Origin of the sequence: Clostridium culturomicium (genome assembly GCF_000821305.1) — a bacterium.
In the GTDB taxonomy this organism is placed as follows: domain Bacteria; phylum Bacillota; class Clostridia; order Clostridiales; family Clostridiaceae; genus Clostridium_J; species Clostridium_J culturomicium.
The window spans coordinates 230,686-346,028 of the sequence record NZ_CCXK01000014.1; the positions used below are offsets into that span (position 1 = coordinate 230,686).

The window sequence follows — 115,343 nt, forward strand, 5'->3', positions numbered from 1 at the left end:
AAAGGTATATTACCTACGGTTATTACTACTATTGCTGAAATGAGTGCTACTAATATAACCCCTATATTGGAAACCCTTTGATAATTCAGTCCCAAATTAGCAGAAATATCTTCACCCATACCTATAATGGTAAACTTATTTGCATAAAGCAGAGCTACTATTAATAATGGTATTGTTAAGTACAGCATTTCATAATTTCCTTTTATAATCATTGAGAAATCACCTTGAAGAAAAGCTCCCATGCTTTGAACTAAGTTATGTCTATAGGCAAAGAAATCAGTTATGGACCCAATAACGTTTCCCACCATTATTCCTACTAATGGAATAAAGATTGTGTTCTTTAATTTTATTCTTCTATGTATGCTCATAAATATGAAAGTTCCAAGTAATGCAAAAGTAAAGGCTGTAATCATCTTCTGCATTAAAATTGCACCTGGGAAAATAAGCATTGCCATCAACACTCCAAGCTTTGCTGAATCAGCAGTTGCTGCCGTTGTTGGAGACACAAATTTATTATTACTTATCTGCTGCATTATAACTCCAGCCACACTCATCCCAACCCCAGCAGTAATTATACTAATAAGTCTCGGTAATCTCGCCAAAACTAATATATTTAATTTTTCTTGATTTAAATTTAAAATATCGCTTATTCCTATATTTTCAACTCCAATAAATATTGATGCTATAGCCAATATTATAAATATTGGAACTAAGTATCTCTTCTTCATATGTCCTCCTATAATGTTAATTATGTAATCTACTATTCTTTACCGATTTTTATTTTTAATTGATAATTGTTTTCACCTTGTAATTATCATATACTAAATGATAATAATTTTCAATTGCATTATTCTGCTTTTATATCCGATTATTTCACTCAACTTTCTATTTACTTAAAATATCTTCATTTTTCGCTCTTTGCAAAAAATAAAAAACACATGAAAACTCTATTTGCTTTCATGTGTTCCTCTTTAATATATTTATATTATTTAGCTTCCTTTACAGCTTCTGCAACTGCATTTTTAATAGCCTCACTTGTTAGTGTAGCTCCTGTTACTGAATCAACCTCTGTTGATTGTGTTTTTATTATTGCATTTACTACTGCTGTTTCAGCTCCTTCGTAAATACCTGGAGTTTCTTTATGGTCTGTTAATTCAACCTTAACTATATTTCCACCTTCTACAGTAACCTCTACAGTCACATCTCCACCGTTTCCTTTACCTGTTCCAGTGTAAACTCCATCCTTGTATCCACCATCAACCTCTGGAGCTGCAGTTTTTTCTTCTTTTTCAACCTTTATTGTAGCTTCTGTGTGTCCGCCATTGTCTGCAACATATTTTGCAGCATTTGTTCCTGCTATACGTCCAAATACAACTATATCAGTTACAGCATTTCCACCTAATCTATTGGCACCGTGTACTCCACCAGTAACCTCACCTGCTGCAAATAAACCTGCAATAGCAGTTCCATCCTCTTTTAATACTTCTGTGCTAGTATTTATCTTAACTCCACCCATAGTGTGGTGAATTGCTGGAGCACATAAACCTGCATAATATTTAGGAGTAGTTAATGTCTCCTCCATTGAAGTTCTTCCAAATTCAGCATCTGTTCCTGACTCTGCAGCAGCTGCATAAGTGCTCATAGTTTCAGTTAAAACTGCAGCATCAACACCTATTTGCTCTGCTAAACCTTCAATTGTATCTGCTTCAAAGATTATTCCAGCAGAAATGTATTTTTCTATAGCTTTTAATCCATCTCTTACCTTTTGATCAAAAACAATATAAGATACTCCGTCTGGCTGAGCAAGAATTGCTTCTGATACTACATCACGAGTTTGAAGTTCATCTATAAACCTCTTACCGTCTTTATTAACTAATATTGCTCCATTTCCTCTAACTGCTTCTGTGTACATAGTTTGAGTCTCTGGATGTACTGTTGGGTGTGTTTGAATCTGCTCTATATCAACTAATTCAACCCCAAGCTCCTTAGCCATCTTTATTCCGTCTCCTGTTGCACCAGCATGGTTAGTAGTTCCGAAACCCTTAAGTTCTTCCTTATATTCAACTACCATATCTGCATTAGCACCAAATCCTCCTGTTGCTAAAACAACTGATTTACAATCTATTGTAAATTCTCCTTCTTCATTACTAGCTTTAACCCCTACTATTTTACCATCTTCAACAACAATCTGTTCTGCTTCTGTTTCCAGCATTACAGGTATATTTAATTCCTCTATATTCTCATTTAACATTTGAACAAGCATTGGTCCTACAGCGGCACCACCTTCTGGCTTGTGGATACGCTTAACACTTGCTCCTCCAAACATTCCAACTTCAGATAAATCCCCACCATTTTCATTTACCCACTTTACAGCATCTGATGAGTTCTCTGCTAATACCTTAACTAATTCAGTATCATTAAGGTCTTTTCCGCCCTTCATCGTATCTTCAACCATTAATTCTACTGAATCTTCTATTCCTTCTTTACTTTGAAGCTCTGTTGCTGCTGCATTCATACCACCTGTAGTACGAATAGTATTTCCTCCTGTTTGAGGCATTTTTTCAAGTACAACAACATTTGTTGCTCCATCTTGAGCCGCCTGTATTGCAGCTGTCATACCAGCTCCGCCAGCTCCAATAACAACAATATCAGCCTTTAATCTTTCTTCTTTTCCTTTGTTTCCATCCTCTGACTTAGCAGTACATCCAACAAGCATAGATATACTCATAACTGCTGCTAATGCCATGGTCATTAGTTTTAGCTTTTTCATATTTTCTCCCCCATACATAAAGTATTACAATATAGTTTAAATTAACTTAAACAAAAACTTTGTTATTTTTTTATCTATCATTATAGTATCATGTAGAGCTCTACTTGTACATATTGCATACAATTTTCGCAATACTCTTTAAATTTCCGTCTTTTTTACATTTTATGTTTATACTTTTACCTTTTTATGGTATAATTTTAGTTGAAATATTTATTTTAGATGATTTCTAATGAATACTTTGTAGGAGGGATGAAATGGAATCTTTAATTAATGTTAAGCCATCTAAAAACATGACCTTTGAATTGTATGAATGCAAATACAATTTACGCTCTTGCTTTGCTCTTTGCATGGTAGATTTAATTTCATGCATTTCTTATATTGCTGTTATAAATTTAAATCTTGTTAATATAAAATACAATCCCATAATATTAATTCTTACAGCCTACTTAGGTTTATGGTTCACTTCATACTTGCTATTCTTATTTTTTGGAAATACGCAATCCTACAGTTTAAATCGAATATTTTTTATATCATATTTACTTCCAGTTTTCATTCTGCACACCATGATTGCCGTATTCAGTAAAGATTGTCGCTTCGGACTAATTATATATCCTACATATGTACTTTCAAATTGTGTATTTTTTTCATTAAAAACCATTGAAAGTGTTATTCTATACCTTCCACTTACTATTATATTTATGTTTCACTTAGCTCTTCGGCTTCCGAAAGGATATATGCTAAATATCATGCTTTTTAGTATTGTATTTGCAAACTTACTAGCCTTTGTATATTCAATGATTAAACATGATTCATCAAAAAAAGTCTACAATACATATATAATGCTGTTAACAGCAATTGATGATAGGGATGACTCAAACGAGAAACTTAAAATGCACGAAAAATATATTACTGATTTTTTTATAAATATTTCTCATGATCTAAAGGCACCCTTAAATATTATTTATAGTAGTGAACAGCTTTTAGAAAAACAATTTCAGAATAAAAATATTGATTATAATAAAGCTGAAAAATACATAACTTCTATAAAATTAAATTCAATCAGACTTACACGATTATTAAATAATATTTTAGATATCTCCAAAATTGATGCTGCAAAGTTCAGCCTTAGTATTAGAAACCTTGATATTGTTACTACTGTAGAAGGTATCATAGACTCCTTGGTTGATTTTATGAATTCAAAAGGAATAGCTCTATCCTTTGATACTGACTTTGAAGAAATGATTCTTGCATTAGACGAAGAAAAGCTGGAGCGAATTATCTTAAACCTGCTTTCTAACGCTTTAAAATTCACCCCTGACGGTGGTAAAATCTCTGTGAAGCTATATGACGACGACAACTTCGTTTTTGTATCAATTAAAGACACTGGTACGGGAATTGACGAAGAAACCCAAAGGAATATCTTTGATAGATTCGTTCAAGGCTCACTGTCACCTAACAACAATATGAGTGGTAGTGGTATTGGACTCTCTTTAGTAAAATCCTTAATGACCTTACATGGTGGTGAAGTTACTCTAGATAGCCAATTAGGGGTTGGTAGTACTTTCATCTTAAAGTTTCCAAAATCTAATTTAGCTGAAACTTTAGATGAAGATATTTCTACTGGTTCTATTTACCCAAATATCAATGCTTCATCTGCATTCCACCTGGAATTCGCAGGATTAGTTAAAGACCAGCTTAAAGATAATGCAACCACATAGTATTTCCTTAATATAAAAGGGCTGTTCAAATGAACAGCCCTTTTATATTGACATTATAACATAAGTTATATAACTTAAAACAATTGTCAAACTTGCTAAAGCATATGGAATTGAACTCCCCTTAGTATTCTCCGTTGTCTTTCCTAATTCATATTTAATCTTCAACATTCCATATGTTACTATTGTACAAATAAATCCAAAAATAATTAATAAAAATCCTTGTTGAGTAGATGACTGATATAAAGAACCTTTAATATACATAATATCTACTAGAAATAATATTCCACAGTTAAATAAGTTACTTCCAAGTATATTTCCAGTCATAGCATTAAAATTCCCTTTTTTCACCAATGCAATTGATGAAGTCAGTTCTGGAAGCGAAGTTGCTATTCCTAACAGAAGAGCTCCCGCCAAGGTAACTCCAAGGTTCAGCTGCCTAGCTATTTCATCTGTGACCATAGTTATACATATAGAGCATATAATTAGCCCAACACTTAAAAATGTAAATCGGATTAAAATCTGCTTCACTGTTAACTTGCTAGAGGATTTTTCCTCACCCTCTGAACTTTCATCAATAGACATTTTCTTAGCCCCTTTTAAATAAAGCACTAATATGGCTATAGAAAAAAAGCTAACTCCAAAGAATGTAAAATCTCTATCAATAAGATTAGCAGTAAAAATTATTCCATACATTATAAGTAACAGCTTTAACGTATTTCTGTGACTAGATGTAACCTTAGCTTTGTTAAATGCCTTCGTACTAGCCAGTACTAAACATCCATATATAGTCAAATTGAAAATATTACTCCCCAAAATATTACCATATACTAAATTAACGTCATCTAAAAATATAGTTGATGCAATGCTTGTAAACAATTCTGGTAAGGATGTCACTGCTGCAAGCATAACTCCACCTAAAAAAGCTCCTGAAACATTAGTTTTCTTGTCAAGCTCATCCACGTAAAAGGAAAGCTTCACTGAAAAAACAATAACTCCAAGCGCAAGTAAAATATATATAACAAAAATCATTTTGTTCCTCCTAAATTGCCAATGGCAGAAAAAAAGACGTTAATATAATAACATCTTTCGTCATTTTCCGCAATGATTCTGCATTTATTAGTAGGACCTTATTATTAATTATCTTTAGCTCTATGACAACAAGTAATAAACAACCTCTTCAATATCCAAATCATAATAAGTTCTTTCTATAGACTTAAACTTACTCCTCATACGACTCTTTAATTTTTCAATATACCCCATTGTAAATGGAAGGTACTTTTCTATTTCCTTAATATAACTCTTTGAGAAGTATTCTTTCGCCATAGCTGCAGCGAATATAATCATTAATACACAATTATCTATAATCAACTTTTTCACCAACTCTTCATTTTCACACCTAAAGCAGTTAGCTTCCTTAACCACTTCAATTGTTAAATTAATTAGTTTTGTAACAATATTATCTAACTCATACCTACCTGCCAGCTGTGACATCACCGTCATATGATTATTTTCTTTATCTTCTTTTACATCTTGAAGATCATCACACAATTGAAGCAAAAAACCATATCCAAAAGAGAAGTTTTCCTCTTCCGCTGTTAAGTCTCCTTCAATAAGGTATCCATCTGCAATGACAGAAGCACCACCTTTTTCAATTGAAATATCAAGCATATCCTTTTCATAAGGATTACTTATCCCTTCTTGTTGAATTAAACTTTTCCTCTGACCTTCAAATATTATGAGAAGACTCTCATATACCTTTTCAAATGACCTTCTATCGTATACTTGTTCAATTCTTTCTATGAGCTGAAAAATTTGATTCTCATGTTCACTATTAGGCCTTAATTCCTCACCTAATAATCGTCTGTAAAATCTTTCATTAAATTTTTTCTTCTCTTCTATTGTTATCTCAGGATTATCTAAATAATTATCTGAATACGGGTACAACATACTATACCCAAAGCTTGCCATACTAAACTTTATATCCTTTCCAAAAGTCTTTTGCAGAATGCTTATTATCCAAACATTTCTCATTGCCTGCCCAATGTCTCCATAAGAAATATCTTTATCAAATTTTTTACACTCCCTTATAAATTCCTTAGTAGTATCTATAAATTGCATCTTCATTTTTTCATCAACTGAAGCTAACTCAAATCCTTCAAATCCTTGAATACTCTTTTCAAGTTTTTTCTGTCCTTCGCTCTTCCACTGTTCTCTCTTTTCAATCGCTTCTGGAAAAGAGTTAATATGCTCAATTACTTCATCCACTAATTTTTCAAACTTTTTTTCTGTGTTTTTCTTTTTTAAATAACTGCTTTCTTTTAAAGGAACTTCTAACAAATTTGACATACGCCACCATTTATTTCTATACTCTTTCTTTAATTCCGCTACATTTATTTTATTTAAACCTTCCCCCATACCGTCCTCCTTAAAATCGAAAATTAACCTATATCAATAACCCTATTTACTAATATTATAGTTTATTTTTACATGTTTTGGTATATTTTTAATAATTTCATTTTATTCAATATAAATCTGCATTTACTGATTATTGGTCATTATTAAATCAAAAAATATCTTGACTATACAGTAACCATATAGTTTATCATGTTTAGTGGCGTAATTTTTTGAAATCAATTTATATAAATAAATATAAGAGAGGTTTAAAGTATGGATAAAAGCATTAATAAAAAGTTTTGGAAATATGTTATTCCATCAATGTTTACCTGCCTGCTTTCAGGAATCTATTGCCTTGTTGATGGGCTCTTTATTGGACAAGCAGTTGGTGATGCTGGTCTTGCTGGAATAAATATAGCATGGCCAATAGCAGCTCTAATCCTTGCCATTGGTACAGGTATCGGTATTGGTGGTTCAGTAGTAATGTCAAACTATCTTGGTAGAAACCAAGAAAATAAGGCAAAGCTTGCTCGTGGAAACACTATTGTGTTATTAATCATTGCAGCACTTACATTAACTATTATAATTTATTCTTTTATAGGTCCTATTTTAAGAATGCTTGGTGCAGCAGATGAGGTATATGATACCGCACTGATTTATTGCAGAATCTTCGTTTTGGGTAGTATTTTTCAGCTGCTTGGAACGGGTTTTACTCCACTTCTTAGAAACATGGGATATGTAATGTTTGCCATGGTAATAATGATTTTGGGCTTTGTTACCAATATAGTTTTAGATTATATACTCATCATTTCCTTAAACATGGGTATGGCTGGTGCTGCCCTTGCAACTGTAACTGGTCAGGCTCTAGTTGTAATAGCTTCAACATTCATTATGTTTAACAAGAAAAACCGAATAGATTTTAAAAAATATAAATTAGATTTATATATAGTTACTAAGATCTTTAGAATAGGTTTATCTCCTTTGGGACTATCCCTTTCTCCTTCTATAATAATAATATTTGCTAACTGGCAATGTATTAAATATGGTGGGAATATCGCTGTTGCTGCCTATGCCGTTTTATCCTATGTAATGTCAACTGCACAGCTTTTAGTTCAAGGGGTTGGTGAGGGTTCTCAACCACTAATCAGTTATTATAAAGGTGCAAAACAATTAGATATTATTCATTATATCCGTAGAAAAACTATCAATCTTGCCGTGGTAATTGGTATTGTTACTGGAACTATTATTATTGCCATGAAAACAACGATTCCACAAATATTTGGAGCATCTGCTGAAGCCTCAGTAATAATAGCTAATTCTTTACCTATATTTACGGTAGCTTTCCCACTAATAGCAATTTCTAGAACCTCATCTGCTTATTTCTATGGAATACAACATGCTAACTATGCATCTATTCTTGTATACTTAGAACCCCTTGCCATAACTCCGCTATGTATGCTGATTCTGCCATTAATTTTCAACTTAAATGGTGTTTGGTTTGCAATTCCAGTAACTCAAGGTTTTGTAGTACTTACCACCTTGATATTATATAAGTATAGTAATAAAATTCTTAAAACTGAAATAGCTTCACACTAAGCAAGAAAGCTGAAAGTATAATTTCACTTTCAGCTTTTTGGATTTATTTTTTATATATTTAAATCTCGTTTCTCGTAGGAAGGAATACTAAGGGAAGTAAAGATTATTACGCCAACTAAAGCAATAATACTATAAACTAAACTCAAGTTCTCTCCCCCGATTATTTCTGCAGCGTTAAAATATTTAAATGGACATATAATTCTTAAAAACTCAAAAGAATCATTGAAATCTATTAAAACGCTAAAAACATAAAAGACAAATACAGTACTCATTATGATACTTGATACCTTGTTCGTCTTCTTTAATATGGATGCTACAAACAATCCCATAGTCATCAAAAGCAGCTTAACCATAATTAACCCTAAGTGAAGATTAACAATAACATTAATTAAATTCTCCTTCGGTATAAGAAGCTTCAAACCATTAACAGATGCTATAAAAGAAACTGCTGTAAATATTAAAATCTCTACAATATTAGCAAGAAGCTTTTCTAATAGTATCCTTCTCCTTGAAATAGGCTTAACCATTAAAAATTCCGTAGTATTATCTCTTTCCTCTTTAACTAAGGTATTAAAGCCTATATGCGCTGCAAAAAAAACACCCATCAGCACTATATATTGAAATATAATTCCATAAAATCCTGTAGCCTTATTTAAATCAAAAGTGGAAAGTCCAAATACAGCTAAAACCATTTTGGGCATACTATCCATTAAAACAGATATGTCCATACCACTAGCATCAAAGCCTGTATATTTATATAATCCAGCTGCAATAAAAACTATTATTACTATAGCCCATATAAATAAAGCCTTAACACTTCCTTTAACTTCTCTTTTAAACACATTCATCTTCACTCCCCCTAACTTACCTGAATATCTTTTTTAACATACATTAAAGCACTGATTCCAGTAAAAATTATTATCATACCAATTCCTACACCATAACTAACACCTGATATAGAACCACTTTTTAAAATCTCCATAGAATCATACATGCCAAAGGGGTTTATATATTTAATTGTACTGCTTGCTAAAAAGTTCTCTACAATCTGAACAATGTAAAGTCCTAGCACCAATATAGTTGCTATAGAACTTACTGATTTAACCTTAGGTAATATTACTCCTAAAAAAGCTCCAACAGAATCTAGTATTAGCTGCGTAAGCAATATCGCAACACTCAAAAGCATTATATAGTTAAAATCATATCCTTCCTTTGCAACTATTGAAATCATAATTATCAGAGCAATTGTATATAAAATTGTATTTAAAACTATATATGCCAGTACACATAGAGCCTTCCAGCCCAAAATAGAACTTCGCTTCTTAGGTTTTGTAAGAATAAAGTCAAAGTTTTTAAATCGCTTCTCCTTAGAGAAGATTCCAAGGGATAAATTAACTGATTGAAGTCCAACACAAATTAAAATATACATGAATATTTCTTTAAAAGACGAAAACATTAAAAGAAATATTAATGTAATTAAAATTGTGGTGCAAAACCAATAAAGCATAGATTTAAGGCTGCTTCTAAACTCATAACGAAATACATTCATACCACTACTCCTCCTTTTCATAGTAATGATAAAAGATTTCCTCAAGCTCTGGTTCACCAAGACTAACATTCTTTAAATCCATAGTACTCAATAACTTCATTAAACCATTTATATTACCTGCATATAAGAAGGAACAGCTTTTACCATCAATCTCAACATCGGTTATTCCACTTAATTTAAAGACTCCTGCATCAATGCCTGTATTTAACTCTAAGTGAACCCTTTTATGATTCTTTTCTTTTAAAGTCATAATACTTTCTAATGCAATAGTTTTCCCTTCTTTTATTATTGCAACTCTGTCACAAAGCTTTTCCACTTCACTTAAGATATGAGAAGACATGAAAACAGTAGCTCCCTTTTCATTTTCTTCCCTTAATAACTTAAAGAAGGTCTGCTGCATTAATGGATCTAATCCCCCTGTAGGCTCATCTAAAATAATAAGTTTTGGCTTATGCATAAGGCCCTGAACAATCCCAACTTTTTTTACGATTACCGTAGGATAAATCTTCAATCTTCCTATTCAAATCTAATTGAAGTAATTCAGAGAGCTCCATCATCCTCTTGGTACAATCCTTTTTATAAAAACTAGCTGAATACTTTAATAAATCAATAACCTTCATATTATCATAATAAAAAACCTCAGATGGAAGATATCCAACCTGCTCTAATATTTCTGGATGCTTTGAAGCTTCTTTTCCAAAAATTAAAGCTTCACCGCTGTTTTGATGAATTAAAGCCAAAAGAGTCCTTATAGTTGTAGATTTTCCAGCTCCATTTTGTCCAATAAAACCAAAAATTTCTCCCTCTTTAATTGAAAAACTTATATTGTCTACTCCCCTAGCTTTTCCATAGGTCTTTGTAAGATTTCTAATCTCCACTGCGTTCATAAGTATTACACCTCACTCTTAGATTTTAATTCTTTATATACCTTTAATTTTTCATTAAATTCCTCACCTGTTAATTTACTATATAACCCTATGCTTCCAGCTATCATTAAGAAAGAAACTGTAAAAATAATTAAAGCAATTGCAACATACTTTATATTTGATAAATCAAACCACTTAAATAAGCTTGCAAATAAATATCCTATTCCAACTAATAACAGATAGTGTATTGATACCTTAATTATTCTTGGTACCTTACCCATAAAATCAAAGGTGTAAATTACATATTGTAAAATTGCCATTATAATTGAAATCACAACCATCTGCCAAACTAGAGAAAGACTTATACTTGTCTGTCCAATAAATGGAGCTACACATGCATATAAAATTGCTTCTCCAGAAAAAAACAAACAACATAGTTTTTTTATCTCATAACTATTTATAAGAAATGACCTCATTTTTTACCCCTCCTAAAATTCCAACTTACTCTTTAGTAACGGTACATACTGCCTTGATACCATTAACTTTTCATCATTCTCTAAAATAACCTCAAGCTTGCCTCCAAAGACAGGTGTAATTACTTTTACCTTTGCTAAGTTAATAATTGTAGACTTTGATGCCCTGAAAAAATCTGAATTGGAAAACTTCTCCTCAAGCTCATATAACCTCATTGTATTTTCATATACATCCTTATCCATATACATGAAAGTCTTCTTATCCACTGATTCAAAATAATATATATCATCAACCTCTAAAACAAAGAGCTTTCCATCCTTAGTTCCAGTAATTTTTCTATCGAAACCTCTAATAGCTGCAATCATCTTTAATAAATTTTCATCAACCAGCTTACAATTAACTACTATTTCAATCTCCTCAAGAGTCTCTGACTCATTTATCGTTACCTTCATAAAAGACCTCCCCTCCTTGCTCTATATTTATGGTATATTATTGTAAATTTTCTCAAACAACCTCTTTTTACTAAGTTGCTTAATTCACATACCAAACTGCATATATTAATATATACAAAAATAGAGCTGTATCTTAATAAAGTATAAAAACTTCATTAAGATACAGCTCCCAATAATTTTTAATTTTAAATTTCTAATTTAGTTAGTAACATCTCTTTTAGTAAATACAACAAATGATATAACTGTTAATACTACGGCTATTACTAATAACTGAACAGCCCCCATTGTTGCATTTAATGTAACACCCATTTGCTCAAGTGATTGTAATACCCAAGATTCACCACCAGCAAAAGTTGTTAAGTTTACATATGGAAGGAAAGTTGAACCAATCCAAGTCATTTTTAAGTTTGCTGCAACTTGTGCTGCAGGCATGCTTCCTAAGAATCCTACCATTGTAAGCCCTACTGCAAGTGCTGTATTTCTTCCTACCGTTGAGAAGAAGAATACCACTGCAATAATAAAGATTAAACTAATACTTGCAAACATAAGATTTGGAATAAGTGATAATATAAAGTTTTGATGTACTACTACCCCATCTTTAAGAGCTAGCATAGGAGTACCTAATGTTCCAAACCCATGTGCTATTCCACTAGAAACTATATTTAATAAGAAGGCTGTAAACATTGCCCCATATCCAATAATAAATACTGCTGCTAATTTTGAGAATAATATCTTCCATCTAGAAACTGGTCTTATCATAAGAAGTCTTACTGTACCTGTAGAGTACTCTGAAGAAACTATCCCACCACCAATAATTATGCATAATAATATTGCAATTGTTACATAAAATAAGTACGTTTCATTCAATGAATTTCTTGCATCTTTGATAAATTGAACCTGAGGAATATTATTTTCTAAGCTGTACCAATCTAAAGTTAAACTTTCCTCTGCCTTTGCTATTCTCTCTTCTCTATCTGCTTGGTACTTTTCATAAGTATATCCTTTTCTATTTATTTCCCAGCTATACTGCTGTTTAAAAGCCTCTTCTGTTAATAGCTGTTCATTCTTAGCTTCTATAGACATTTTTATGTGTTCTACCGTATTGTGTTTCCAATTTTTTGAATCATATACAATATTGTTATCGAATTTATATTTATAAGCCTTTAAAAGTTCTTCTTGAGTTCCTATTAATTTTTTTAATGCCTCTATCTCTAAAGGTATTTCTTTATTTTCCTTATCTTTAGCTAAGTCTGCCTCTAAGGTCGTTATGGTTTTCTTACTGTCTTCAATATCTTTTTCAGTAGACTTTATAACTCCAGACAAGTATGCCATATAATCATTGTTTTCAATTGTATTTTTTAATTCTGCTGCTTCATTAGTAAACTTATCAATCTCTTTTTGTAGCTCTTCTGATGATAGTTCATAGTACTCATCTAAGCTAATTGGATCAATTCTATAAATGTTATTTGTAAGGTCTGAACCTTTTAATCCCGATTTAATACCGTTAAGCATTATAACCATATTCTGCTTATACTGCATATCGCCTATTATAGTATCTCTCCAGTCACTCCAGCTTATCTTCTTTTCCATTCTAAGGTTAAATGAATCTATTTCAACTTGAATTATATCCTTATTTATTTGAGCATTTTTTGCAGCAGTATCAACGCCATCTCTTTCTACTTGTAACCATTCTAACTGATTCTCATAACTCTCCATTGACCACTTTAAATCATTATTATTGCTGTTGAAAAACTTAAGTAAAAAAGGTGCTGCAATACTAGCTACAAGAATTAGTACTAAAATTATCTTAACACTAATTTTCTTATATTGTTTTATCCATTCATTTTTTATTAATCCAAAAATCTTACCCATAGCTCTCTCCTTACCTAATTTGACTCTTTGATCCAGTTGTAATCTTCATAAACTCATCTTCAAGAGTATTTTCTACCGGACAAATAGTGTAAACTAAAACATCTGCCTTAACTAATATTCTATTTAATAAGGCAACATGATCTTTAGTTAAATTAACTCTAACTATATTTCTATCAACTGTAGCTTCAACCTTAAAGCCCTCAGCTTTACTTGCATCTTCTAATGCAGCAAATGCTTTTCCACCGTTATCAACTTCTATCTCATATATTTTTTTTGAAGAATTCTCTTGATTTCTGATATCCTTCATAGTCTTCATATCAATAATTTTTCCACTATCAATAATACCAAATCTATCACACATCAATTCCATCTCACTTAAAAGATGACTTGATACTAATACTGCTAAGCCCTCTTTTTCAGCAAGTTCTCTTAAGGTATCACGAAGCTCCTTAATTCCTACTGGGTCTAGTCCATTAGTAGGCTCATCCAGAATTAAAAGCTTTGGACTATGAAGTAATGCCTGTGCAAGTCCTAATCTTTGTCTCATGCCCAGAGAATACTTTTTCACTTTATCATCTATACGATTATCAAGCTTAACTAAATTTATAACCTCATTAATTCTATCCTTTGAAACTTGACCATGCATTCTTCCATAGATTTCAAGATTATCTCTTCCAGATAAATATCCATACATCTCAGGATTCTCAATAATTCCACCAACAGAAGAAAGCGCTTCTTCAAAATTAGTTTTTACATTTTTACCATTTATAAGAATTTCACCTTCATCAATTTTTAAAAGTCCAGTTATCATTTTAATTGTGGTTGTTTTTCCTGCACCATTAGGTCCTAAAAAACCAAAAATCTCGCCAGAATTTATATCAAAATTAATATTCTCAACGATTTTACGTTTCCCTATAATTTTACTAACATTTTTCAGTTCTAAAACTTTAGACATTTTCTCACCTCATCATTTTTACTAAATTCAGCATAAAGTATTTCTCTAGCATTGAAAATAGATTTCCGTAATTTGTAATAAAGATGTAAGAAACTCTATATTTTTCTTAATAAATGAAAGAATTTCGTAAGAATTGATAAACTTCATAAATTATTTATAAAACTGTTTTAGAAAATTCTTTGAATAGGAATTTGATATAAGCTATAATTAATACAAAGCTTAAGGTATGAGGTGGTAAAATGAATTTTCTAAATGATAGTTATGGACTTGATTTATTATCAATATTTTTAATTCTAGTATCATCTTTTTTTAATTTATTCTATTTTACAAGAATCTTAGCTTCTATCATTTTAATTCTTGCACTTTATAGAGTTTTTTCAAAAAATATATCAAAAAGAGATCAGGAGCTAAAAAGTTTTTGTATTCATGCCAATAAATTTTTAGTTAAATTTAACCGTGCACTTCCTAATTATCTTCCAATATTTCATTTTAGTGATTTAGCACCGATATTTTCAAAAATATCAAAATGGTTTAATGAAAAAAAAGACTTCAAAATAGTTAAATGTCCTAGGTGCAGTCAAAAATTAAGACTCCCAAGACACAAAGGCAGAATTACAGTAACTTGCAAAAGATGTTTACATGAATTCAAACTTAAAACTTAAGATGTTTTAAATCAAAATCTCCAATATGTGTTCTATTACAGATCATATATTGGAGATTTTGCTATATATCAGCAAAATGATATGGTTTTCTTAAACTTTTATTAAGTTAAATGCATATTACCCTTGATTTTATGCATAAAACTGTATACTATATAAATAATATATTCGAACATTCGTGTTTTTGAGTGTTTTTGACTTTATTTCAAATTTATAATAGTCTTATAAATATTTGGGATATTCGGACAAAAAATATTAATTACGAAAAGGGGATGAATTATGGAATTACTAACGACAATTGTAGACAAGCTTAATACCTTCATGTGGTCATATGTCTTAATAGCATTACTTATAGGTGCTGGTTTATACTTCACATTCAAAACAAAATTTGTTCAATTTAGATACCTAAAGGAAATGTTTAGACTACTAAAGCCAAATGATAAAAAAGAAAAAGATGGGGTATCTTCTTTCCAAGCATTCTGTATTAGTACCGCTTCAAGAGTTGGTACAGGAAACATTGCTGGTGTTGCTATGGCAGTAGCTGCTGGTGGTCCTGGTGCAGTTTTTTGGATGTGGCTTATCGCTCTTATTGGCGGTGCTTCAAGCTTTGTAGAAAGTACTTTAGCTCAAATATATAAAACAAAAGATAATGAAGGTAACTTCCTTGGTGGTCCTGCTTATTACATTGAAAGAGGACTTGGAATGAGATGGCTTGGTGCTATCTTTGCCGTATTAACAACTGTATGCTTTGGAATAGTATTCAACGCTGCACAATCTAATACAACCACTCTTGCATTTACAAATGCATTTAATATAAACCCGACAGTGATGGGAATTATCTTAGCTATATTAACTGCTACCGTAATCTTTGGTGGGGTTAAGAGAGTAGCTAAAGTATCTGAAGTAATTGTTCCTATATTTGCTACTGCTTATATTTTAATTGCAGTATTTGTAATATTAATCAACCTTAAAGCTTTACCTGGTATCTTTAAATTAATTTTTGAAAATGCCTTTGGGATTCAGCAATTTGCTGCTGGTGGACTTGGTTTCACTGTTATGCAAGGTATAAAAAGAGGATTATTTTCTAATGAAGCTGGTATGGGGAGTGCTCCAAACGCAGCTGCTACAGCAACAGTTTCTCACCCAGTAAAGCAAGGATTAACTCAAACTTTAGGTGTTTTCACTGATACAATCGTAATTTGTACATGTACTGCCTTCATAGTATTAATCTCTGGAAACTATGCTGGAACTGAATTAACTGGTATAGAGCTTACTCAAAGTGCTTTAAGCTCACAAATCGGAATGGCTGGAACTTACTTCTTAGCAATATGTACATTCTTATTTGCCTTCAGTTCTATTGTTGGTAACTACTACTATGGACAAGCAAACTTAGAATTTATAACAAAGAGTAAAGTTGTTCTTAACTCTTTCAGAGCATTTGTTGTCTTAACAGTATTCAGTGGTGCATTAGCTTCTATTGATATAGTTTGGGCAATGGCAGACTTATTCATGGCCCTTATGGCTGTAATAAACCTTATAGCTATATTATTCTTAGCAAAATATGCAATAGCAGCTCTGGAAGATTACAGTGTTCAATTAAAAGCTGGAAAAGACCCAGTGTTTAAAGCTTCATCTGTTCCAGGACTTACAAATACTGAAGCTTGGAATGATTATGATTCAGAAGGCGTAGACGATATAAATGAAATAGCTTAATAAAATTTTAGGTGTTGGTATCTTCCAACACCTTTTTTATATAATGAAATATATTTTCACTATATACATATTTTGTAATGACATCTATTGACTTCCTATTCAAATTGTGGATAATTATTATTATATAATAATTTTTTGAAAGGAGAATTAAAATGACTAATACAGCATGGACCAATTTTAGAGAATTAATTTTAGTAGATAAGGTACCTGTATGTCCAGGTATAACATCCTTTTACTTTAAAGCAAAAGATGGTGGAAAGCTTGTTAAGCATACTCCTGGACAATTTTTACCCTTTAAAATTAAAACAAATGATCCAAAATATAAAGATGTACTTCGAACCTATAGTTTATCAATGTTTCCAAATGAATACACTTATAGAATAAGTGTAAAAAAAATTGAAGGTGGTTTAATTAGTCCCTACCTTCATGAAAATCTAAAAATTGGCGATTCAATTGAAGCAATGGTTCCTACAGGGCTATTCACCATAAAAAACAAAACTAATGATACCGTTCTTATTTCTGGTGGTATTGGCATAACACCTTTACTTTCAATGCTTTATGCTGAATCTTCTACAAGAAATAACATTCATTTCATACAAGCAGTTCAGAATTCCTCAGTTCATCCCTTTAAAGAGGATATTGAAAACATTGCCAACTTAAGTGGAATAAAAAATACAGTGTTCTACTCTTCACCTTTAGCTGAAGATAAGGAATCTGTAGATTATAACTATAAGGGCTATATTTCAAAAGAGTTCCTTAAAGAAAATATAAACCTTAATTCTGATTTTTATCTATGTGGTCCTCCACCTTTTATGAAATCAGTTGAGAGTCATCTTCTTGAGCTTGGAGTAAATAAAGCTAATATTTATTATGAACTTTTTAGCAGCTAAGCAAATTGCTTTAAAGAAGTACTTATATATTAACTAGAAATATCTAAATACTAAATTGAGACATTTACCTAAAGAAAGAGGCTAAATCTGTGAAGATTTACCCTCTTTCTTTATTACTTTTAATTATCTACTCTTGTTATGCCTAACTCTCTTGCCACTCTTCCAACTTCTTCTGCTACAACCTTTGCTACTTCATGGTTAAAGGCTCCTGGAATTACATAATCCTCTTTAAGTTCTTCTTCTTTGACAATACTTGCTATAGCTCTCGCCGCAGCAATCTTCATTTCCTCGGTAATATCCGTTGCTCCTACATCTAACGCACCTCTGAATATTCCTGGGAATACAAGTACATTGTTAATTTGATTTGGATAATCACTTCTTCCAGTTGCAACAACTCTAGCGCCACCTTTAATAGCTTCTTCGGGCATGATTTCTGGTGTTGGATTTGCCATAGCAAAAACTATGGAATCTTTAGCCATAGAGCTTATCATTTCAGCTGTAACAACATTGGGTGATGAAACTCCAATGAATACATCTTTTCCTTTTATTATTTCTGTCAACAGACCTCTTTCATTTTTTTTATTAGTCACCTCAGCCATTTCCTTTTGAGCATCATTCATCCACTCTTCACCCTTAGCTAAAGCTCCATTCCTATCCACTAAAACCACATTTCCTATGCCTTGCATCATTAAAAGCTTACATATAGAAATCCCTGCTGAACCAGCACCATTAATAACTACATTAGCTTCTTCAAATTTTTTCCCCACAAGCTTTAAAGCATTTATTAAACCTGCGGATACAGCTATTGCGGTACCATGCTGGTCATCATGGAATACTGGGATGTCTAGTTCTTCCTTTAATCTTCTCTCTATCTCAAAACATCTTGGTGCTGATATATCTTCTAAATTTATTCCTCCGAAAGTTGGAGCTATATATTTTACTGCCTTAATTATCTCTTCAGTATCCTTTGTATCCAGGCATATAGGGAAAGCATTAACGTCAGCAAATTCCTTAAATAGAATAGCCTTTCCTTCCATTACGGGCATTGCAGCCTCTGGACCTATATCTCCAAGACCTAAAACTGCAGTTCCATCTGTAACAACTGCAACTAAATTTGACTTTGAAGTATATGTATATGCCTCTTCTTTGTTCTCTGCTATCTTTCTACAAGGTTCTGCAACCCCTGGTGTATATGCCGTACTTAAATCTTCTCTATTTTCAACCTTTATTTTTGAAACAATTTCAATTTTCCCTTGATTCTGAGCATGCAGCTCTAAACTTAACTTATTATAATCCATCCTTAATCGTCCCCTCTTTTTTAAAGTCTATTTTAGTTTACCTAATTTTTATTGATTTGAAAAGATTTAAACAATATATCAATTATATTTTCCAATAAATAAATACTCACCTATAGAAATATCCAATATTTTCAATAATATATATTATCTATAGCCCTTTAATGATAGAATATTAATGTAACATATATCTATCATTAAAGTGGCAGTATAAGTTCTATCATGTATCTTAGGGGTATCGCCAAGCGGTAAGGCACTGGACTCTGACTCCTGTATCGCAGGTTCAAATCCTGCTACCCCTGCCATTTTTAATTAAGGATGAAAAATAAAAAGAGCAAAATTATGATTTTGCTCCATTAAGTAATATGTCAGTTAGTGCTTCCATATTTGTTATTTCGATTTTTCCTCTATATACATTTACAACTTCAGATCTTTTCCAGTTATTTAAAATAGTTGATACAGTCTGCCTAGATACTCCACACCTAACAGAAAGGTTCTCCTGTGTTTCATTTACAAATCTCCCCTTGTTAGACTCCTTATAAATCATCATTAAGATATATGCTAATCTGCCTTCTGAATTAAACATGGTGCAGGACATAATTTTTTGTGCTGAATTTTGAAGTCTCTTTCTATAGCTTCTCAACATTTCTTTCATAACACATGGGTTTTCCCATACTAACTTACTAAAAATCTCACCTGGAATAACAATAAGCACAGCTTGGCTAGAAGCCATAACTGTTGTTACATAGCTATTATCTACCAACACTCCTAAGTCACCAAAATAATCCGCTTTCATGCTGTATTTTATCATTACAGAAAACTCATTATCATCCATTGCAAATTCTGTTACTGCCCCTGATTTAATGATATACACATTTTTAGCATAATCATCCTTTTTGCAAATCATATCACCCTTTTTATAGGTAATTTCCTTACAATTCTTCACTATATAATTAAGTTTCACTCTTTCAAGCGTTGAAAAAATACATACACTTTTTAAGAAATCAACTAATTTTTCAGTATTTTTATGTTCAATGGATTCCATAGAATTATCCCCCTACTATATACGTATTTTACTTTTAACTTTGTATAAATTTTACCATTAACGTAAAATTTATTCAACGAGTTTTACATAATAAATATGCTGCCGATCTTTTAGACATACATCCCACATATATATTATTTATTTTTAGGTCGTTGTCTTAACATTACTAGCTATTAAAGCTATTTTTGAAGTTCCTTTTCTCTCTTCTCCCAATGTATATAGAAATTTCTCAAGATATCTGTTTACTCTATTTCATTATTAAAAACAATATCCTATCAACTTAATTCTCTTATCTAAAAATCGTATATTCTAAGTTAAAAATGAATACATTTATATTATAAATTTCATTAAAGGATTGATATTATGGCAAACTTTACCTACCTTTTAAAATCTTTAGAACCTTTTTTTCTCTTTTTATTTTTAGGTTATGTAACAATTGAAGTACTTAAATTTCAAAATGAAATTGAAAAAAAGAAAAAATAGCTCAATCCTTTAAGGATTGAGCTATTTCCATGGAGTTATTATGGGGTTTAATTACGTTTATATAAGCTTTCATAATAAAGTTATATCCTATCAAATAGTCTTTTTTAAGATTTGGAGTGTCACTTTTGGAGGATTACATAAGAAACTCCACCTCACATTCGTTCGATGGAGTAAGTTAGCCTTAACCAAATCATAGATTTTGGGGCTTACTTATAAAACTCTTGAGTTGCGTAATATCTATTTCCTGATTTATATACGCCTACACCAATACTTGTAAAGTTTGTTGATAATATATTTGCTCTATGACCGTCAGAGTTCATCCAATTTGTCATAAACTGTTCAGCTAAAGCTGCAGCATCACTTACGCCTCCAATGTATGCAATATTCTCACCCCAGGCATTATAAGAAACTCCGTCTCTAGCCATCTGAGCAGTTATCATTTCTCCATCAGGGTCTACATGGTCAAAATAATTTCTTACTCCCATGTCCTTTGACTTTACTCTTGCATAAGTTTCCATTGTTGAATTATAACTTAAGGCTGGTACACCTGCTTTGGCTCTTTCTTCATTTACTTTATTAAATATTAGCTGTTCTATTTCAGCATTAAAACTTGCATTTTCTTGTACTGGTGGTGTTACAATGCTATTAGAATTCTCTTCATTGGCATTTCCACCATTATTGTTATTATTAGAACCACCATTTATCACAATATCTTTATCTTCATTAACAATATTATAACTATCGGTCTGCTCATCGCTATTTGAAGGTGCTTGTCTACCATTTGCCGTATTTCCAGTTATTGTTCTTTCTGAAGCATCAACTGTAGAATCTACTGCATCCTTATTAGCTTGTCCATCTTTTTCAGTTAAGTTATTTTCCCTAACCTCTATATCTTTAAAAGTGTCTTCTTCTTTTTTAGCAGTTACATCATCAATTTCCTCAGGAGCCTTCACCAAGGTTTGAGTTTCTGTTGTTCCTTGTGACATCTTATAAATAGATACTCCAGCTATAGATGTCCCCCCTATTACTACACATAAAATCATTGTAATAATTTTCTTTTTCATTCTATCACTCTCCTTATGTTTTCCTGCTCTTTAGTTATAACATAAATTTTAAGTTTTTTGTTTAGTAGATGAATTCTTCAAATTCGAATATATTACATTTATGGATTTATAAACATAAAAAAGGATATCCTTATCTGGATATCCTTTGAACTTATAAATTATTCTAATCAAGCAGATGAATTTTATCGATAAAACATTACAAATATTACTAGGGCAACCCCTGCAAACATTAGTAGAAATACTGGTATCGCAACTGATGCCATTGCTAGTATCAATGCTAATACATCATTTTTCTCTAACTCAATCTTTCCAATCATATCTGGATTTGCCTCTCTCTTGCCAAGAGCTTCTTTAACGACCTTTCTCATATTTGCCATAAAACCATCTCCCTCTTTTATCTTACTCTATACTTCACCAGCAAAATGACAAGCACAGAAGTGTCCTTTTTCAACTTCCTTAGTAGGAGGTATTTCTAATTTACAAATTTCTTTAGCAAATGGGCATCTAGTATTAAACTTACACCCCTTTGGAAGGTTAACGTTACTTGGTATCTCGCCTTTAATAAGACTTATGTCACTTGCATACTCTGGGTTTGCAACAGGTATAGCTGCAAGTAAAGCTTTTGTATAAGGATGTAATGGATTTTTATATAAATCCTCCTTTGCTGCAAGCTCTACTAAAGAACCAAGGTACATTACTCCAACTCTATCACTGATATGTTTTACAACACTTAAATCGTGAGATATAAATAAGTAGGATAATCCTCTTTGCTGTTGTAAATCCATCATTGTATTTAATATTTGCGATTGAATAGATACGTCAAGAGCTGATACAGGCTCATCACAAACGATAAACTGTGGATCTAGAGCAAGAGCTCTAGCAATTCCTATACGTTGTCTTTGACCACCAGAGAATTGATGTGGATATCTATACATATGATATGGAGATAATCCACATTCCTGCATGATTTCTTCAATCTTGGCATTTAATTCTGGACCTCTTTTAAATATCTTATGCTCAACTAAAGCTTCACTAATTATATTAAATACATTCATTCTTGGGTTTAATGAGCTATAAGGGTCTTGGAAGATAATCTGCATTTCTTGTCTTAGCTTTTTCATCTGCCTATCCTTATACTTTTCAATATTCTCATCCTTATATATGATTTCTCCACTAGTTGGATCATATAACTTAAGCAAAGTTCTTCCAAGAGTAGATTTCCCACATCCAGATTCTCCAACTAATCCTAAGGTTTCACCTTCATATATAGCAAAGGAAACATCGTCAACGGCTTTAACTACTAGCTTATTGCCCTCTGCATCTTTCCCCTTTGTTGGGAAATACTTTTTTAAATCTCTGATTTCAACAAGTTTATTTCTTTCCTTTGCCATTGTGAATATCCTCCTCTCTATGATGCTTTTCATCTACTTCATCAGTATATAAGAAGCAGCGAACTATATGATCTTCTCCAGTATTAGTTATTTCAGGCATCTTTGTTTGGCATTCCGGCTTAGCATATTCACATCTAGGTGCAAAATAGCAACCCTTAGGAAGATTAAATGGACTTGGAACTACACCATCAATAGAGTGAAGTCTTTCTTTATCCTGATCTAAGCTTGGTATTGATGCAAGAAGACCTTTAGTATATGGATGTTGAGGATTTCTAAATAATTCTTTTACTGGCGCTGATTCAACAACTCTACCAGAATACATTACTATAACATCATCCGCCATTTGTGCTATTACTCCAAGGTCGTGAGTAATAAGCATTATAGCAGTATTAGTTTTTTCTTTAAGATCGTTCATAAGCTTAAGAATTTGAGCTTGAATTGTAACATCTAGAGCTGTAGTAGGCTCATCCGCTATCAATAGCTTTGGCTTACAAGCAAGAGCCATAGCAATCATAACCCTCTGTCTCATTCCACCACTTAATTGGTGTGGATAATCCCTTGCAACCTGCTCTGCCCTTGGAATTCCAACAAACCTAAGCATGTCCACTGCAACCTTCTTAGCTTCATGCTTATCTAAACCTTGGTGAAGCATAATCGCTTCCATGATTTGATCTTCAACTCTAAATACCGGATTTAAGGAAGTCATTGGCTCTTGGAATATCATAGATATATCATTACCTCTTACTTCTCTTATCTCCTTATCTCCCATTCCAACGATATCTTTATCATCAAACTTTATTGTACCTTCAACAATTTTGCCTGGCTTTTCGATAAGTTTTAAGATGGACATGGAAGTAATACTCTTTCCACAGCCTGATTCGCCTACTATACCAAGAGTTTTTCCAGGCTTAACATCGAAGGAAACTCCATTAACCGCCTTTACAATTCCACTATCAGTGTAAAAATACGTTTTTAAGTCTCTGATTTCCAATAAATTTTCCATTCGTTCCACCTACCTTATCTCTTTAGGGTCAAAGGCATCTCTTAAGCCTTCGCCAAGAAGATTTATACTAACAACTGTCAAGATTATTAATATTCCTGGTGGTATCCATACCCATGGATTCTTAGTGAATATGAAAGTATCTCTTGCTCTTTCAATCATATTACCCCAAGTTGGTGTTGGTGGAATAACTCCAAGACCAAGGAAGGAAAGTGAAGCCTCTGTAAGAATTGCTCCCCCCATACCAAGTGTTGCATTAACTATGATATAAGCTAATGTGTTTGGAAGTAAGTGTCTTACAATTTTAGTTTTTGTTGATAAACCTAAGGCCTTAGTAGCAACCATAAAATCTTGCTCTCTAAGGGATAGAATTTGTCCTCTAACCATTCTGGCAAGTCCTGGCCACGATAAAATCGCCAAGATAAACATTACTATATACATCTTCATAGAGCTGCTTACACGCCACATGAGAACGAAAGAAAGGGTTATTACTAGTGGATAGAATGGAAGTGAGTATACAATCTCTGTAATTCTCATTAATATATTATCTACCCATCCGCCATAGTAACCAGCAATTCCGCCCATAGTTGCTCCAAGAAGTACTGTTACACCTGCAGTTAAAACTCCTATAATCATAGAAATTCTTCCACCGTAAAATACTCTCATAAGTACATCACGCCCCTGCTCATCAGTACCAAGCCAGTGTGCTCCTGATGGTGGCTGTAATTTATTAGGCAAATTTAATTCGTGTAATGAATATGGTGATATTATTGGTACTAATATTACTAATATAACTATTGAAAAAAATATAATAGCTCCTGCCATTGAAAGCTTGTTTTTTCTGAATCTTTCCCAAGCAACTCTCCATGGTCCCATAGCTTGGAGGTCTTTCTTTTTCTTTTCATTTTTTGTCTCTTTAACTTCTACCATTTAGACCACCCTCCTATTCTACTTTTACTCTTGGGTCAACTAATGCATAGGACATATCTGCTGCAAGATTTCCAAGTACCATTAATATTGCATAGAAAGTATTAGCTCCCATTACAAGCCAGATATCTCTTTGCATTACTGCATCATATAATATCTTACCAATTCCCGGCCATAGGAAAACGGTTTCCAAAAGAATCGCGCCTCCAAACAATCCAGGTATATACATTCCTAAAAGTGTTACTATTGGTATTAACGCATTTCTGAAGGCATGACGATAAATTACAACCTTCTCTGTTAATCCTTTAGAACGAGCTGTTCTGATATAATCTTGATTAATAACCTCAAGTACACTGTTTCTTACGTATCTAAGTAGACCTGCTAAATCTAAAAGTGTTAGAACAAATACTGGTAAAATCATGTGTTTAGCTACGTCTAAAAACTCTGCCCACACACTGCTATATCCCATAGCTGCTAACACTGGAGTTCTCATACCATTTAAAGGTACTCCTGGTACCCTCACTGCTACTAAATAAATCATCAGCAAGGCAAAGAAGAATGATGGCATTCCAACACCCAGTAGGGTGAATACCGTCCAAAAATTATCAAAAAGTCCATATTTCTTGACCGCTGCCTTTATTCCAACTGGAATTGCAATTGCAAATGCTATTGCCATGGCAACTAAATTTAAAATAAAACTATTCCAAATAAAGTTACCCATAACTTCATTTACTGGTTTTCTATATTTTATAGAGCTTCCAAAGTCTCCTGTTAATGTTCTTCCAAGCCATTTTATGTATTGCACTGGTTTTGGCTCGTCCAATCCTAATTGTTTTCTTATTTGTTCTTGTTGTTCAGGTGTTGTCTTAGAACCTTGTCCAAGATATGCGTTTACTGGGTCTCCAGGCATAAGCTGAAGTAATGAAAAAAGAATAATAGTGATTATTAATATTACTGGAATCATATTCAAGACTCTCTTGCAAAAATATTTTAACATCGCCTCACCCCTCCATTTATAATAACGCCCTGCCAAGTGGCAGGGCGCCATACTACTTTATACTTTATATACTACTGTTGATCTGCTGGTATATAAGCATGTCTTAGAGCTTTAACCCAATCACAGAATGGGCTTGTCTCTAAACCTTGAATCTTCTTATTATAAATGTCAAAGTAAGTGTTAGCATAAACTGGTACCATTACAGCCTCTTCATTAAGAAGTTTAGCCATTTTTTGATAAACTGGTTTAGCTTCATCAATATCGATAATAGTTCTACCTTCATCTAATAACTTATCTAATTCTGGATTATTGTATCTGGAAGAGTTATCTTTTCCACTTCCAATTTGTGAAGAGTGGAATGTAGACCATAATGTATCTGGGTCTGGAGTATTGATAGATGTAGCCATGAAGTATAAGCTCCACTTATCTACGTTAGCATCAGAATTATACATTACATAGTCAAGCATTGAGTTGAACTCCATGTATGCTATATTAAGAGTAACTCCAAGACCTTGCTCCCAGTCTCTTTGCCACATTGGGATAAGAGTGTTAAGGATTGAGTGATCTGGCATAGCAGCAATGTTAAGTTCCATTAACTTACCATCTTTTTCACGCTTACCATTAGCATTTAACTTCCAGCCTGCTTCATCAAGTAAAGCTGCAGCTTTATCCATATCAAAGTCATACTCAGTCATTTCTGATAATAAAGCATCATCAATAGCCCAAGATACTTGAGAGAATGGGTGATATTGTACTGAAGCTAGTACATCTCCTGTTGCTGAATCTTTATAGTAGCTTTCTACGAATTCTTTTACGTTAAAGCTATAGTATAATGCTTGACGAACTGCTTTTTCAGCAGTTGGGCCGTATTCACAGTTAAATTTAACGTATCCATATCCACTTCTATCATAATCATTGTAAGTTAAGAAATCTGTAGCCTTAGCTTGGTTAATTTTTTCTGGTTCGATAACTCCTGGTAACATATCCACTTCTCCAGAAGTTAATTCAAGTATGTCTGTAGTTTCATCAACGAACTTACAAACTACGTTTTGAATATAATATCCTTCTCCATAATAGTCAGGATTTCTTTCTAACGCTGCAAGTTGTCCTTCTAAGTAATTTTTAAGAGTATATGCACCTGAACCCTTTGGCTCTGAAGTAATAGCTTCTATAGAAGAAGTATCACCTGGTTTCCAACTTGCTCCATAGTAATGCTCTGGCATAATATAGAAACCACAATTTGCTATGTTAGTTCTGTAACCTTCTTTAAAGTGGAATGTAACTGAATAATCATCATTCTTAGTTACACCTTTAAACTCAGCATTAGCACTATCTGCAAAATACTCTTCATATCCAACTAAATCTTGAGCGTAAGATCCATATCTTCCTGTGTAAGAACCATCTGATAAGAATTTGTAAGTAAAGATTATGTCATCAGCTGTAACTGGCTCTCCATCAGAGAATTTCATGTCTTTTCTTAATTTGAAAGTGATATCTTTTCCATCTTCTGATACAGTCCAATCGCCATCAGCTGCAGATGGTTCATATATACCATCAACGTTCATAGTGATAAGAGAATCAAATACTAAATCAACAACTACTGCATCATAAGCTGATGAATAGTATGCCGGGTTAAAGTTTCCTGACATCTCTGTTACCCCAACTGTGATTGTTCCACCAACTGTCGGTTCATTTGAAACTTCTGGTGTTTCTGTTTTAGCATCCCCAGATTTGTCCGGTGCTGGTTCTTCTGTTTTATCTTTTTTTCCGCAACCAACCATTGAAACAGCAAGAAGCCCTGACATTAATAACGCCAATAATTTTTTGTTCTTCAAAATTATTCCCCCTTTTAGATAATTTAAATAAGATATAAATAAATACAAATACATAAATAAAATAAAAAAACTTTTTATTAAATATATATTTGTATATATCATCGTAAATCACTTAAATAAACATTTATCATTCACTTTTAATTCTTATGTTTACTTTTTATTACATTTTAAATTCATATATTTATTCTAACTTTAAATCTATGATTTGTAAATACATTAATTTAAAATTTTCTGAATTTTGCATATAACATTTTATAAGTCCTTAAATTTAGACATTCGAATATTTTTCTATCTGTAATAAATTGATTAATTTATAACAATCAAACCTAGTCAATGTAAAGTTTTTCAATGTATTTTAGCTTATTTTTTTCAACACATTTTGACATCCTGATTGAAATTACATCACATTTATGAATAATTATCTTTTCAAAATTTCATTTTACTCTTTTCATTTTATTACATTTTTTCAAGTTAAATTTTTACTGTTGGAGAATTTCAATTTTTTATACACAAAAAAAGATTCTATTGTAGAAAATAGAATCTCTCTTTGTATATGAAACTATTAATTTTGATTTCTTTCAACATTACACTAAGTAACTGTTTATTAACAATTCTAGCTCCTGTTCATTTTTATCCATATATTCAGTAAACATAATGTTTTTATTTTCTAATCTCTTTCCTATTTCATAAATAAGTTCTGGAATTTTTTCTGCAGGAATTTCACCATAAGACTTTCCTATATTAGGATGATTTGCATGGAACGAACCTCCAACATATAAAGTGAAGCAATCTGTAATGGTCTCTCCAATTTTTTTCTTTTTACCTGTAAAACCTATAGCTCCAGCTTGATGAATTCCACAAGAATTAGGGCATCCTGAGATCTGAATTCTTGGAAGTAAGTCAGCATTATAATTCTTATCTTCTAAATACCCTATTATATCCCTTAAAAGCTTTTGACTATTTCCCATTCCAATCTGACATAGTGGTGCTCCTATGCACGCTACGCTTTGTTTAACTAAGGTCTCATCACCCATTGGTTGTGTCACTTTCAAAATATCTGCTGCTTCATCGCCATTCAAATTTCTAATATAAACACCCTCAGTCATGGCAAGTCTTATATCCACATCTTGTATTTTTTCTAACTCTACTATAAGTTTTTTCAAATCTTCAGTTTTAAGCTGTCCTCCTGTCGGGTGTAAATATACACTATATAGCCCTTTCTGTTTTTGATGATACAATCTTAAAGATTGTATGTCAGTTTCCTTACCAGCTTTACTATAATTTACTTTCTCTGGATTAATATCCATTCCACCATTAGCTAATTCTTTTTCAACATACTTTCCATATTCACTGATGAATTTATCCTCACCCATTCTGTCTAGTATATATCTGACTCTAGCTTTGCTTCTATTTTCATAATCCCCTTCAGCCATAAAAAACTTAACCATAGCTTCAACATAATAAAGAACCTTTTCAGGTTCGATTAAAGCTGGATATTTAACTGCTAATCTTGGATTTTGCCCAAGGCCTCCGCCTAAATAAACCCTAAAATAATTTTTACCATTCTCATTCACAGCTAAAAAACCTAAATCTTGAATGGTACAGTGTGCCCCATCATTCTTACTGCTTGAAAATGATACTTTTAACTTTCTTGGTAAATGGTATGTATAAATTCTTTCTAAAAAATAATTACCAACTGCTAAAGCATATGGTGTAGGATCAAAGGCTTCTTCTGGATTCACTCCTGCCAAAGGTGAAAGTGCAACATTCCTTGGAAAATTTCCGCCTGAACCTCTTGTATATATATCTACATCTAATGCTTCTTTCATTAAGTCACAAATTTCATCTATAGTTAACCCATGGAATTGTATGGCCTGCCTAGTTGTAAAATGTATCTTCTCCATATTATATTTTTTTGCAAATTCATATACTTTTTTTAGTTCTACTAAATCTGTTTTTCCTGATGGAATTCTTAATCTAATCATAAATGACTTTCCGTCTCTATGAGCATAGACTCCAAAGCCTCCAGACTTGTGTTTGAAATCCATCATCTTCATTTCACCGTTTATAAATTTATGTCCAGCTTCTCTTAAATCTTCAATTTCACTTCTTAACACGTTTTTAAGTTTAACTGTATCCATTTAACCACCTCATAAACATATTTTCTTTAGTTTTGATTATACTTAAATAGATTATTCATAATATATTTATTCTAATCACATAATTACTTTTAATTTAACTAAACCTATGTTTATATTTCCATGCCATATTAAATTTATACAAATTTTTAGTTAAAACAGTTAAATTATGCTTATAAGTATATTATTATAATATTTATAACAGTGTTAGGTTCTAGCATTAAACTTTTATATAATGGTTACTATAAAATTATGAAGACAAGTTCTCATAATTTTGTTCAAATTTAGATTAAAAGGAGAGAAACACATGAAAAATCAACTTTATTATAATGGTGATATTATTACCATGGAAAAAGATACTTATGTCGAAGCTATTTTAGTTAAAAATGGCATCATCTCAAAAGTAGGGAACTACAATGATGTTATAACTTTAAGTGATGCTGATACTGAACTAATAGATTTGAATGGTAAAACTTTATTACCTGCTTTTATCGATCCTCACAGCCATATTACAGCCTTAGGTTCAACCCTTTGTCTTGTCCCTCTTTCAGGCGCAGCATCATATGATGAAATAGCTCAAAGACTTAGAGACTTTAAAGAAAAAAATAATATCCTTCCTGGTCAGTGGATTATGGGCTTTGGATATGATAATAACATACTTCCTAATGCTACTCACCCAACTAAAGAATTATTAGATATGGTATCTACTGAAAATCCTATCTTAATAACTCATGCTTCTGGTCATATGGGTGTTGTTAACTCTTTAGCTTTAAAAGAGTTCGGACTTACTGAAGCTTCTAAAGATCCTGAAGGCGGAAGAATCGGAAGAGTTTCTAATACTAACGAACCAAATGGTTACTTAGAAGAAAAAGCTTTTATGAATTATGCACAGAAAATACCTCAAAAGAGCTTGCAAGAAGTATGCCAATACACAGCTTCAGCACAAGATATTTATCTTAAATATGGAATTACAACAGTTCAAGATGGTATGGTTAAAAATGCTGAGATGGCACAACTAAAGTATCTTGCAGAAAATCATATGCTTAAACTAGACATCGTTGGATATGTAGATATTAAAGATTCTAGAAATTTATTAGAAGAAAATAATGAGTATGTAAAAAAATATAAAAATAATTTTAAAATCGGTGGATATAAAATGTTCCTTGATGGCTCACCTCAAGGAAAAACAGCCTGGTTAACTAAGCCATATCTAACCTCTGAGGATGGTTATAGGGGATATCCAATCTATACTGATGATGCTGCTTATGAATTAGTTGAAACAGCTGTAAAGAGCAATGTTCAGCTTCTTACTCACTGTAATGGAGATGCAGCTGCAGACCAGCTGATTAATTGCTTTAAAAAAGTTTTAACTACGCCTAATGCTAATGATAACACTCGCCCTGTAATGATTCATGCTCAAACTGTTCGTTATGACCAAATAGATGCCATGAAAGAAATAAAAATGATTCCTTCCTACTTCGTTGCACATACTTATTTCTGGGGTGATGTTCATATTGAAAACTTAGGTATGGAAAGAGCAGCAAAGATTAGCCCACTTAAAACAACAATAGAAAAGGGGGTTCCGTTCACTCTTCACCAAGATTCTCCAGTTATAATGCCAGATATGCTTCTTACTGTTTGGTGTGCTGTTAATAGAATTACTAAAAACGGAGTATCTATTGGAAGTTTTGAACAAATTTCACCACTTGAAGCTCTTAAAGGTATAACAATAAATGCAGCTTATCAATATTTCGAAGAAGATACAAAAGGCTCAATAAAAGAAGGTAAATATGCTGATTTAGTTATACTTGATAAAAACCCATTAAAGGTAGATCCAATGACTATTAAAGATATCAAAGTTCTTAACACTATTAAAAGAGGCGAAATTCTATACTCTATTTAATAATACAAGCAAAAAAATCTATTGCTACATTAAGCAATAGATTTTTTATAATTTATAGATAGGTTACAACGCCATAAGTATACCTGATACGAATAGTGCAACATACACAAAAGTAGTAAAGCTATCACCCTTTAATTTTTTATGAGCTATGTTACTTACTATAATTGCAACAATAACAAAAGGCATTGTCCATGCACTTAATCTCATGACTTCTGAAGTTATCTCTCCATTTACTGACTTAATAACTATCATAATAGCATTTAATAATGCCCATAAGGTACATAGAGTTGCTCTAAAACTACTCTTATTCTTAATATTATTTGTTGCGTATACCACAACAAATGGACCTCCACAGCTAAATGCTCCGTGAACAATTCCACCTACAAATATAGTTAAATTCGATAACCACTTCTTTGTCTTATTTTTCCCTTCTTCTATTAATAGAAGATTATCATTATCCACATCTGCTATAGCACTGTTTTCAGCTATAGAATCTCCAATTGAATCAATTATACTTTCTAATTCTAACTCTTCATCTTTGCCTTGAACTGACTGCTCTGACTTCTGTTCCTTCTTTTCCCTAACTATACCTAGAAGACCCTTTATTGCAATAACAATCATAAATACACTTAAGGTAAGCTTAAGCGGTCTTTCTGGCAGAGATGAAAACAGCCATGTTCCTATTGGAAGACCTAAAATCATCAATAAAGATATTTTTACAAACTCTTTTCTATCCAGGTATTTAAAATCTCTGATGGCAATAACAACTGATGCTAAAAATACAACTATAGTAAGGACAGGTACCGCCATCTTAATACCAGCTATTTCTGATGCTAATGGAAGTGCTATAATAGTTCCACCAAAGCCTATCATACCTTCAATAAAATATGACATCATTATTACTGTTGCAAACAATATTGTGCTAAAAGTACTCATAATTTTCTCCTTTGCTAATAAATTGATACAAAATAAAATAATATCATAGCTTTTACTTTTTATAAATACCATAACTCTTATTATTTCCTTAACTTTTACTTCTAATAACCTATTACTACATTAATCCTTACTTTTATTTCCCCTTTTAAGTCATCCTCCTAAAACATATCCCAAAACATCAAATTTCCATTACATAAAAAACCAGCGAATTTCTTCGCTGGCCTAACTTAGTTATAGTTTTTCTAACCGTTTAATAGGTTAATTATTTCCTGTACAGCATCCCTTGCTTGTTTTGGTAAACGAGCAATAGCAGCTGCTTGATCCTTTTCACTACTCATTTGCGCAATTCTCATAATCTCCTGTTGTAAGCCTGGAGTATTATTTACTATGCTGGAGGCATTGTTAAATTTCGCAGCAAAAGCAGGATCATTCATTTTCATTTGAATTTTTCTAATTACATCAAATGCATTCATTATGTTCTCTTCCCCTTTTTATAGATGATTATATTTTATTATATTCAACTATACTTTAAAGGTTCATAGCTTCCCTTAGTTATTTTGTTAAATAATTGCTACAGCTCTAACAGGAGCTCCATCAGCCCCTTTATATTTTAAAGGTAATACACTTAAGGTAAATATCTCGTCTCCTATTGCCTCTAAATTTGTTAAATTTTCAATGATTATAAACCCTGAATTTAATAGAGTATTATGAGCATAAAACTCTTCCGACTCCATGAAGTCAAGAGAAATAGCATCAACTCCAACCCCCTTTAAGCTTAACTTTGCCAACCATTGCACTGCCTCTAAGCTCAAAATTGGATAATCCTTAAAATATTTATCCGTTCCCCAATGCCTATGCCAGCCTGTATTTATTATTACAAAATCAACCCCTGAAATTTTTTCTTCGTACTTTTGTATATCATTTAAATTAATAATCCTTGAACCACAACCAGAAAAATCTAGAACCATGGCTGAACCAACAAATTTATCAACTTGAAATTCATCAAGATACTTCCCATTTTTCAACATGTGAGCTGGAGCATCAATATGGGTGCCAACATGTGAAAAGATTGATATTTTTGTTTCTCTAAAACCATTCTCTTCAATATTATATTTCTGAACTAAACTAGGCCTTTCAGTTCCAGGATATACCGTCATGTCTTCATCTATTAAATAACTCAAATCTATAACCTTCATATTGTCTCCTTAACATAAATCAATTAATAAGTTCCATCTTCCTTTAGCTCCATAAAAATACTTTTTATCTTTTCAATCTTCCAAGATACTCTCATCCATATTCCTATAATCATTCCTATTCCAGCCCAAATTGTGCTTTGAGCTATAATATAAACTACATTAAAAGGTAAGAATTGTCCTATTGTAATAAAACATATTAATCCATATCCGAATATACCTTCACCAATGATGTACTTCCATACTGTAGCTTTTGTCCAGCACCCTCTATTTCTTATATCCTCAAATACTTCGTAGGTTAGCTTACCACTATATGCTGCAATAGGAATACATAATATAAGTTTAATCACTGTATGCAATATGAAATAAGCAGTATAATTATATAACTCTCCAAATACAAGTCCTATAAATAAGCTGATTATGCCTACAATCATTAAGCCTCTCATTAATACTGAATAATTCCATATGTACTTTGATTTTTCCCCTTTAACTATATAACTAAATATCTTTTTTGTACTGCTGCTAGTAAAATACTTTTTTTCATTCCCCGTGGTTTTTACATAATCATTTTCACTTTTCATATTAATCCCCCTTAGATACTAAAATTTAAACCCTTAACTAAGTATATCATATTTTATTTTCTTTAAACGAATACAATATGTAAAAAACTGGATCAAAGATGTCCAGTTTTTTACATGCTTAATATTATTTTTTTACCCAGGTAATTAAGTACTCAACATTTTTCGGAACACCATCAAGCTTTAAAATTTCTCTTACAAAACTACCTTCAATTCCCTTTTCTTTGCAGGTTAAATTAAAATGACACAATGCAATCCCCATATCAACTTCACTTAAATCTAGATGTGTATCTTTTTCTGCCTGACTTTGCTTCCCTACTTTAAAGAAATGAACTTTTTTACCATCCAAAACCACCCTCCATGGTTGCTTATTTAATGCCGATGGAGATAATCTTAGATTTTCGAAGACTTCATTCATTTCACCAATATCTGAATCTTTATCTAGAGGCGTAAAAAAGTCTTTTAGGAAAAATAACTCTACCCACTCCTTACGTCTATCGCCTTTTCCTTTACTAAAAAGCTTATCAACTATTCTCACTTCTTCTGATTTATAACCAATAGGAGTAATTATAGTGAAAATCTCATTTTCTCTAACCTCCATTGCCTTAGCAAAACCGCTTTTATTAAAAGTTCCACCCATCCAGCAGGTTCCAAGCCCCAAAGAGGTTGCATAAAGAATTAATTCCTCCATTTCATATCCTAAGTTTTCAAGGGCCATATATCCCTTTTCTACAACTGCACCTATATAAGTATCAGCGCCCTTAATAACTCCATAGGTACCAAATCCTCTTTTAGTAGCACTTTTCTTAGTTTTTATTATTTTAAATCTAACCTTTGCTTGAAAAGGTCCCTGTAAATTGTCAATATAACTGTTAAGCCTATTAATAATTTCTTCTGAAATATATTTTCCTTCATCATAGGTTCTAACCGACTTACGCTCTTTAACTAAATCACTAATGGATTTATCAAATAATAACCTTCTTTCCATTTTTCCACCCCAACTATATTAAATATATGAAATCTCCCTCTCATTTTCTTCGAAGAAGCACACTCAAATATGTCAAATTAACGATTTGGATATTCACTCAAAACAATTATACTATAAAACAATAAAAGTAAATACATTTATTCCCACCCATTTTTACGAAATTTTATTTTTATTCTTTACTTCGAGGTAATAATTCCTTTTGCAAAAGTTAACTCTAAATATGATATAATTAAGAAGAATTTATTTAATGAGGTGCTAAAATGAAAAAACTAAAGATATACTTCACCTCTGATCTGCACGGATATATATATCCAACAGATTACAGAGATGCAGCAAAAAATAATATGAATATGGGATTACTTAAAATAATTAATTCCTTTGAAAAAGACGGAAATACACTTGTTATTGATGGTGGTGATACAATACAAGGCTCTCCTTTCACAAATTACTTGAGCAATTCAAATTTTGAAATCCACCCAATGTCAGAGGTTATGAATGAGGGCGGCTACGATTATGTTACTCTTGGCAACCATGATTTTAACTATGGCTTTGATTACTTAAAGAAATATTTAAACAACATAAATGCAAAATGCCTTTGTACAAACGTTAATAACAAAACTAATGAAATATCTATTCTTCCATATGAAATAAAAACCATGGAAAATGGATTAAAAGTTGGCGTTATGGGATTTACAACTGATTTCATCAATCGTTGGGAAAGACCTTCAAATCTTGAGAATTTCACGGTTTCAGATACAGCAGCTTCAATAAAAGCTTGTTTTAATGAAGCTAAACAAAACTGTGATATACTTGTGGGAGTTTATCATGGAGGATTTGAATATGATTTAGAATCTCATACGGAATTAAGTAAGACAAGTGAAAATATTGCTTATAAAATCTGCAGGGATTTTGATTTTGATATTCTTCTTACAGGTCACCAGCATATGTCTTTACCTGGTCAAGAAATCCATGGTACTTACATAGCTCAAACTCCACCTAACGGAACGAAATTCCTTGAGCTTCATCTTGAAGTAAATGATAGCGGATCTAAAAACATTACTTCTGAGCTAAGAGTTCCTGCAGATACTCCAAATAAAGCAATGTTTGATAAACTAATGACTTTAGAAAATCAAGTTCAACAATGGCTTGATACTCCAGTGGGTCACTTAGATGTGGACCTTCAGCCAACAACTCATATTGACATGGCTGTCAATGGTTCATATCTAGCAAACTTTATCAATCAAATTCAACTTAAGGAAAGTGAAGCTGATATATCTGTAACTTCCTTTGCTAACTCTATAAAAGGCTTCAATAAAGATGTAACCGTAAGAGACATATGTTCAACTTATATGTTCCCTAATACTCTTGCTATATTAAGTATAGATGGAAAAACCCTTAAGCTTGCCCTTGAAAGATGCGCTAGTTACATTGATAATACCACAGGTGAACTTAAAGTTTCAGACCTATTCTTAAAACCAAAGGTTGAGCACTATAACTACGATTATTTTTCAGGGATTGAATACACCTTTGATTTGTCTAAAGAGCTAGGAAGCCGTGTTACTTCCATTAAATTCAAAGGAAAGCCTGTAAAATACGATGATCGCCTTACCTTAGCAATGAATAACTACAGAGCTACCGGAGCTGGTGGTTATGAATTCTATACTGAATGTGAAGTTGTAAAAGAAGTTCTTAAAGAAATGCCAGACATAATAATTGATTACTTCAGAAATCATGCAGAAGTAATAGTAGATAAATCTAAATATATCACTGTTATTCAATAATCCTTAAACTCTAGGTGTGTACATCTTTGGTATAAACTCTATATAAGTATTAGAATTTATGGAGTTATGAAGATTAAGTAAAATCAATAATTCCATAAATATAATATTGTACACAGAATACATACACAATACCCACATCTTTGAGAACCATTGATTTTAATAAGTTTAACTATAATTAAGGCGTGTGCATATCTATTTATGCACACGCCTTAATTGTATTCTACTTATTTTCAACTAGTTGAATCTTAATTCCATTTAAATCTACAAAGAATATAAATCTTGTATGAGGATTTGGAGAAATAACTGGTGATACTTCAATCCCTTTAGACTTAAGCATTTCTATTTTATCATCAAGACAATCCACTAAAAAACCTATAGTAACACCTTGTGCATTCCCCTGTTTTTTATAATCCTTATTATAAATAATCTCAAATTTTGTTTCTTCTTTCCCTAAAAAAGCAATCTCTCCATTAGGAATTTCAAACTGCTGAGCGACTGGCAGTTCTAATAGCCAATCATAAAACTCTATAGAACTCTTTAAATCCTCTGTTTGAACCGTAACATGACAAATCATAATAATCCTCCATTAATAAATACTATATTTTATGATAATTTTATCTTAAACAAGAATATATAACAAGTTAATGAATTAAGAATTTAGAGTTACGAATGTAGAATGATGGATGAAATTCCTTCTGAACTTCTTTTATTTCTTATAATAAAAGGAACTCCCACTTGGGAGTTCCATCCTTCACTCTAAATTCTACATTCAGGCATTTTAAATTAAAGCCTATCCTCTAGCTAATTTAGTTCTTATTTTTGTTGATGCAACTTCAACAATTAATACTAATATGATTAATCCACAAAGGATTGCTCCAACCTTATTCCAGTTGAAAGCGTTCATAGCAAATATAAGAGGTGCTCCTATACCACCCGCTCCAACAAGGCCTAACGTAGATGCATCTTTAATATTTATCTCAAATCTATAAATAGCTGTTGAAACGAAATTTGTAAATAATTGTGGTAGGATACCATATCTAACCTTTTGGAAAGTGTTGCAGCCTGCCGCATCTAAAGATTCAAGAATCTTTGTATCTAAATCTTCAATGGCCTCTATAAACATCTTAGAAATCATTCCAATTGAAACTACAGACATTGTAAGAACCCCTGCAAAAGCTCCCGGTCCTGTTACACGAATGAACATTAATCCATATACGAAAGCTGGGAAAGTTCTTATTGCCGCAATAACAAATAAAGTTATTGTACTAACCCATTTTGGCACTATGTTGCTTGCAGCCATGAATGATAGTGGAATTGCAAGGATTGTACCAATTATTGTTCCTAAAAGTGCGATACTGATTGTTTCTAATAGTAAAGCCGGCACCCCGTTAACGAAATCTAGTAAGTACTCCATATCTGGATGGAATATACCTGATACTACGTTTTTAGCTATCTCTACTCCATTTTCCTTTACACCATTAAACACTATTGCTCTTGAAGCCCAAAGCATTATTACTATAACAAAGGATACTGTTAGGGCTTTGCGTATCCACAGATTTGGTTCTTTTTCAAGTTGTTTTTGTACTGTTAATTGCATTTTACCCCAGCCTTTCTCTAATATACTTACTTAGGTTCTCGATAATAACTACAGTGATGAATAACATAAGCAGAATCATTCCAACTCTATCGTACTCTCTCCAGCCGATTTTCTCATTTAAAATAAGCCCAATACCACCAGCTCCAACATAACCTAAAATTGCAGCGTAACGAACGTTAATTTCTAAGCTGTAAAGACAAGTTGAAAAATAAGTTGGTAAAATCTGAGGCATAATAGCTGACATAAAAGCTTTAAGCTTTGTAGAACCAACAGCTTCCATAGCTTCAAATGGCCCCATGTCAACAGTCTCAATTTTTTCATATAACATTTTTACTACAATACCAAAAGTGAATATACTGATTGCAACTGTTCCCGCGAAAGTTCCTAGACCAAATACATATGTTGCTATTAACGCTAATATAAGTGTTGGTAAAGTTCTAGTTATACTAAGCACTAATCTTACTACAGTTAATAACACTTTTGATTTATTTATGTTAACTGAAGATAATATAGCAAATGGTATTGCTATAAAGCTTCCTATCATAGACCCAAGAAGAGACATTTTTATTGTGTCTAGAAGTGGTTCTACAACAGCTTTTGCATAAGAAAAGTCTGGTGGGAACATATCTGAAAGTATTACAAAAAACTCTTTTCCTCTGTCTAATAAAATACCAAAATCAAAGCCAGTAATATTAGCTGCAACTACAACTGCAATAACTAAACCTATTACAACATAAGGAACCATCGATTTAGGAGGCTGTACTTCTTTACCATCCTTTAATACTAACTTTTCTGGTTTGAAGATATTCTTAATAGCTTTTACCATAATTAATCCCCCATTATTTCATCAGCAGCTAACTCTCTTCCGTAGATCTGCTTTAATATTTCTCCATCAACTTCGCTTGAAGGTCCATCATATACGATTTCTCCTGCTTTTATTCCAACTACTCTATCACAGTATTTTAAAGCTAAGTCAACGTGGTGAATATTAATAAGAACTGAAATATTCATCTCTTTATTGATTTTCTTAAAGTCATCCATAACTTGTCCAGCAGTTATTGGGTCAAGCGCAGCAACCGGCTCGTCCGCTAATATTACTTCTGGATTTTGAGCTAAGGTTCTAGCTAAAGCAACACGCTGTTGTTGTCCACCTGATAATTGGTCAGCTCTTACATAAGCCTTGTCCAATATTCCAACTTTATCTAAAGCTTCTAAAGCAATTACCTTATCTTCTTTTGAATATATTCCAAGAATTGATTTCCATAATGGCATATCAGGTACTCTTGAAGTTAATACGTTTCTAATAACAGAAGTTCTTGTAACTAAGTTAAATGATTGGAATACCATTCCAAGCTTACGTCTGAATTTACGTAATTCCTTACCTTTTAGCGATTTAACATCTTGTCCATTTACAGTTAATATTCCATCAGTAATATCATGCATCTTGTTTATAGTTCTTAAAAGAGTTGATTTTCCAGCTCCTGAAAGTCCGATTATTGCAACAAACTCACCTTGCTCAATTTCTAAGTCTATGTTCTTTAATGCATGTAATCCATTTGGATATACTTTATTTACGTTTTCAAATTTAATCAAAGGTATCCCTCCATTTTTTTCATATTAAAGTAACTTTATATTCTTACGTTAAAATTTATATATGTGTTTTAAAATTAACTACTCTTACATTTCTTGTATAAGTCTTAGACAGTAATAAAATGAGCTCACTTTTAATCATGAACTCATTTTACTGCTTAAGTTATATTAACTATGGAACTACTATTCCATTGATTTTATTAATTTTTGAGCTTCTCTCTCAGCATCGTAGTTAGAGTCTTCACCTATCTCATAACCTTTATGGCTGTATATAGAGATGATTTCTTGACCTTCTGGAGTGTTTCCAATGTTGATGAAAGCTTGTTGTAAAGCTGCCTTTAACTCATCACTTACAACATCTTTGTTTTTAGTAACAGAAATTGTATCGTTATAGATTCCTTTTGTTACTCCGATTACATTTGTTTCATCCCATATAGAACCTGTTCTTCCGAAAGTAGTGTTCCATTGATCTTCGTAATCTCTTCTAGCATCAGCATAAGTAACCATCACGTCTATTTGTCCGCTTGCAAGTTGAGATAAAGATGTTGCATAGTTGTCTAAAGCAACTTTGCTTGGAAGATCTGTTATAGATATTCCGTAGTTATCTTTTAACCATAAGCTTGGGTAGATATATCCAGCTGGAGAAGTTGTGTTACTTGAAATTCCCCAAGTAGCGCTCTCTATGTCTTCTTTAGTAAGAGCTTCCCCGTTGTTTATTTTAGCTGCTAATTCTTGTCCTTTTGCTGAAGGTCCAGCTATAACTAATGATCTATAGTAAGTAACTAATTTATCTGTTGCTTCTGTTGGAGCTGCGTTCCAATCCTTAGCATTGTCAGAATCATGGCTTAATCCATCTCTTGTAGCTGTTAATGCAACTTCTACATCATCAGAGTATAATACATAAGTTCCACCTGGAATAAATCCAACCTGTGCTGTTCCTGCTGCTAATGCTTCTCCAACTGCTTCAAAGCTATTTCCAACTTGTACAGTTATCTTTTCAAAATCAAATCCTTGATCAGCTAATTCTTTCTTTAACATTTCAGCTAAAGGTGCTGTAGCTTTTTCGATTTCCTCTGGGTTTCTTGATGGTACAAAGTATACCACTAACTCTTTGTTAGCTGCTGAATCTTTACTTCCACAACCAACAAACATTGCCATAGTTAATACTACAACTGAAAGTAATGCAATTAATTTTTTCATTTGATTCTTCCTCTCCAAATCTTAAGTTAATATATTTAACTATATGTGCTACACAATATCTTGTATAACCAATAGTCATTATATCATATTTTTTGAAATTTGTTTAAACAAATTTGATTTATTTTGTAAATTTTATTTAACCTGTTGTTGCTTTATATAATATCATGTTTTAACTTGCAGATAAATGATGAATTTGTAACATTTATATCTACTTTTCCCCACATTTCCATCCTTTATTCTCAGTTTATATATCTTTCCAAAGGTACGTATAAAATACCACCTCCCGCTTTCTTCAATCATGTCCTGAACTAGTAATATGCCTTTTCTTCACATCATAATAAAAAGCTATATCAAAACTCTGATATAGCTCTTATTTAAATAAAACATTAAATTATCCTACTTCTTTAAAATACTTAAAACATAAATCTTATAATCACTAAAGCCAGCCTTTTCAATAGAGGTTCCTTTATGGATTTTACCTGTTTCAAAGTTATACTCCACACTTCCATAATTAAATGCTGGACTTGCAACTAATATCCCATCTTCTGAAACACCATAGGCAGTTTTACATTCTAGTACAGCTTTACAAAACTCTAAGATATCATTAGAGCTTGTAACCTTCCCCCTCGAAACCATATCTGCTACAAGATGAAATAGACTAATACCTCCAATTAGCTCTGTCATTCCATTAGAGTTCATATAAAATAACTTACCTGTATTATAGAAAAATCTCATTGTATCAAAGGCTATATTTTTATACTCATCATTAATTATTAATCTACTATCATCTATATCTTTCATAATTTCTAGTATTTCTTCCCAAGTTTTAGCCTGCACATTATTTTTTTCTGAATTATTTTTTATTACTTGTTTATAACTTTCTATAGCTGTTTCCATATCTTTTTCAGTGTCTACAACTGTATCATTAACTGTTATAAGAAAATTGTCATTCTCATATATTAAAGCAATTTTACTACTCATCTTTACAATCTCTCCCTTTAGATTATTTTCTCCTAATTAATAATAATTATTATATCATATTTTTTATCTTTTATTAACTTTTACTTTTATATTTGCGTAAAAAACTAAAACTATACAAATAATATAATATATAAATTCGCCTTAGCCAAATCGTAGATTTGGAGGCTCATTTAAGGGAGGTTTTTTAATGTCTAGTAGAACTGGCATAGTAAAATGGTTTAATCAAGAAAAGGGTTATGGTTTTCTATCTTGTGATGACGGCAATGATGTATTTGTTCATCATTCACAAGTTAAAGAAAAAGGTACAGAAAAAGACTTACACGAAGGTCAAAGTGTATCCTTTGATGTTGAAGATGGAGAAAAAGGTCCAATGGCCATAAACGTTCAAAATTTACAGTAACAGTCTAGTTTAAGGCAGATTTACTCTGCCTTAATACTATCTTTTACTTTAGGCAGGTGAATTTATTTTGCATGAAAAATGTACAAGAAGAGGATTTAATAATGAAGATTTAACTTCATTTTCAGAAACTAGAATAACAACTCTCAATAAAGCTTCCGAAGAAATATGCTTTATGCTTGATAGGGGTTATGATAGTAAATCACTTGTAACTTTTATCGGAAACCACTATCAGCTCACAGCTAGACAAAGGCTCGCCTTACAACGAAGCTGTTGCTCAACTATAGAGTTTAAAACAAGAATTTTTAAACTCATCGATAATAATTTTCTTTGTCTTAATAAATATGATAGACTTATAAATATAGATGGTTTTAATACTATAATAACATTGGAAGTAGCATTATCTAATGGTACTCTCCTTCAATGCAGAGACACTTCCATCAAAGATTTAGCAGGTTTGCGTGGGACATATAAACTCATAGATAAAACCTCAAAAGCTATTCAGCTTATTGCCTCTGCCTTAAAAGATTTAAATTTCAATGAAGCAGAATTTTACCTTGACGAACCAATTTCAAATTCAATCAATTTAAAACTTGCAATAATTGATATTTTTAATAAAGTAAATATGCCAGTTAAAGTACATGTAGTTCCAAATCCAGATAACATCTTAAAAAATATGGATTATGTAGCCACAAGTGATTCTATAATTTTAGATAATTGCATTAGCTGGGTTAATCTCACATCTTATATAATAGATAAATATATTTCAAATATAAGTCTAATAAGTTTTAATCTAAGTGAACCCCCCAATCCTTGATTTTGCTATTTGAACTTTCAAAGAATGAATCTCTGATTTAACATTAGAATTTACTCTGTAAGCACTCTGACAAAGGAACATGAAGGGACGTTTACTTTATCACTAATAAACTTATTAATAAAGTAAGTAGGTGCAAAATGAATTATATAATATTTGATTTAGAATTTAATCAAGAATTTAAAGATAAATCACTTGAAAATACAGATGAAAAACATAATAATAACCCCAAACTAACCTTTGAAATAATTCAAATAGGAGCCATTAAAATCAATGATAACTTTGAAAAGATATCCACATTCAGCAGTCTTATTAAACCTAATGTCCACATAAAAGTTCATCCCTATGTTCATAAGATGACTGGAATTACTGAAGATCAGCTTCAATCTAAAGAAGAGTTTCCCTCAATCTATGAAAGACTTGTGGAATTTATCGGCAATCCTGAAGATTCAGTTTTATGTGTATGGGGCATAGTTGATATCAAGGAGCTTTTAAGAAATATTAAGTTTTATAATTTATCTACTGATGTAATTCCTAAAAAATATATTGATGTTCAACATCACGCTTCAAAATTTTTTGGTACAAAATATAGCTCAAGAATTGGACTTAAAAATGCTATTGAACTTTTAAATCTCAAAATAGAAGGCGACTTTCATGATGCATTTAATGATGCTTATTATACATGTGAAGTTTTCAAAAGCATTTATTCTCCAACAATGAAACCACTCATTTATAATGATACCAATAGACGAAAAGTTAAAGATGCGCCCCATAAAAAATATAAAGTCAATATGAATGGTGTATATCAACAATTTGAAAAAATGTATAGCCGCTAATTATCTAAAACCGAAAAGGATATGATTCAATTAGCCTATACTATGGGACGCACTCATCAATTTCTTGTTAAAAAATCTGACAAAGAATAAAATATAACCTATGAATCAGAACTATGCACTGATTCATAGGTTATATTTTACATTTCAAACCGTCCCTTTTATTTTTTTGTTTTTTGTCACTTTTATAAAATACAGTTTTATATTATATTTAAATTAATCGATTACAATAATAGGTTACATAGGGAATTTTATTAGGAGGTTTAATCATGAGAGACAATAAAATAAAAGATTTAGTTGAATCCAGCCTTGCTATAGCCTTAATCTGCGTTGGTATAATGGTACTTCAAATTCCATCTGCTGGAGGATTTGTACACTTAGGGGATAGTATAATTTTCGTTTCTGTTTTAATTCTGGGTAAAAGACGTGGTGCACTTGCTGCTGGCCTTGGTGGCTTCCTTGCCGATATCTTAAGCGGCTATGCTCACTGGGCAATTCCTACATTTATTATTAAATATATCATGGCTTATATAATGGGTACATTAGTTGAAAAACAACAATCTAAAAATAAATATTCTTGGATTTTCGGAGCAGCTATAGGTTCAGTATGGCAAGTATTGGGATATGCACTAGCTTCAACAATTATGTTCAATTTCAATACTGCTTTAGCTGATATACCCGGCAATATAATGCAATCTTTCTCTGGTGCAATAATTGCTATCATAATAATTTTTGCAGCCTCAAAAACTTCTCTCTCAAAAAAGTTATTTAAAAATGCTTAATTAATAAAGCCCTAAATAAAAATCCCTCTGAGAATTTTAAAGTGTACCTTAGTTAAGGACATTTTATTTAACTCAGAGGGATTTTATATATATTATATACAACTAGTGAAGTTACTATAAACTAATATCAATCTAAAGCTTTATTTATTCATTGTATAAGCTTCTTAAGATTTCTATTTCTTTACCATATCCCTCTAACTCATTCGGAGTTTCTAAAAAGAATGGTATATGTCTTAGTTTTGGATGATTTATTATTCTAGTTAAAGCTTCAATTCCAATTGAACCTTCACCTATTTTTTCATGTCTATCCTTATGACTTTCAAAAGGATTCTTGCTGTCATTTAAATGTATAGCATGTAATCTTTCTAATCCAATAACTCTATCAAACTCTTCTAATACTCCATCTAAATCATTTACTATATCATATCCAGCATCATATACGTGGCAGGTATCTAAGCATACCCCCATATGTTCTTTTAGTTCCACTCTGCTTATAATTTCTGCAATTTCTTCAAAGTTTCTTCCAATTTCTGAGCCTTTACCAGCCATAGTTTCTAAAAGTACCTTTGTAGTCTGCTCTGGTTTTAATACAGTATTTAACATATCTACAATATAGTTAATTCCAATTTCCACCCCTTGCTTAACGTGGCTTCCTGGATGAAAATTATATAAGTTATTTGGAAGATATTCCATTCTTGCTAAATCATCCGCCATAGTTTCCACGGCAAACTCCCTAGTTCTTTCATCTGCTGAACATGCATTAAGGGTATAAGGAGCATGGGCTAAGATTTTCACAAATCCATTATTATCCATTATTTCTTTAAGTGCTTCTACATCCTTCTCATCAATATCTTTAGCTTTTCCCCCTCTTGGGTTACGAGTAAAGAACTGAAAGGTATTAGCATTTATTTGAAGAGCTTCTTTTCCCATATTTTTAAAACCTTTAGTTGTTGATAAATGACATCCTATATTTAACATTAAATTTCCTCCATATCAATAATTTAATTTTTCATTAACCTAACACCATCTATTTTAAATAGTGTTAATGTATTATCTCCATCTCAATACATAAATCATACTACAACGAAGGTATTTAACGCAACGGATAATTTTTATTAGATACTATTTATAGTCCTTCATATACTCTCCGTGAGCTTCAATTAACTCATCGCACATTGCAATTATGTCATCAATTGAAAGCTCTGCAGCAGTATGAGGATCCAGCATTGCAGCCTGATAAACATGCTCTTTCTTTTTAGTTACAGCAGCCTCAATTGTTAATAATTGAGGATTGATGTTAGTCATATTCATAGCTGCAAGCTGAGGAGGGAGTTTTCCTACATGACATGGATTAACACCCATTGCATCAACCATACATGGAACTTCGACGCAGGCATCTGCTGGTAGGTTATCTATTAATCCACTATTTATAACATTACCTCCAATTTTGAAAGGCTTGTCTGTTACTATAGCTTCCATAATGTAAGATGCATACTCTGATGATCTCTTATGTGTAACTTCTCCATTGTTTAAAATGTTTTCTTTTTCCTTTTCCCATCCTGCAATTTGATTAATACAACGTCTTGGGTATTCATCTAAAGGAATATTGAATTTTTCGATTAGTTCTGGATACTTACTCTTAATGAAAAGAGGATTATATTCTGCATTATGTTCACTAGATTCTGTACAATAATATACCAAATGCTTAATATATTCATATCTAACCATATCCCAATGTTTCTCTGTTGCATTTTTTTCTGCTGCTCTTTTTCTAATTTCAGGATATAAATCATTGCCCTCTTTATCATAAATTTCAAGTAACCATCCCATATGATTTATACCTGCAATAAGTTCTTTTCTGCCTTCAAGCTTATCCTCCATATCTAAATTCTTTAAAAGATATTGAGAGCAAACCTGTACACTATGACATAAACTCACTGTTTTAATTTTTGTATACCTTTGCATATATCCTGTAAGTATGGCCATTGGATTTGTGTAGTTTAAGAACCAGGCATCTGGACAAACTTCTTCCATATCATCTGCAAATTCTTTCATTACAGGTATTGTACGAAGGCCTCTCATAATACCACCAATACCTAAAGTATCAGCTATAGTTTGTCTTAAGCCATATTTTTTGGGAATTTCAAAATCTATAATTGTGCAAGGATCATATCCCCCAACTTGAATGGCATTTACTACGAAATTTGCTCCTCTTAGAGCCTCTTTTCTATTTTCAACCCCTAGAAATGTTTTTATAACTGAGCGTCCATCATTAATATTTTTGTTTATTGCACTTAAAATTATCTCTGATTCTTCTAAACGAGTCTCATCAATATCATATAAGGCAATTTCGCAATCTCTAAGTGCTGGTGTACACATGCAATCACCTAATACATTTCTCGCAAATATAGTACTACCGGCTCCCATAAAAGTAATTTTGATCATTTTGTAATTCCCCTTTCGACCTTTGTATTAATTCCTATACTTTAATTTTAATTATTATAGAAAAATTTACTATTTTCTTGTGTTTCTACTTTTTGTCATGATGTTGACTAATGATTCTCCCCTAAATTTGTGATATAATTTCAACACAACCATTATTTGTAATTATTTGGTGTGAAAGGATTTGTTCTTATGATAAGTGAAGATCAATATACGGAATACATTATTAACAGTCCCTTATATGTAAATAGTTCGCTTACCTTGTTTTTATGTGGATGGGAAAATTGCCAGCCTAAACACTCCTTTGGTCCTGCAATTCGTGCACACTATCTTTTTCACTACGTGCTTAGAGGTAAGGGTAAATTTATTGTGGGTGATAAATGCTACAATCTTTCAGCTAACCAGGGCTTCTTAATATATCCAGGTGAATCTACATATTACGAAGCAGATGAGGATGATCCATGGGATTACTGCTGGTTTGGCTTTGATGGGTATGAAGTTAAAACCATACTTGAAAATTGTAATCTTTCTAAAGAGAATCCAATCTTTACGGATCAAAGCGAAGGATCGGTTAAGAAAGAATTGATGAATCTTGTTAATCTGTTTGAACAAACCCTGTTTAATGAATATGAAGCTATGGGGCATCTTTACTTAGTTTTCTCCAAGATGCACCAAAAGAAAAATGAACAAACAAAAACCTTCGATAAAACCTATTCTGACAAAGCTGTTGATTTTATTCAGCATAATTATAGTTATGATATAAAAATTGAAGACATTGCAAAAAATATTGGTATTGATAGAACCTACCTTTACAAGACCTTTAAAAAGGTGCATAATCAATCACCTCAGCTTTATCTTATAAATTATCGACTCCATATGGCCTGTAAACTTCTTGAAAGTTCAAATGCAAGTATTACAGAAGTGTCTTATTCCTGCGGATTTAAAAATACTCCTGCGTTTTATAAGCAGTTCAAGCAGTATTATGGAACAACTCCTTCCGAATACCGCAACAGATATATTTGGAAATTAGGCTCTAAATCAAAATAATAAACCGCCCCCAGATTTTCAAAAACCTGAGGGCGGTTTAAATTTCTATATTCTTTTTATCTTATATTAATTCTAAGGAGTTAATATCAAGTTTATACGTAACATCTTTTCTTTCCACTATTATATTAACCTTTTTCTTAACATTTTCGTCCATGCTAATCTTAGAAATCAGTTCTCTTGTTGGATTTATTGCATAAGGATTACCAACATACTTAATCATAGTTAAATCTCCTGAAGTATCTCCATAAGCATAGCTATTGTCTAAATCTAAATCATACTTTTCCTTTAATCCTAGCAATGCTTTTTCTTTACTAACAGAATCCCACATAGGCGTAATTTCTCCAGTATATCTGCCTTCTTCATTTAACATATAAATTGTACCTTTAAAATCATCCATTTCATATTTATTCGCCATTTCACGTACAAGCTCCATAGGTGAACCTGAGATAGCGATTACAACATGACCTTGCTCCTTATGCCACTTAATTCTTTCTCTTGTAAAGGTATATACTCTATCACCCTTTTGATCGATTACCTTTTTTGCAATATGTTCTATATGCTCCTTACTTAAGCCTATAATAGCTTCAGTATAGATATCAACCATTTTCTGCAGATATGTATCATAATCTCCTTGTCTTTTATCCCAATTACTGAAGGCTGGTCTTACTTCATTATACCATTTTTCTCCTTCTACTAGTTCATATCTCATTATCTTCTTAAATACTTCTGTTATTAAGCCTTCTCTATAGATAGTTCCATCTATATCAAAGAATGCTGCAATTCTTGCCATAAAACGCACCTCCATTTTAAACCTTACATTCTTTTATAACGCTCTTTAAAATATATTTTTTATTATTTCCGTATATTATATCATCTTAAATACTTGTTGGCTATATACTTAAATTATTAAACTTATAATGGATAAGCCCTTGAATATTCAAGGGCTCACAATATATTATATTAAGGAATCTTCCTTTAATAAATTAAATAGTGTTGGTTTAACATTAAATTCTTTTATTAGATTATTAACTTCTACTATAGCTTTTTTTCTTTTTTCTTCAGAAGTACTCCCCTTAGAAGCTCTAATAAGTATATTCTTAGGTGAGTGTGCAATATCTATAAACTCTAATAATTGAGTTTTGTATCCAGCTGCTTCTAATAAATTTCCTCTCACAGCATCTGTCATTAAAGCAGCTACTCTCTCCTGTATTATCCCATACCTTGTTAATATGGAAAGATCTTCAGTATTCATTTGACTGTTAAACTCATGTTGACAGCACGGCACTGAAAAAATCATCTTAGCATTCCACTTAACAGCATTATATAAAGCATAATCTGTTGCTGTATCACAGGCATGTAATGTAATTACCATATCAACCTTATTGTTATACTTGAACCCGTTAATATCTCCTAATTCAAAATGTAGGTTTTCATAATTATATCTCTTAGCAATATCATTGCACTTTTTTATTACATCCTCTTTTAAATCTAAGCCAATCATCTTAACTTTAATATTCTTTATTTCCACAAAATAAAAATATAAAACAAAGGTTAAATAAGATTTTCCACATCCAAAATCTAATATAGTCAGCTCTTCATAATTGTTTTTCTTTATCTGATCATCAATTATTTCAATAAATCTATTTATCTGTTTATATTTATCATATTTTGAGTTAACAATCTTTCCGTCCTTTGTAAATACTCCCAAATCAACTAAGGGTTGAATATCCATGCCTTCCTTTAAAATGTAATTTTTCTCTTTGTTATGCGAAGAAACCGTAACCTTATTATCACTTTTCTTCTTACTTAAATGAATCTTACCTTTTTTAGATATTTTCAAATCTAATACTGCATCTTTTGACCAAGCTGTAAGTTGTTTATAATTGCCTTCCACTAATTCCATAAGCTTCTCTTTCAATTCATCTAAAGAAATATTCTCATGAAACACTTGTTTATCTGTATACTTTTCTATCTGATAGAACTCTTTATTACCTTGCACCTTTAATTGTATATTCACTTTATTGTATTTAATTTCTTTATTCATCTTATTACTAATAACCAGTTTAATGATATTACTGCTTGCTATATCTTCAATTGCCTTATATAATTCTTCCATATCAACACCCCTTATCTTCTTATTTTCTACAATAATATCACTAATTCAATTAATTTTCAAAGTCTCCACCATCACTGGTCATCATTTGAATTAAAGTCTCTGCTTCCTTAACAATATTCTTATAACTAAAATAAATGTTAATGATAATATAATTTTCATCTAAGTTATACTCTTTTACTACACAATAAAGATATCGTCCTCCTCTTAATAAATTGCTTAAAATAAAATTATCTTTTCTGGGAATATATCCAATTACAAATCCACTTTCTCCCGCTATCTTGATTGAATTTTTATCAAAGGTATTATCAGCTTCAAGTACTAGATTAAACATCTTACTTAACTTTATTTCTCTTTGCACATACTCTCTATTCCTATATCTGCTTCTTGCCACAGAAGAAGTCAATAAATACACATCTTTAATATGCCTCGTCACTTGCATCCCTTTTGTGTTTATATATTCAGTTTTTCCTTCTTCAAGCTCTTCACATAACATCTTAAACTTTTTTCTTACTTCAAAATTGGGCTCATTATCAGCAGCTCTTTTTATAATTTCTTTTTCTTCAGTAGTTAACTGCTTTTTATATTTTTTTAAGGTTTTGATTGCTTCCCCTCTAATATCATTAACAACACCATTAAGACATTTAATTGCTAAATCCTTCCCCTCTGGATAAATATCTCTTAACCCATTAATAAGCAAAGATAAAATTATATACTCACTATCACTACCATTTAAATTATTAGTGTTAATATTTTCTGGCCCATTTAATAATCCTGCCATCTGAACTCTTTCTTGAAAAAAATTAAAAACCTCGAGTTTATCCTTCTTACTGCCCATCAACGTTAAATATAAATATCCATCAAGCTCCATAGGCTTTTTTTCAAAAAATATCTTTAAATCTTGAAAGGAAAGACTTAGTCCATAATATTCAGCTATAGTAATCATATCCTTCAATTTATACTTACTCCGTTGAAGCTCCTTAAAAAATATCTTAGTCCATTTTTTCTTATTTATATTATTAATTTCTTTATAAAGTTCTTCCCTAACTTCATCAATATCCTTTAAATCAACTAACTGTCTCCATATTGATGTTATGCATACCAAAGCTAAAAAACTACTTCCCTTTAAAGCTAATGGCAAGTATTGATATATCAATTCATATTTAATTTCAGAATCCTTAAGTTTATAATTATTCAAATGTTTATAAATCAAGTAAGAAAACTTGTTGATTTTATTCTTATTATCTTCAATTTCAGTTAAATAAGCCTTAATATTCCCTGATATCAAAACATACTCAACTAGTATCTCTTCGTATATCTTGTTCTTATATCCTTCTTCAAATATATAAGTATTAATCTCCTCACTTAAAATCTCTATATTGGTTAAAGCAAAAATTTTAAGTGTTCCTTTTGTTTCTTTTAATAATTTAAACATATAGCTATTGCACTTTTGCATATTCTTTATTGCCTTTGTTAAATAGTATATAAATTCCCCACTTCTAGTAAATACCTCTACTGCCGTTATTACTTCATCTTCCTCCAAGTATTTTTCCGCTAAAATCAATCCAAGTTTAACTTCATCTTTACTGTTGCTTTTAAATACGTATTCTTTAGTCAATGCCTTAATCCAACTTTTATCAATTTCCTCTTCCTTAACTAAAATATTTATCTTATCCATAAATATAATTAATTTCTTTCATACCACTCTTACTATCTGTATACTTTAATGCTTTAATTTTTTCAAATATACTCTTTTTCCTACCTATCCTTCTCTGCAATAATTTCACCCTCCCTTTATTAATGAAACTCCTTCTCATATTCATTTGAAGAAGCGCTCTAAGTTCAAGTGACTAAATCAAAGATTTATACTCTCACTTAACTTCATATTATCCAAAACAAAGATGCACTCTGTGAAAATTCCACTTACTAAATCAAAGATTTGGAGTATCACTTAAAGTTTGTATATCTATATTCATCTTCTCCCCTTAACATTCAAGGTTTAGAACTCCTTGAGAATCACACAAAAAAGAGCCTACTTATCGTAAGCTCCCTAATCGCCTTATTAAAATTCAAAGGTTCCTATTTTATCTTTTCCAAGTACCTCTTCTGTTCTTCTTAATGAAGCTACCGCACTGCTTTCCCCTGAAGAAGCTGGTATAACCACATCATCTCCTGCAGCCTTCCCAAGCGGAATCATTCTATGGGTATAAAGTCCATCAGCTCTTTGCTCTCTGTACATCCAAAGTGGAATAACTTCATACTCCTTTATGCTTAAACCAGTATCATCTACGGCTAGTTCAAAATTAACCATATATCCATCTTCTGTTCTTCCAGCTTCATTTATTGAATCATTTAATTCTTCAAAGCATTGATTCGATAGATTATTTCCTTGAGCATAAATTACAAAAGTCTTTTCACCTTGTGAATTAGTCATTATTTCATATGGTTGAATTACGTGTGGATGATTTCCAAGTACAATATCAATGCCCATTTCATTTAATTGTTTTGCTATTTCTACCTGATGATCACTTGGTTCATTATCGTATTCTTCCCCCCAGTGCATAGCTACCATAGTAAAATCTGCACCTTCACTTTTCATTGCATTTAAATTTCCTTGTAAATCACTATAAAATTCATCTAATTTATCATATCTAAAGGTATTTAAAAGCGCTTTACTTGACTCTGAAATTGGAATACTATTAATTGTTGAGCTTCCACCCACAACTCCAGTTTCAAATACATAAGAAATCATACCTATCTTTTGTCCATTGATATCTATAATCTCATACTTAGGTTCATTAGTGCTTTCTCTAACTCCAGAAACACCTAACCCCTGTTCCCTTGTCACTTTAACAGTTCTTTTAAGTGCATCAATCCCACCATCCCAAATATGATTTGTTCCAAGGTTGAGCATATTGATTCCACTATCTTTTAATGCAGTTAACACTTCATCTGGACTATTAAATAGTGGGAAACCTGAATAATTTCCATTTCCTTGAAGGGTTGTTTCTAATACAGCCACACTTAAATCTGAATCCTTTAATATATCCTTCACATACTTAAAACTCTCAGCAAAGTCATATCCTGCATTGGTTTCTGCTGACTTAAGCTGTTTGTCATGAAAAATAATATTCCCTAAAGATGAAATCTTTATTTTGTTAGTTTCATCTACTTTATTATTATCTGAATTTGAGTTATTGTTATTTGAATTGTTACCTTTATTTTCTACAACTTTATCTTTATCTAAATTATCTTTAGCTGCTTCTTTAGAATTAACGAATTTTGCTGCAAAGTATCCTGTAAAAATTATAATACTAATCATCACAACCATAGACGTTATTTTTCTAACTTTTTTTGCTGTTTTTCTTTTCATAGCTTCCCCCTCGTTTTATTTTATATATACTTATTGGTATATTTATTTCTATATTTATTTTACGATGTTACTATTCTCAATTTTATACCCTGTACAATTTCATTGCAACTGTTTTATTTATCCTTACAAGGATACTCATAAAACTTAATTATAATTTTAAAGCTACCCTCGTCATCTTATAATAGATTTCGGTGCTGCCATACTCACCATTTAATGAAGATCTGATATTATAAACTCTGCCCTTTTATCCTCACCTTATTCGTATTATTTCCCAATTTTGTAAAAAACATTAGACTTTTCATATCTAGAAATAAAATTCTATTAAAAATTTAAAATACTAGTAGATTTAAATCTACTAGTATTTCATTTGTTTTATCTAATTTTAATTATACCTACTTTTAATTCCATTTTTTCTTCAAATCAACCTATTTCATTGATTCCACATTTACATCAAATAAATCTATTTTAAATATCTCTTAATACTATTGTACTCTTCAAATAAGGCTTTAGTTTTACCTATATTCATAATCTCATTATATAACTCTGGTGACATACTCTTAAGAGCAGCTAGCTTATCTTTAAAATTTGTATATGGTTTAGTAATCTCTTGGTACTCATCACATAAAAACTTATTCTTCTTTTGGATTATCTTATCTGTAGTTCCCCCCCTAGTATAAGGCTGTCTTGAATGTGGTTTATCAAAACATACTGATACACTGTCATTATTTATTATTATTTCTTCTTCTAAATAACCTACTTTCTTTAATCCATTTATAAAAGCATTTTGCATATCCTCGTTATTAAACTTAATAGTCAAATTCATAACTAAATCTGAAGGATTAAAAAAATCTCCTAGCTTAAAGCCTGTTAACCACCAATGTTTTTCAGCCCTTGTAAATATAACTTTATCTTCACTCTTTAATTCATATGACATATCTAGAAGCTGTTCATTGCTAACAGCTTCATAAAAATCTCCCAAAAATACACCTTGAATTTCAATATTGGATTCCTTCTCTTTATATACTCCAATTTCTCCACCTGAAGTTAAATCATATTGACCCTTCCAGAATTCAATGAGCCACTTTTTTCCTTCATGTTCAAAATAAATAGGCTCACAATCAATAATCATTCCTAATGGTGCTGCTGCTTCATCATAAAGGGTACAATATCCGTATTTTCTCTGCCATGAATTTATTCTTGAATAAAATATATCCTGATTTAAATCATATCCATATCCTGCATCTTTAACTATTTTATCAAAATTCTTATCTCCAGTGCTATCTGACTCTCTCTCTCTGATGGTACCATCTTCTGAATCTGTTTCTGTCTCATTAATACTTACGACATTTTCTTTATAAACAAATACAGATACAACTAATGCAATCACTACTAAAATAATTAGAATAACTATACTAATTAAATTTCCATCTAAACCTTTAGAACAATCTATATTATTTACAGCAGCAATCATTCCCCTGCTGCCAGCAATAGTCAAATCATTAAAAATATTGCTAAATAGCTGAAACATAAACCTCCTCCTAGAAATATTATTTTATTATCATAATATTCATTCGGAAATTTAGTGTTAATCCCCCTTAATTCCTATTACTATTTTTTATAGGAACTTTTTAAGGCCACAGTTCTGTTGAATACTAACTTCTCCTTCGATATCTTTTCATCCTTAAAGAAGAAACCATGTCTAATAAATTGATATCTGCCCTCTTCATCAAGTCTTAAAGCTTCTGGCTCAATGACAGCCCCTGATTTTACTTCAAGAGAATTAGGATTAATAAACTTAAATAAATCATCGCCTGATGGAGACTCATTAAATAGATTTTCATAAAGCCTCACTTCACAAGGCACACCATACTTAGCGCTTACCCAATGAATTGTTCCCTTAACTTTTCTTCCTGTAAATCCACTTCCACTCTTAGTTTCTGGATCATAGGTGCATCTTAACTCAACCACATCGCCCTTTTCATCTTTTATAATCTCATTGCATTTTATAAAATAAGCCCCCTTAAGTCTTACTTCTCCTCCAAGGGTTAAACGGTTATATTTCTTAGGCGGATTTTCCTCAAAGTCTTCTCTCTCAATATAAAGCTCCCTGGTAAAAGGAATCTCTCTACTACCCATTTCCTCATTTTCAGGATTATTCTCTACTGTTAGATACTCTAAATCTTCCTCAGCTAGATTAGTAATTACTACCTTTATTGGATCAAGAACTGCCATTACTGATGGAACCTTTGCCTTTAAATTCTTTCTTACAGAATTCTCAAGCATTGCCGCATCAACTAATGTATCCGCCCTTGCCACACCTATTTCTCTAAGAAAGTCTAGTAGGGCTTCTCTTGTGTATCCCCTTCTTCTCATACCTTTAATAGTAGGAAGTCTTGGATCATCCCATCCGTCAACCTCATTGCTTGCAACCAGCATTTTTAAATACCTCTTACTAGTAACAACTCCGCTTAAATTCATTCTCCCAAATTCAATTTGCCTTGGCTTTGGAAGTTCTAAATCTAACTCATTTAAAACCCACTCATAAAGCGATCTATGGTCTTTAAATTCATTAGAACATAAAGAATGAGAAATTCCTTCAATATAATCTTGAATTGGATGAGCATAATCATACATAGGATAAATACACCATTCATTTCCCGTCCTATAATGCGGAATATAGGAAATTCTATAAATTACAGGATCACGCATATTCATATTAGGACTGCTCATATCAATTTTTGCTCTTAAGACAGCTTCTCCCTCTTTAAATTCTCCCCTCTTCATCTTTTCAAAAAGTTCTAGATTTTCCTCTACACTTCTTTCTCTATAAGGACTATTTTTACCTGGTGCTTTTAAAGTCCCTCTATATTCCCTTAATTCCTCTGCACTTAAATTACAAACAAAAGCCTTTCCCTTTTTAATTAAATGAATAGCATATTCATAAATTCTTTCATTATAATCCGAACCGTAAAAAAGTCTATCCTCATAATCAAAACCCATCCACTTCATATCTTCCATAATGGCCTCAACAAATTCGTGGTCTTCTTTCCCAGGGTTTGTATCGTCAAATCTCAAATTAAATTTCCCCTTATACTTTGTCGCAATCCCATAACTTATATTAATAGCATAAGCACTACCTAGATGAAGATAACCATTTGGCTCTGGTGGAAAACGAGTATGAATCTCCCTTGTATATCCCTTCTCCACATCTTCCCCAACTATTCTGTCAACAAAATTTAATACTTCTTTTTCATTACACATTTCACATATCTCCTTTATTTTTATTAACTTCTTTTCTCCTCTACTCAATATGAAACTCCGCCTCAGGGTCCTTCGGTGGAGTAAGTTTTACTTAGCAAATCATAGAGCACATAGTGAAAGTTTCGCTTACCAAATCATAGATTTGGAGCATCACTTTTGGAATAAAACTTAAAAACTCCCACCCCAAAGACCTTTAAAGTCTTTAGGGCGGGAGTTATATCTCGCGTTGCCACCTAAATATATTAATATGTTGCCATATTAACCTCATCAAGTACGGCACTATACCTAGTGCTTATACTCTAGTTCTGTAACGTGAACAAACGTCATAGCATCACCTTGCGGATCCGTATGAAGCTCAGGACCTTGTTTCAATAAATACTTCTTTGCTCCATCTCAGCTATCGGAGCTCTCTGTATAAGAAAATAGATATTTACTTCTTCCATCATAGCCATTTTAATTTTTCTCTCTTAATTTAATAAGACAAATTTCTATTTACATATATTGTACTTAACTACATTTGCTAAGTCAATATATGGCTTAAGCTTTTCTAATACTTATTCTATTCGTGTAAACCGAAACCTGTGATTACTAGTCCTGCCCAATCAGCATTTTCTTTTTCTACCCAATGATACTCTATGTCAAGCTCCTTAAGCCATGCATTAAGACCATGGCTTTTCTTGCTGACGTTAGGTGATTTTCTTCCAAAAATATCTTTGATTGTCTCTAACAATTCAGCCTGCTCCTCCTTACCAATCTCTTTGTCTAAAAACTTGCTTATTTCTATACAGCATTGAGCATAAGAAGAATGATCCTCAAAGTATAATTCATTAGCAAGAAGTATTCTCTTCTCATTTAATTCTTTAATCACTTCATTGATTTCTTCTACATTTGATAAGTATTTCTTTGCTATTCCCATAGCATCAATATCATTGTCCAGTCTATTTATCTGTTTTTCTAATCTTTCATTTCTCATTAAGTTTTCCCACTTTATCTTTTATTTAACCATATGTTTCAACGGTAATGTATCTATTATAACATTACCAATATTACTATCAAGGTTTATAAAAATTTAATTTGAAAATAGAGCTAATTATTTAGTTCATTAAAATATCTTGTATATTTTTCATGCTCCTATTAGCTTCTTTCAATTCTAACCTTACTTCCACCTTTTCCTGCTTCTGCTGGAGATAGCATAAGCTTCACAGGAACTCTGTTTTTAATAGATTCCACGTGGCTTATGATTCCAACCTTAAGCTTATCGTTATGAATTCTTTCTAAAGAAGACATAACTACTTCAAGCAGATTGTCATCAAGGGTTCCAAAGCCTTCATCAAGGAAGAATAACTCAAGTGGAGCTGTTCCCTTAAGCTGAATTTCTGCAGATAACGCTAAGGCAAGAGCCAATGATGTTAAGAAGGTTTCTCCTCCGGAAAGGGTTGATGCATCTCTTTCTGCTCCTCCGTTTTTATAATCACGAATTATGAACTTGCCATTTTCATCTGCTTCTAATCCATAATTACCACTGCTTATTTCCTTAAGTCTCTTTGAGGCTTCAATAGAAACATACTTTAACCTTTCAGCTGCCACAAATTCAACAAATTTCTTTCCCTTAAATAACTTCTCTAAATCTGAAAGAAGGCTCAACTTATGCTCCAGCTTAGTCCTTTTCTCCATAAGCTCCTTAAGATGCTCTATTTTCTTTGAAATTAAACTAACTTCTTCTTCTAGCCTGATTCTCCCTTCATTAATTTCCTTAAGTCTAGCTTCCTTCACAGCTTTCTCCTGCTGAATATTGATCCAGACTTCTTCTTCAATATCTCTGCCTGCAATTTTCTTTAAAATACTCTCAATAGCTCCAGTTACCTTAGCAATAGCATTATTATGATTTTCAATTAACTCCTTTAATTTCTGAAGATTCGCCTTAGAAATCAAGTTCTCATTAACCTGCTGTGGAGTTTCAAAGCCTTCCTCTTGAAGGACTTTACTTAAAGCAGCCTTCTCTTCACTTAATCTTTTCTCTAAATCCGTCAATTTACTTATAGCCTCTATTAAAGCTTCATTGCACTTTTTGAATTCTTCCTCTAACGCGATTTTCTCCTTATCACTTTTACTAAAGCCTTCTTCAATGGATTTTATGCTACTTAATACATCATTTAAAAGCTCCTGTAAATCTGCTGACTGCCCAACCTTAGCTTTAATAGTAGCTTCCTTTTCTTCTTTATTTTTCTCCTTAGCTGAAAGTGTAGACCTTTCCTTAACTAAAGCTTCTCTGACTTTAGTAAGATTACTATTTGCTTGTTCTTTCTCTTTAATAATTGTTTCTAATAATTCTCTATATCCCTTTAATTTATTTTCAAGGTTTTCACGCTTCTTTTCCTTTTTTTCTATTTCATCACTGGCTGCCTTAAAATCTTCAACCTTTATTTCACCCTTAATAACCTTAATATCACTTTCAATAAGTTCAAGATTTTTAACATTTTTGTTTATAGTATTTTTTAATTCTTCTACATGCTTTTCATTTTGGAGAATTATAGACTTTGTTGTATTTATCTGACCTTCTAAAACTAACTTTTCCTCTGATAGCTTCTTTACTTCCTTTTCTAAGTCTTCTTTTTTACTATCAAAGTCAGCTATAGCCTTACTTAAGATATCAAATTGAGTTTCAAGTTCCTCTGGCTTATACTTTTTAAAATCTTCTCCTAAACCCTCGATTTCCTTACTCTTCTCTTCAACTCTCTCCTTTAAAGTTTTAAGGTTTGCTTCTCCACGGGCTATATCCACGTCTAAAGCTTTTAACTTTGACTCCTTTAAAACTAATTCACTTTCTAAGTCCTTAACATCAGCAACTTCTACAATTTCAATGTCCTCTAGATGGTGATCCTTTGAACCACAAACGGGGCATACTCCTCCCTCCTTCAAAGCTTCTCTTAAGGTATGGGCTATATTTTCTACCTGAAGTTTTGAAAGTGAGCTCTTAAGCTTAAGGATGAATCCTTCCAAATCAGATTTTTCTGTAGCGTTACTGTTAAGTAACTCTTCAAATTTAGTTATAGAAACCTTATCAGCTTCAAGAATCTTCTTAGCTGCTTCATATCTAGTCCACTTATCCTTAACTTCCATTAACAGCTTCTGAATAGCTACTAGATCTTCATTTTTACCTGGAACATTATTCGAAAGCTCCTTTAACTTTCTTTCTACTTCTATTAAAGCCTTTGACCTTTCCTCAAAGTTCACCTGTTGATTACCTAACTTCAACTTACTCTCATTTACTGCTGCTTCTATCTCTAAGCGCTTTGCCTTAGCTTCGTTAATTAATTCATTCAAGTCAGCACTCTTACCCTTTAATATAATACCTTGTTGAACCTTAGCCTTAAATGTACCTTCCACCTTTAAGTTTTCCACTTGAATTTCAGTATTACTTATAAGCTCTGTGCCTTTTTCCATTCTCTCTTCAGCCTTTTTTATTGCATTTGTCGCATTCACATCTTCTTTTTCAAGGTTTCCTATAACTTCTAGTAAACTTTTTATTTCACTTTTTAAAATGTTTAGGGACCTTTCCTCCTCTAAGGCATCTTTTATTTTTTCTTCCTGAACCCTTAGCCTTGGAATCTGAACATCCTTTTTTTCCCTCCATAAATTCCACTTATTTTGAACTTCTTGAAGTTTAATCCTTAAGCTTTCACTTACTTCCTGAAGCTTTTCTTTTTCTATATTTGAAACCTTAATATTTTTCTCCGTACTCTCATAAGCCTCAACATATGGAAAAACCTTTACAGCAGCTTCGCCTAAATTAACCTTTTCTTTATAACCATTTATTTCTTCTGTTTTATCTTTAAGGTCAGCTTCCACTTTCTTATGAACCGAAAGCTCCTCTACTAAATTCCAAAGTTCCTGTGCTTCCCTGAAGTTTTTTTCTATAGTTTCAAACTCTTTATTTTCAACCTTCAAAATTTCTTTTACTTCCTTAAGCTCATCCTGCTTTAATTTTAATCCTTCTTCACTAATATCTTCAAAGCCTTTAATCTCGCCTAAAAGCACACTATGCTCTGTTTTCTCTTTACTTATCCTACTTCCAAGCTTTCGAGCAAGCTCATCCCCATAACACTGAAGACTAAATAACCTTTCAAGCATTTCTCTTCGTGCCTTACCCTCAAGCTTTAAAAACTCACTGAACTTACCTTGAGGAAGTACTACTGTTCTAGTAAAATCCTCAAGACTTAAACCGATAATTTCTCGGCAATTGTTAGTAACTTCTTTCACCTTATCTGCCAGCACCACTGGCTCACCACTAGTAACCTCCATAAGCTTACATTTATCTGATTGTGGATTTCCACTTTTCTTATCTCTCTTAAAGGAACGCTCCACTACATAAATCTTGGGATGAGCTCCCGAAATTTGAAACTTAAAGCTTAAAGCTAAAGAGTTACAGTTTGTATTTATATAATTACTGCTTTTTCTCGCTATATCTCCATAAAGGGCTAAAGTAATCCCATCAAGAACTGTTGATTTTCCACTGCCAGTTGGTCCAAAAATCCCAAATAACCCACACTCCGTAAGCTTTTCAAAATCTATGATCTGTTCTTCATTAAAACTGTTTAAACCTTTTATTTTTAATTCAATCGGCTTCATCCTAGTTATCCCCCTCTTCTGAAAGAATAGACATAAGTAACTCTACCACCTCATCTTGAGCCTCAACGCCTCTTTCTTTTTTATAAAACTCCTTAAAAATCTCATGGAAGGGCTTATCTACAAGACTTGTTGCAGCCTCATCCTCTTCCTCTACCCCCTTAAGCTTTGGAAGAATTTCAAGGATATCCTTCTTTGCAGTTTTCATTTTCTTTATTTCCTCTTCCGTTATATATCTGTCAGTGGAAACCTCTAAATAAACCCAGCATTCTCTGTCTTTATTAATCTCACATCTTTCAATGGCATCCTCTATACTTTCGCATTTCCAAATTTCTATCGGCTTATATACCTTAAATTCAACTTCATTTATATTTGCTTCTTCGCCAGCTCTTACTTCAACTAAAAAGCACTTATTAGCAAAACTGATTTCTTTCTTATTGTAATGAAGTGGCGCACCTGAATATCTAGCTTTTTTATTTGTACCTGGCACAACCTGTGGTTTATGGACATGACCTAACGCTACATACTGCGCCTTCTCTGGGAAACAGCTTCCATTTACAATATAGCTTCCCCCAAGCTGAATACTTCTCTCTGAACCACTTTCCTCACTTCCCATGGCAAATAGATGAGATACCACTAAATTTATAGTGTCCTCTCTATAGTTTTCTGCTAAATTAGAAAACAACTGATGAATCCTTTCACTATAAGACTTCAGTCTGTCTTCATCACTATCCATATCATTATAAAGAACCTCATTTAATCTTTTCTCACTAGGATATGGAACTGTTAAAACAACAGCTTTTTCTCCATTGATTTCAACTTCTATAAAGCCCTCTCCAGATTGAATAACTCTATGCTTCCCATACTCACCTGGCTGCACCACAGTCTTTGGTGTTCCTACCATAATAATTCCATGCTCCATGGCAAGAGGCCCTGCTGCCACAAGCCTCTCGGGATTATCGTGATTTCCCGCAATTACAAGAGTTAATCTCTCTCCTTCTTTAGATAATCTCTTTAAGGTATCATAGAACATCTTCTCTGCCCTCGCTGGTGGATTACTTGTGTCATACACATCCCCAGCGATAATTACCATATCAACCTTATTTTTTTCTACTATATTTACAAAATCCTTTAAGAACTCCTCCTGCTCATCCATCCTACTCTGGCCCTCTAAGTTTTTTCCTAAATGCCAGTCTCCTGTATGTAGAATTCTCATAATGCCTCATCCCCCTTAAATAAAATTATTAATTCTATATTCTACTTACTCCCTTTAATCTTATAAAAAGAAGTTTCTAATTTTCACCTTGCAAATTAAAATATACTATAATTATAACCTATATTTCTTAGTAATTTATCATTGTAGATAATAAAAAAGGTAGTTAAAGCATATTGCTTTAACTACCTGTAATAATTCTTACTTACCATAGAATAGTTCCAAAGTTTCCTCTGTAGGTTTCTTCCCTATATAGCTTCCTATAACAAAAGCAACTATTGATACAAATAATGCAGGTACTATTGGCTGAAGTCCCCATGGTGCAAACTTTGTAACATACATTATTATAAATGATGCTACACCAAATACCATTGAAGAAATTGCACCCGTAGCATTTGATTTCTTCCAATATAGTCCGAAAACTACTGGACAGAAGAATGCTGCTTCAAGTCCTCCAAAAGCAAATAAATTTATAAAGGTAAGTAATTCCGGTGGCTGAATAGCTAGGATAAAAACTATAATTCCAATTATAGCTGTTGATGCGAAGCTTATTCTTGAAACCTTTTTTTCAAAATCTTTATCGCCTTCCTCCACTTTACCTTTAACAATATAAGTTATATATATATCTTTAACTATTGTTGCTGAAGATAAAATAAGCATAGATGAAACTGTTGACATAACAGCCGCTAAAGGTGCTGCTAGGAATAATCCTGCCAATACCGGCGGCATTATACTAACTACTAAAGTTGGTATTACTATATCTGAGTTAGCAATTCCTGCTGGAAGCACCACTGCAGAAAACACTCCTGCCAAAAGCATTCCTACCATTAATATAAAAAATACTATAGTTCCATAAATCATGGCATTGTGCATGGATTTGCTATCCTTAAAGCCCATAGCTCTAACTGTATTTTGAGGAAGTCCTAAGGTACCAACTCCAACAAGAACCCAGAAGGATAATATGTATCCTCTGCTAAAGTGGTCACCATTCATCGGTGTTGCCCAGTTTGGATTAACCTGTGTTAAACTGGCTGCAACGGAATCCATTCCCCCTCCAGCCTTTACTATAAAGTAAAGGATAAGTCCAGTTCCAATTACCATAATTACTCCTTGAAGAGTATCAGTTAGGACAACGGCTTTAAAGCCCCCTATTGTAGTATAAAGAATAACTATAGTCCCAAATAAAACTAGTCCTGTTATATATGAATAGCCTGTTATAGTCTGAAACAGAACTGCTCCACCTATAAATTGAGCTACCATGGTTACAATGAAAAATACTACTAATGCCACTGATGATAGAACTACCACTGTTGAAGATTCATATCTTCTTGATAAATAATCAGTTACCGTTATCGCATTAATCTTTCTTGAAATAATAGCCAACTTTTTTCCTAAAATCCCTAGAGTAAGAAACGCCGTTGGTACTTGAGTTACTGCAACTATAACCCAGCTTAATCCAACAGAATAAGCAATTCCTGGACCTCCTATAAAGCTACTTGCACTAGTATAAGTAGCAATCAATGTCATGGCAAGAACAAAGCCTCCCATAGACCTTCCACCTATAAAATAATTATTGATAAATCCATTTTTAGCATTTTGCTTAGCTGAACTTTTGCTCACCCAAACTCCTAAAAACAAGTTCAGTGCCAGGTACAGCACTATTGGTAGTATAATTAAAAATCTCTCCATAAATGTGCTCCTTCCACTTTACTCTTTCGTTTTAGTAATTTCTTCTTCACAATCCTCTAAGTCAACTTCCACAAAAAAACACTTAATTGTAAAAATTACTGCTGTGATAAACAATATTGGTCCAACGATACTATTTAAAATAAACCATACTGGAAGTCCCATTATAAAGGTATAGGTTGATGGATCTTTATCACCCATTACAAAACCTGTAAAATACCACCATACAAAGTAAAGCAGATACAAAATAACTGAAATAATTACTTCCTTGTGAATCTGTTTATTTCTTTGTTTCTCTGTCAGCCTCATATTCTCACCCTCCTTATTAAGTTTTATTGTAATCCCCCTAGATTATAACTCTAGACAAAGTTATATTAACATTTCAGCTTTAAGTAAACAATAATTTAAGTATAATTTACTGCTGACTTTCTTCAACTCTTTTAATATATTTAACTTCAACTTACCTTATTAAACTATATATTCCTCAAAATATCTATGCAGCCAGCAATGAATATATGCATAAATCCATGCATAACCACTTCATATTTATACATAAATATTATTTAAAATCGTTTTGATTCGTTGAAATTACAGCAATTCAAACATAGATTTTATTGTTTTAAAAATTGTTTTAGAATTTTTATAAAAAACTATTGCATATTTATTAACATCAGTTGTATAATCATACACATGGAATGAATATTATTTTTTTACATATAAGGGGGAAATAACAATGAAAAAAGGATTATTAAAAAAATTATTAGTATTTACACTTGTAGGTACAATGGCATTGCCATTAATGGCATGTGGAAATAATAAAGATGCCAATGGAAACAAAGACTTATTAGAAACAATTAAAGAAAAAGGTAAAATAACTATTGGAATGAGTGTTGATTATGCTCCATACGAATTCTTTATTATGGAAGATGGCAAAAAGAAAATGGTTGGTATGGATGTCGATATGATGAACGAAATTGCGAAAGATTTAGGAGTTGAAGTTGAAGTTAAAGAAATGGAATTCAGCACCATATGTGATGCTGTTAGAACTGGTGTAGTTGACTTGGGAGTTTCAGGTTTATCTCCAGAACCAGATAGATTAGAAATTGTTGACTTCTCAGATATATATTTCAATGCTGAGCAAGGTATCTTAATCAACAAAAATAATACAAGCTCTATTAAAAGCCTCTCTGACTTAGAAGGTAAAAAAATAGGGGCTCAAAATGGTTCAATCCAAGCAAGTATTGCTCAAGGAGTTAAAGATGCAGATGTCAAGCTTCTTCCTGAAGTCCCAACTCTAATTCAAGACCTGATTGCTGGTAATCTTGATGCAGTTATCGTTGAACTTCCTGTTGCAGATATCCAAGCTTCAATCCATGATAACTTAGCTGTTGCCACTGAAAAAATAGCTGATAACGCTGGTGGTGGTTCAGCAATTGCAGTTCCAAAGGGACAAGAAGCTCTTTTAGCAGAAGTTAATAAATCAATAAAAAGATTACTAGATGAAGGCAAATTAAGTGAGTTTTATAAAACTGCTGTAGAACTAAGCAAAAATGAAGTATCAGCAGAATAATTTTTAAAAGTACTAACCTCTACTTAATCAACTCTATGATTTGATTAAGTAGAGCTTAAATGCGAATCTAAATCTTTGATTTAGTAATTTTAACTTACTCTGTAAGAGTACTCCTTCGAATGAAAAGAGAAGGAGCTTCATTAAAAATGGACTTTTAAATTTATCATCAAGGAGGAACTATGAGTAATTTAAGTTTTAAATTTTTAGAAAAATATTATCCAGTCTTTATAGAAGGTATTAAGTTTACCTTGCTTGTATCTCTACTAGCTGTTGTTTTTGGAGTTATCTTTGGAACTATACTTTGTTTCATGAAAAGATCTAAGTTAAGAGTCTTAAGAATTCCAATACCAAAAATTATTGCCTCTATTTATATTGAGTTTGTAAGAGGAACGCCTTTATTACTACAAATATTCATAGTTTACTTCGGATTAAACACCTTTGGCTTTAAATTTTCTCCAATTACTGCCTGTGTAATTGCTCTGTCTCTAAACTCCGGAGCCTATGTTGCAGAAATCATAAGAAGTGGTATAGATGCAGTGGCCAAGGGTCAATTAGAAGCTGCCAGAAGTCTAGGAATGACTCAAAGCAAGGCAATGCAATATATCATTCTTCCTCAAGCCATTAAAAATATTTTACCTGCTATAGGTAATGAATTTGTTACTATAATAAAAGAATCTTCCATGGCATCTTCAATCGGTGTAGCAGAAATAACCTATGCCGGAAAGTTAGTTACTGGAGCAACTTATAGAAACTTCGAGCCTTTAATAGTAGCTGCGGTATGTTACTTTATACTAACCTTCACTCTTGGAAGACTTATGGCATACGTTGAAAGGAGATTTAAAGCAAGTGATTTACGTTAATAATTTAAACAAAAGCTTTGGAAATAATGAAGTTTTAAAAGGAATAAATCAACATATAAAAAAAGGTGAAGTTGTTGTTGTTATCGGTCCTTCTGGTTCTGGTAAATCAACCTTCCTACGTTGCTTAAACCTTCTTGAAGAGCCGACTAGTGGTGAAATTGTCTTTGAAGGTAGCAATATAACTGATAAAAACACTAATATAAATAAATTAAGAGAAAAAATGGGAATGGTTTTCCAACAGTTTAATCTATTCCCACATAAATCAGTAATAGAGAATATCACTATTGCACCTATAAAAGTTAAGGGTGAAAAGAGTGAAGATGCTAAACAAAAAGCAATGTCACTTCTAAAAATGGTTGGTTTGACTAAAAAAGCTGATGCATATCCTGCTTCTCTTTCCGGTGGACAAAAGCAAAGAATAGCTATCGCAAGAGCTCTCGCCATGGAACCAGATGTTATGCTATTTGACGAGCCAACTTCAGCTCTTGACCCTGAAATGGTTGGTGAAGTTCTAAATGTTATGAAGGACTTAGCTAAGGATGGAATGACCATGGTTGTTGTTACTCACGAAATGGGCTTTGCTAAGGAAGTTGGAGATAGAATTCTCTTCATGGATGATGGAAACATCGTAGAACAAGGAACCCCTGAAGAAATCTTCAATAATCCTAAAAATCCAAGAACTATAGATTTTCTATCTAAAGTTTTATAGCATCAACCATTAAAATATCATAAAAATAAGAAGAAGACCTGACCCGCAAACATTACGGGTCAGGTCTTGATTCATTCATATGTACTAATTTAAGTTAATATAGAGTTCTATTTCAAAACTTTCTACTTCACTTATGTCTTCTGCATATTTTTTAATTAAACTAAGGCCTCTACATCTGCTGCACTAGCCTTTACAGTAAATATCATGCTGTCATCAATCTTTATCGTACATTCATCAGTCTTTTCTTTTTGAACCTGAAGCCCTAAACCTCCAGTGTGTATTTCTATAACCTTTTTTGGTGCTATTGCAACTTCAAATTTTCCATCCTTCGCACCTGTTATCTTTAATTCCGTTCCCACACCTTCAGTTGACTTAACTATTAACCCTATGATGTTATTTCCTTTTAAAACTACTTTATCTGTTGGAATTGATTTAACCTCTACCTGCCCTTGAAGTGTCATCCATCCACCACTTAAATTAATTTTAGCTAAAAGACTTGTGTTATAAGCTTCAGTAACCCTCTCTAATAATTTACCTAACTCATATATTTTTAATTCATGCTTCATCTCGAACCCTCCTGTAATAATATTTTCCTAATAATCGCTATTAATTATATTATACATAACTCTTCCTATATATCTATACTTTTAATATATATTTAAAAAATCAAGTAAATATCATTTAAGGTTAACCTTATTTAATATTGGGTATTCTGGCTCAGAATCCATAGAATTCGTTCCTACTGAAATTAGCAAAACAGAGTGTCCTCTAGTACTAATTTCAAATGAAATCAGTGGAACTATATTTCTGCTTGAAGTACAAGAAGGTGATATAAAAGTGCAGAATCAAATAGATAGAGAATACGTTTAAGAACTTTTTAAACAAATACCCGACAATTTAACTCTTCAAGATAAAGAAAAAGTAACTAAAGCTAAAGAAGCCTATGAAGGCTTAACAATTTCTCAAAAAACTTTAGTAAATAACCTCAATAAATTAATAAAAGCATAAGAATTAATTGCTAAACTAGAAGCTGATAAAAAGCCACTTCCACCAACCGACTAACCTTCATCCCTTAACCCTTTGCGTAATGGCTGTAGCAAGTGGAATCTTTATTAAAAAACATAAAAAATAAGTAATAAAAATATCAGCAGATAATAATTTTGCTGATATTTTTATTACTTTTATATTTTATGGTCTTAATCCACTTCCGCCTTGAAGTGTAATAGTTTCTCCTGTTAAATAGCTTGCTGCATTACTAGCTAGGAATACACATACTCCACCAATATCTGTTTCTGGATCTGCAAATCTACGAAGTGGAATATCATTTATTGTTTTCTCATATAAAGCTGGATATTCTTCCTTCCATCTCTCTAACCCTGGAGTCATAGCTAACGGACAAATCACATTAACATTAATTCCAAAGCCACCCCATTCTGCAGCCGCAACACGTGACATTCCACGTATTCCTTCCTTTGCTGCAGCATACGAAGATTGGCCAAGTTTCCCAAACAAACCAGCTCCTGAAGCAAAATTTATAACACTGCCTTTAGTTTCCTTTAAGTATGGGAATGCTTCTCTCATGTAAAAAAAGGTTGCATATAACCCCGAATAAATTGCCATATCAAAATCTTCTTTACTATGATCAACTAAGTTTGTTCCAGATTTAGAAACCTGAGCATTATTTACTAAACAATCTATTCTTCCGAACTTTTCAACTGTTTTAGCTATAACACTTTTAACAGCCTCTTCATTTCCACCATCTGCTGGAATGCCTAATACTTGAACATTAAACTCTTCTTCAAGTTTTTTAGCTGCATTTTCTAAGTCAGTCACATTCCTTCCAGTTATAACTATATTAGCCCCTTCTTTTGCAAAGGCTCTAGCAACACCATTACCTATCCCCTTCGAACCACCGGTAATGATAACTGCCTTACCTTTCAATTCATCATTGTACATAAAAACACCATCCTTACATATTAAGAATAATTATTATCTTATGATATAAAATATTATTTATAGTATATATTGTAACACTCTTTTTAATTCTAAATTATAATTTTACAAAATTTTCACAATTATTTATCTATTTTTTTTAACTAAAATACTAAATATTTTTTTCAATATCTTCCTTTACCCTGTCTATGCTATTAATGTTGTACATGGGTCTTAATATAGGATTTGACTTCTTCTGGACAAATATTAAGTATAATTGCAAACTCTTCATTTAACAACTTCTCTGCGGTATGCATTATTTCTTCATCACCTTTATATAGCTTTTTCCCTTGCAACTTTCTCTGCTTTTTATCTAAATATATGCTCCTTATAATTGTGATTAAATCCTCACACTTGGCAGTTCTAATCATAGATTTAAACTGTTGTAATCTTAACTTTTCATCCTCTACCAATATAGGAATTTCATTATTCATATCACTAATTAATGATGCAACCTCATCTTTTGTGTGTATTTTTCTCATTGCAATTTTCTCATTATCAACGGGTATTTTAACAACTATATTTTTAGAATATACGGGACTTAAAACATAGTATTCTCTCAAATTATTTCCTGTCTCTTTTTCAATATCTATAATTTTGCATACTCCCATTGTTCCATACATTATTAAATCATTAATTTTAAACTTCAAAGTATCCTCCTCCTTAATCTTAATATGCTATTTATCTTTTAAACTTTCGATGATTATATCTGCTAATTATTTTCTAGAAATAAAAAAATATAGCTCTAACAACTAGATTTACGTTATTAAAACTACATACCGTATATAAACTATTATATCATATAAAAATTTTATAATGTAAATAAAAGTTTTTTATGATTTCAAATAAAGTTAGGCATTTTGCTTTTATCTTCATTTATGTCATAATAAAAGTAAGAAATAAGGTTTTGGAGATGATACAATGACTACTAAAATAGAAAAGCTATCAAAAATTCTTAATGAAAGTAAAAATATAGTATTCTTTGGTGGCGCTGGAATGAGTACTGAATCAGGAATACCTGATTTTCGAAGTTCTGATGGACTTTTTAACGAGAAGCTTAATATCACTCTTACTCCTGAACAATTAGTTTCTCATACTTATTTTTCAAGATATCCAGAGCAATTTTTCAACTTCTATAAAGCTAAACTAATCTATCCTAACGCTAAACCTAATACAGGACACTTAGCCCTTGCTAAACTTGAAGAAGCAGGAAAGCTAAAAGCTATAATTACACAAAATATAGATGGACTTCATCAAATTGCAGGTTCTAAAAATGTTTTTGAATTGCATGGCTCAGTTCACAGAAATTACTGCACCAACTGCAATTCATTTTATGATGCTGAGTTTGTAATTACTGCACCAGGAATACCTCTATGCACCAAATGTGGTGAAATAGTTAAACCTGATGTTGTTCTATATGAAGAAATGTTAGATGATAATGTTATTAATGGTGCTATTAACGCTATCGCATCTGCTGATACCTTGATCATTGGCGGCACCTCTTTAGTTGTTTACCCTGCTGCTGGTTTAATTAATTATTTCAGAGGTAAAAACCTTATATTAATTAACAAAACTCCCACTCCTGCCGACTCCAATGCAAATCTAGTTATTCGTGATTCAATTGGAAAAGTTTTAAGTGAAGCTGTCTCAAATTTATAAAAATTAAGTCCATATGAGGATGAATCATAACAACGCTCATATGGACTTAACTACTTTTTTATTCGTTGTTTTTTGTGTTCTCATCTATACCCAACTTCTCTAGCTTATCAAAAATAGCTTCTTGATTTTCCAAAAGCTTATCTAACTTCTCATGTATATCACTCATAATGACCTCATTTTTTAAGTTTACTTTATAATCATTTTCACTTCTAACTCTATCCTTTGCTTCCTGTCTATTCTGACTCATCATAATAAGAGGTGCTTGAAATGCTGCTAGACATGACAGTGCTAAATTTAAAAGAATGAATGGATATGGATCAAACCCTTTATTTTTGAGAGCAATTCCATTGACCATCATCCATAAAACTAGAGTTCCAAAAAATATAATTAAAATATTTATAAAAAAACAGTATGAAAATTGCAATATTCTCATACTGTAAATCAACTATCTTACTACTCCATTTCTCAAAAATAAATTCATACTCTTTTCCCTAGTTCTACTTACGGCATCCTCAATTGGCTGACCTTTCATAATTTCAATAATCATTGGTGCTAAAATAACCATAGCATCTCGATACCCCATTTCAATATTTTGATATAAAGTACTTTTATTCATATTAATAGCACCAATTCCATTGATAAATTCTAAAGACGTTGATGGATAAATCTCTACTATATTTTTCATTTCACCAAATCTTACAGCTACTGCATCTTTATTTGATAAATGAACCACAATTATTATATCACATCCATGCTTTCTTACTGGTGCCACTGGTACATTATCAGCATTATGTTTCATTCTCGAATACATATTAATGCCACCATCTGCATATCTGTGATTTTTAAACATTATAGGTTTAAAAATGTATGGTATGGCACATGAAGCAAGAACAATATTCTTCATTTCCTCTTCATTATAGTCATTTAAACAGAAATATTCCGGTCTTTCATCATCGATGTTATACGCACAAGCATATATACATTTACCTGAGTTTCTAATAACTCTCATGTCAACATACTCTTCTATAAATTTTTCAACACCACTTTGAGATAAGAGTGCTATATCTCCACCTTTTAATTGATCAATTATCCCTTGGTCATTACCTAAATTTTTAACTCTGGATATCAACTCTGTTACCTTCTTTTTCCTACTATTCTCCTGACTGAAAATAAATCTAGAATAAGACAAGTTACTCCAGCTACTATTACAAGTACCTTCATCATTCATTGCTAAAAGTAAAGCATTAACAGCTCCTATTGAAGTTCCTGAAATAACTTGAATTTGATTTATCAGCTGAAGCTCCCACAAAGCTTTAAATACCCCGGTTTCATAAGCTCCCTTTGCTCCACCTCCAGATAATACTAATCCTATATTTAATTCTGATAATTCTCTTACAATTTTCAATTAACCACCTTCATTTTATTTATAATCCTTTAATTTGAATTATGCTCTTTATCTTACTACTATAATACTAAGGCTTCATTAAAAATTTTACAACTTTTCAAAAAGTTTATTCAAACAAACCTTTTATAATTTTATCTATATATAAGTAGACATTTTAAAAATATATCTCTTATAATTGTATTGTAAAGAATATTGTTTCAAGGAGGTATTGTCATGGAAAATAACTTAGAACTATTTTGGGATGCATCTATAGACGAAATCAAAGCTGGTTATACAGAATCAAGCGATGCCTATATATGTTTAGTTTGTGGAAAAGAATTTATTAAGGGTGAGGTTTTTCCCATTGAAAATAGATTTTTCGATGCTAAAAAAGCTGTTGAATTACACATTGAAGAGGCCCATACATCAATGCTAAACTATATTCTTAACATGAATTCATCCTTTATTGGTATATCAGATGTTCAAAAAAATCTCATTACTCACTTTGCATCAAAGGAAACTGATAAAGAAATTGCAGCTAAACTTGGTATTGCAGGGTCAACCATTAGAAACCATCGATATAAATTAAGAGAAAAGGAAAAACAAAGCAAAGTTTTCTTAGCAATGATGGAGCTTCTAGCTGAAAATACTAAAAAGAAAATATCAGTACTTGAAAAATCTACCCTTTGTGATGCTCATAAAACTGCCACAACTTTAGATGACAGATTTAATATAACTGATAAAGAGAAAGCCCAAGTAATTGCCAATTACATGGATGAAAGTGGTGCATTAAAAACTTATCCCTCTAAAGAAAAGAAAAAAATAATAGTTTTAGAGGAAATAGCTAAAAACTTTTCCAAAGGAAAGCATTATTCAGAAAAGGAAATAAACAGAATCATAAAGCGAATTCATGAAGACTATGCAACTATTAGAAGAGCCTTAATTGAATATGGCTTCCTTGATAGAAATAATACTGGAACGGATTACTGGGTAAATGATTAAAAAAAGGGAACGAAGCCAAAATGACTTCGCTCCTTTTTTATAACTATTATTCTACAAAAGGGGATTCATATAATTAATTAATCAGCTATTTAATTATACAAAAGGAATTTCTACATTTATTGAACTTCCCTCAATCTTTACTTTTGTTTTTACAAAAGGTCTTTCAGTAGCTTGAGTATCGGTTCCATATAAAATAACTCCTATCTTATGTCCTGCTTTTACAGTATAATCCATTGGTATCATTGTAAAAGTATATTCATAGAATTTACCCTCTTCTATTTTTTCTTTATTCCAAAGAGAGTTTCTATTTTGTGCATTCATCCATCCTCTAGAAATTACTCTATACTTAGATGGTTCAGCCTCATGAATAAATCTTTTCATATCAGCTTTAGGAGTATTTAATCCCCATTGTATCCCTTTTTCTAAGGTAACCTCTTGCTTAACTAACATGCGGTTATCCTCACCATAATCTACTAACATCGCACTTAATATAGCAGTTGGCTTATCAATTGCAGCTTTAAAGGACACCTGTACTCTTCCACTTATTCTTACATCTTCAGCTAACTCATCTCCGACAAATCTCACAAAGTGACTTTCATCCTTTTGTTCACTTAAGACAAGCTCATCTAACCATTCTGACATATTAACTTTTTCTCTCTCATACACAGTTGCTGATAAATTATCCACAAAATTCACAAAAGTATCAACTTGTCCTATATCAAATTTCTTTAATTCACTTTTTTCTGCTGGCCAATTTGCTGAAGTATGCCACTGATTTTGATTTATGTTACTCTGAATTAAAACACTTGGAATCTTCTCCATTGCTCCATTTTCAATATCGTATAGCCAATAATCTAACCACATGTGCATAATTTCATTAAAGTTTCCATTTTCTAAATCGTGAATATATATGTGGTCACCTTGATGCAAAATCATCTTTCTTGGTACATTATACTTTTCAAGTGCTTTCCATAAAAGGTCACACTGATTAGGCATAACATTCCAATCATTTAGACCATGAACAATAAAGGTCGCAGCTTTAAAGTTATGTACTTGATTTAAATAATTCCTCTCGTCCCAAAACTTATTGTAATTCCCGCTATTACGATCTTCAAGCTTTATTAAATTCTCAAGACATTTTTCATAAGCATCCTTAACCTTTGGATAATCTTCATCTAACCTTCTGCTGAAGCAATACTTTGCAAGTATATCAAGGTCATCTCCCTGCCAATCAATGGCTGGAGAATTTAATCCATTGTATCTATAATATTCATACCAGCTAGAAATTGCCGCTTCTGGTATAATAGTTTTCAACCCTTCAACACCTGTAGCTGCAACTGCAATGCACATGGTTCCTAAGTACGATTTACCTGACATTGCAACACTTCCAGTACACCAGTCAGCCTTTATTTCTATATTATCTTCTCTGTTAGTAAAAGCTCTGCATCTTCCATTTAACCAATCTATTACAGATTTAAAGGCTTCTGTTTCTTCTACAGACCCTGTCAAGGTAAACCCTTCTGACCCCTTTGTTCCAAGTCCACCACAGAAAACTGATGCATAACCTCGACTATTAAAATAGCTGTACCAGTCAGTAATACACTCTAGGGGAATCTCCTCCGTTGGAGCTGTTTCTACATATCCCTTTGTTTCTCTTACATATTTAGGTTTTACGTTATTCTTCCTTTTAAAATCATATATAATATCTTCTCTAGAAATATTCTGCTGTTCATAAACAACAACATCTTTATCTACATTGTGAGGTACATACCAGTCTTCATTACAAGTCATCATATATGGATTTGCAACATAAATAGCTGGGATCTTTAACCCTTCTAAGGTCTCCTTAGGCCTTCTTATATACACTGCAATTAAATCTAACTTTCCATCCCCATCAGTATCTACTGGTGTTTCAACAAATACCTTTTCAAAAATACATTCTTTATAATCAAATATTGCCTGTGTCTTATTAGCCTTTATTAAACTGCTATAATTTCTCGTTTCTTCCTTTGCCATATCCTTTTTGTATCCCCCTACTATTTCCTACTTTTGCTTCTTAAGATATCTCTTCCATACTAATACAACACCTGCTCCGATTAGTAGCATTACTATTAAGAATCCAAAGTAATATCTGAATCCAGTTACACCTGGATATCCATCAATTAATATTCCTGCAAGTAAAGAACAGAATATTTCCGGAAAGTAACCAACCGTTGATATAATTCCAGCTGCAGTTCCTGAATATTGCTCTGGTATATTTCCTTCACTCATCATTGCCCAAGTTAATGCATAATTAACATTATAGAAGAAGTAAATTACTAAAAATAATATTGTAAACACTATTATTGAGCTAGATGATAATGGTAACAATAGTATTGCTAAAGTTCCTGCTGCCATAGCTATGAAGGATACTAAAAGTAAATTACCAGTTCCAACCTTATCAGCAATATATCCACCACCAACATTAGAAAGAGGTGAAAGGAATCTCTTAACTGCGGCTAGAGTAGCTCCTAGTGTAACTGTCATTCCTAAAATACCTGTAGCATAAGGAGTGAAATAGTATAAAGATAAAGTAAATACATAGTTACAGAAGGTTACAATTCCAATTATCCATACTGCTGGTAAACGTAGAACTTTTCCTATTTCTTTAAAAGATAATTTTTCACTTTCTCCGATATTTTCATCATTCATTTTCCAAAATACAAGCAAACCACTTATTATAGTTATTATTGAATAAAATATGATAACATATTTCATACCTGTTGCATCATCTAATTTATTTACACCAAGTCTGAATATTATTACTGCAAGTGGAGCCATTATTGCTGCTGTAATGCCTCTTCCCCCTTCAAACCATCCAAACGCCTTACCTTGATCCTCTGCACTTGATAAAACACGTACTGCTTTTACACAAGCTGGCCAGAATGCAAATAGTGAAGTAAATCCCCAAAATGCGTATAAACAAACTAAAGCACCAAAGCTTAACGGTAATAAATGTAGAAATCCCCCTATTCCAGTTCCAACAAGTGATAAAGTTAATAACATTCTAATAGAAAAGCGGTCTGCTAAATAACCACCAAATAAGTAAGATATCATACCAAAAACGCCAAAAATACTGCCAAATACCCCCATTTGAGTATTAGTTAAATTGTACACTTCCAAATATGCATCATAATAGTCATACCTGAAATATGGCAATCCATAAATAATTGCTCCACCAGCTGCTACAAGCAAAATTGCAATAAAGTTTTTTGATGTCTTTTCACTAAACCCAAGTTTTCCAAATTTGTTTCCCATATTAAACTCTCCTTTAATTTTTATTTAACTGATAAACTTCAAAATACTTATTTTGAAGATAGTTAACAAAATATTTTGATTCAAGCTTTTCCCCTGTTGCTTTTTCTATCAATTCTGTAGGTGAGTAAATTGCACCGTGGCTGTGAACATTATCAGCCATCCATTTATAAATTAAATCTAGTTTACCTTCAGATAATAATTCATTTACTGAGCCTATCTGTCTTTCCATTGCCGCCACAAATTGTGAAGAAGTTAAATTTGCCAAGAAGTAACTTGGGAAATATCCAAAATAGCCTGCGGCCCAATGAATATCCTGTAATACCCCTTCATCATCACCTTTTGGCTCTACCCCTAGATATTCCTTATATTTATCATTCCAGACTCTTGGCAATTCAGACACCTTAATTTTGTTGTTAATTAGATCTTTTTCTATTTCATATCTAATAATTATATGAAGAATATAAGTAAGCTCATCAGCATCATTACGTATAAGCGATGGCTGAACCTTATTTATACCCCTAAAGAACTTATCCTCACTCAATTCACTCATCTGTGGACATATTTCTTGAAGTGTCTTATAAAATGAAGTCCAGAAACCTTTGCTTCTTCCAATTATATTTTCATATATTCTGGCTTGTCCTTCTTCTAGTCCAAAGGATGAAACCTCTGCTAGCATAGTTCCCATTAAGTCAGAGTTTATTGTCTGCTCATATATTCCCTTTCCGCCCTCATGAAGAGTGTTAAATAATCCAACTCTAATATCATTGTCATTATATGTTGTAATAATCCTCACATCATTTGGTGAACTTGCAAGTGTTGTAGGATGCATTCCTTCATCTAATCTACCCGCTGAAAAGTCGAACCCAATACTTTTCAATAACTCTTCAGACAATCTTTTTTGTTGTTCCTTTTCTATATAAATATCAAAGAAATTATCTTCAATATAAATTCCACTACCCTTTATCTTGCTTAAGAGCTCAATCACAAATAACTTTAATTCTTCTGCTAATGAATCAATCTGTTTAACCGTTACGCCCTCTTCATAATAACCAATTAATGCATCATAAGGATTTTCTTCATAGCCCCAGTATTCTGCGAAGGATTTAAAAGAATCAACTATTTTTTCCAGATATGGAGCAAACTTATTGAAATCTTTAGCTCTCTTAGCTTCTTCCCATTGACGCTCCGCATTTGCAATTAGTGTTATATACTGTGTATACTCTTTAACTGGAATACTGCTGACATAACTGTAGTTTCTCTTTATACGCTTTACCATAGAGTCAACATACTTTTCATTATCTTTTCTTCCCTCAAAATAACTTACGCAGCTTCTAAGTTTTTTATCTGAAAATAATTTATATAGTTCTCCACTTAGATAAGCCATAACCTGACTTCTATACTCCAGCCCTTTCTCAGGCATGTTAGTTATTTTATCCCAATAAACTAATGAATTTAAAGTATATTTAAGATATTCTATTTTTCTAACCAATTCCTTAAATTCCATGAGCTTAGTATCATAAATTTTATTAGTTTTCGCCATGACTACTCTCTCCTTCTTGTTTTGCTGCTTTATTATATTTCCATAATCCAATTAAAAGTATTGTGCATGCAATAGCATAAATAATAGCTGCTATATAATAAGCTGTTCTATATCCTTCCTGTGTTACAAATAATACTTTACCTGTGAACATTCCACTTGCTATGCTCGCAAGTCCTGCTACAAAATTTAATGCAGATGCATATGCTGGCCTATACCTATCTGGTACAATCTCCATAGATAAAGAACTATCTACTGGACTACTTAAATTTATAAGCCCAGACCTGATGAATAAGGAAATTCCTACAACTGGAATTGTATATTTTCCAAAGGCATCTCCATTGGCAATCAATAACATAAAAGGAATTGATAGTAGTGCTACACCTCCAAGGGTAACAATTTGTCCAAATTTCTTAACCACCCATGGTGTAAACAACATGAAAACTACTATTGCTAAATATGACAAAGATACTAATTGAGAAGATGTAACCTTATCAATATGAAGATTCCTATTTAGAAAAACAGTGTAGTATGAACTAAATAGTCCCATGCCAAAGGAAATCATAGCCCAATAAATCATATAAATAATAGAATCTCTTCCCATTATGGATTTTAATATGTTCTTTACCTGTTGTATAAACGGTTTTCTCTCTTCTGCAGCCATGAAAAAATAATCATCTTTCTTCTCTCGAATAAGAATTGCAGGAACTATTGCTGCTAATGATAAGACTGCAGCCATAAACAGCACATCCTTATTTCCTTGAAGATAAGCAACTTTCATAACTGGAGACATTTCTGACACATATTCCGTCAAAGCTTTCGCTGAACTATAAGTCTGACCTGCTCTTAATGAAAACATCTTAACGGTTAATGCTCCGCCTAAAAATGTTGTTAGGAAATAACCTATATAACCTATATAATAAGTTTTTGTGTACCAGCTAATCTTGTTTTTACTTTTGGTGTATACGGCTATAAAGGGTGCAAGCATTGCATAATGCAATTGAATTCCTGTTAATGCTAATAGAGTTGTAATATTAAAAATTATTGGTGAATCCAAGTATAATACTGACAACAGAGCTGCTGAACATGAGACTGATGAAAACATCAGCAACTTTTTATATCCAATTTTCGGTATGAAAACAAGGATGAATGCACTTATAAATGTTGCATATCCGTAAAATGCCCAAAATGAAGTTGCTACTGTTATTGAAACCTCTTGAAGGTAATTAATATATGTATCATAAATAATTCCGCTCACCAAGTTACTTATGACATAACTTATAATGAACATAGAAATATTCCATGTCTTACGCTTGCTTAACCAAGATTCTGACTCTTCCATTATAATCTCCTTTTTAAAATAAACTTTTTAAAGTATTACTTATATCTACACTGTGTAAAAAATGGATGAAGTAAATTTAATGAGAAAACATCTTCACCCGTAGGATTTGCTAGCTCCTTGTTATTTATTTCATCTATAGAAGTATTACATTGGTTATTCAAACTGCTATCATTTTCAATGACTTCCATTAAAGCAAGAAATATTTTGGCTTCTCTCTTCATCTTTTGAAGGTTAAATTTATGAGCTCTTACTGTTGCTGGACTTATACCCATCTCTTTACCGATAACCTTTACATCCTTACGCAAAAACATGGCTATAAGCATACTTTTTTGAATATCAGAAAGTCCACTAATCTGTTTATCTAAAGAAATTAAACTTTTAAATACTCCTCCATGTTCATCATCAATATGTTCTATAACAGCTTTTTCAGCAGTCACCATACGCTCCCTGCTCGTATGAATTAAACCCTCCTCAAAATACTCTCCACAAAAGATACAGCTATACCCTTGTCCACTTTCTTGCTGTATATACCCTTTATATAACTCTTCCATACGAAGTTCTTTAAAATCTTTACTAGTATCTATATTCTCTGTAATATCTCTTTTTTTCTCCAATCCACGACTCCTCCTAAACACCATAATTTTATAAATATTTTTAATTTTCGTTTATTAATGACTAAATATTATCATACTTTATTTATAATTACAATATATTTTAAATTTTCTAAAATTTATTTTTACTATAATATTTCACCTTTCCTTTAAACGGCATTTTTTATTTTATTTTTACTAAATTAATAACATTTAATTAAAAATACGTACCTTACTTTAACTTCTAGAAAAACTGTACTATACTAAAATTACATTCATTGCACAAAGGAGAGTTAAAACATGAAACAACTTCCAATAAAGAATCTTAAAGAACTAAATATATTAGATATACAATACTTAGTTGGAGAATTAAAAACAATTTCTTTAAAATACAGATGTGCTCTTCGTGAAATAGAGACTAAATTTGCTATTTTAAATGATGAATATAAAAGTGTACATTCCCATAACCCTATTGAACATATGAAGTCTCGTATAAAAACTCCAGAGAGTATTTTAGAAAAACTTCAAAGAAAAGGTCTTCCTGTAACTGCTGAAGGTGCTGGAGAACTTACTGACATTGCTGGGATTCGTGTTGTATGTTCATTTTTAAGTGATGTTTATGAAATTGCAGATTCAATTATTTCTCAAAATGACTTAACACTAATTAGAAAAAGTGATTATATCAAAAATCCAAAACCTCATGGATATAGGAGCTTACATTTAATCGTAAGTGTACCAGTTTTCTTTTCATCCAAGGTAGAAAATGTACCTGTTGAAATCCAGCTTAGAACCGTTTCAATGGATACTTGGGCAAGTCTTGAACATAAATTAAGATATAAGTATAATGGAGAAATGCCTGATGATATCAGCGATATGCTCCTTAGTTGTGCTGATATTACATCTAATTTAGATGATAAAATGATGTCGGCTCATGACAGGTTATTTGCATAAGAATTTAAATAGAACGAAATCACAAGAATGTGATTTCGTTCTATTATGTTAAAAATTTCTCTCCATCTGTTTAGTATTAATCAAGAATTCATCCATCTGATAATCATGTATATTTAAATCAATTTCCTCTTCCATCAATTTTGAAATCATCTCTTCTTTTTCATCATCAAATATTCCTGAATTTCGTATATTTTCGATTAAACTTTCCAGGTCATAAATTCTACATTCTCCTTCATAAACCCCTAATTCCCTGGAAATATTCACTGCATTTTCAAGCTGTTCTGTAGTATTATCAACATAAACATAATCAGAATTATTCCCAATATCATCAATCTTTTCAACAAAATATCCCAATATATATGCATTTGCATCCTCCACTTGTTGAAAGCCTTCAATATCCCCCTTTGGAGTCACTACTATATAATTATGATAAGGTAGTATCGTTTCCATTGTCATTCTCCTTTACTTACTAATTTTTATCCTCTCTTTGTCACTTACTCATATTTTCTTAAATAAATATTTACTGATATAATCATTATTTTCTTCATTGTAAAGCTGATTTATTCTTTTGAATTTATAGTAAAAAAATAAAAAAGATAAAAGCAAATTTTTCACTTTCATCTTTTTCATTACATATTTGTAGGTTAAAACATAGTAAATAATTACTACACGGTTTATATAAATTTAAAGGTAAACAATTTAATTATTCTTCAACAAATTCGATAATTCCCTCATCTAATCTGCTGACTCTAGCTAATGAGCATACATCATACCCACTATCTTCAAGAAGTTTTCTGCCTGGCTGGAAGGATTTCTCTATTACAATTCCTATTCCACTTACCTCTGCCCCTGCTTCCTCAACAAGTCTCGCTGCTCCAAGAGCCGCTTCACCATAAGCTAAAAAATCATCTATTATTAAAATCTTATCTTCTTTTGATATATATTTCTTAGATAAAGTTAATTCATAATTTATATCTTTTGTGAAAGAGTGTACCGTTGTTTGATACACTTCTCCACTTAATATCTTAGATGTTTGCTTCTTTAAAGTTACCATAGGTAGCCCCATCTGAAGTGCAGTCATAACTGTTGGTGCAATTCCTGAACTTTCTATTGTAAATATCTTTGTAATTCCATGCTTCTGAAAGTATTCCTTAAACGCTGTACCAATCTCGCTCATTAAAACAGGATCAACTCCATGATTTAAAAATGAATCAACTTTTAATACTGATTTATTTAATGCATTTCCATCTTTTAAAATACGTTGTTTTAAAGCTTCCATTATGCTACCTCTCTATCTTCATTACTATCTTCTATTATTCTATCTTCTTTTAAAACTAAATTTAATATTAATGCTGTGATTGTTCCAGTTGAAATTCCTGATGAGAAAATCATCTTAATTCCTTCTGGAAGCTGTGCTATAACATCTGGTCTAAATGTAACTCCTAGACCTAAAGCTATAGAAGTTGCTATGATTAACAGATTTCTCTCTGTAAGTCTAACTCTGCTAAGTGTTTTGATTCCAGCAGCAGCTACTGTACCAAACATAACTACTCCAACTCCACCTAATACTGGCTGTGGAATTCCACTTATTAACCCAGCTAATTTAGGTAAAAAGCCTAAACATACCATTATGATACCAGCCATTATTGCTACATGCTTACTTGCAACTTTTGTTAAAGATATTAATCCTACATTCTGACTAAAGGTTGTATTAGGGAAGGAACCTACTGCTGCTCCAACAATACTTCCGATACCATCAGCTAAAACTCCTGAACCAACCTTCTTTTCATCCATCTCTATTTGTGAAGTTTCTCCTATAGCCTTTAAACATCCTACCGTTTCTATAGTTGTAACAAAGTATGCTGGAATAAATGCAATTAATGCTTTTAAATCAAAAGTAATACCATATTCAAATATCTTAGGGAAAGAAATCCAGCTAGCTTCTTTTACTGCTGTAAAATCAACCATTCCCATAGGAATGCAAATAAGATATCCTGCTACCATACCAATTAATATTGATGCACTGCTAAGCATTCCTTTACCATACCTATTTAATACTAAAGTAAATACTAGAACAAACATTGCTATAGATAAATTTCTCATACTGCCATAATCAGCAGCTCCAACTCCGCCTGCAGCCCAATCTATTGACACAGGAAGTAGTGTTAATCCAATTAAACACACAACCGTACCAGTAACTATAGGTGGAAATAACTTCATTAAAGGTTTAATAAAATAACTTAATACAATTTCAAAGAATGCTCCTAAAATTGTTGCTCCTATTATTCCTGGTAATCCTAAAACTGTACCAACAGAAATAGCTGGTGACACAAATGTAAAGTCTGTCCCCATTATACATGCTACTCTAGAACCAACAGCCCCAAAACCTCTTGCTTGTATTACTGTTGCTAATCCTGATGCTAAAATTGTTGCACTTATAACAGTGGTTGTAAGCTTTGCATCAAAGCCTAGAGCACTTGATATAACTAAAGGTACAACAACTATTCCTCCAAAGGCAGCAAATATATGCTGTAATCCAAATAATATTTTCTTGATTAAACTTGGGTTATCATCCACCCCATAGGTTAATTTAATGTCGTCATTAATTACTTGTTCTTCATGTGTCATTTGTTTATCTCCCCCTCAAGTGATTTAATCTTTTGTCTCGCATTTCTATTTTCATACTTGAAGTTTGATATCATATTTTACTCGAAGAAATTTACATTATTTAATAAAAAAACACCTCAATTTATTCTAAAATTGAGGTGTTGATAACTTTTCACTATAAATAACTTGCCAGTAAATAATGAATTACAACTCCTCGTAGTCTGCAAATTTACGGCTTGCAGGTAGAAACTTCCGGACCATATTACCGATTATATACGAGTTTTATTAACTATATGTTCATTGTATCACGAACATTCTAACAACACAACCTATGCATCGTTAGGATTTTTTTATTTTTCCAACTTATTTTTATATTATAAAGACATATTTATATTTTGTAAATACCTAATTATATATATCTGAGAATTCAATATTACATTTTTCAACAATAGAACTTATAACATCCCTTGATTCTATAAATACATCCCTTTGATCTAATATCTTTACAGGTAGCTCAAATATAAACTTAGTTCCTTTTCCAAATTCACTTTCAGCATAAATATTCCCACCGTGCATTTCTATTAAAGATTTCACTAAAGAAAGTCCTATTCCACTGCCTTCACAATCTCTAGTAAGAGTATTTTTAACCTGTGAAAATCTATTAAATATCTTATCTAGCTTGTCTTTCTCAATCCCGATTCCATTATCCTCTACACTTATAATCACTTTATCTCTTGTAGATTTTATATCTACTTTTATAACTCCACCTGGCCTTGAATACTTTATGGCATTAGATAATAAATTAAGCATTATTCTTTCAATCTTGTCAGGATCACAAGCAATAATCAATTCTTCAATATCTGTATCAAAAATCAATTCTATACCCTTTTCTGAAGTATACTCTGTAACCGACATAGTTATATCTTCTATAACATTAATTATATTGGCATTTTCTAAAAGAATTTCATAATAACCAGTATCGATTTTAGTTATATCAATTAGATTATTAACAAGCCTTAATAGTCTATATGAATTTTGCTTAATAGACTCCATATACCTTACAAGCTTTTCGTGAGTTAACTCTTCCATCCCATTATCTAAGTTTTTCATTATAAGCTGCATTATAGTTAAAATTATATTTAATGGAGTTTTAAATTCATGAGATATATTTGCAAAAAATTCACTCTTCAATTTCTCCATTTCTAGAGCCTTTTCATAAATTTCTTTCTGCTCTACTGCGTTTTTCAGCTTAGTGATGTCTCTTCCAGTACATATTGAAATACCTTTTTCAGGAATATACCTGCTACTCCACTCTAACCAATGAACTTCTCCATTTTTTGAAACATACCTGTTAACAGCACCTTTTATAGATAATTTAGACTTCAGTTCATCAACTATTTTTTCCGTTAAAACCCTATCCCCTGGATGAATTATATCATAACTATTCATTGAGAATAATTCTTCCTCTGTCCAGCCTAAAATATTAGTCCATCCTGAATTTACTCTTTTAAACTTCTTATTGCAATCAACTATAGAAATTAAATCAACTGCTGTATCTAAGAATAGCTGCAGTTCTTCTTCTGCTTCTTTTCTTTTAGAAAATTCACACTTTATATCTCGCGAAAGCATATCATATTTTATTATCATACCTAATTGATTACACATGGTTTTCATAAAATCGTCACTTTTTATACTATAATCATTTTTATTTTTATATAACGTATGAACAAGACCTATTACTTCACTATTACAGGTAATTTTGTAAATGCCACAATATTTTACCCCTAACTCTATTAATTCTTCTTTGCCCAAAATAATATTTTTACAATCCTCAAGTGCCAAAATACCTTCATCTCTCCAATTTAATGGATCTTTAAATATATCACCCGGAATAAAAACCTCTTTAAATTTATCAGTTTTACCTTCACTTATGCCAAAGTTTACAACTGGCTTTAATCTAGTACTTTTAGGATCATATAGCCAAATAGTTCCACCATCTGCCTTGAATCGGCTTATCAAATCATCCTTTGTTGAACTTAATACTATTTGGGCATCATACTCGTTAGTTGGAATCATGTTATTTAATGTCATCATATCTTCATGAGCTCTCGCTAATTCCTGTTCTATTTTTTTAGATAAAGTTATATCCCTAGATATACCCATCACATATTTTGCTGTGTTTTCATTTTTTATAAGTGGCGCTTTATAGGTTTCAAACCATGACTCTTCGTTATTAATACCAGTCACCTTATGTTGTTCTAAAATTGGCTTTTTACACTTTAAAACTTCAGTATCTACATGTCTAAAATATTCGCTATCCTTGTAATTCCATATATCAAAATCATTAGTCATCAAAAGTTCACATTTATTCATTCCTACTATATCTGCATGCTTCTGATTTACATATACATATTTACCATATACATCTTTTACCCATACCCCATATGGAATTTCATCCAAAATTCTTTCTAAATCAACCTTAGTATGTTTGCCCTGGCACAAAGCTTCATCTAAAATTAAACAAAATACATCTTGATCATTCCACACATCTTTACCTAATGTAGCATTAAACATTTTTTTACCTTTATCCTTGGTGTAAAGCTTAATTTTCACTCTTTTCTCTCCATATAAAGATAAATTTGATAAAATTTCTTGAGTTACAACATCAGTGCTATCAGCTATATTAATTATATTTTTTCCAATAATTTCTTCTTTTATAAATTTCAACTTGGATACTATTGCATCATTAACAAAAAGCATTTCACCATAAGTATCGCAAATAATTACCCCTTCATCTAGGTAGTTAAAAATACGTTCCATAAACTACCTTCCCCCATTCATTATATTTTAATTGACAAATTACTACATTTCTGTCCAGTTTCATTAATAATTATACATACAATTCCAAGTTATTACAATCTCAAGTCGAATTATTTATATATATTTTTCAATTTTATGTAAATTAAAGCATTTTATAGATTGCACGAGTATTTAGAAGTAAATAAAGCATAATCTTCCTTATTCAAACTTAACTCTTCTCCAGTATTAGTGTATTATGTAATTAAGACACCGATACACATTTAATGCTTAATTTATATCGTTAGTCATTTTTTATTAACAGGAGGTTTATATATGGAATGGGAATTAAATTCCAAGGAACCCATCTATCTTCAAATAAAAAATCACATGAAACTTAGAATTGTTTCAGGAAAGTTAAAAGAGGGGGAGAGATTATTGTCTGTTAGAGATTATGCCAGTGAACTAAAGGTTAATCCAAACACAATACTTAGAGTATATTCAGAGCTTGAAAATGATGGTCTTATTATTACCCAACGAGGAATTGGAAAATTTGTAACAGATGATGTAGAAAAAATACATAACTTAAGAAAAGAATTATCAATAGAGCTTATAAAAGATTTTATATCTCAAAGTAAAAACTTAGGGTTTAGTAAAAGTGAAATTATTAACTTAATAACTGATATGTACGAGGAGGAATCTTAATGGATAACAACATTTTAATCCCAACTGATAAGAATACCCAATGTTCTACTCCAAATATAAATACTGCTCAATATGAATTGCTTGAAATATCTGATCTTGTTAAAAACTTCGGTTCAAAACATGTCCTTAATGGATTAACTTTCTCTTTGAAAAAAGGAAAAGTCTTAGGAATTCTAGGTCCAAATGGACAAGGAAAAACAACGTTACTTAATATCATCTCTGGTCTTTTCAAACCATCAGGTGGTCAAATAACAATCAATGGCCTTAATATAGGTTCAGAAACAAAACAATTAGTATCATATCTTCAAGAAAAAGACTTCCTTCCAAAATGGATGAAAATATCTGACACAATAAAATTCTATAAGGATTTTTTTCCTGACTTTGATGAAGAAAAATGCAGAAATCTTATCAAATTCATGAACCTCGACACAAACCTTAAACTTAAAACTCTTTCTAAGGGAATGCTTGAAAAGCTAGGTCTTAGCTTAACACTTAGCCGCAAAGCAGCTCTTTATATCTTAGATGAACCAATATCAGGTGTTGATATCATCAGCAGAGATAAAATTATAAATGCCATCATTGATAATATAGATAACAATGCATCAATGATTATTACTACCCACTATGTCGGTGAGCTTGAAAGATTATTTGATGAAGTCATCTTCCTTGGAGAAGGCTCAATAATCGAACAAGGAGATGCTGAAGACTTAAGACTTAAATATGGGAACTCAATTGATCAAATTTATAGAAAAGTATTTGCGGAGTAGGTGAAATTATGGAAGTATTATCAATTAAACAAAATTCTATGAAAAATATTATTAGTATTGCAAAACACACCTTTAAAACCTTAAGAACCACATACATTGTTGAGGGTATAATCCTGCTTTTAGCTTTATTCTCAAACAGTTTCTTTTCTCGATTTACTCAAGGATTGGACTTAGTTCCAACAATCTCAATTTTATTTACCATAAACTTTATTGCTCATCTTATTGTATTTTCACTGCAAATTTCTAAGGAACATGGCAACCTGCTATTTTTAACTCCTATTAATGGAATGCAATTTATCTTAGGACATTTATTAGAGTTATTTGGTATTGATATTCTTATATTATTTATTGTTGGTCTAGTAGGAAGCATAAATGCTCATAGCTTTGCTTCACTTCTAATTACTTCTTCAATGGGAATTTTATTAGGTCTTCTTAGTGCCCACCTGATAATAAGTGCTACAATTGCTATAGTTGGTTCTTATATTAGAAGTACCGGGCTTTGTGTACTAATAGTAATTCTAAGCTGTATTATCGGCGAAGGTATATATGGTTGGTTCAATAAAGCTATCATTAGTTTCTTACCTTATTTCTACATGAGTATAGGAAGACTAGGTTTTATAGAGATTGACATCTTCTCAGTTTTAATTGACATTCTTGCTTTAATAGGTCTTCAGATAACAGCTGCTTATATGATTGATAAAAAATTAGATATTTATTAAAAGAGGAGTGATATATATGAAAAAGAAAATGCTATTAGCAATTTCTGCTTTAACCATTTCAACTACCCTATTAGCTGGATGTGGCATCCGATTTGGAATTGAATCGAGAGAAAATAAAAGAAATATAATAGATAGTTTTATAGATAATGTTACAAATAATGACTTTGACAGTAACCCTAATAATAGTTCTTCAGCCATATATAATGAAGACCTTCATCAAAGTATTTCTACCGAAAATGTAACTAAAATAGATATTTCGATTTTAGCATCCGAAGTAACAATTAAAGCAATCGGTGGAAATGAAGTAACTCTGGATTGTACGGGTTCAAGTAATATAGTTAAAGAAACCACCTATAATAAAAATAACAACACTATATACATTCAGGAGAAAGGTTCGAAATCTTATAACTACACTGGAATTAACAACAGTGTTAGTAGAAAAGTTATAATAGGAATCCCATCATCATTCGAAGGCGATGCCATAATATCCTGTGGTGCTGGTGAAATTATCATTAATGATGCTATCTTTAAAGCCTTAGATATAAAAGGTGGTGCTGGTGAATTAACCTTATCTAATATAGTATTTGAAAACTTATCCTTAGAACAAGGAATTGGAGAAACAAGTATAAATCTAAATAAAAAATGTGGAGATATGTATATCTCTGGGGGTATGGGAGAATTCACTTTAAATCTTTCTGAAGTTGGAGGAAATCTAACTTACTCTGGTGGAATAGGTGAAGCTACTATTGATCTTCCTGAAAATGCTCCTGTAAAACTACTTACTAAAGCAGGCCTTGGTGAAACCAATATCTCGGCTACAACTTCTGGCGAAAACACCTATACCTTTGATTTAAGTGTAGGGATTGGAAGCCTTACAGTGAAATAACCCTTAAAACTTCCCTTTACGCAAAAACTCCTTTCCATTGGGAACGGAGTTTTTATTTAATGCAGAATTAAAGGATGAGGAATGAAATTCCTTTGAAAATTTTTAATCCTCATTATATAATACAATCACATTGCTCTTTAATTTTAAATTTATTAAAATATTTCTCTTCCATAGGAATCCACTTTGACTCAAAATTTCTATACATAGCCAAGCCATTTCTTCTTATAATTCTTTCTTTTTGTATATTAGCTTCTACATCACAATACAATTTAACATCATATATATGATTATATAGTGGATGCATTGAATAGCTGCCTTCAACTATTAAAACCTCATATGGTTTTATTTCAACTTCACCCTCATAATCCATTCTCCTACAGCTAAATACTCTATACTTAAACTCTTCAACGTCTTTTATTTTAGTTACAACCTCCTGAAGAAACCTCTCATAATGGATATTTCCTCCAGCTTCTTCTAACCTAAACTCTGTTCTTAAAGCTGGAGGCAAAAAGAAATCATCCATATGAATAATCTGAGCATTATAAATCTCAGCCAACTTATTTGAAAATGTTGTTTTTCCTGAACCACAGGGTCCATCAATGCCAATTATAATTTTACCCTTTTCATTAAGTTCATCTTCAATCTGCATTAAAGCAGGAAGCATAGTTATATATTCCTCTAACACAACCCTATATGAAGGTTTATACAATTTCCTGTACTTTGCTGAATGTCTAAACAATGGCCTGCCACTTTCTTCCCATTGAGATAAAAAGCTTTCTATCTCACTTATATCAAAGTTGAATAAACGATTAATACACAGCCTTTTTAACTCATCAACCTTTTCATAAAAATTACTTAGTGTTCCCCTTTGAACCTCTGTACTTTTTAAGAATATCCTTTGAAAAACCTTCGAGGAAATTCCAATACTTTTAGCTGCACCTACATTAAACCTGGCATAACCATTCCCTATTATTTCAAATAACTCCACATCATTTTCCTGCTCATCATTCCATTCATCCATAAGCATTGTATAACTAGCTTCCTTATTTTCAATTAAATGTCCACATCCAAACTCACTTTGGTAAGTAAGTTTTAATACATCTTGAACTTCCATTTCAGGATATTTTTTTACTGCTTCACTAAGCACTTCTTGTATATAACTCATCTGAAATATAATTTCCCTTCTTTAATGCAATTACTACTATAGGTATTATAATAATATGCAAAATTATTCCCGGTATTGAATTTATAAATGCACCCGCTAAAAATATGCTAAGGCTAAAATTAACACTAGAAACAGCAGCGATAATAAACATTGAAACTCCCCATACCATTCTTCCAATAAGCATAGATGAAATTAAACTAATATAAATATTAGAATTTTTCTTTGGCAGAATTTTATAGAATAACCCTGCACATAATCCATATGCTGCTAATTCAAAGGTCATTGCTAGACCAACTGGAAATAAAGGTGGCATTCCAAAACATAAAAATCTAAGAATAGGAGCAACGGCCCCTACTGCAAAGCCATACTGCCACCCACATACAAAACCACAAATTAATACTGGAATATGCATTGGCGAAAGCATGCTTCCTATTTGCGGAATTTGACCTGTTAAAAATGGCAGCAATAAAGTTAGTGCTAACAAAACACCTGCTAAAGTAACCTTCTTAATCTTGTCCATAATTCTTATCCTCCTTAAGTTAGTATCATGAAATGATACTCAAAACATTTGATTTAACTACTCACCCTAATCACTATGGCATGCCTTATGATATCTAAGGAATTTCATTCATAAAAAAACACGCAGTCATACAAGCCTACTTCTATAGACCTATAATACCTGCGTGGTATGATTGCTTAATTTAACATATTGTATATATCTTCTTCGGCTTCTGCACGAAATTATAATAATTTTATAATAATTCTACTTTATTGTCAATATTTCCCGCACTCTTTCAATTGCCATGCCTATTATTTCAGAAACATTAATCTCCCCAACTCCAACAATTCTATTATTACATTTATTTATTGGAAGCAATATTTTCTCTGCTCTACTCTGACCTACAGCAACGGCCATAGCAGGGGTTATTTCTCCTAATAATGAATCTGCAATAACAATCCCAATAGGTCCGATAATTATATCTGCATTCCTTGAATTCACAATAACAGGATTTTCACCTGTAGCTGCATAATCAGCTCCTGCTTTAATCATTGTTGAAGTAGCTATTCCATTAGTTCCTATTGCCAATATATCCGCTTCCAAATTCAAAGACTTAAGCTGCTCTATGACACCTCTTCCTATTCGACCACCTTGTCCATCAATAACTACTATTTTCATATTTCCCCCATAATCAATCTTCAATTTTTATTTAGTTCAATTTTATCATATTTACACTTATTATTATAACTATAATAAAAAAAGTGGATATAAAAATCCACTTTTTTGAACGTAACTTTATCTATTATATCCCTAATACAGTCAATCCAATTCCTATAATAAGTCCTGCATATAATAAGTCAATTATACAGTATCCCATAATATCTTTAGCTCCAAGCCCAGCTATACCTAGTGCTGGCAATGCCCAGAATGGTTGAATCATATTTGTCCAAGCATCTCCCCACGCAATAGCCATTGCAGTTTTTCCAGTACTTACACCAAGTTCTATTGCTGCTGGCATCATAATTGGAGCTTGAACTGCCCATTGTCCACCACCTGATGGTACAAAGAAGTTTACAAGTCCTGCACTTAAGAATGATAATAACGGGAATGTAGTTTGATTTGCAATCTGAACAAAGAAGTTAGACATTAATATTGCAAGTGAAACTCCTGCAGCATTTACCCCAGTCATCATACCCATAATTCCAGCGTAGAATGGGAATTGAAGTAATATAGGACCTGCTCCCTTTGCTCCTTCCATTAAAGCATTAAGGAATCTCTTTGGAGTTCCATGTAAGAAGATACCTAAGAATAAAAATATGAAGTTAACTATATCAAGATTTAAATTAAATCCATTATTGATAAAGTAATATATTATATAACTAAAGCCCATTAAAGAAATTAACCAAGTTACAATTCTACTGTTTTCTAATTTGTCAGCTGGTGTCATTTCAGCTCTTGTCATAGCCATAAAGTCTTCTTCTTCCTCTAACAAACTTCTATCTATAACAACAACTTTTTGTCCTTTTGCAGGATGCATTGCTTTATTAATAAGCGGCAATGTAAGAACAAGTACGGCAACAATTGCCATGTTATAGAATGAGAATAAAGTTTGACTCGTTGGAATACCTGCTTCTGTTAAAGCTCCTGCTGTAGCTTTAACTAAGGTTTCTCCACCTGATGCCACAGTAAGAGGAATTGATCCTGAGAAACCACCGTGCCATAATAAGAAGCCTGAATATGCTGATGCAATAAGAAGTCTGTAGTCTACTCCATCAACTTCTTTTGCTAACTCTTTTGCAAAAATAGCTCCGATAACTAATCCAAATCCCCAGTTTAATACGCAAGCAATTGCAGATACAAAAGTAACCATCATTATTGCTTGAGTTGGTGTTTTAGGAATTTTAGCTAACTTTTTAGTCATTTTTTTAAATGCTGGTGCACTAGCTAAAGTATGCCCAAAAACAAGAACTAAAGCCATCTGCATAGCAAACCCTAATAAACTCCAGAATCCGCCTGACCAATGAAGAACCATTGCCATAGGAGACTGACCTGTAAAAATAATTCCTGAAAGAAAAATTGCAAATGTTAAAATAATACAAAATAGAAATGGGTCTGGTAAAAATCTTTGCACTAATGTAACACAGCCGTTAGTAAATTTTTTAAACATATTTTTTCCCCCTTTAATGTATAGTTTGTAATTACTTAATAATCTTTAGGTTGACTCTTCTTTTGCATTACCATCTTTAAGTTTCCCTAATTGGATTGTTAAGTTTTTAACCCAGATATAATTATACCACTTTTTACTTTTTTTACAAATGAATTTTTTAATTTTTTTTAAACTACTCTTGAAGTATTTATTTCATACTTATACTTTTCATTTTTCTACACATACTTATATTAACTACATTTGAAAGGAGTTTATTATGGATAAAATTAAACAAGATTTTCAAAATTTAAAAGAAGACGTAAAAGATAAATATAACGAGATAAAAATTCAAGCAGAAGAAAAAATCGATGATTTAAAAGACCGTTTTGACGAAATGAAGTTTTCAAGTGAAATAAAACACCAAATGAAATCAGAAGTTAATGATGAAAAAAAATTAGCGCAAAAAATGGCTCATGAAGCTAAAAAAATCGGCAAAGCAGAGCAAACTATTGCTAATGAGGTTGTAAAAGATATAAAAAAAGAACTTCATTAATCTTGACTCCTTTGCCACTATAAAAAATAAAGTGTAGATAAATAATGTTATAACATTATTTATCTACACTTTTAATTTATAGCCTAAAGTTCCTCTAAAACTTCAGCTATTTCATCTATACAAGCTCCGCAGATTGTACCTGCACCTGTTGCTTCCATAACATCATCAACAGTTTCTGCACCAGAATCTACAGCCTTTTTTATATCTTCAATCTCTATCCCTTGACAAGGACATATTACTCTATTACAAGACATTTTTTTCTCCTCCTTAGTAAAATAACACGATACTCTTTTTACTCAACATTTATAACAAAATAATTTAATGATTTTTAATCTTAACTCTCTTTACTATCAATTAAAATCTTTTCAATTCTTTTTGTACATGCTCCACATGCAGTTCCAGCACCTGTAGCTTCCTTAATATCATCTACAGAATTTGCTCCTTCTGAAATAGCTTGTTTTATTTCATCTTCATTTACATTTAAGCAATAGCATATAGTTTTTCCAGCCATATGTTTCTCCTCCTTTTCTTATGCATTTCCTTCTTTCATTAACTAAATTATATCATCATAGTCTCAACTAATCAATAATAATTATCTGTTAATATCTTTTTTCTTTTGATGTTTTTCTAAAAAAGATATTTTTTAATCATGCCTTGAAATAAAGAAATGTGAACTTCCTCGTCACTTATTATTTTATCCAATACCTTTTTTATATATTTATCATCAATATTACTTTTGATAAATCTATATCCATTTATAGCATTTACCTCTCCCTTTATATCAAGTAACAGCTTTTGCCTTATTACCTCTCTGCTTTCTGCATCATTTTCATCAAGCTTTAAATTTAACATATTCTTATCCCCGTAGGCAATATTTTCTGTTCCCCAATAATATCTATTAGAATTATAAAATGCAGGCTTTCCTCCTAATGCTGCAATTAAATCTCCCAACTTATCTAAATGCCGCATTTCTATTAATGCAATACACATTAAAGTGCTAGATATCGATTCATTAGCTATAGTCTTGTGTTGATATAAGTATTGTGTTATTGCTTGAATCTCACTATCTGCTGCACTAGCATATGCGTCTAAAAGCATATTAGCATAATCTAAATTCTTTTCAGCAACTTCACCTTCCGGCATCGGTAGCTCTGATTGACATGGTAATTCACTTATAAACTTATCAACTTTAGCTTCAATATTATCATAATTATTCATACATATCCTCCATGAACTATTTCTAATAATCTATATGCCTTCTAAATTTTTAATATGATTATATTAGGTAGTATTTTTTAGGAGATATATGAATATCTATATTAGTTAACTCTTTTCCATAACTTTAATATCAATTTCCTATTTCACTATTCTATTTCTAACTCCACCGCTTCCACTATTTCCTTATAAAGCTTCATATTTTCATGATTTTTAAAGAAACATGGAAATTTCATATTATAATTCCCCCATATAGTACAAGGTACCTTAGTAAAATAAAATGTTGAAAATAAAACTTCTCTTGTAGATAATCTTAGAATGAATGGCATTATATCCTTTGACAATCTAAAATAAACTCCATTACCCTTCAGTTCTGCTTCTGCAAGCTTTAACACTTCTTCATCCTCTGCTGTTAAAAACTCCTTAAGCCTATTTTTATCTTCATCACTTAATCTCTGATAATAAAAATCTACAAATGAATTTTCTTCGCCATTTAACTCTAATACTTTTTCAAAGAAACTAAGGAGCTTCTCTTCAACAGCTTCCTTGTTAAGGCCTGCCTTACTCTGAAGTGTTCCATTACAATATTTATTGAAACCTTCTAAAATGTTATCAAACTTTATATCCACTTTATTTCTAAATTCTACTTCATCAATGATTTCAAATAACACTTTTGATTCCTCCATTTTATTTTTTATATTAATTTTAACATAAGTAAAGTTCCACTTAGCAAACTAAAGATGCACTCCGTGAAAGTTCACTTATAAAAAAAGATATACACCTGCAAATTGCACATATATATCTTGATTATTTATTATTAACTTAATTTCTCACCAATTCTGGAAAATATAATTTCCCTGCTATCAACATCATAGCTTCTAATTAGTGTATCCCTGCCATCATATTCTCTTCTTATGTTATCACTCTCAATTAAGCCTTGTAATACTTCATTACAGCTTAAAGGGAAATAAAACTTGATTAATTTAGGAATTACATTTGTTGTACTATACTGATCACAATACTCCTCATACATTCCCTTAAAGGTTATATTACACCATTCTCCAACTTCTGTTATGATGATGTCATAACACTTTATTCCTCTTTTTTGAGAACTATAAATAATTGAATCCTGGTAGTATTGTTGAAAACCATAATTTCTCTTTAGAAACTCTACATCCACTTTAAAATTATCAGCAGCACTGACTCTTTCAAGTTCTTGAGATTTGGTTAAAGATACTTCAGAACCTGGGGACTTATTATCCTTAACATACACTACAGAATCCTTAACAATAATCGAGAATCCAAATTTATCTCTAAGCGTATCAAAAGGAATTCCAGCCTTACCTTCACTATTTATGATTAAATCATTAAACTGTATTTCTTCGAATTCTTCCCCATTTTTTTCACTCATACCATCATCCCTCTAATCTCACAATATTTAATGTCCAAATCCATTACCTATAATTTCACTAGTATTAGAAATAAGAATAAATGCATTTGGCTCAACTTTTTTCAGATAATTTCTAAGCTGTACAGCCTGACTTCTTTTTAAAGCTGTAAATATGATTGCCTTATTGTCATGTGAATAAGCACCTTCAGCTCTGCATATTGTAGCACTTCTATTAAGCTCCTTAGTGATATATTCACAAATCGGTTCAGGATTGTCACACATAACGTTAAAGTACTTACATAAGTTGATATTTTCTATTACACTATCAATAAATACTGATTTCATCATAAGACCTAGACTTGAGTATAACCCTGTCTGAACATCAAATATGAAAAATGCAGAAAGTACAACTATTACATCTGTTACAAATAACGCAGTTCCAATATTAAAGCTTGTATGTTTTTTTAGAATCATGGCAAGTATGTCTGTCCCACCACTAGATGCCCCTATATTAAATAATATAGCCGATCCAACAGCCGGCAAAATCACTGCAAATATTAATTCTAAAAACGGTTGGTTTGTTAATGGTCCTGTCATAGGAAATAATTTTTCCATAACACTAAGACCCACAGTAGTTAAAATAGTTACATAAACAGTTTTTACTCCGAATTCTTTTCCCAAGAAGATAAACCCAACAACAATTAGTATTGCATTAACTATATTTGTAATTGTACTTGGAGAAATTGCCGTTATTTTACTAACAACAACTGCAAGTCCAGTAACCCCTCCAAAAGAAAAGTTGTTTGGAAACTTAAACAAATATACGCCTAGTACAACCAGCAATGTGCTAATGGTTATTAAGGTATAGTCCTTAACATTCTTCTTGATTTTCTCATTCTTTGTTATCATTTGTTGGCTCATAAATACCTCGCTCATATGGCTTGACTTTTTCATTCGATTGCCTTTTATCATAAAGATATTAACATAAAACTTTTTACTAAACAAACCTATTTTAGTGCCTTAAATCCCTAATTTATACAACCATCCTTGACTACATTACTTATACACTGATTAATGAGAAAAATCCCCCTTTTCCTCATTAATCTAACTAACTTAAATCGCCTCTTAACATTAAATTTCTAAATAGATTATTGCCTAAACTTCATTAACCTACCTCAAATTATAACATGATTTGAATCCAGACTTTTGTTTCGGTATAATATATATATAATTGTCGTTATTTAAATTTGCAAAAACATATTTTTATAAGTGTACAGTTAAAGGAGGCATCTATAAATTATGAGTAATGAAAAATCTAAAACCCTAAGTGAAGCTAAAGAGCCATTATATATTAAGCTCTATGAATACTATAAAAACTTAATATCCTCAGGGGTTCTAAAGGCAGAAACTAAACTTCCCTCCATAAGAAGATGTTCTGCTGAAAGAATGATAAGCAGAACAACCGTGGAAAGTGCTTATCTCCAGCTTGCAGCAGAAGGTTATGTAACTTCAAGACCTGGAAGCGGCTTCTATGTAAATGATCTGAACTACTTTACTCTAAAGCAGTCAAAACCACAAAACACAACCCTAAATCATACCTCTAAGGCTATTACTTATGACTTCTCAACCTCTGCTGTAGACTTAAAAAGCTTTAATTTTGATATATGGAGCCGTTATATTAAAAGCGCCCTTAGAAACAATGAACGTCTTTTATCCTATGGAGATCCTCAAGGGGAAGAAGATTTAAGGTCAGCAATTGCCTCCTATATAGCAAAACAGCGAGGTGTTGTATGTAATCCAGACCAAATAGTAATTGGAGCAGGTATTCAGAGCCTTCTTCATATAATCTGCTCCCTGACAGGACCACGTTCACCTGTTTATTTCACAGGTTCCTCCTTTGAAAAAGGACAAGCAATCTTTGAGGATAGAGGATTTACCACTACAACTTATAAAAATATGACTGAAGATTTTTCTGATTTTGAAAAAAATAATGTAAAAATAGTATACACATCTCCATCTCATATTACTCCTTGGGGCGATGTAATGCCAATGCAACAAAGGCTAGCGTTACTTTCCTTTGCTCAAAAGAAGGATTGTTTAATAATTGAAGACGATTATGACAGCGAATTTAGATATTATGGACGCCCTGTTCCCGCTCTACAGGGCTTAGATGGAGGTCATAAGGTAATCTATATGGGAACCTTCTCAAAGCTTTTACTTCCCTCCTTAAGAATAAGCTTTATGGTGTTACCTATGGAGTTAATGGATAAATACAATGCCATTGGACATTTATATAACCAAACAACTTCCAAAACCGAGCAAATTGCCCTCTGTCAGTTTATACGGGATGGTCATTTAGAAAGACAAATAAAGAAATCAAGAAAATTATACATGGCCAAAAGCCAGGAATTATGCTCCACCATCAATAGAATCTTTAAAAACACAGCAAAAGCAATACCTGGTACCGGTGGCTTTTTAATTAAGGTGGAGTTTAATATTAATCTAACAGCTAAAGAAATAGCTGAAAAAGCCGAAAGAGCAGGAATACTCGTCAATACCTATAGAGATATTCCTAATGAACCCCCTAAAATTTCTTTATCCTGTTCCGGGGTAAATGAAGCTGATTTTGAAAAAGCTATTATGCTCTTTAAACATAGTCTAAAAAAATAACAGCCAAACAGGCTGTTATTTTAATTCATCATAAAATTTAATACACCATACTTTACCCCTTCAACCTTTGTCTTTATTAATCTTTTTCCCCTGAATCTATTCATTTCTACATTTTCGTCTGCAGTCACCATTATACATTTACCATCTTCAATCTCTTCTTTAGATTTCATCATATAGCCTTAATACCTGAGCTTTGTCACCCATCCAATGTGAAAATGCTGAAGCACTGCCTGCCGCTACTCCCATCTTAAAGGCTTCCTCCATACTTCCCCTTTTAAGATAACCTGCTAAAAAGCCTGCAACCATTGAATCCCCGGCGCCTACTGAATTTATTACAACTCCCTTTGGTGATTTGCTTTTAAATATTTCTCCATTCTCTGAAACTAAGATAGCACCCTCTCCAGCCATAGATATTAGAACATTTCTGGCCCCACACTTTTGCAGTTCCTTCCCCTTTTCAATAATTTCTTCCTCATCATTAAGCTTTGTATTAAATATTTCTTCTAATTCATACTTATTAGGTTTAATTAAAAAGGGTTTATATTTTAATACATTCACTAACAAATTTCTTGTAGCATCTACCACAATATTTATATTATTACTTAAAAAATCGCAGATATCTTCATATATATTCTCTGGCAGGGTATTAGGTATACTTCCAGCTAAAACTAAAATGTCTCCTGACTTTAAATCCTTTAACTGACTATAAAGCTTCTCGACATCGCTGCCCTTTATTCTAGGTCCTCGACCATTAATTTCACTTTCTTCTTTAGAACTAATCTTCACATTTATTCTAGATAAACCATCTGCCACTTTAATAAATTCACTATAACAGCCCTGTGATTTTAAACGTGCTTCTATTTCATCACCTGTAAAACCACCTATAAAACCTAATACCTTGTTTTCAACTCCAAGCTTTTTTAACATTATGGATACATTAATTCCTTTCCCTCCTGGATAAATCTCTTCATTTTGTGTTCTATTTACTGTTCCAAGTCTTAAATTATCAATCTTTACTATATAATCTATTGAAGGATTAAAGGTTACTGTATAAATCATAGCTAAACACCTTCCACTGCCTTTATGTAATTCTTTATTTTCTGTAACTATATTTGCAAAACTTCTTTTATTATCTTATTTTTTCGCTACTTATACTCTTATTCCTTCCATCTTAACTACAAATCTATTGCACGTTATTTTTACTTTCAATAATTAAGGAGGCAACTTAAGCCACCTCCTTAAAATCTTATACTGATTGATTTTTATTTTTGTTAACTGATTTACTCATAATTCCTTTAGGTAAAACTAAATTCAATATCAATGCAGTCACAAAACCACCTACAATAGCTTGACTAAACATGTTTTGGAACCAAGTTGGAAGGTATTGCATTACTTCTGGGCAATTACTTAAACCTAAGCCTACTGCACAAGAGGCTGCCACTATTAATCCAGTCCTCTCTGTTAGTTTTCCATCATCCTCCAATAGTAGATTTAATCCACTGATGCTAATCATAGCAAACATTAAGATTACAGCTCCACCTAAAACACAGTTTGGTATTGATGCAACTATTGCTCCTAGCTTTGGTATAAATGCACAAAGAATTAAGAACGCTGCTCCTGTCATAATAACAAAGCGATTAACAACTTTAGTCATTGCTATTAATCCAACATTTTGACTAAAAGATGTGTTTGGCATTACTCCAAATAAAGTTGCAAATGCACTGCCAAATCCATCTGCATGAACTGCTCCTTGAAGCTCTCTATCCGTTATATCTCTTCCAAGTCCTCCAACAGCTATTCCTGTATTATCTCCTATAGTTTCTACTGTTGTAGCTAAATACACTAAAAGAAATGGAATTATGGCCTCCATATTAAATGTATATTCTAACCCTTCTATCATAAAGATTGGTTTAGGTATGGAGAGCCAAGATGCACTTACTACTCCTGAAAAATCAACCATTCCCATTGCAATAGCAACTATATACCCTACTAATATTCCTATTAAAATTGCTGAAATACTCCAAAACCCTTTTGCCCATTGCTTCAAAAATACAATTACTATAAATACAAGTAATGCAATAGATACGTTAGCGATAGAACCAAAGCTAGGATCGCTTTGCATTCCAACACCTCCACCAACAAATTGAATTCCTACTCCGATAAGAGATATTCCAAGAATTAAAACAACTGTACCAGTAACACAATGAGGTAGAATTTTTCTCAAAGGTTTTATTATGAAACCAAGACAAAATTCCATTATTCCTCCTAATAATGAAGCTCCCATAACTGCCCCATATCCAAATTGAGTTCCTACTCCAATACTTACTGGAATGAATCCAGAACTTGTTCCCATAACTACGGGTAAGCCTGAACCAACCTTCCATATTGGATATAATTGAATTAAAGTTACAACTCCTGATACAAACATTGCATTTTGCAGCAAGGTGATCTTTGTTGCCATATCCATACTTAATACACCTGTAATAACTAGCAATGGTGCTAAATTTCCTGCATACATAGCTAGAATATGCTGCATACCAAGTGGTATTGCATCCACTAATGGTACTCTTCCTTCCAGTCGATACATGTTTTCCTTTTTACAACTCATTTCTTGTCCCCCTTTAATTAAAAATTAATAATTTTAAGAGTAATAAAATATTACCTCTCAATAAACTTACTTAAGGCTCTATAAGTAATTCTACGGGTGTCCATTTAAATGAAATCATTAATAGTATCTAAGATGAAAGTTCTAAATATGTATGATAAAACATTATGTGTATGTTTAAATATGTATGATAGAATGTGTTAATAATATGCAAAATTATTCTAATTAAACTACACTCTTTTTTTATAATTAATATCAATCAATATCATGTAATAAATAAAAAGATCTCACTTTACCTTAAAGCAAAATGAGATCTTTATAAATTTCTATTTTGATTTTGGATTCATTAATATCCAGCCTATAGCCATTATAACAGCAAATACTATTAGATAATATACTACAGCCATTCCATGCGCATAGCATGCTGCTATTATCATAAATATACATGCACAAACTGCAAGTGATGGGGCTACAAAGCGTTTAAACACACCAAGTTCCTTTTCTTTTTTCATCATCATAACGAAGATAGGAATGTAAAGAGCATAAATTGTTACTATTGGAAGCTCTGAACTATCGAAGCTAAATACTCCGAACCAAGGTGTTGTTAAGTTTGCACCATAGAAATAAACTAGCCATATACTGCTTAATAATAAACCTACTATAGCAGAATTTGTTGGCATACCTGTAGTTTGATCTATAGATTTAAATATTCTTGAGTTTGGACCCATGTTACGAGCTGCTAGTGAATACATACCTCTTGTACATCCAAGCATTAACCCATTAAGGGTTCCAAGGCAGGATATAACAACAAATACAAATAATATCGATCCACCTGCGCTAGAGAATACCTTTGAAAATGCAAGCTTTGCTCCTGTTTCTCCGCCAGCCATCATAACACTATTTTCCACAGTTCCAGCTAAACCTATATAATAAAGAATATAAATAATAACTATAAATGTTGTTCCAAAAGTTAATGCCAAAGGCAAATTCTTTTTCGCATTTTTAAGCTCTGCATTAATACTTGTAGCAATAATCCATCCCTCATAAGCAAACGCAGTTGCAACAACTGCTGTAAATAAAGGATTTCCTGTAACCTCAACTATTGCTCCACTAGTAAAGTTTTCTATTAAAACTCCATTACTAATACCTGCAATTGTTCCTACTACCGCCATTAACACTAATGGGATTAGCTTTATAACTGTAGTAGATACTTGAAATTTCCCAGCAAGTTTTGGTGATAAGGCATTAATCGCATAACTAGCAACTAAAAATAATCCTGCTATAACCATAGCTTGTGGTCCAGCAATATCCCATCCAATTAATACACAAGTATATCTTGCCGCAACCCAAGCTAGTACACCTGTTAAGCTTGGATAATAAATTGTAGTCATAAACCAACCAATCACATATCCATATTTTGAACCTAATGCCATTTCAGCATAATCAACGATACCATTAACCTTCTCATACCTTGTAGCCATAGTTGAAAATACATAAGCACAAACTATCATAATAAGTCCACCGATAACCCAAGCTAAAATACCGGTAGGAAGATCTCCTCCAGTAGCCGTTAGAACTTTTTCAGCCTTAAAAAATACACCGCTACCTATAACAATTCCGATTACCATAGCAACAGCCGTGATAAGTCCATATTTCTTTTCCAGACCTTTTTCCATATACATCTCTCCTGTACGCAATTATTGAAGCATTATTTAATTCAAGATTATATCATGTGTGTACAGGCATTGAAAGTAATTTTATTAACCTTTTTTCCATTAAACCTTTTCAGAAAATTCACACTTCTAGTAAAATATTTACATATTTATTACCTTATCAATAACTGCTTTAGCAGCTTGTACCTTTTTATAATCAGTCTTCCAGATTTCATATTCACTCATCATTGGAAGTCCCATGGAAACCTTACTATTTTTATAATCCATTTTACTAATTAAAGTTTCTTTTCCCGACATGTGAAATGCCCACGCATTGCTTTCATATATAAACTCTTTTATAACCTCAGCATTTACACCACTTCCGACTAGAATTTCTAGGTCGTCCCCAGCTTCTTCAATTAAAGCTTTAATTAGCTCTTTTCCCTCTAAGGCTGTATTTCTCTGCCCTGAAGTAAGTATAGTATTTACCCCTAACCTTTTAGCCTCTCTTAATGCTTCATAAGGATTCTCTGTCATATCAAAGGCTCTGTGCATTGTTATGTGCATTCCTTCTGCTAAAGCAATAAGCTCCTCCATTTTAGAGCTATCAATGGTTCCGTCACTCCTTAAACATCCGATAACCACTCCATCTGCACCTGCTTCTTTAAATTGCTTTACCTCTTCCTTTAAAATTTCAAACTCATAATCTGAATACAAAAAATCTCCAAAACGTGGACGTAATAATACATTTATCTTTATATTTATTTTCTCTTTAACCTTTTTAAATAAAGCTAAGCTTGGTGAAGTTCCTCCTATAATTAAATTAGCACAAAGCTCAAGCCTGTTAGCTCCACCCTTTTCTGCTTCAATTGCAGATTCAACAGAGTCCACACAGCATTCTAAAATATATTTCTCCATAACTACCCCTTCTTTCCTAAATTCTATATAAAAAAGGATGTCTCAAAGTGCGACACCCTTTCATATCTCAACATTAATTTTCACCTTAATTAGTGGAATTATCTTTGCCTGCACTTATTTTTCAAAATACTGCTTAAACTGTATAAAAAGATTCAACCTTATCCTTATATTTCCCCATAAACATATTCACAAACCTTCCAATTAGGAGTGCAGCAGCTATAGTTCCAATTCCGATTTGTTCAAGTCCTCCCAGATAAAGAAAGGAAATTAATACTGCTATTGAAACTAAGGTTAAATCAAACCTAATCTTCACATTTCCGAATTTTTTATTGTATTTTTTTGAAATGACATTACAAAGTGCATCTGGTGCATTCATTATCACATCTGTAGTCACAACTAAAAATACACCAAATGCAATTACCATACAGCTGGATAAACAAAGGAGTAATTTTAATATAATGCTGTCAAAGTTAATAAATAAAGTTAAATACAAAAATATATCTGTAAAAATTCCAAATACAGATGAAAATATAATTTGTAGCCAATCTCTTTTTCTAAATTCTTTCTTCAAAATAATTATTTGAGCTATAATGAACAAAAGATATAGTCCAAAAGTTATTGATCCAACACTTATTCCTGTAGTTAAATTTAAAACACAAGGTATTGACGTAACTGGCGATACCCCTAACTGTGATCTTATTGATAAAGCTATCCCTAATGCCACTATTAAAAGCCCACTAATATAAATTGTAAACCTTCTAATTTTATATATATTCATATAATCACTCCCCACTTGAACAAATATTAATATCAGTCTTTTACCCTTCTCCCCAATAACAATATAAGTCATAAAATTAATCGAGCACCGACTACTATATAATAACCTAAATTACATAAAAAAACAATTATACCTCAATGGCAAAAAGGTGATGCACTAGGACTTCATCACCTTCTCTACACTAATTGAATATATTAAAATGAATAAGACCCACCCATTAATCTAATTGAGTAAGTCTTATTTCAAACTTTAATACATTTAAATATTCGCTCTTACTATCTTTGCAACACACTCAACATGATGCCCTTGTATTATATAAATATTACATCTATGTTAATCATATTTATTCTTAAGATAATATGATAAATGTTTATTTTTTATATTTTATAAAGTTATATTGTGGTTAAGCTTGTTTATTAATGATGTAATATGTTAAATATAATTACTTCTTATAGTAACTTATTGTGTTTTTAAAAGAATTCTTGTTTATACAAGTTATATCATATTGTGTGTACCGGTGGCAAATTGACGACATTGCCACCATATTTAAATAGCCTAGGAACTCCTAGGCTAACTTTTTTAAAATATTCACACTCAAAATCCCTGCATAACTAACCCAAAACTGTCTATACTCTAAATATAAACAATATCCAAAAACCCATTACTATAAAATCCATCATAAAAAGCTAGTAAGAATTTATTATTTCTACTAGCTTTTTTTATTATTTAGAATATTATTTATAAAATAGTATATTATATATCTGTAAGACATCTGTTTAATAATCTCTTTCATATTAGTGTGGATTAAAGTTAGCTTTAATTCACTTAAGGCAGTATCTATGGTACTGTCTTTTTATATTGAAAATGAATAAATTAAGTTAAAATGTTTATACTTTAAGTTTGTAAGATACTTTAGGTATTAATCATATCTTAAAATCCTATGTTTTAACTCCTTAAAAGAGCTTTGGCTTTGTGCCTGGCTCTTTTTTATTTTAAAAAAATGAGCTTTTATTTTTAAGCCAGCATTAAATCAAAAATATTAAAAACATTATTTTTCTTAACAAATAATGTTGAGTTTTGGTTTAAAATAATTTAAAATACATGACATCTTAATGTTTATATTTGAAGAGTATTTATGGAATTTAAAGTCCTACTACATATTACATTAAAAACTTCCATATGTTATCTCTTCTATAAAATATTCTTCAAATTATATATTTATGAGCCTGGGCAACCCTTCCTGGGCTCATTTTTTTATAAATTATATTCATTTTCAAGGAGCTTTGACTTTTGCCTGATTCTTTCTTATTTGTCCCAAATTGAGCCTTTATCTTAATATTATATTAATAATTATTAAAACTTTCTTACTTTTTAAAAATATTGTTGAATTATGATTAAAATAAATTTAAAATTACATAAAAAGTAACAATATCACTTTTATGGGAGTTTCATAGCATGTATAATCTTAAAATATTCAATACCATAATTATTATATTTATTTTCTTATTTTGTTTCTTAATAGAGTTTATATTTTAATCTAAATAATTATAATTTTTAATCTATGGAATGTGAAATTTATGTTGTTTATTTTATATACATTTATATGCTTTTTCTTTTTCATATCAATTATATATCTAGCATTCATATGTATATTCTAATAAGCCTTAAATTTCTTTGAATTAATATTTATATTTGAAGAGTTATTTATAGAATTTAGATAACATAAAATATAAAATTTCCCCTTTTTATATTTTCCAAAATTATTAATATCACGTAAATCGTTTCTTTCCCATAAAACAAAAACGTGATATGTAATCCCTACTATGTGTTATCTATTCTACTCTTCATTTATTTATATTATGAGCCTGGATCATCCCTCCCAGGCTCATATTTGCGCATAAAAATAAGGCTAGTAGGAATTAACCCACTAGCCTTAAAATTATATACTATCTATTTCAATTGCATCTATACTGTAACCTTCTAACCCAGCAAAATCTGAATTGCCAATTACCCAAGGAAGCCATCTTCCATTAATAAGTCTAACTCTATATTTAAGCTTATTGTTAAGTATCTGAACTTTATCCACGTTATTTTTCAAGTCTCCAGCATAATCCTCGTGGTTTCTAACAGTTGGATAATATCCATTACTACTTAGAGTTGATACCTTGTAATCCACATTTCCTGAAGATAACCTAATCATTAATCCTCTTATTGCATGTCCAAAAACTCCAGCATAGTCTGTAAGATTTTTAACCTCTGGTAACCAGCCATCTTCTGCTGTAAATACCTTATAAAAAACATCTAGTTTTCTTGTTTGTGGTGGAACTGGTTTAGACTCTGGTTGTGATGTTTGAGATCCACCATTTGAATATACACAATTCCCATTACTATCATATACATTATATCCACTATGTTTTTTACATTCAGCTATGGCATTTTCTTTAATGGAATATGCTCCCTTTTGACTTGCTGCATCACCCCATAATTTTCTTACTCTGTATAGCTCATTACTTGGTGATGGTGTATGTGTTGGATTTGGTTTAATAACTTCTCCATTATCATTGCAGCTACTTATAACTCCAAAGAATTTTCCTATAGCACAAGCAATTACTTGTCCATTTCTTTGTTGCTCCTCAACTGAATCACATATCTGGACATCATTGATATTATCCAAGAAAGCAACCTCCACAATAACTGCATCCATGCTTGTATTTCTTATAACATAATAATAATCTTTATTATCACTACCTCGTTTCTCATATACTTTCTTCTGCTGTCCTAAATGTGAATGCAATTCATTAGCTATTAAATTAGCAGCTCTTTGCCCTTCTCCTCTGTAAATTGAGTGTATAGCTTCTGCCCTATCTCCACCACCAGCATTATGATGAATTGAAACAAATAGTATTTTTGCTCCTGGATATTGTCTTGCAATGTCATTAGCAAATTTAACTCTAACTTCAAGACTCATAGTTACATCTGCAGTTCTATTTATAAATACCTTGATTCCCATTGCTTCAGCAGCTGCTTTTAATGCTAATGCAGTATTAAGATTGGCTACTTTTTCTACAATTCCATTTCCTACTGCTCCAGGATCTGTTCCACCATGACCAACATCAATAATCAAAATTTTTAAATTCTTATACATAAATACATTCCTCCTAAAAATTAAATTTAAAATAAAAAGAGCAGAAATTAATCCTGCTCCTTATTAATTAACTTATCACTTACTCCTGGTATATACGCTGATGTATTTTCTGTTGGATCATTAAGTACACCTAATAAAATTAAAATACTACATATCGTATTTATAATTCCTAGCACATTTTCAGAGTCAATATTTAATCCAAATTGACATAATAGCGATACAACTAAAGCTGCTAACGAAATAACAGTTCCTTTATTATTTAACCTTGTAAAAATTGATTTTAATACCTTTGACATACTACACATTCTCCTTTTCTATCCCATCAATTCGTTTGTGAGCTGATTTACAACTTTCTTCTACTCTTATAAGCCTTTCATTCATATCATTTAAATTTTTAGTTATGTCTCTTACATTATATTTAATATCATCAACTCCTTTTGAAACATATTTAATCTCTTGATTTATTTTAGTTATTCCTTCAACTTCATCCTTCGTATCTTTCTGCTTATTCCTAGACATAGTCATTATTGTTCCTATGCATCCTATTAAAGAGCATAATATAGCAAAACTTATATTTTCCATACTTCACCTTCCTCATTTAACTAATAAAAAAAGACTAGCTCTGCTAATCCCTTAAAAGCTCTATTTCGTCTGGATCATCTACCGCGTCTTTGAAAAATTCTACATTCTCCTTAGCGTACATATAGCAAGCTGTCTGCCAGTCTTTATATGTTTTTCCTTTGTCCTCCGCAAAGTATTTGTTATACAATGTCTTATCCTCTAAGCCCATTAAGTCAGCCACTACGTACTCGTCAATTGGAGAAGTAGCTGCTTTATTAACGAGTAATTTCAGCGTAAAACTTACTTCTTTCTCCATAGTGTTAACGACCATAAGTCCTATTTTCCAGTAAGACGCTTTGACACCAAAAGTAGTGTCTTTTTCTTTTATTAACGCCATTATACTTTCCACCTTCCTATTCCTATACAATGTATATAAAAGTTCAAGTTCCATGTACCGCCGCCTGCACCAAAGAATACCATTGAGCCAGAGTGTGTAGGTGACTCCCCTTTATTACCTGTATACCAAAAGTTTGCTGTATTAGATACAGTCATTGATATTGCTGGGTAGTCTACAAAAGCCCTTAGCCATGCGCCTAATGTGTATGTAGGTGAGTGCCATATTGCACCAGCCTGGGTATTAAGCGTCATTTGTGATATGTAGGTTGTGCAATGTTCTATAGCTGTACCATCATAGAAACGTATTGACTGCTTAATGTGGGTACTTGATGTCTCTTTTTTATAAGACACAATTGGGTTTGTATATACGCTAAGTGCCCCATTGATATTAACACTGTCCCACATTTCTATTTTACGACTCCCCCCAGCGCTACGGTTTCCTAGTATCATGAGTGCCTTATACGTACCGTTGTCGTTAACAATAGCAGCCCCTCCACCAGTGTCATTAAATCCGCCAGAATCCCAGTTTTTATAGCCGTTAAGATTAAATGCTGAGGCATCTACTTTGTTACCTGATTGCACCTCAATATTCTTTCTAAATAAAGCATTATAAGCAAAATCAGCAATATCATCAAGTTCAGCAGCCTTCCCGAAAGCAACCCCTTTATTCCCAACTAAAAAATCTACTGGAAATACAGCTGTCTGCAATATTACTATTTTAGGAGTTATACTAGTAAAATAATCTGCTCCATAAAGCTCAACCTCATAAGTAACATCTGTACTAAATCCAGCTCTAGCAGCTGTTACAACATTGTTAGTTACACTTATATAACTTGACCATGTACCTCCAACAGGCCTATACCTGTATTTGACTACACGTGTATTACTTCCTCCAACAGTATCATAATTAAGATTTATCAATACCTTAATATAAGTCCCGTTTAAGTCAGTAGTTCCATCACTCAAACATCTTACACACCAAGCATCTACAAAGCTAGGAGCGTAATAATCTGTAACTAAAACTGTTACTGAAGTCCTGTTGGTTCTTCCTCTACTATCTGTCACTGTTGCGATAAAAACATTATTACCAGCAGTATTCAGTAATCCTGTTGTATACTCCCATGGTGATGCTGTATCTGTATTTGAATAGCCTCCCCCTTCAAACTTCACCGATGTTACTGAAGATCCATAGACGCCACCAACACCATTAGCAGTTAATTTAACTTTTGATTTTCCCTTAATATATTTACCCCATGTTCCATCTACTAATGTAGCCGTTACACTAGATATTGTTGGTACTACACTACTAGGTATAGTTAAAGTTATTGTCTTAGATGTGCTACCTATAAATCTAGAGCCTAAATAAGTATCTACAATTACAGTTATCCCCATTGATGTACTAGATTTCGAATAAACCGCATCTGTTATCGGCGGTGTAGCACTACAAGTTGTCGATGTACTATTCCATTCTTGAAGATATCTTCTTTCTGAACCCCCAATTACATATGACACTGAATGTGTAAAACTACTAGATGCTCTACTTATGCTTACAGTAAATGGAGTACCCAACTCACAAACTGTTTTGTTAACTGTAAAGGTGCTTGTTCTGGGTATAGTTGTTAAATTTTCACTATAGGCTTGTTCACTAGACGAAAGTATTGATGGTATATTAATTGCCGCATATACAGTTAATGTCTTAGTACCATCTGCAGCATGTCCTGTATTTCCTGTCCATGAATGAAGCAATACACTATTGTTGGATATGCTTATTTCCTTAGTTCCACTATTATAGTAAGCTCCATCTACTTTTAAAGTAACTGATCCATTTCCCCATGTTGTGTATCCTGTATTTGTTCTTTTAGCCCATACTTTTACTGTAATATTAGATGTATTATTAGCTATATTTTGACTGTTTACAATAACCTCTATCCAATATTTGACGTATTGATTGCTTGTACTTAATAATCCACTACTTGCCATCTATTGTGCCCTCCATTGTAATCCAAAATTTCCATTTGACCTTTGCGACCAATCCCAAAATCCTAATGGAGCCTGACCTACTGTTAATCTACCCAAAATTTCTGCATCAGTTATATACATTTTATTGTTACTTATATAAGAAACGATAGTGTTATCTTGAGTAAATGCAAGTTTTTCATTATCTAATAAGGCCCTAAATTTACTATTTGATTTACCTATTTCAAGGCCTATTTCAGTAAATTGCATATATGTTGCGACCAAAGTTTGATAGTTTACCAAATCACCATTTACCTCTTCAACTCTAGTTTCTACTGAACCTATTTCAGTCCTTACACTATTCACATCTTGTTTAATATTACTGAACTCACCTGAAACAAACTCTCCAAATTCATTCTTAGTAGTATACATTTCTGATATGCTATTAGTTATATTACCTTCAGCTATCTTTATTGCGGCTTCATATTTCTGAGTAATCTTTGATTCAACTTTAGAAATGTTATCATATACACCATCTATTGCTGAGTCAGTGTCCTCTGGTGCCGGTATCCAATCTAGCGATGGCTTAACATCTCCTTCGTACAACGTGACCCATTCTATAGATGCAGGATTAGCTGCTACACCTGTACTAGGATAATTGTAAAATGAAAGCTTGCTAGTCCACGATGAGTTTATAGTAGTAGGGGTTATAAACTTGAACACCACTGTGCTTAGGGTAGTTGTGAGTGTAGTGTACCCTACGCAGTTAGACCCACCATTAGCCCAAAGTCCTAGCTTCTGAGTTCCTGTAACCTTACCACGTATGACCATAGTGTACCTTTTGTTTGCTTCTAACGATTTGCTTAGATTTATTATAGTAGTATTGTAACTTGTATTATCCACTATATTAAGTGTACTATTTAATACTATATTCCTAGAGCTTAATGCCACTCCATTAACCACATTTTGAGCTATACTAGTTACCTCACTAGATTCTACTTTTAATTTAATTTGATTTTGTAACTGACTAATGCTTGCACCTTGAGTATTTACTGTAGATGATAAACCATTAATCTGAGTAGTATGTCCACTAACTATTGATACAGTACCGTCTAAATCCCTTTTAACATCATTTACTTTTGCTTCTACTCCTGTAACCTTGCCAGTTACATCGCTTATTTGAGTAGTGTGTATTCCTATAGTTGACTGAATACTATCTACCTTTAATACTGTAGCATTATAAGCATCTTTAAGTTGAGTAGTAACTCCGTCTTTAATAATAGTTGTATTAGCTATTAAAGCATCAATCTTCCCTTGTTGAGCATTAATAGCAGTAGTATTGCTATCTGTAGTTGATTTAACTCCATCAACTTTACTGTTTAAACTAGTAAATGCTATATTAAGGGTTTGAGTTGTACCATCAATTAAAATTTTAGATGAATTTATTGTTGTAGTCCCATTGTTAATACTAGTTATTATACTGATCATATTTAACTTAGATGAATTAATATTAGCTGTATCACTAATCATATCATCACGAATTATCTTCGATTTAATACCCTCAGCCTTCAATCCAGTTGCATCAAACATAAGCTTTCCCGAACTATCCCATACATACATGTTATAGTCATTTAATGCATCTTTACCTATCTGTACTCTAACCCTTGTAGCATCAGATATCTGTATAGTATTATCAGCCATAACCATTCTTCCACTATCAGATACTATCCTGAATTTATTTGTACTAATATCTCCAGCATTAACTTTTGCTACATCTAGAGATTCAATCATAGCATTTTTAATAAAACCATTTTCTACAGTTACCTTACTAGCAGTAAGAACTAGAGATTGAATATTATCAGAGGTTAAATTACCGTTAACTAAAGTCTGTATAGTAGCAAGATTAGCTTCCAACGTACCAATCTTACCAATACTTACTTCCATTGTAACAATCTTAGCATTTAAAGCATTTAAATCACCTATTGTTGCTTTATCTATTAGTGCCTTATTAATCTTTACATCTTCTGCAACTAAATTTTCAATCTTAGCATTTATTGCAGTTAAGTCTGAAATATGTGCAACATCAATAATTGCTTTTTCTATGGTGGCTGTTTTAGCTTCTAATGTTTGTGTCCTTATTTGTACTGCTTCAAGCTCTTGAATATTAGCCTTATCAATCAATGCTTCTTTAACAAGTAATAATTCTGTTACTACCCTATCTAATTTATTAGTTCCGCTACCTGAGGAATTAAAAGAGTTTTTATTCTTACTTTCTCCCTTGGCTCCAATTTCACAAGTCAATCCACCAGTATAGGTAAACTTCTGACTTAAAATTGGAACCTTCCTCAATACGCCCTTTATATCTGTAACTGATACAATATCCCCTGCATCCAGTGATAAATCACCTTGCCACTTCATGCTATATCCTAAATAAGAAAATCCATTTAATTTATTGTAGATATCAGTTAATATAGCCTCAGTTACCCATGGATTTTCAAACTGCAGCTCCATGGAGTCTGTTCCTAATGTACCTTTGGTAAATTCCTTATCCTCAGCCTTACAACTAATCTTACCTATCTTATATTTAACTTCCTCTCTCTTATAATCGAAGTAATTATCTCCAGTTATAGAGTAGTTAACTTCTTTAGGTACTATTATTGTAAATTTACCATCTCTTGTAATATGAGCATTACCTCCACATAATGAAGCCACGTATCCAAGTACTTCTCTACAAGTAAAGCCTTCCAACTTTTTAACTGTATAAGCTGGAAGGCTTCCTGTAAATTGTACCCCTGTTATAGTAGATAATTCATTAACTATCTGCTGTAATGTAGCTATCTCTCCTAAACTACTAAAGTATGGAGTTTCAAATTTTATCATATTATCAAAAGCTGTTATTTTAGT

General features: G+C 31.9%; 104 protein-coding genes, 1 tRNA gene, 1 pseudogene and 1 riboswitch (2 of these 107 only partly in view). Of the genes and pseudogenes, 25 read left to right on the plus strand and 81 right to left on the minus strand.

Annotation, left to right across the window (positions count from 1 at the left end; genetic code table 11):
- Positions 1-728, minus strand: partial view of an ABC transporter permease gene (locus BN1075_RS05040; protein ID WP_040191994.1) — the 5' portion only. Its footprint begins 226 nt before the window's first position; the window shows 728 of its 954 coding nt (coding positions 1-728); the start codon lies at positions 726-728; the stop codon falls past the left edge of the window.
- A gap of 257 nt (positions 729-985) precedes the next feature.
- Entirely contained in the window at positions 986-2,770 is a 1,785-nt protein-coding gene (locus BN1075_RS05045; protein WP_040191995.1) for a flavocytochrome c, read from the minus strand.
- A 746-nt stretch (positions 2,771-3,516) separates the two neighbouring features.
- On the opposite strand from BN1075_RS05045, the gene BN1075_RS20590 reads away from it, so the two are divergent.
- On the plus strand, positions 3,517-4,488 hold the full coding sequence (locus BN1075_RS20590) for a sensor histidine kinase (RefSeq protein WP_197072278.1): 972 nt from the start codon (positions 3,517-3,519) through the stop codon (positions 4,486-4,488).
- A gap of 42 nt (positions 4,489-4,530) precedes the next feature.
- Here BN1075_RS20590 and BN1075_RS05055 read toward each other — a convergent pair whose 3' ends face one another.
- Both BN1075_RS05055 and BN1075_RS05060 read right to left on the minus strand, forming a co-directional pair.
- A complete protein-coding gene (locus BN1075_RS05055; RefSeq protein ID WP_040191996.1) occupies positions 4,531-5,517 on the minus strand; it encodes a sodium:calcium antiporter in 987 nt (328 codons plus the stop codon).
- A 120-nt stretch (positions 5,518-5,637) separates the two neighbouring features.
- Positions 5,638-6,903: a class 1 isoprenoid biosynthesis enzyme gene (locus tag BN1075_RS05060; RefSeq protein ID WP_052406397.1), complete on the minus strand. Its 1,266-nt coding sequence runs from the start codon at positions 6,901-6,903 to the stop codon at positions 5,638-5,640.
- Positions 6,904-7,155: 252 nt separating this feature from the next.
- Between BN1075_RS05060 and BN1075_RS05065 the strand changes: the two genes are divergently transcribed.
- Positions 7,156-8,478, plus strand: coding sequence for an MATE family efflux transporter (locus tag BN1075_RS05065; RefSeq protein WP_040191997.1), 1,323 nt, complete (start codon positions 7,156-7,158; stop codon positions 8,476-8,478).
- 50 nt (positions 8,479-8,528) lie between these two features.
- On the opposite strand, the gene BN1075_RS05070 is transcribed toward BN1075_RS05065, so the two are convergent.
- From BN1075_RS05070 to BN1075_RS05100, 7 genes and pseudogenes are all read right to left on the minus strand, one after another.
- Positions 8,529-9,326, minus strand: coding sequence for an ABC transporter permease subunit (locus BN1075_RS05070; protein WP_040191998.1), 798 nt, complete (start codon positions 9,324-9,326; stop codon positions 8,529-8,531).
- Between the two features lie 11 nt (positions 9,327-9,337).
- Complete coding sequence (locus BN1075_RS05075) at positions 9,338-10,027, minus strand: ABC-2 transporter permease (protein WP_040191999.1); 690 nt, start codon at positions 10,025-10,027, stop codon at positions 9,338-9,340.
- Between the two features lie 4 nt (positions 10,028-10,031).
- Positions 10,032-10,914 (minus strand): annotated as a pseudogene (locus BN1075_RS05080) (ABC transporter ATP-binding protein).
- Between the two features lie 5 nt (positions 10,915-10,919).
- Entirely contained in the window at positions 10,920-11,369 is a 450-nt protein-coding gene (locus BN1075_RS05085; RefSeq protein WP_040192001.1) for a DUF3021 family protein, read from the minus strand.
- Between the two features lie 12 nt (positions 11,370-11,381).
- Entirely contained in the window at positions 11,382-11,819 is a 438-nt protein-coding gene (locus tag BN1075_RS05090) for a LytTR family transcriptional regulator DNA-binding domain-containing protein (RefSeq protein ID WP_040192003.1), read from the minus strand.
- Positions 11,820-12,017: 198 nt separating this feature from the next.
- Positions 12,018-13,691, minus strand: coding sequence for an ABC transporter permease subunit (locus BN1075_RS05095; protein WP_040192004.1), 1,674 nt, complete (start codon positions 13,689-13,691; stop codon positions 12,018-12,020).
- Between the two features lie 10 nt (positions 13,692-13,701).
- Positions 13,702-14,646 (minus strand): ABC transporter ATP-binding protein, encoded by a 945-nt coding sequence (locus tag BN1075_RS05100; protein ID WP_040192006.1) that lies wholly within the window; start codon positions 14,644-14,646, stop codon positions 13,702-13,704.
- Positions 14,647-14,885: 239 nt separating this feature from the next.
- Between BN1075_RS05100 and BN1075_RS05105 the strand changes: the two genes are divergently transcribed.
- The 3 genes from BN1075_RS05105 (at position 14,886) to BN1075_RS05115 (ending at position 17,908) form a co-directional block, all read left to right on the plus strand.
- Positions 14,886-15,308, plus strand: a complete 423-nt coding sequence (locus tag BN1075_RS05105; protein ID WP_040192007.1) for a hypothetical protein — start codon at positions 14,886-14,888, stop codon at positions 15,306-15,308.
- 276 nt (positions 15,309-15,584) lie between these two features.
- Positions 15,585-17,018, plus strand: a complete 1,434-nt coding sequence (locus tag BN1075_RS05110) for an alanine/glycine:cation symporter family protein (protein WP_040192008.1) — start codon at positions 15,585-15,587, stop codon at positions 17,016-17,018.
- A 152-nt stretch (positions 17,019-17,170) separates the two neighbouring features.
- Positions 17,171-17,908 carry an FAD-binding oxidoreductase gene (locus BN1075_RS05115; RefSeq protein ID WP_042386960.1) on the plus strand — a complete coding sequence of 246 codons (738 nt, stop codon included), beginning with the start codon at positions 17,171-17,173 and terminating at the stop codon, positions 17,906-17,908.
- Between the two features lie 119 nt (positions 17,909-18,027).
- Here BN1075_RS05115 and BN1075_RS05120 read toward each other — a convergent pair whose 3' ends face one another.
- Positions 18,028-19,206: an NAD(P)-dependent malic enzyme gene (locus BN1075_RS05120; protein ID WP_040192009.1), complete on the minus strand. Its 1,179-nt coding sequence runs from the start codon at positions 19,204-19,206 to the stop codon at positions 18,028-18,030.
- Positions 19,207-19,434: 228 nt separating this feature from the next.
- Between BN1075_RS05120 and BN1075_RS05125 the strand changes: the two genes are divergently transcribed.
- A tRNA-Gln gene (locus tag BN1075_RS05125) sits at positions 19,435-19,508 on the plus strand.
- Between the two features lie 35 nt (positions 19,509-19,543).
- On the opposite strand, the gene BN1075_RS05130 is transcribed toward BN1075_RS05125, so the two are convergent.
- The 9 genes from BN1075_RS05130 to BN1075_RS05170 form a co-directional block, all read right to left on the minus strand.
- Positions 19,544-20,248, minus strand: a complete 705-nt coding sequence (locus tag BN1075_RS05130) for a Crp/Fnr family transcriptional regulator (protein ID WP_040192010.1) — start codon at positions 20,246-20,248, stop codon at positions 19,544-19,546.
- Between the two features lie 689 nt (positions 20,249-20,937).
- On the minus strand, positions 20,938-21,795 hold the full coding sequence (locus BN1075_RS21080; protein WP_040192011.1) for a CAP domain-containing protein: 858 nt from the start codon (positions 21,793-21,795) through the stop codon (positions 20,938-20,940).
- Positions 21,796-21,977: 182 nt separating this feature from the next.
- Positions 21,978-22,172 carry a hypothetical protein gene (locus BN1075_RS05140; protein WP_040192012.1) on the minus strand — a complete coding sequence of 65 codons (195 nt, stop codon included), beginning with the start codon at positions 22,170-22,172 and terminating at the stop codon, positions 21,978-21,980.
- Positions 22,173-22,199: 27 nt separating this feature from the next.
- Positions 22,200-23,186 (minus strand): ABC transporter ATP-binding protein, encoded by a 987-nt coding sequence (locus BN1075_RS05145; RefSeq protein WP_040192013.1) that lies wholly within the window; start codon positions 23,184-23,186, stop codon positions 22,200-22,202.
- Complete coding sequence (locus BN1075_RS05150) at positions 23,167-24,189, minus strand: ABC transporter ATP-binding protein (RefSeq protein ID WP_040192014.1); 1,023 nt, start codon at positions 24,187-24,189, stop codon at positions 23,167-23,169. The genes BN1075_RS05145 and BN1075_RS05150 overlap by 20 nt, the downstream gene beginning before the upstream one ends.
- A 9-nt stretch (positions 24,190-24,198) precedes the next feature.
- On the minus strand, positions 24,199-25,116 hold the full coding sequence (gene opp4C / locus BN1075_RS05155) for an oligopeptide ABC transporter permease (RefSeq protein WP_040192015.1): 918 nt from the start codon (positions 25,114-25,116) through the stop codon (positions 24,199-24,201).
- 13 nt (positions 25,117-25,129) lie between these two features.
- Positions 25,130-26,110 (minus strand): ABC transporter permease, encoded by a 981-nt coding sequence (locus BN1075_RS05160; RefSeq protein WP_040192016.1) that lies wholly within the window; start codon positions 26,108-26,110, stop codon positions 25,130-25,132.
- 71 nt (positions 26,111-26,181) lie between these two features.
- Positions 26,182-27,945 (minus strand): ABC transporter substrate-binding protein, encoded by a 1,764-nt coding sequence (locus BN1075_RS05165; RefSeq protein ID WP_040192017.1) that lies wholly within the window; start codon positions 27,943-27,945, stop codon positions 26,182-26,184.
- Positions 27,946-28,529: 584 nt separating this feature from the next.
- Positions 28,530-30,086 carry a nitrite/sulfite reductase gene (locus BN1075_RS05170; protein WP_040192018.1) on the minus strand — a complete coding sequence of 519 codons (1,557 nt, stop codon included), beginning with the start codon at positions 30,084-30,086 and terminating at the stop codon, positions 28,530-28,532.
- A gap of 304 nt (positions 30,087-30,390) precedes the next feature.
- On the opposite strand from BN1075_RS05170, the gene BN1075_RS05175 reads away from it, so the two are divergent.
- Positions 30,391-31,986: an amidohydrolase gene (locus BN1075_RS05175; protein WP_040192020.1), complete on the plus strand. Its 1,596-nt coding sequence runs from the start codon at positions 30,391-30,393 to the stop codon at positions 31,984-31,986.
- Between the two features lie 63 nt (positions 31,987-32,049).
- Here the strand turns inward: BN1075_RS05175 and BN1075_RS05180 are convergent, their stop codons facing one another.
- From BN1075_RS05180 to BN1075_RS05200, 5 genes are all read right to left on the minus strand, one after another.
- Entirely contained in the window at positions 32,050-32,922 is an 873-nt protein-coding gene (locus BN1075_RS05180; RefSeq protein ID WP_040192022.1) for a sulfite exporter TauE/SafE family protein, read from the minus strand.
- A gap of 242 nt (positions 32,923-33,164) precedes the next feature.
- Complete coding sequence (locus BN1075_RS05185) at positions 33,165-33,395, minus strand: hypothetical protein (protein WP_040192023.1); 231 nt, start codon at positions 33,393-33,395, stop codon at positions 33,165-33,167.
- Positions 33,396-33,482: 87 nt separating this feature from the next.
- The gene (locus BN1075_RS05190; protein WP_040192024.1) at positions 33,483-34,118 is read right to left on the minus strand and encodes a cyclase family protein; all 636 of its coding nucleotides are present in this window, start codon (positions 34,116-34,118) and stop codon (positions 33,483-33,485) included.
- A 23-nt stretch (positions 34,119-34,141) separates the two neighbouring features.
- Positions 34,142-34,696 carry a hypothetical protein gene (locus BN1075_RS05195; RefSeq protein WP_040192025.1) on the minus strand — a complete coding sequence of 185 codons (555 nt, stop codon included), beginning with the start codon at positions 34,694-34,696 and terminating at the stop codon, positions 34,142-34,144.
- A 124-nt stretch (positions 34,697-34,820) separates the two neighbouring features.
- Complete coding sequence (locus BN1075_RS05200) at positions 34,821-35,681, minus strand: nitroreductase family protein (RefSeq protein ID WP_040192026.1); 861 nt, start codon at positions 35,679-35,681, stop codon at positions 34,821-34,823.
- A gap of 260 nt (positions 35,682-35,941) precedes the next feature.
- Here BN1075_RS05200 and BN1075_RS05205 point away from each other — a divergent pair, with 260 nt between their 5' ends.
- Positions 35,942-37,462 carry a bifunctional metallophosphatase/5'-nucleotidase gene (locus BN1075_RS05205; RefSeq protein ID WP_040192027.1) on the plus strand — a complete coding sequence of 507 codons (1,521 nt, stop codon included), beginning with the start codon at positions 35,942-35,944 and terminating at the stop codon, positions 37,460-37,462.
- A 220-nt stretch (positions 37,463-37,682) separates the two neighbouring features.
- Here the strand turns inward: BN1075_RS05205 and BN1075_RS05210 are convergent, their stop codons facing one another.
- The 6 genes from BN1075_RS05210 to BN1075_RS05235 form a co-directional block, all read right to left on the minus strand.
- Positions 37,683-38,036 (minus strand): VOC family protein, encoded by a 354-nt coding sequence (locus tag BN1075_RS05210; protein WP_040192028.1) that lies wholly within the window; start codon positions 38,034-38,036, stop codon positions 37,683-37,685.
- A gap of 216 nt (positions 38,037-38,252) precedes the next feature.
- Positions 38,253-39,059 (minus strand): phosphonate ABC transporter, permease protein PhnE, encoded by an 807-nt coding sequence (gene phnE / locus BN1075_RS05215; RefSeq protein ID WP_040192029.1) that lies wholly within the window; start codon positions 39,057-39,059, stop codon positions 38,253-38,255.
- A 1-nt stretch (position 39,060) separates the two neighbouring features.
- Complete coding sequence (phnE, locus tag BN1075_RS05220; protein WP_040192030.1) at positions 39,061-39,885, minus strand: phosphonate ABC transporter, permease protein PhnE; 825 nt, start codon at positions 39,883-39,885, stop codon at positions 39,061-39,063.
- A 2-nt stretch (positions 39,886-39,887) separates the two neighbouring features.
- Positions 39,888-40,652 (minus strand): phosphonate ABC transporter ATP-binding protein, encoded by a 765-nt coding sequence (gene phnC, locus BN1075_RS05225; protein ID WP_040192031.1) that lies wholly within the window; start codon positions 40,650-40,652, stop codon positions 39,888-39,890.
- 180 nt (positions 40,653-40,832) lie between these two features.
- Entirely contained in the window at positions 40,833-41,849 is a 1,017-nt protein-coding gene (locus tag BN1075_RS05230; protein ID WP_040192032.1) for a phosphate/phosphite/phosphonate ABC transporter substrate-binding protein, read from the minus strand.
- A gap of 396 nt (positions 41,850-42,245) precedes the next feature.
- A complete protein-coding gene (locus tag BN1075_RS05235) occupies positions 42,246-42,830 on the minus strand; it encodes a hypothetical protein (RefSeq protein ID WP_040192033.1) in 585 nt (194 codons plus the stop codon).
- Positions 42,831-43,017: 187 nt separating this feature from the next.
- Here BN1075_RS05235 and BN1075_RS05240 point away from each other — a divergent pair, with 187 nt between their 5' ends.
- From BN1075_RS05240 to BN1075_RS05255, 4 genes are all read left to right on the plus strand, one after another.
- Positions 43,018-43,230, plus strand: coding sequence for a cold-shock protein (locus BN1075_RS05240; RefSeq protein WP_040192034.1), 213 nt, complete (start codon positions 43,018-43,020; stop codon positions 43,228-43,230).
- A gap of 67 nt (positions 43,231-43,297) precedes the next feature.
- Positions 43,298-44,044, plus strand: a complete 747-nt coding sequence (locus BN1075_RS05245; RefSeq protein ID WP_040192035.1) for a DUF434 domain-containing protein — start codon at positions 43,298-43,300, stop codon at positions 44,042-44,044.
- Positions 44,045-44,181: 137 nt separating this feature from the next.
- Positions 44,182-44,877 (plus strand): 3'-5' exonuclease, encoded by a 696-nt coding sequence (locus tag BN1075_RS05250; protein ID WP_328286181.1) that lies wholly within the window; start codon positions 44,182-44,184, stop codon positions 44,875-44,877.
- Between the two features lie 266 nt (positions 44,878-45,143).
- The gene (locus BN1075_RS05255) at positions 45,144-45,656 is read left to right on the plus strand and encodes an ECF transporter S component (RefSeq protein WP_040192036.1); all 513 of its coding nucleotides are present in this window, start codon (positions 45,144-45,146) and stop codon (positions 45,654-45,656) included.
- A gap of 144 nt (positions 45,657-45,800) precedes the next feature.
- Here the strand turns inward: BN1075_RS05255 and BN1075_RS05260 are convergent, their stop codons facing one another.
- Both BN1075_RS05260 and melA read right to left on the minus strand, forming a co-directional pair.
- Complete coding sequence (locus BN1075_RS05260; RefSeq protein ID WP_040192037.1) at positions 45,801-46,634, minus strand: deoxyribonuclease IV; 834 nt, start codon at positions 46,632-46,634, stop codon at positions 45,801-45,803.
- 144 nt (positions 46,635-46,778) lie between these two features.
- Positions 46,779-48,101 carry an alpha-glucosidase/alpha-galactosidase gene (gene melA / locus BN1075_RS05265; protein WP_040192038.1) on the minus strand — a complete coding sequence of 441 codons (1,323 nt, stop codon included), beginning with the start codon at positions 48,099-48,101 and terminating at the stop codon, positions 46,779-46,781.
- Between the two features lie 189 nt (positions 48,102-48,290).
- Here melA and BN1075_RS05270 point away from each other — a divergent pair, with 189 nt between their 5' ends.
- Positions 48,291-49,145: an AraC family transcriptional regulator gene (locus BN1075_RS05270; RefSeq protein ID WP_042386964.1), complete on the plus strand. Its 855-nt coding sequence runs from the start codon at positions 48,291-48,293 to the stop codon at positions 49,143-49,145.
- Positions 49,146-49,206: 61 nt separating this feature from the next.
- Here BN1075_RS05270 and BN1075_RS05275 read toward each other — a convergent pair whose 3' ends face one another.
- The 11 genes from BN1075_RS05275 to BN1075_RS05325 form a co-directional block, all read right to left on the minus strand.
- Positions 49,207-49,935, minus strand: coding sequence for an HAD-IB family hydrolase (locus BN1075_RS05275; RefSeq protein ID WP_040192039.1), 729 nt, complete (start codon positions 49,933-49,935; stop codon positions 49,207-49,209).
- A 165-nt stretch (positions 49,936-50,100) separates the two neighbouring features.
- Entirely contained in the window at positions 50,101-51,261 is a 1,161-nt protein-coding gene (locus BN1075_RS05280; protein WP_040192040.1) for a class I SAM-dependent methyltransferase, read from the minus strand.
- Positions 51,262-51,310: 49 nt separating this feature from the next.
- Positions 51,311-52,936, minus strand: coding sequence for an HIRAN domain-containing protein (locus BN1075_RS20600; protein ID WP_052406398.1), 1,626 nt, complete (start codon positions 52,934-52,936; stop codon positions 51,311-51,313).
- 384 nt (positions 52,937-53,320) lie between these two features.
- Positions 53,321-54,631, minus strand: coding sequence for a CapA family protein (locus tag BN1075_RS05290; protein WP_040192041.1), 1,311 nt, complete (start codon positions 54,629-54,631; stop codon positions 53,321-53,323).
- A 460-nt stretch (positions 54,632-55,091) separates the two neighbouring features.
- Positions 55,092-56,159, minus strand: a complete 1,068-nt coding sequence (locus tag BN1075_RS05295; RefSeq protein WP_148315460.1) for a DUF4474 domain-containing protein — start codon at positions 56,157-56,159, stop codon at positions 55,092-55,094.
- An 80-nt stretch (positions 56,160-56,239) separates the two neighbouring features.
- Positions 56,240-57,892 carry a glutamine--tRNA ligase/YqeY domain fusion protein gene (locus tag BN1075_RS05300; RefSeq protein ID WP_040192380.1) on the minus strand — a complete coding sequence of 551 codons (1,653 nt, stop codon included), beginning with the start codon at positions 57,890-57,892 and terminating at the stop codon, positions 56,240-56,242.
- A gap of 559 nt (positions 57,893-58,451) precedes the next feature.
- Positions 58,452-58,865: a hypothetical protein gene (locus BN1075_RS05305; RefSeq protein ID WP_040192042.1), complete on the minus strand. Its 414-nt coding sequence runs from the start codon at positions 58,863-58,865 to the stop codon at positions 58,452-58,454.
- A 161-nt stretch (positions 58,866-59,026) separates the two neighbouring features.
- Positions 59,027-62,521, minus strand: coding sequence for an AAA family ATPase (locus BN1075_RS05310; protein ID WP_040192043.1), 3,495 nt, complete (start codon positions 62,519-62,521; stop codon positions 59,027-59,029).
- Between the two features lies 1 nt (position 62,522).
- Positions 62,523-63,734: an exonuclease SbcCD subunit D gene (locus tag BN1075_RS05315; protein WP_040192044.1), complete on the minus strand. Its 1,212-nt coding sequence runs from the start codon at positions 63,732-63,734 to the stop codon at positions 62,523-62,525.
- A gap of 198 nt (positions 63,735-63,932) precedes the next feature.
- Complete coding sequence (gene panF, locus BN1075_RS05320; RefSeq protein ID WP_040192045.1) at positions 63,933-65,420, minus strand: sodium/pantothenate symporter; 1,488 nt, start codon at positions 65,418-65,420, stop codon at positions 63,933-63,935.
- Positions 65,421-65,438: 18 nt separating this feature from the next.
- Positions 65,439-65,726 (minus strand): YhdT family protein, encoded by a 288-nt coding sequence (locus BN1075_RS05325; RefSeq protein WP_040192046.1) that lies wholly within the window; start codon positions 65,724-65,726, stop codon positions 65,439-65,441.
- A 424-nt stretch (positions 65,727-66,150) separates the two neighbouring features.
- Here BN1075_RS05325 and BN1075_RS05330 point away from each other — a divergent pair, with 424 nt between their 5' ends.
- From BN1075_RS05330 to BN1075_RS05340, 3 genes are all read left to right on the plus strand, one after another.
- Positions 66,151-66,987, plus strand: coding sequence for a transporter substrate-binding domain-containing protein (locus BN1075_RS05330; protein WP_040192047.1), 837 nt, complete (start codon positions 66,151-66,153; stop codon positions 66,985-66,987).
- A gap of 179 nt (positions 66,988-67,166) precedes the next feature.
- Positions 67,167-67,847 (plus strand): amino acid ABC transporter permease, encoded by a 681-nt coding sequence (locus BN1075_RS05335; protein ID WP_040192048.1) that lies wholly within the window; start codon positions 67,167-67,169, stop codon positions 67,845-67,847.
- Positions 67,834-68,556, plus strand: a complete 723-nt coding sequence (locus BN1075_RS05340) for an amino acid ABC transporter ATP-binding protein (RefSeq protein ID WP_040192049.1) — start codon at positions 67,834-67,836, stop codon at positions 68,554-68,556. Before BN1075_RS05335 ends, BN1075_RS05340 begins: the two co-directional genes overlap by 14 nt.
- A 155-nt stretch (positions 68,557-68,711) precedes the next feature.
- Here the strand turns inward: BN1075_RS05340 and BN1075_RS05345 are convergent, their stop codons facing one another.
- From BN1075_RS05345 to BN1075_RS05355, 3 genes are all read right to left on the minus strand, one after another.
- The gene (locus BN1075_RS05345) at positions 68,712-69,122 is read right to left on the minus strand and encodes a hypothetical protein (protein ID WP_040192050.1); all 411 of its coding nucleotides are present in this window, start codon (positions 69,120-69,122) and stop codon (positions 68,712-68,714) included.
- A 622-nt stretch (positions 69,123-69,744) separates the two neighbouring features.
- Positions 69,745-70,512, minus strand: coding sequence for an SDR family NAD(P)-dependent oxidoreductase (locus BN1075_RS05350; protein WP_040192051.1), 768 nt, complete (start codon positions 70,510-70,512; stop codon positions 69,745-69,747).
- A gap of 191 nt (positions 70,513-70,703) precedes the next feature.
- Positions 70,704-71,198 (minus strand): CarD family transcriptional regulator, encoded by a 495-nt coding sequence (locus BN1075_RS05355; protein WP_268871533.1) that lies wholly within the window; start codon positions 71,196-71,198, stop codon positions 70,704-70,706.
- A 271-nt stretch (positions 71,199-71,469) separates the two neighbouring features.
- Between BN1075_RS05355 and BN1075_RS05360 the strand changes: the two genes are divergently transcribed.
- Positions 71,470-72,207 carry an NAD-dependent protein deacylase gene (locus tag BN1075_RS05360; RefSeq protein WP_040192052.1) on the plus strand — a complete coding sequence of 246 codons (738 nt, stop codon included), beginning with the start codon at positions 71,470-71,472 and terminating at the stop codon, positions 72,205-72,207.
- Positions 72,208-72,265: 58 nt separating this feature from the next.
- Here the strand turns inward: BN1075_RS05360 and BN1075_RS05365 are convergent, their stop codons facing one another.
- On the minus strand, positions 72,266-72,565 hold the full coding sequence (locus BN1075_RS05365) for a DUF1003 domain-containing protein (protein ID WP_407637964.1): 300 nt from the start codon (positions 72,563-72,565) through the stop codon (positions 72,266-72,268).
- An 87-nt stretch (positions 72,566-72,652) separates the two neighbouring features.
- Positions 72,653-73,612, minus strand: a complete 960-nt coding sequence (locus BN1075_RS05370; RefSeq protein ID WP_040192054.1) for a patatin-like phospholipase family protein — start codon at positions 73,610-73,612, stop codon at positions 72,653-72,655.
- Positions 73,613-73,825: 213 nt separating this feature from the next.
- Here BN1075_RS05370 and BN1075_RS05375 point away from each other — a divergent pair, with 213 nt between their 5' ends.
- Complete coding sequence (locus BN1075_RS05375; protein ID WP_040192056.1) at positions 73,826-74,593, plus strand: DUF2087 domain-containing protein; 768 nt, start codon at positions 73,826-73,828, stop codon at positions 74,591-74,593.
- A 93-nt stretch (positions 74,594-74,686) separates the two neighbouring features.
- On the opposite strand, the gene BN1075_RS05380 is transcribed toward BN1075_RS05375, so the two are convergent.
- Genes BN1075_RS05380 through BN1075_RS05400 form a run of 5 tightly spaced genes read right to left on the minus strand, consistent with a single transcriptional unit; the run spans position 74,687 to position 81,383 of the window.
- Complete coding sequence (locus BN1075_RS05380) at positions 74,687-76,609, minus strand: Xaa-Pro dipeptidyl-peptidase (RefSeq protein ID WP_052406400.1); 1,923 nt, start codon at positions 76,607-76,609, stop codon at positions 74,687-74,689.
- A 27-nt stretch (positions 76,610-76,636) separates the two neighbouring features.
- Entirely contained in the window at positions 76,637-77,890 is a 1,254-nt protein-coding gene (locus tag BN1075_RS05385; RefSeq protein WP_040192057.1) for an MFS transporter, read from the minus strand.
- A gap of 13 nt (positions 77,891-77,903) precedes the next feature.
- Positions 77,904-79,430: a carboxypeptidase M32 gene (locus tag BN1075_RS05390; RefSeq protein WP_040192059.1), complete on the minus strand. Its 1,527-nt coding sequence runs from the start codon at positions 79,428-79,430 to the stop codon at positions 77,904-77,906.
- Positions 79,417-80,769: an MFS transporter gene (locus BN1075_RS05395; protein ID WP_040192060.1), complete on the minus strand. Its 1,353-nt coding sequence runs from the start codon at positions 80,767-80,769 to the stop codon at positions 79,417-79,419. Before BN1075_RS05395 ends, BN1075_RS05390 begins: the two co-directional genes overlap by 14 nt.
- A 35-nt stretch (positions 80,770-80,804) precedes the next feature.
- Positions 80,805-81,383, minus strand: a complete 579-nt coding sequence (locus BN1075_RS05400) for a helix-turn-helix transcriptional regulator (protein WP_052406401.1) — start codon at positions 81,381-81,383, stop codon at positions 80,805-80,807.
- Positions 81,384-81,659: 276 nt separating this feature from the next.
- Here BN1075_RS05400 and BN1075_RS05405 point away from each other — a divergent pair, with 276 nt between their 5' ends.
- The gene (locus BN1075_RS05405; RefSeq protein WP_040192061.1) at positions 81,660-82,310 is read left to right on the plus strand and encodes a GTP pyrophosphokinase; all 651 of its coding nucleotides are present in this window, start codon (positions 81,660-81,662) and stop codon (positions 82,308-82,310) included.
- 48 nt (positions 82,311-82,358) lie between these two features.
- Here BN1075_RS05405 and BN1075_RS05410 read toward each other — a convergent pair whose 3' ends face one another.
- The 4 genes from BN1075_RS05410 to BN1075_RS20605 form a co-directional block, all read right to left on the minus strand.
- Positions 82,359-82,760, minus strand: coding sequence for a hypothetical protein (locus BN1075_RS05410; RefSeq protein WP_040192062.1), 402 nt, complete (start codon positions 82,758-82,760; stop codon positions 82,359-82,361).
- A gap of 253 nt (positions 82,761-83,013) precedes the next feature.
- On the minus strand, positions 83,014-83,589 hold the full coding sequence (locus tag BN1075_RS05415; protein ID WP_040192063.1) for a xanthine phosphoribosyltransferase: 576 nt from the start codon (positions 83,587-83,589) through the stop codon (positions 83,014-83,016).
- A complete protein-coding gene (locus tag BN1075_RS05420) occupies positions 83,589-84,938 on the minus strand; it encodes a uracil-xanthine permease family protein (RefSeq protein ID WP_040192064.1) in 1,350 nt (449 codons plus the stop codon). The genes BN1075_RS05415 and BN1075_RS05420 overlap by 1 nt, the downstream gene beginning before the upstream one ends.
- A gap of 176 nt (positions 84,939-85,114) precedes the next feature.
- Positions 85,115-85,216: riboswitch (purine riboswitch) on the minus strand.
- A gap of 106 nt (positions 85,217-85,322) precedes the next feature.
- Positions 85,323-87,737, minus strand: coding sequence for a PAS domain S-box protein (locus BN1075_RS20605; protein ID WP_052406402.1), 2,415 nt, complete (start codon positions 87,735-87,737; stop codon positions 85,323-85,325).
- Between the two features lie 312 nt (positions 87,738-88,049).
- Here BN1075_RS20605 and BN1075_RS05430 point away from each other — a divergent pair, with 312 nt between their 5' ends.
- Genes BN1075_RS05430 through BN1075_RS05445 form a run of 4 tightly spaced genes read left to right on the plus strand, consistent with a single transcriptional unit; the run spans position 88,050 to position 90,790 of the window.
- Positions 88,050-88,418 (plus strand): GntR family transcriptional regulator, encoded by a 369-nt coding sequence (locus tag BN1075_RS05430; RefSeq protein WP_040192065.1) that lies wholly within the window; start codon positions 88,050-88,052, stop codon positions 88,416-88,418.
- Positions 88,418-89,185: an ABC transporter ATP-binding protein gene (locus BN1075_RS05435; RefSeq protein WP_081911498.1), complete on the plus strand. Its 768-nt coding sequence runs from the start codon at positions 88,418-88,420 to the stop codon at positions 89,183-89,185. The genes BN1075_RS05430 and BN1075_RS05435 overlap by 1 nt, the downstream gene beginning before the upstream one ends.
- A gap of 38 nt (positions 89,186-89,223) precedes the next feature.
- Positions 89,224-89,904, plus strand: a complete 681-nt coding sequence (locus BN1075_RS05440) for a hypothetical protein (RefSeq protein WP_148315461.1) — start codon at positions 89,224-89,226, stop codon at positions 89,902-89,904.
- 16 nt (positions 89,905-89,920) lie between these two features.
- Positions 89,921-90,790: a DUF4097 family beta strand repeat-containing protein gene (locus BN1075_RS05445; RefSeq protein ID WP_052406403.1), complete on the plus strand. Its 870-nt coding sequence runs from the start codon at positions 89,921-89,923 to the stop codon at positions 90,788-90,790.
- 112 nt (positions 90,791-90,902) lie between these two features.
- Here the strand turns inward: BN1075_RS05445 and BN1075_RS20610 are convergent, their stop codons facing one another.
- The 4 genes from BN1075_RS20610 to BN1075_RS05465 form a co-directional block, all read right to left on the minus strand.
- Positions 90,903-91,955, minus strand: coding sequence for a uridine kinase family protein (locus tag BN1075_RS20610; protein WP_052406404.1), 1,053 nt, complete (start codon positions 91,953-91,955; stop codon positions 90,903-90,905).
- Positions 91,930-92,475: an ECF transporter S component gene (locus BN1075_RS05455; protein ID WP_040192067.1), complete on the minus strand. Its 546-nt coding sequence runs from the start codon at positions 92,473-92,475 to the stop codon at positions 91,930-91,932. The genes BN1075_RS20610 and BN1075_RS05455 overlap by 26 nt, the downstream gene beginning before the upstream one ends.
- Positions 92,476-92,718: 243 nt before the next feature.
- Positions 92,719-93,132 (minus strand): DUF3842 family protein, encoded by a 414-nt coding sequence (locus BN1075_RS05460; protein ID WP_040192068.1) that lies wholly within the window; start codon positions 93,130-93,132, stop codon positions 92,719-92,721.
- A 124-nt stretch (positions 93,133-93,256) separates the two neighbouring features.
- Positions 93,257-94,621, minus strand: a complete 1,365-nt coding sequence (locus BN1075_RS05465) for a short-chain fatty acid transporter (protein WP_040192069.1) — start codon at positions 94,619-94,621, stop codon at positions 93,257-93,259.
- Between the two features lie 256 nt (positions 94,622-94,877).
- Here BN1075_RS05465 and BN1075_RS05470 point away from each other — a divergent pair, with 256 nt between their 5' ends.
- Positions 94,878-95,153: a hypothetical protein gene (locus BN1075_RS05470; RefSeq protein ID WP_040192070.1), complete on the plus strand. Its 276-nt coding sequence runs from the start codon at positions 94,878-94,880 to the stop codon at positions 95,151-95,153.
- A gap of 83 nt (positions 95,154-95,236) precedes the next feature.
- Here BN1075_RS05470 and BN1075_RS05475 read toward each other — a convergent pair whose 3' ends face one another.
- The 6 genes from BN1075_RS05475 to BN1075_RS05500 form a co-directional block, all read right to left on the minus strand.
- Positions 95,237-95,407: a (2Fe-2S)-binding protein gene (locus BN1075_RS05475; protein ID WP_040192071.1), complete on the minus strand. Its 171-nt coding sequence runs from the start codon at positions 95,405-95,407 to the stop codon at positions 95,237-95,239.
- 80 nt (positions 95,408-95,487) lie between these two features.
- The gene (locus BN1075_RS05480; RefSeq protein ID WP_040192072.1) at positions 95,488-95,664 is read right to left on the minus strand and encodes a (2Fe-2S)-binding protein; all 177 of its coding nucleotides are present in this window, start codon (positions 95,662-95,664) and stop codon (positions 95,488-95,490) included.
- A gap of 116 nt (positions 95,665-95,780) precedes the next feature.
- Positions 95,781-96,371, minus strand: coding sequence for a ferritin-like domain-containing protein (locus tag BN1075_RS05485; RefSeq protein WP_052406405.1), 591 nt, complete (start codon positions 96,369-96,371; stop codon positions 95,781-95,783).
- Between the two features lie 146 nt (positions 96,372-96,517).
- Entirely contained in the window at positions 96,518-97,054 is a 537-nt protein-coding gene (locus BN1075_RS05490) for a hypothetical protein (RefSeq protein WP_040192073.1), read from the minus strand.
- A 131-nt stretch (positions 97,055-97,185) separates the two neighbouring features.
- Positions 97,186-97,779, minus strand: a complete 594-nt coding sequence (locus tag BN1075_RS05495; protein WP_040192074.1) for a hypothetical protein — start codon at positions 97,777-97,779, stop codon at positions 97,186-97,188.
- A gap of 27 nt (positions 97,780-97,806) precedes the next feature.
- Positions 97,807-98,712: a YitT family protein gene (locus BN1075_RS05500; RefSeq protein ID WP_407637965.1), complete on the minus strand. Its 906-nt coding sequence runs from the start codon at positions 98,710-98,712 to the stop codon at positions 97,807-97,809.
- A 345-nt stretch (positions 98,713-99,057) separates the two neighbouring features.
- On the opposite strand from BN1075_RS05500, the gene pdxR reads away from it, so the two are divergent.
- Positions 99,058-100,428, plus strand: coding sequence for a MocR-like pyridoxine biosynthesis transcription factor PdxR (pdxR, locus tag BN1075_RS05505; RefSeq protein WP_040192075.1), 1,371 nt, complete (start codon positions 99,058-99,060; stop codon positions 100,426-100,428).
- 20 nt (positions 100,429-100,448) lie between these two features.
- On the opposite strand, the gene BN1075_RS21480 is transcribed toward pdxR, so the two are convergent.
- The 12 genes from BN1075_RS21480 to BN1075_RS05560 all read right to left on the minus strand — a co-directional run.
- Positions 100,449-100,601: a hypothetical protein gene (locus BN1075_RS21480; RefSeq protein ID WP_156132762.1), complete on the minus strand. Its 153-nt coding sequence runs from the start codon at positions 100,599-100,601 to the stop codon at positions 100,449-100,451.
- Positions 100,588-101,487, minus strand: coding sequence for a 1-phosphofructokinase (gene pfkB / locus BN1075_RS05510; protein ID WP_040192076.1), 900 nt, complete (start codon positions 101,485-101,487; stop codon positions 100,588-100,590). The genes BN1075_RS21480 and pfkB overlap by 14 nt, the downstream gene beginning before the upstream one ends.
- 187 nt (positions 101,488-101,674) lie before the next feature.
- Positions 101,675-103,036, minus strand: coding sequence for a uracil-xanthine permease family protein (locus tag BN1075_RS05515; RefSeq protein WP_040192078.1), 1,362 nt, complete (start codon positions 103,034-103,036; stop codon positions 101,675-101,677).
- 323 nt (positions 103,037-103,359) lie between these two features.
- On the minus strand, positions 103,360-104,709 hold the full coding sequence (locus tag BN1075_RS05520; RefSeq protein ID WP_040192079.1) for an APC family permease: 1,350 nt from the start codon (positions 104,707-104,709) through the stop codon (positions 103,360-103,362).
- A gap of 138 nt (positions 104,710-104,847) precedes the next feature.
- Complete coding sequence (locus tag BN1075_RS05525) at positions 104,848-105,603, minus strand: copper homeostasis protein CutC (RefSeq protein WP_040192080.1); 756 nt, start codon at positions 105,601-105,603, stop codon at positions 104,848-104,850.
- A 133-nt stretch (positions 105,604-105,736) separates the two neighbouring features.
- On the minus strand, positions 105,737-106,381 hold the full coding sequence (locus BN1075_RS05530) for a YczE/YyaS/YitT family protein (RefSeq protein WP_042386970.1): 645 nt from the start codon (positions 106,379-106,381) through the stop codon (positions 105,737-105,739).
- A 1,939-nt stretch (positions 106,382-108,320) separates the two neighbouring features.
- Positions 108,321-109,526 carry an N-acetylmuramoyl-L-alanine amidase gene (locus tag BN1075_RS05535; protein ID WP_040192081.1) on the minus strand — a complete coding sequence of 402 codons (1,206 nt, stop codon included), beginning with the start codon at positions 109,524-109,526 and terminating at the stop codon, positions 108,321-108,323.
- Between the two features lie 47 nt (positions 109,527-109,573).
- Positions 109,574-109,822: a phage holin gene (locus BN1075_RS05540; RefSeq protein WP_052406407.1), complete on the minus strand. Its 249-nt coding sequence runs from the start codon at positions 109,820-109,822 to the stop codon at positions 109,574-109,576.
- A 1-nt stretch (position 109,823) separates the two neighbouring features.
- Positions 109,824-110,108 (minus strand): hypothetical protein, encoded by a 285-nt coding sequence (locus tag BN1075_RS05545; protein ID WP_040192082.1) that lies wholly within the window; start codon positions 110,106-110,108, stop codon positions 109,824-109,826.
- Between the two features lie 43 nt (positions 110,109-110,151).
- Positions 110,152-110,484, minus strand: a complete 333-nt coding sequence (locus tag BN1075_RS05550) for a hypothetical protein (RefSeq protein WP_040192083.1) — start codon at positions 110,482-110,484, stop codon at positions 110,152-110,154.
- On the minus strand, positions 110,484-112,463 hold the full coding sequence (locus tag BN1075_RS05555; protein ID WP_040192084.1) for a DUF859 family phage minor structural protein: 1,980 nt from the start codon (positions 112,461-112,463) through the stop codon (positions 110,484-110,486). The genes BN1075_RS05550 and BN1075_RS05555 overlap by 1 nt, the downstream gene beginning before the upstream one ends.
- Positions 112,464-115,343: the 3' portion of a hypothetical protein gene (locus BN1075_RS05560; RefSeq protein ID WP_040192085.1), read on the minus strand. 321 nt of this gene lie beyond the right edge of the window; the window shows 2,880 of its 3,201 coding nt (coding positions 322-3,201); its start codon lies beyond the right edge, outside the window; its stop codon occupies positions 112,464-112,466.

Excerpts from the sequence above, each read along its gene's own strand:
- BN1075_RS05045 (WP_040191995.1), bottom strand. The coding sequence starts at position 2,770 with ATGAAAAAGCTAAAACTAATGACCATGGCATTAGCAGCAGTTATGAGT.
- BN1075_RS20590 (WP_197072278.1), top strand. The coding sequence starts at position 3,517 with ATGCTTTTTAGTATTGTATTTGCAAACTTACTAGCCTTTGTATATTCA.
- BN1075_RS05055 (WP_040191996.1), bottom strand. The coding sequence starts at position 5,517 with ATGATTTTTGTTATATATATTTTACTTGCGCTTGGAGTTATTGTTTTT.
- BN1075_RS05060 (WP_052406397.1), bottom strand. The coding sequence starts at position 6,903 with ATGGGGGAAGGTTTAAATAAAATAAATGTAGCGGAATTAAAGAAAGAG.
- BN1075_RS05065 (WP_040191997.1), top strand. The coding sequence starts at position 7,156 with ATGGATAAAAGCATTAATAAAAAGTTTTGGAAATATGTTATTCCATCA.
- BN1075_RS05070 (WP_040191998.1), bottom strand. The coding sequence starts at position 9,326 with ATGAATGTGTTTAAAAGAGAAGTTAAAGGAAGTGTTAAGGCTTTATTT.
- BN1075_RS05075 (WP_040191999.1), bottom strand. The coding sequence starts at position 10,027 with ATGAATGTATTTCGTTATGAGTTTAGAAGCAGCCTTAAATCTATGCTT.
- BN1075_RS05085 (WP_040192001.1), bottom strand. The coding sequence starts at position 11,369 with ATGAGGTCATTTCTTATAAATAGTTATGAGATAAAAAAACTATGTTGT.
- BN1075_RS05090 (WP_040192003.1), bottom strand. The coding sequence starts at position 11,819 with ATGAAGGTAACGATAAATGAGTCAGAGACTCTTGAGGAGATTGAAATA.
- BN1075_RS05095 (WP_040192004.1), bottom strand. The coding sequence starts at position 13,691 with ATGGGTAAGATTTTTGGATTAATAAAAAATGAATGGATAAAACAATAT.
- BN1075_RS05100 (WP_040192006.1), bottom strand. The coding sequence starts at position 14,646 with ATGTCTAAAGTTTTAGAACTGAAAAATGTTAGTAAAATTATAGGGAAA.
- BN1075_RS05105 (WP_040192007.1), top strand. The coding sequence starts at position 14,886 with ATGAATTTTCTAAATGATAGTTATGGACTTGATTTATTATCAATATTT.
- BN1075_RS05110 (WP_040192008.1), top strand. The coding sequence starts at position 15,585 with ATGGAATTACTAACGACAATTGTAGACAAGCTTAATACCTTCATGTGG.
- BN1075_RS05115 (WP_042386960.1), top strand. The coding sequence starts at position 17,171 with ATGACTAATACAGCATGGACCAATTTTAGAGAATTAATTTTAGTAGAT.
- BN1075_RS05120 (WP_040192009.1), bottom strand. The coding sequence starts at position 19,206 with ATGGATTATAATAAGTTAAGTTTAGAGCTGCATGCTCAGAATCAAGGG.
- BN1075_RS05130 (WP_040192010.1), bottom strand. The coding sequence starts at position 20,248 with ATGGAATCCATTGAACATAAAAATACTGAAAAATTAGTTGATTTCTTA.
- BN1075_RS21080 (WP_040192011.1), bottom strand. The coding sequence starts at position 21,795 with ATGAAAAAGAAAATTATTACAATGATTTTATGTGTAGTAATAGGGGGG.
- BN1075_RS05140 (WP_040192012.1), bottom strand. The coding sequence starts at position 22,172 with ATGGCAAATATGAGAAAGGTCGTTAAAGAAGCTCTTGGCAAGAGAGAG.
- BN1075_RS05145 (WP_040192013.1), bottom strand. The coding sequence starts at position 23,186 with ATGGCAAAGGAAAGAAATAAACTTGTTGAAATCAGAGATTTAAAAAAG.
- BN1075_RS05150 (WP_040192014.1), bottom strand. The coding sequence starts at position 24,189 with ATGGAAAATTTATTGGAAATCAGAGACTTAAAAACGTATTTTTACACT.
- opp4C (WP_040192015.1), bottom strand. The coding sequence starts at position 25,116 with ATGGTAGAAGTTAAAGAGACAAAAAATGAAAAGAAAAAGAAAGACCTC.
- BN1075_RS05160 (WP_040192016.1), bottom strand. The coding sequence starts at position 26,110 with ATGTTAAAATATTTTTGCAAGAGAGTCTTGAATATGATTCCAGTAATA.
- BN1075_RS05170 (WP_040192018.1), bottom strand. The coding sequence starts at position 30,086 with ATGGATACAGTTAAACTTAAAAACGTGTTAAGAAGTGAAATTGAAGAT.
- BN1075_RS05175 (WP_040192020.1), top strand. The coding sequence starts at position 30,391 with ATGAAAAATCAACTTTATTATAATGGTGATATTATTACCATGGAAAAA.
- BN1075_RS05180 (WP_040192022.1), bottom strand. The coding sequence starts at position 32,922 with ATGAGTACTTTTAGCACAATATTGTTTGCAACAGTAATAATGATGTCA.
- BN1075_RS05185 (WP_040192023.1), bottom strand. The coding sequence starts at position 33,395 with ATGAATGCATTTGATGTAATTAGAAAAATTCAAATGAAAATGAATGAT.
- BN1075_RS05190 (WP_040192024.1), bottom strand. The coding sequence starts at position 34,118 with ATGAAGGTTATAGATTTGAGTTATTTAATAGATGAAGACATGACGGTA.
- BN1075_RS05195 (WP_040192025.1), bottom strand. The coding sequence starts at position 34,696 with ATGAAAAGTGAAAATGATTATGTAAAAACCACGGGGAATGAAAAAAAG.
- BN1075_RS05200 (WP_040192026.1), bottom strand. The coding sequence starts at position 35,681 with ATGGAAAGAAGGTTATTATTTGATAAATCCATTAGTGATTTAGTTAAA.
- BN1075_RS05205 (WP_040192027.1), top strand. The coding sequence starts at position 35,942 with ATGAAAAAACTAAAGATATACTTCACCTCTGATCTGCACGGATATATA.
- BN1075_RS05210 (WP_040192028.1), bottom strand. The coding sequence starts at position 38,036 with ATGATTTGTCATGTTACGGTTCAAACAGAGGATTTAAAGAGTTCTATA.
- phnE (WP_040192029.1), bottom strand. The coding sequence starts at position 39,059 with ATGCAATTAACAGTACAAAAACAACTTGAAAAAGAACCAAATCTGTGG.
- phnE (WP_040192030.1), bottom strand. The coding sequence starts at position 39,885 with ATGGTAAAAGCTATTAAGAATATCTTCAAACCAGAAAAGTTAGTATTA.
- BN1075_RS05230 (WP_040192032.1), bottom strand. The coding sequence starts at position 41,849 with ATGAAAAAATTAATTGCATTACTTTCAGTTGTAGTATTAACTATGGCA.
- BN1075_RS05235 (WP_040192033.1), bottom strand. The coding sequence starts at position 42,830 with ATGAGTAGTAAAATTGCTTTAATATATGAGAATGACAATTTTCTTATA.
- BN1075_RS05240 (WP_040192034.1), top strand. The coding sequence starts at position 43,018 with ATGTCTAGTAGAACTGGCATAGTAAAATGGTTTAATCAAGAAAAGGGT.
- BN1075_RS05250 (WP_328286181.1), top strand. The coding sequence starts at position 44,182 with ATGAATTATATAATATTTGATTTAGAATTTAATCAAGAATTTAAAGAT.
- BN1075_RS05255 (WP_040192036.1), top strand. The coding sequence starts at position 45,144 with ATGAGAGACAATAAAATAAAAGATTTAGTTGAATCCAGCCTTGCTATA.
- BN1075_RS05260 (WP_040192037.1), bottom strand. The coding sequence starts at position 46,634 with ATGTTAAATATAGGATGTCATTTATCAACAACTAAAGGTTTTAAAAAT.
- melA (WP_040192038.1), bottom strand. The coding sequence starts at position 48,101 with ATGATCAAAATTACTTTTATGGGAGCCGGTAGTACTATATTTGCGAGA.
- BN1075_RS05270 (WP_042386964.1), top strand. The coding sequence starts at position 48,291 with ATGATAAGTGAAGATCAATATACGGAATACATTATTAACAGTCCCTTA.
- BN1075_RS05275 (WP_040192039.1), bottom strand. The coding sequence starts at position 49,935 with ATGGCAAGAATTGCAGCATTCTTTGATATAGATGGAACTATCTATAGA.
- BN1075_RS05280 (WP_040192040.1), bottom strand. The coding sequence starts at position 51,261 with ATGGAAGAATTATATAAGGCAATTGAAGATATAGCAAGCAGTAATATC.
- BN1075_RS20600 (WP_052406398.1), bottom strand. The coding sequence starts at position 52,936 with ATGGATAAGATAAATATTTTAGTTAAGGAAGAGGAAATTGATAAAAGT.
- BN1075_RS05290 (WP_040192041.1), bottom strand. The coding sequence starts at position 54,631 with ATGAAAAGAAAAACAGCAAAAAAAGTTAGAAAAATAACGTCTATGGTT.
- BN1075_RS05295 (WP_148315460.1), bottom strand. The coding sequence starts at position 56,159 with ATGTTTCAGCTATTTAGCAATATTTTTAATGATTTGACTATTGCTGGC.
- BN1075_RS05300 (WP_040192380.1), bottom strand. The coding sequence starts at position 57,892 with ATGTGTAATGAAAAAGAAGTATTAAATTTTGTTGACAGAATAGTTGGG.
- BN1075_RS05305 (WP_040192042.1), bottom strand. The coding sequence starts at position 58,865 with ATGAGAAATGAAAGATTAGAAAAACAGATAAATAGACTGGACAATGAT.
- BN1075_RS05310 (WP_040192043.1), bottom strand. The coding sequence starts at position 62,521 with ATGAAGCCGATTGAATTAAAAATAAAAGGTTTAAACAGTTTTAATGAA.
- BN1075_RS05315 (WP_040192044.1), bottom strand. The coding sequence starts at position 63,734 with ATGAGAATTCTACATACAGGAGACTGGCATTTAGGAAAAAACTTAGAG.
- panF (WP_040192045.1), bottom strand. The coding sequence starts at position 65,420 with ATGGAGAGATTTTTAATTATACTACCAATAGTGCTGTACCTGGCACTG.
- BN1075_RS05325 (WP_040192046.1), bottom strand. The coding sequence starts at position 65,726 with ATGAGGCTGACAGAGAAACAAAGAAATAAACAGATTCACAAGGAAGTA.
- BN1075_RS05330 (WP_040192047.1), top strand. The coding sequence starts at position 66,151 with ATGAAAAAAGGATTATTAAAAAAATTATTAGTATTTACACTTGTAGGT.
- BN1075_RS05335 (WP_040192048.1), top strand. The coding sequence starts at position 67,167 with ATGAGTAATTTAAGTTTTAAATTTTTAGAAAAATATTATCCAGTCTTT.
- BN1075_RS05345 (WP_040192050.1), bottom strand. The coding sequence starts at position 69,122 with ATGAAGCATGAATTAAAAATATATGAGTTAGGTAAATTATTAGAGAGG.
- BN1075_RS05350 (WP_040192051.1), bottom strand. The coding sequence starts at position 70,512 with ATGTACAATGATGAATTGAAAGGTAAGGCAGTTATCATTACCGGTGGT.
- BN1075_RS05360 (WP_040192052.1), top strand. The coding sequence starts at position 71,470 with ATGACTACTAAAATAGAAAAGCTATCAAAAATTCTTAATGAAAGTAAA.
- BN1075_RS05365 (WP_407637964.1), bottom strand. The coding sequence starts at position 72,565 with ATGATGGTCAATGGAATTGCTCTCAAAAATAAAGGGTTTGATCCATAT.
- BN1075_RS05375 (WP_040192056.1), top strand. The coding sequence starts at position 73,826 with ATGGAAAATAACTTAGAACTATTTTGGGATGCATCTATAGACGAAATC.
- BN1075_RS05380 (WP_052406400.1), bottom strand. The coding sequence starts at position 76,609 with ATGGCAAAGGAAGAAACGAGAAATTATAGCAGTTTAATAAAGGCTAAT.
- BN1075_RS05385 (WP_040192057.1), bottom strand. The coding sequence starts at position 77,890 with ATGGGAAACAAATTTGGAAAACTTGGGTTTAGTGAAAAGACATCAAAA.
- BN1075_RS05390 (WP_040192059.1), bottom strand. The coding sequence starts at position 79,430 with ATGGCGAAAACTAATAAAATTTATGATACTAAGCTCATGGAATTTAAG.
- BN1075_RS05395 (WP_040192060.1), bottom strand. The coding sequence starts at position 80,769 with ATGGAAGAGTCAGAATCTTGGTTAAGCAAGCGTAAGACATGGAATATT.
- BN1075_RS05405 (WP_040192061.1), top strand. The coding sequence starts at position 81,660 with ATGAAACAACTTCCAATAAAGAATCTTAAAGAACTAAATATATTAGAT.
- BN1075_RS05410 (WP_040192062.1), bottom strand. The coding sequence starts at position 82,760 with ATGGAAACGATACTACCTTATCATAATTATATAGTAGTGACTCCAAAG.
- BN1075_RS05415 (WP_040192063.1), bottom strand. The coding sequence starts at position 83,589 with ATGGAAGCTTTAAAACAACGTATTTTAAAAGATGGAAATGCATTAAAT.
- BN1075_RS05420 (WP_040192064.1), bottom strand. The coding sequence starts at position 84,938 with ATGACACATGAAGAACAAGTAATTAATGACGACATTAAATTAACCTAT.
- BN1075_RS20605 (WP_052406402.1), bottom strand. The coding sequence starts at position 87,737 with ATGGAACGTATTTTTAACTACCTAGATGAAGGGGTAATTATTTGCGAT.
- BN1075_RS05430 (WP_040192065.1), top strand. The coding sequence starts at position 88,050 with ATGGAATGGGAATTAAATTCCAAGGAACCCATCTATCTTCAAATAAAA.
- BN1075_RS05435 (WP_081911498.1), top strand. The coding sequence starts at position 88,418 with ATGGATAACAACATTTTAATCCCAACTGATAAGAATACCCAATGTTCT.
- BN1075_RS05440 (WP_148315461.1), top strand. The coding sequence starts at position 89,224 with ATGAAAAATATTATTAGTATTGCAAAACACACCTTTAAAACCTTAAGA.
- BN1075_RS05445 (WP_052406403.1), top strand. The coding sequence starts at position 89,921 with ATGAAAAAGAAAATGCTATTAGCAATTTCTGCTTTAACCATTTCAACT.
- BN1075_RS20610 (WP_052406404.1), bottom strand. The coding sequence starts at position 91,955 with ATGAGTTATATACAAGAAGTGCTTAGTGAAGCAGTAAAAAAATATCCT.
- BN1075_RS05455 (WP_040192067.1), bottom strand. The coding sequence starts at position 92,475 with ATGGACAAGATTAAGAAGGTTACTTTAGCAGGTGTTTTGTTAGCACTA.
- BN1075_RS05460 (WP_040192068.1), bottom strand. The coding sequence starts at position 93,132 with ATGAAAATAGTAGTTATTGATGGACAAGGTGGTCGAATAGGAAGAGGT.
- BN1075_RS05465 (WP_040192069.1), bottom strand. The coding sequence starts at position 94,621 with ATGTTTAAAAAATTTACTAACGGCTGTGTTACATTAGTGCAAAGATTT.
- BN1075_RS05470 (WP_040192070.1), top strand. The coding sequence starts at position 94,878 with ATGGATAAAATTAAACAAGATTTTCAAAATTTAAAAGAAGACGTAAAA.
- BN1075_RS05475 (WP_040192071.1), bottom strand. The coding sequence starts at position 95,407 with ATGTCTTGTAATAGAGTAATATGTCCTTGTCAAGGGATAGAGATTGAA.
- BN1075_RS05480 (WP_040192072.1), bottom strand. The coding sequence starts at position 95,664 with ATGGCTGGAAAAACTATATGCTATTGCTTAAATGTAAATGAAGATGAA.
- BN1075_RS05485 (WP_052406405.1), bottom strand. The coding sequence starts at position 96,371 with ATGAATAATTATGATAATATTGAAGCTAAAGTTGATAAGTTTATAAGT.
- BN1075_RS05490 (WP_040192073.1), bottom strand. The coding sequence starts at position 97,054 with ATGGAGGAATCAAAAGTGTTATTTGAAATCATTGATGAAGTAGAATTT.
- BN1075_RS05495 (WP_040192074.1), bottom strand. The coding sequence starts at position 97,779 with ATGAGTGAAAAAAATGGGGAAGAATTCGAAGAAATACAGTTTAATGAT.
- BN1075_RS05500 (WP_407637965.1), bottom strand. The coding sequence starts at position 98,712 with ATGAAAAAGTCAAGCCATATGAGCGAGGTATTTATGAGCCAACAAATG.
- pdxR (WP_040192075.1), top strand. The coding sequence starts at position 99,058 with ATGAGTAATGAAAAATCTAAAACCCTAAGTGAAGCTAAAGAGCCATTA.
- BN1075_RS21480 (WP_156132762.1), bottom strand. The coding sequence starts at position 100,601 with ATGATGAAATCTAAAGAAGAGATTGAAGATGGTAAATGTATAATGGTG.
- pfkB (WP_040192076.1), bottom strand. The coding sequence starts at position 101,487 with ATGATTTATACAGTAACCTTTAATCCTTCAATAGATTATATAGTAAAG.
- BN1075_RS05515 (WP_040192078.1), bottom strand. The coding sequence starts at position 103,036 with ATGAGTTGTAAAAAGGAAAACATGTATCGACTGGAAGGAAGAGTACCA.
- BN1075_RS05520 (WP_040192079.1), bottom strand. The coding sequence starts at position 104,709 with ATGGAAAAAGGTCTGGAAAAGAAATATGGACTTATCACGGCTGTTGCT.
- BN1075_RS05525 (WP_040192080.1), bottom strand. The coding sequence starts at position 105,603 with ATGGAGAAATATATTTTAGAATGCTGTGTGGACTCTGTTGAATCTGCA.
- BN1075_RS05530 (WP_042386970.1), bottom strand. The coding sequence starts at position 106,381 with ATGAATATATATAAAATTAGAAGGTTTACAATTTATATTAGTGGGCTT.
- BN1075_RS05535 (WP_040192081.1), bottom strand. The coding sequence starts at position 109,526 with ATGTATAAGAATTTAAAAATTTTGATTATTGATGTTGGTCATGGTGGA.
- BN1075_RS05540 (WP_052406407.1), bottom strand. The coding sequence starts at position 109,822 with ATGTCAAAGGTATTAAAATCAATTTTTACAAGGTTAAATAATAAAGGA.
- BN1075_RS05545 (WP_040192082.1), bottom strand. The coding sequence starts at position 110,108 with ATGGAAAATATAAGTTTTGCTATATTATGCTCTTTAATAGGATGCATA.
- BN1075_RS05550 (WP_040192083.1), bottom strand. The coding sequence starts at position 110,484 with ATGGCGTTAATAAAAGAAAAAGACACTACTTTTGGTGTCAAAGCGTCT.
- BN1075_RS05555 (WP_040192084.1), bottom strand. The coding sequence starts at position 112,463 with ATGGCAAGTAGTGGATTATTAAGTACAAGCAATCAATACGTCAAATAT.